This is a genomic window from Microbacterium sp. AG238 (assembly GCF_003610405.1).
Lineage (GTDB): Bacteria > Actinomycetota > Actinomycetes > Actinomycetales > Microbacteriaceae > Microbacterium.
The window spans coordinates 1-115,343 of record NZ_RAQC01000003.1 but is presented as its reverse complement, the minus strand read 5'-3'; the positions used below and the strand labels follow the sequence as shown (position 1 = coordinate 115,343).

The 115,343-nt window shown below is 69.9% G+C and carries 89 protein-coding genes and 2 pseudogenes (1 of these 91 running past the window's edge); 41 read left to right on the top strand and 50 right to left on the bottom strand.

Annotated elements, in window-relative coordinates:
* Nucleotides 1-157 carry the 5' portion of a 30S ribosomal protein S9 gene (gene rpsI / locus DEU36_RS15670; RefSeq protein WP_120265271.1) on the bottom strand. Its footprint begins 335 nt before the window's first position, so only the first 157 of its 492 coding nucleotides appear in the window; it begins with the start codon at nucleotides 155-157; its stop codon lies beyond the left edge, outside the window.
* 29 nt (nucleotides 158-186) lie between these two features.
* On the bottom strand, nucleotides 187-633 hold the full coding sequence (gene rplM / locus DEU36_RS15665) for a 50S ribosomal protein L13 (protein WP_120265270.1): 447 nt from the start codon (nucleotides 631-633) through the stop codon (nucleotides 187-189).
* Between the two features lie 227 nt (nucleotides 634-860).
* Here rplM and DEU36_RS15660 point away from each other — a divergent pair, with 227 nt between their 5' ends.
* Complete coding sequence (locus tag DEU36_RS15660) at nucleotides 861-2,558, top strand: PAS domain-containing sensor histidine kinase (protein ID WP_183045441.1); 1,698 nt, start codon at nucleotides 861-863, stop codon at nucleotides 2,556-2,558.
* Nucleotides 2,559-2,606: 48 nt separating this feature from the next.
* Nucleotides 2,607-3,671, top strand: a complete 1,065-nt coding sequence (locus DEU36_RS15655; RefSeq protein ID WP_120265268.1) for a PAS domain-containing sensor histidine kinase — start codon at nucleotides 2,607-2,609, stop codon at nucleotides 3,669-3,671.
* On the opposite strand, the gene DEU36_RS15650 is transcribed toward DEU36_RS15655, so the two are convergent.
* Nucleotides 3,663-5,309, bottom strand: coding sequence for a hypothetical protein (locus DEU36_RS15650; RefSeq protein WP_183045440.1), 1,647 nt, complete (start codon nucleotides 5,307-5,309; stop codon nucleotides 3,663-3,665). The two genes, DEU36_RS15655 and DEU36_RS15650, sit on opposite strands and share 9 nt — an antisense overlap.
* A 25-nt stretch (nucleotides 5,310-5,334) precedes the next feature.
* Nucleotides 5,335-6,147, bottom strand: coding sequence for a CPBP family intramembrane glutamic endopeptidase (locus DEU36_RS15640; protein ID WP_259455414.1), 813 nt, complete (start codon nucleotides 6,145-6,147; stop codon nucleotides 5,335-5,337).
* Nucleotides 6,148-6,201: 54 nt separating this feature from the next.
* Here DEU36_RS15640 and DEU36_RS15635 point away from each other — a divergent pair, with 54 nt between their 5' ends.
* From DEU36_RS15635 to DEU36_RS15625, 3 genes are all read left to right on the top strand, one after another.
* Nucleotides 6,202-6,807, top strand: a complete 606-nt coding sequence (locus DEU36_RS15635; RefSeq protein ID WP_120265265.1) for a low molecular weight phosphatase family protein — start codon at nucleotides 6,202-6,204, stop codon at nucleotides 6,805-6,807.
* A 96-nt stretch (nucleotides 6,808-6,903) separates the two neighbouring features.
* A complete protein-coding gene (locus tag DEU36_RS15630; RefSeq protein WP_120265264.1) occupies nucleotides 6,904-8,442 on the top strand; it encodes a polysaccharide biosynthesis tyrosine autokinase in 1,539 nt (512 codons plus the stop codon).
* Nucleotides 8,443-8,448: 6 nt separating this feature from the next.
* On the top strand, nucleotides 8,449-9,372 hold the full coding sequence (locus DEU36_RS15625; protein WP_120265263.1) for a hypothetical protein: 924 nt from the start codon (nucleotides 8,449-8,451) through the stop codon (nucleotides 9,370-9,372).
* Between the two features lie 142 nt (nucleotides 9,373-9,514).
* Here the strand turns inward: DEU36_RS15625 and DEU36_RS15620 are convergent, their stop codons facing one another.
* The 5 genes from DEU36_RS15620 to bsh form a co-directional block, all read right to left on the bottom strand.
* Complete coding sequence (locus DEU36_RS15620) at nucleotides 9,515-11,167, bottom strand: alpha-amylase family protein (RefSeq protein ID WP_120265262.1); 1,653 nt, start codon at nucleotides 11,165-11,167, stop codon at nucleotides 9,515-9,517.
* Nucleotides 11,164-12,174, bottom strand: coding sequence for an LLM class flavin-dependent oxidoreductase (locus DEU36_RS15615; protein WP_120265261.1), 1,011 nt, complete (start codon nucleotides 12,172-12,174; stop codon nucleotides 11,164-11,166). Before DEU36_RS15615 ends, DEU36_RS15620 begins: the two co-directional genes overlap by 4 nt.
* Nucleotides 12,175-12,249: 75 nt before the next feature.
* Complete coding sequence (locus tag DEU36_RS15610) at nucleotides 12,250-12,621, bottom strand: sigma factor (protein ID WP_120265260.1); 372 nt, start codon at nucleotides 12,619-12,621, stop codon at nucleotides 12,250-12,252.
* 168 nt (nucleotides 12,622-12,789) lie between these two features.
* Nucleotides 12,790-12,960, bottom strand: a complete 171-nt coding sequence (locus DEU36_RS15605) for a CsbD family protein (RefSeq protein WP_120265259.1) — start codon at nucleotides 12,958-12,960, stop codon at nucleotides 12,790-12,792.
* A gap of 158 nt (nucleotides 12,961-13,118) precedes the next feature.
* On the bottom strand, nucleotides 13,119-14,096 hold the full coding sequence (gene bsh / locus DEU36_RS15600; RefSeq protein WP_120265258.1) for a choloylglycine hydrolase: 978 nt from the start codon (nucleotides 14,094-14,096) through the stop codon (nucleotides 13,119-13,121).
* A gap of 325 nt (nucleotides 14,097-14,421) precedes the next feature.
* Between bsh and DEU36_RS15595 the strand changes: the two genes are divergently transcribed.
* The 8 genes from DEU36_RS15595 to DEU36_RS15560 all read left to right on the top strand — a co-directional run bounded on the left by DEU36_RS15595 (nucleotide 14,422) and on the right by DEU36_RS15560 (nucleotide 25,227).
* Nucleotides 14,422-15,402, top strand: coding sequence for an ABC transporter substrate-binding protein (locus DEU36_RS15595; RefSeq protein ID WP_120265257.1), 981 nt, complete (start codon nucleotides 14,422-14,424; stop codon nucleotides 15,400-15,402).
* Between the two features lie 64 nt (nucleotides 15,403-15,466).
* Nucleotides 15,467-17,014, top strand: a complete 1,548-nt coding sequence (locus DEU36_RS15590; RefSeq protein ID WP_259455413.1) for a sugar ABC transporter ATP-binding protein — start codon at nucleotides 15,467-15,469, stop codon at nucleotides 17,012-17,014.
* Complete coding sequence (locus tag DEU36_RS15585) at nucleotides 17,011-18,054, top strand: ABC transporter permease (RefSeq protein ID WP_120265255.1); 1,044 nt, start codon at nucleotides 17,011-17,013, stop codon at nucleotides 18,052-18,054. The genes DEU36_RS15590 and DEU36_RS15585 overlap by 4 nt, the downstream gene beginning before the upstream one ends.
* On the top strand, nucleotides 18,051-19,070 hold the full coding sequence (locus DEU36_RS15580; RefSeq protein ID WP_120265254.1) for an ABC transporter permease subunit: 1,020 nt from the start codon (nucleotides 18,051-18,053) through the stop codon (nucleotides 19,068-19,070). Before DEU36_RS15585 ends, DEU36_RS15580 begins: the two co-directional genes overlap by 4 nt.
* 55 nt (nucleotides 19,071-19,125) lie before the next feature.
* On the top strand, nucleotides 19,126-20,661 hold the full coding sequence (locus DEU36_RS15575; protein ID WP_120265253.1) for a sugar ABC transporter ATP-binding protein: 1,536 nt from the start codon (nucleotides 19,126-19,128) through the stop codon (nucleotides 20,659-20,661).
* Nucleotides 20,654-21,667, top strand: coding sequence for a LacI family DNA-binding transcriptional regulator (locus DEU36_RS15570; protein WP_120265252.1), 1,014 nt, complete (start codon nucleotides 20,654-20,656; stop codon nucleotides 21,665-21,667). The genes DEU36_RS15575 and DEU36_RS15570 overlap by 8 nt, the downstream gene beginning before the upstream one ends.
* Nucleotides 21,668-21,714: 47 nt before the next feature.
* Nucleotides 21,715-22,605 carry a hemagglutinin gene (locus DEU36_RS15565; protein ID WP_147374453.1) on the top strand — a complete coding sequence of 297 codons (891 nt, stop codon included), beginning with the start codon at nucleotides 21,715-21,717 and terminating at the stop codon, nucleotides 22,603-22,605.
* Nucleotides 22,606-22,677: 72 nt separating this feature from the next.
* A complete protein-coding gene (locus tag DEU36_RS15560) occupies nucleotides 22,678-25,227 on the top strand; it encodes a bifunctional lysylphosphatidylglycerol flippase/synthetase MprF (RefSeq protein WP_147374452.1) in 2,550 nt (849 codons plus the stop codon).
* On the opposite strand, the gene DEU36_RS15555 is transcribed toward DEU36_RS15560, so the two are convergent.
* The 7 genes from DEU36_RS15555 to DEU36_RS15525 all read right to left on the bottom strand — a co-directional run bounded on the left by DEU36_RS15555 (nucleotide 25,196) and on the right by DEU36_RS15525 (nucleotide 34,712).
* Nucleotides 25,196-26,500, bottom strand: coding sequence for an esterase family protein (locus tag DEU36_RS15555; RefSeq protein ID WP_120265249.1), 1,305 nt, complete (start codon nucleotides 26,498-26,500; stop codon nucleotides 25,196-25,198). The genes DEU36_RS15560 and DEU36_RS15555 overlap by 32 nt on opposite strands.
* A 120-nt stretch (nucleotides 26,501-26,620) precedes the next feature.
* On the bottom strand, nucleotides 26,621-27,136 hold the full coding sequence (locus tag DEU36_RS15550) for an ASCH domain-containing protein (RefSeq protein WP_120265248.1): 516 nt from the start codon (nucleotides 27,134-27,136) through the stop codon (nucleotides 26,621-26,623).
* Nucleotides 27,133-30,156, bottom strand: coding sequence for a glycoside hydrolase family 38 C-terminal domain-containing protein (locus DEU36_RS15545; protein ID WP_120265323.1), 3,024 nt, complete (start codon nucleotides 30,154-30,156; stop codon nucleotides 27,133-27,135). The genes DEU36_RS15550 and DEU36_RS15545 overlap by 4 nt, the downstream gene beginning before the upstream one ends.
* 49 nt (nucleotides 30,157-30,205) lie before the next feature.
* Complete coding sequence (locus tag DEU36_RS15540; protein WP_220700953.1) at nucleotides 30,206-31,504, bottom strand: glycosyl hydrolase; 1,299 nt, start codon at nucleotides 31,502-31,504, stop codon at nucleotides 30,206-30,208.
* A 66-nt stretch (nucleotides 31,505-31,570) separates the two neighbouring features.
* On the bottom strand, nucleotides 31,571-32,458 hold the full coding sequence (locus DEU36_RS15535; RefSeq protein ID WP_120265247.1) for a carbohydrate ABC transporter permease: 888 nt from the start codon (nucleotides 32,456-32,458) through the stop codon (nucleotides 31,571-31,573).
* Complete coding sequence (locus DEU36_RS15530; RefSeq protein ID WP_120265246.1) at nucleotides 32,455-33,432, bottom strand: carbohydrate ABC transporter permease; 978 nt, start codon at nucleotides 33,430-33,432, stop codon at nucleotides 32,455-32,457. The genes DEU36_RS15535 and DEU36_RS15530 overlap by 4 nt, the downstream gene beginning before the upstream one ends.
* A gap of 8 nt (nucleotides 33,433-33,440) precedes the next feature.
* Entirely contained in the window at nucleotides 33,441-34,712 is a 1,272-nt protein-coding gene (locus DEU36_RS15525; protein ID WP_120265245.1) for an ABC transporter substrate-binding protein, read from the bottom strand.
* Nucleotides 34,713-34,819: 107 nt separating this feature from the next.
* On the opposite strand from DEU36_RS15525, the gene DEU36_RS16380 reads away from it, so the two are divergent.
* Nucleotides 34,820-35,860: a LacI family DNA-binding transcriptional regulator gene (locus DEU36_RS16380; RefSeq protein WP_120265244.1), complete on the top strand. Its 1,041-nt coding sequence runs from the start codon at nucleotides 34,820-34,822 to the stop codon at nucleotides 35,858-35,860.
* 467 nt (nucleotides 35,861-36,327) lie between these two features.
* On the opposite strand, the pseudogene DEU36_RS15515 reads toward DEU36_RS16380, so the two are convergent.
* The 8 genes and pseudogenes from DEU36_RS15515 to DEU36_RS15480 form a co-directional block, all read right to left on the bottom strand.
* Nucleotides 36,328-39,000 (bottom strand): annotated as a pseudogene (locus DEU36_RS15515) (glycoside hydrolase domain-containing protein); the annotation flags it as partial.
* Nucleotides 39,000-39,914 (bottom strand): endo-beta-N-acetylglucosaminidase H, encoded by a 915-nt coding sequence (locus tag DEU36_RS15510; RefSeq protein ID WP_120265242.1) that lies wholly within the window; start codon nucleotides 39,912-39,914, stop codon nucleotides 39,000-39,002. The gene DEU36_RS15510 and the pseudogene DEU36_RS15515, both read right to left, overlap by 1 nt.
* A gap of 105 nt (nucleotides 39,915-40,019) precedes the next feature.
* Nucleotides 40,020-41,042: an SDR family oxidoreductase gene (locus tag DEU36_RS15505; RefSeq protein ID WP_120265241.1), complete on the bottom strand. Its 1,023-nt coding sequence runs from the start codon at nucleotides 41,040-41,042 to the stop codon at nucleotides 40,020-40,022.
* A gap of 142 nt (nucleotides 41,043-41,184) precedes the next feature.
* Complete coding sequence (locus DEU36_RS15500) at nucleotides 41,185-41,553, bottom strand: hypothetical protein (protein ID WP_147374451.1); 369 nt, start codon at nucleotides 41,551-41,553, stop codon at nucleotides 41,185-41,187.
* Nucleotides 41,554-41,623: 70 nt separating this feature from the next.
* Nucleotides 41,624-43,111, bottom strand: a complete 1,488-nt coding sequence (locus DEU36_RS15495) for a UDP-N-acetylmuramoyl-L-alanyl-D-glutamate--2,6-diaminopimelate ligase (RefSeq protein ID WP_120265239.1) — start codon at nucleotides 43,109-43,111, stop codon at nucleotides 41,624-41,626.
* A 118-nt stretch (nucleotides 43,112-43,229) separates the two neighbouring features.
* Nucleotides 43,230-43,526, bottom strand: a complete 297-nt coding sequence (locus DEU36_RS15490; protein WP_120265238.1) for an ATP-dependent DNA ligase — start codon at nucleotides 43,524-43,526, stop codon at nucleotides 43,230-43,232.
* A 64-nt stretch (nucleotides 43,527-43,590) separates the two neighbouring features.
* Nucleotides 43,591-45,051 (bottom strand): LuxR C-terminal-related transcriptional regulator, encoded by a 1,461-nt coding sequence (locus DEU36_RS15485; RefSeq protein WP_147374450.1) that lies wholly within the window; start codon nucleotides 45,049-45,051, stop codon nucleotides 43,591-43,593.
* Between the two features lie 179 nt (nucleotides 45,052-45,230).
* A complete protein-coding gene (locus tag DEU36_RS15480) occupies nucleotides 45,231-46,634 on the bottom strand; it encodes an HNH endonuclease signature motif containing protein (RefSeq protein WP_259455412.1) in 1,404 nt (467 codons plus the stop codon).
* Nucleotides 46,635-47,265: 631 nt separating this feature from the next.
* Here DEU36_RS15480 and DEU36_RS16180 point away from each other — a divergent pair.
* Together DEU36_RS16180 and DEU36_RS15475 are read left to right on the top strand one after the other, a co-directional pair.
* Complete coding sequence (locus tag DEU36_RS16180; RefSeq protein ID WP_183045439.1) at nucleotides 47,266-47,505, top strand: hypothetical protein; 240 nt, start codon at nucleotides 47,266-47,268, stop codon at nucleotides 47,503-47,505.
* 23 nt (nucleotides 47,506-47,528) lie between these two features.
* A complete protein-coding gene (locus tag DEU36_RS15475) occupies nucleotides 47,529-49,454 on the top strand; it encodes a sigma-70 family RNA polymerase sigma factor (protein ID WP_183045438.1) in 1,926 nt (641 codons plus the stop codon).
* Between the two features lie 40 nt (nucleotides 49,455-49,494).
* Here the strand turns inward: DEU36_RS15475 and DEU36_RS15470 are convergent, their stop codons facing one another.
* The gene (locus DEU36_RS15470) at nucleotides 49,495-51,021 is read right to left on the bottom strand and encodes a SulP family inorganic anion transporter (RefSeq protein WP_259455411.1); all 1,527 of its coding nucleotides are present in this window, start codon (nucleotides 51,019-51,021) and stop codon (nucleotides 49,495-49,497) included.
* A 136-nt stretch (nucleotides 51,022-51,157) separates the two neighbouring features.
* On the opposite strand from DEU36_RS15470, the gene DEU36_RS15465 reads away from it, so the two are divergent.
* Nucleotides 51,158-51,535, top strand: coding sequence for a MerR family transcriptional regulator (locus DEU36_RS15465; RefSeq protein WP_120265234.1), 378 nt, complete (start codon nucleotides 51,158-51,160; stop codon nucleotides 51,533-51,535).
* A gap of 39 nt (nucleotides 51,536-51,574) precedes the next feature.
* Here DEU36_RS15465 and DEU36_RS15460 read toward each other — a convergent pair whose 3' ends face one another.
* Nucleotides 51,575-51,841 carry a hypothetical protein gene (locus DEU36_RS15460; RefSeq protein WP_120265233.1) on the bottom strand — a complete coding sequence of 89 codons (267 nt, stop codon included), beginning with the start codon at nucleotides 51,839-51,841 and terminating at the stop codon, nucleotides 51,575-51,577.
* 79 nt (nucleotides 51,842-51,920) lie between these two features.
* On the opposite strand from DEU36_RS15460, the gene DEU36_RS15455 reads away from it, so the two are divergent.
* Nucleotides 51,921-52,676: an SDR family NAD(P)-dependent oxidoreductase gene (locus tag DEU36_RS15455; protein WP_120265232.1), complete on the top strand. Its 756-nt coding sequence runs from the start codon at nucleotides 51,921-51,923 to the stop codon at nucleotides 52,674-52,676.
* A gap of 110 nt (nucleotides 52,677-52,786) precedes the next feature.
* Nucleotides 52,787-53,242 (top strand): MarR family winged helix-turn-helix transcriptional regulator, encoded by a 456-nt coding sequence (locus DEU36_RS15450; RefSeq protein WP_120265231.1) that lies wholly within the window; start codon nucleotides 52,787-52,789, stop codon nucleotides 53,240-53,242.
* 496 nt (nucleotides 53,243-53,738) lie between these two features.
* Here DEU36_RS15450 and DEU36_RS15440 read toward each other — a convergent pair whose 3' ends face one another.
* The 4 genes from DEU36_RS15440 to DEU36_RS15425 form a co-directional block, all read right to left on the bottom strand.
* A complete protein-coding gene (locus DEU36_RS15440; RefSeq protein WP_120265229.1) occupies nucleotides 53,739-55,445 on the bottom strand; it encodes a LuxR family transcriptional regulator in 1,707 nt (568 codons plus the stop codon).
* Between the two features lie 50 nt (nucleotides 55,446-55,495).
* Nucleotides 55,496-56,503 (bottom strand): hypothetical protein, encoded by a 1,008-nt coding sequence (locus DEU36_RS15435; RefSeq protein WP_120265228.1) that lies wholly within the window; start codon nucleotides 56,501-56,503, stop codon nucleotides 55,496-55,498.
* A gap of 125 nt (nucleotides 56,504-56,628) precedes the next feature.
* Complete coding sequence (locus tag DEU36_RS15430) at nucleotides 56,629-62,838, bottom strand: OmpL47-type beta-barrel domain-containing protein (protein WP_120265227.1); 6,210 nt, start codon at nucleotides 62,836-62,838, stop codon at nucleotides 56,629-56,631.
* Nucleotides 62,839-62,970: 132 nt separating this feature from the next.
* The gene (locus tag DEU36_RS15425; protein ID WP_120265226.1) at nucleotides 62,971-63,993 is read right to left on the bottom strand and encodes a LacI family DNA-binding transcriptional regulator; all 1,023 of its coding nucleotides are present in this window, start codon (nucleotides 63,991-63,993) and stop codon (nucleotides 62,971-62,973) included.
* A gap of 157 nt (nucleotides 63,994-64,150) precedes the next feature.
* On the opposite strand from DEU36_RS15425, the gene DEU36_RS15420 reads away from it, so the two are divergent.
* From DEU36_RS15420 to DEU36_RS15380, 9 genes are all read left to right on the top strand, one after another.
* Complete coding sequence (locus tag DEU36_RS15420; protein WP_120265225.1) at nucleotides 64,151-65,452, top strand: sugar ABC transporter substrate-binding protein; 1,302 nt, start codon at nucleotides 64,151-64,153, stop codon at nucleotides 65,450-65,452.
* A 55-nt stretch (nucleotides 65,453-65,507) separates the two neighbouring features.
* Complete coding sequence (locus DEU36_RS15415; protein ID WP_259455410.1) at nucleotides 65,508-66,416, top strand: carbohydrate ABC transporter permease; 909 nt, start codon at nucleotides 65,508-65,510, stop codon at nucleotides 66,414-66,416.
* Between the two features lies 1 nt (nucleotide 66,417).
* Entirely contained in the window at nucleotides 66,418-67,341 is a 924-nt protein-coding gene (locus tag DEU36_RS15410) for a carbohydrate ABC transporter permease (protein ID WP_220700952.1), read from the top strand.
* Between the two features lie 2 nt (nucleotides 67,342-67,343).
* Entirely contained in the window at nucleotides 67,344-69,308 is a 1,965-nt protein-coding gene (locus DEU36_RS15405; protein WP_120265224.1) for a glycoside hydrolase family 127 protein, read from the top strand.
* Between the two features lie 95 nt (nucleotides 69,309-69,403).
* Nucleotides 69,404-70,861, top strand: coding sequence for a PQQ-binding-like beta-propeller repeat protein (locus DEU36_RS15400; RefSeq protein WP_120265223.1), 1,458 nt, complete (start codon nucleotides 69,404-69,406; stop codon nucleotides 70,859-70,861).
* Between the two features lie 264 nt (nucleotides 70,862-71,125).
* Nucleotides 71,126-72,706: a sugar transferase gene (locus DEU36_RS15395; protein WP_120265222.1), complete on the top strand. Its 1,581-nt coding sequence runs from the start codon at nucleotides 71,126-71,128 to the stop codon at nucleotides 72,704-72,706.
* 22 nt (nucleotides 72,707-72,728) lie between these two features.
* Nucleotides 72,729-73,742, top strand: a complete 1,014-nt coding sequence (locus tag DEU36_RS15390; RefSeq protein WP_120265221.1) for an NAD-dependent epimerase/dehydratase family protein — start codon at nucleotides 72,729-72,731, stop codon at nucleotides 73,740-73,742.
* Between the two features lie 107 nt (nucleotides 73,743-73,849).
* On the top strand, nucleotides 73,850-74,962 hold the full coding sequence (locus DEU36_RS15385; RefSeq protein ID WP_183045437.1) for a glycosyltransferase family 4 protein: 1,113 nt from the start codon (nucleotides 73,850-73,852) through the stop codon (nucleotides 74,960-74,962).
* Nucleotides 74,959-76,044: a glycosyltransferase gene (locus DEU36_RS15380; RefSeq protein WP_120265219.1), complete on the top strand. Its 1,086-nt coding sequence runs from the start codon at nucleotides 74,959-74,961 to the stop codon at nucleotides 76,042-76,044. Before DEU36_RS15385 ends, DEU36_RS15380 begins: the two co-directional genes overlap by 4 nt.
* A gap of 9 nt (nucleotides 76,045-76,053) precedes the next feature.
* On the opposite strand, the gene DEU36_RS15375 is transcribed toward DEU36_RS15380, so the two are convergent.
* Entirely contained in the window at nucleotides 76,054-77,430 is a 1,377-nt protein-coding gene (locus DEU36_RS15375) for an O-antigen ligase (protein ID WP_120265218.1), read from the bottom strand.
* A 138-nt stretch (nucleotides 77,431-77,568) separates the two neighbouring features.
* Between DEU36_RS15375 and murJ the strand changes: the two genes are divergently transcribed.
* Entirely contained in the window at nucleotides 77,569-79,179 is a 1,611-nt protein-coding gene (murJ, locus tag DEU36_RS15370) for a murein biosynthesis integral membrane protein MurJ (protein WP_120265217.1), read from the top strand.
* Nucleotides 79,180-79,241: 62 nt separating this feature from the next.
* Nucleotides 79,242-79,787 (top strand): acyltransferase, encoded by a 546-nt coding sequence (locus DEU36_RS15365; protein ID WP_147374449.1) that lies wholly within the window; start codon nucleotides 79,242-79,244, stop codon nucleotides 79,785-79,787.
* 31 nt (nucleotides 79,788-79,818) lie between these two features.
* On the opposite strand, the gene DEU36_RS15360 is transcribed toward DEU36_RS15365, so the two are convergent.
* From DEU36_RS15360 to DEU36_RS15335, 6 genes are all read right to left on the bottom strand, one after another.
* Complete coding sequence (locus DEU36_RS15360) at nucleotides 79,819-81,855, bottom strand: acyltransferase family protein (protein ID WP_120265215.1); 2,037 nt, start codon at nucleotides 81,853-81,855, stop codon at nucleotides 79,819-79,821.
* An 8-nt stretch (nucleotides 81,856-81,863) separates the two neighbouring features.
* Nucleotides 81,864-83,120, bottom strand: coding sequence for a nucleotide sugar dehydrogenase (locus DEU36_RS15355; protein WP_120265214.1), 1,257 nt, complete (start codon nucleotides 83,118-83,120; stop codon nucleotides 81,864-81,866).
* Nucleotides 83,121-83,210: 90 nt separating this feature from the next.
* On the bottom strand, nucleotides 83,211-84,449 hold the full coding sequence (locus DEU36_RS15350) for a glycosyltransferase family 4 protein (RefSeq protein ID WP_220700951.1): 1,239 nt from the start codon (nucleotides 84,447-84,449) through the stop codon (nucleotides 83,211-83,213).
* Between the two features lie 188 nt (nucleotides 84,450-84,637).
* Nucleotides 84,638-87,154 carry a DUF5979 domain-containing protein gene (locus DEU36_RS15345; RefSeq protein ID WP_147374448.1) on the bottom strand — a complete coding sequence of 839 codons (2,517 nt, stop codon included), beginning with the start codon at nucleotides 87,152-87,154 and terminating at the stop codon, nucleotides 84,638-84,640.
* 246 nt (nucleotides 87,155-87,400) lie between these two features.
* Nucleotides 87,401-89,977: a LuxR C-terminal-related transcriptional regulator gene (locus DEU36_RS15340; RefSeq protein ID WP_147374447.1), complete on the bottom strand. Its 2,577-nt coding sequence runs from the start codon at nucleotides 89,975-89,977 to the stop codon at nucleotides 87,401-87,403.
* A 93-nt stretch (nucleotides 89,978-90,070) separates the two neighbouring features.
* Complete coding sequence (locus tag DEU36_RS15335) at nucleotides 90,071-91,168, bottom strand: ECF transporter S component (protein WP_120265211.1); 1,098 nt, start codon at nucleotides 91,166-91,168, stop codon at nucleotides 90,071-90,073.
* Nucleotides 91,169-91,394: 226 nt separating this feature from the next.
* Here DEU36_RS15335 and DEU36_RS15330 point away from each other — a divergent pair, with 226 nt between their 5' ends.
* From DEU36_RS15330 to DEU36_RS15320, 3 genes are all read left to right on the top strand, one after another.
* Nucleotides 91,395-93,053 (top strand): fibronectin type III domain-containing protein, encoded by a 1,659-nt coding sequence (locus DEU36_RS15330; RefSeq protein ID WP_120265210.1) that lies wholly within the window; start codon nucleotides 91,395-91,397, stop codon nucleotides 93,051-93,053.
* Between the two features lie 165 nt (nucleotides 93,054-93,218).
* Nucleotides 93,219-93,491: a DUF1905 domain-containing protein gene (locus DEU36_RS15325; protein WP_120265209.1), complete on the top strand. Its 273-nt coding sequence runs from the start codon at nucleotides 93,219-93,221 to the stop codon at nucleotides 93,489-93,491.
* Nucleotides 93,492-93,606: 115 nt separating this feature from the next.
* Complete coding sequence (locus DEU36_RS15320) at nucleotides 93,607-95,049, top strand: HNH endonuclease signature motif containing protein (protein ID WP_120265208.1); 1,443 nt, start codon at nucleotides 93,607-93,609, stop codon at nucleotides 95,047-95,049.
* Between the two features lie 79 nt (nucleotides 95,050-95,128).
* Here DEU36_RS15320 and DEU36_RS15315 read toward each other — a convergent pair.
* Nucleotides 95,129-95,572, bottom strand: a pseudogene (locus DEU36_RS15315) (SRPBCC family protein).
* Nucleotides 95,573-95,605: 33 nt separating this feature from the next.
* Between DEU36_RS15315 and DEU36_RS15310 the strand changes: the two are divergent.
* Nucleotides 95,606-96,529, top strand: a complete 924-nt coding sequence (locus DEU36_RS15310) for an aldo/keto reductase family oxidoreductase (protein ID WP_120265207.1) — start codon at nucleotides 95,606-95,608, stop codon at nucleotides 96,527-96,529.
* Nucleotides 96,530-96,551: 22 nt separating this feature from the next.
* Here the strand turns inward: DEU36_RS15310 and DEU36_RS16375 are convergent, their stop codons facing one another.
* Both DEU36_RS16375 and DEU36_RS15300 read right to left on the bottom strand, forming a co-directional pair.
* Nucleotides 96,552-96,947 (bottom strand): excalibur calcium-binding domain-containing protein, encoded by a 396-nt coding sequence (locus DEU36_RS16375; protein ID WP_259455409.1) that lies wholly within the window; start codon nucleotides 96,945-96,947, stop codon nucleotides 96,552-96,554.
* A 158-nt stretch (nucleotides 96,948-97,105) separates the two neighbouring features.
* Nucleotides 97,106-98,569 carry a YdiU family protein gene (locus tag DEU36_RS15300; RefSeq protein ID WP_120265206.1) on the bottom strand — a complete coding sequence of 488 codons (1,464 nt, stop codon included), beginning with the start codon at nucleotides 98,567-98,569 and terminating at the stop codon, nucleotides 97,106-97,108.
* Between the two features lie 227 nt (nucleotides 98,570-98,796).
* Between DEU36_RS15300 and DEU36_RS15295 the strand changes: the two genes are divergently transcribed.
* The 6 genes from DEU36_RS15295 (at nucleotide 98,797) to DEU36_RS15270 (ending at nucleotide 106,052) form a co-directional block, all read left to right on the top strand.
* Nucleotides 98,797-99,552 (top strand): cohesin domain-containing protein, encoded by a 756-nt coding sequence (locus DEU36_RS15295; RefSeq protein ID WP_120265205.1) that lies wholly within the window; start codon nucleotides 98,797-98,799, stop codon nucleotides 99,550-99,552.
* The gene (locus tag DEU36_RS15290; RefSeq protein WP_120265204.1) at nucleotides 99,549-101,402 is read left to right on the top strand and encodes an amidase family protein; all 1,854 of its coding nucleotides are present in this window, start codon (nucleotides 99,549-99,551) and stop codon (nucleotides 101,400-101,402) included. The genes DEU36_RS15295 and DEU36_RS15290 overlap by 4 nt, the downstream gene beginning before the upstream one ends.
* A 96-nt stretch (nucleotides 101,403-101,498) precedes the next feature.
* A complete protein-coding gene (locus DEU36_RS15285; RefSeq protein WP_120265318.1) occupies nucleotides 101,499-102,809 on the top strand; it encodes a UDP-glucose/GDP-mannose dehydrogenase family protein in 1,311 nt (436 codons plus the stop codon).
* 68 nt (nucleotides 102,810-102,877) lie between these two features.
* Nucleotides 102,878-103,942 carry an acyl-CoA dehydrogenase gene (locus tag DEU36_RS15280; RefSeq protein WP_259455408.1) on the top strand — a complete coding sequence of 355 codons (1,065 nt, stop codon included), beginning with the start codon at nucleotides 102,878-102,880 and terminating at the stop codon, nucleotides 103,940-103,942.
* Entirely contained in the window at nucleotides 103,936-105,303 is a 1,368-nt protein-coding gene (locus tag DEU36_RS15275) for a bifunctional PIG-L family deacetylase/class I SAM-dependent methyltransferase (protein WP_120265203.1), read from the top strand. The genes DEU36_RS15280 and DEU36_RS15275 overlap by 7 nt, the downstream gene beginning before the upstream one ends.
* Entirely contained in the window at nucleotides 105,300-106,052 is a 753-nt protein-coding gene (locus tag DEU36_RS15270) for a glycosyltransferase family 2 protein (protein ID WP_259455407.1), read from the top strand. The genes DEU36_RS15275 and DEU36_RS15270 overlap by 4 nt, the downstream gene beginning before the upstream one ends.
* On the opposite strand, the gene DEU36_RS16175 is transcribed toward DEU36_RS15270, so the two are convergent.
* Nucleotides 105,996-107,063, bottom strand: a complete 1,068-nt coding sequence (locus DEU36_RS16175; protein WP_220700950.1) for a helix-turn-helix domain-containing protein — start codon at nucleotides 107,061-107,063, stop codon at nucleotides 105,996-105,998. The genes DEU36_RS15270 and DEU36_RS16175 overlap by 57 nt on opposite strands.
* A 90-nt stretch (nucleotides 107,064-107,153) precedes the next feature.
* Entirely contained in the window at nucleotides 107,154-107,621 is a 468-nt protein-coding gene (locus tag DEU36_RS15260) for an acyl-CoA thioesterase (protein WP_259455406.1), read from the bottom strand.
* A 92-nt stretch (nucleotides 107,622-107,713) separates the two neighbouring features.
* Here DEU36_RS15260 and DEU36_RS15255 point away from each other — a divergent pair, with 92 nt between their 5' ends.
* Nucleotides 107,714-107,971, top strand: coding sequence for a three-helix bundle dimerization domain-containing protein (locus tag DEU36_RS15255; protein WP_120265202.1), 258 nt, complete (start codon nucleotides 107,714-107,716; stop codon nucleotides 107,969-107,971).
* Here DEU36_RS15255 and DEU36_RS15250 read toward each other — a convergent pair.
* The 8 genes from DEU36_RS15250 to DEU36_RS15215 are packed head-to-tail and all read right to left on the bottom strand — an operon-like array spanning nucleotide 107,939 to nucleotide 115,155.
* Nucleotides 107,939-108,460: a Na+/H+ antiporter subunit E gene (locus DEU36_RS15250; protein ID WP_183045436.1), complete on the bottom strand. Its 522-nt coding sequence runs from the start codon at nucleotides 108,458-108,460 to the stop codon at nucleotides 107,939-107,941. The genes DEU36_RS15255 and DEU36_RS15250 overlap by 33 nt on opposite strands.
* Nucleotides 108,461-108,480: 20 nt before the next feature.
* Complete coding sequence (locus DEU36_RS15245; protein ID WP_147374445.1) at nucleotides 108,481-110,244, bottom strand: complex I subunit 5 family protein; 1,764 nt, start codon at nucleotides 110,242-110,244, stop codon at nucleotides 108,481-108,483.
* A complete protein-coding gene (locus DEU36_RS15240; RefSeq protein ID WP_259455405.1) occupies nucleotides 110,235-111,776 on the bottom strand; it encodes a complex I subunit 5 family protein in 1,542 nt (513 codons plus the stop codon). The genes DEU36_RS15245 and DEU36_RS15240 overlap by 10 nt, the downstream gene beginning before the upstream one ends.
* Nucleotides 111,773-113,215 (bottom strand): complex I subunit 5 family protein, encoded by a 1,443-nt coding sequence (locus DEU36_RS15235; protein ID WP_120265199.1) that lies wholly within the window; start codon nucleotides 113,213-113,215, stop codon nucleotides 111,773-111,775. The genes DEU36_RS15240 and DEU36_RS15235 overlap by 4 nt, the downstream gene beginning before the upstream one ends.
* The gene (locus tag DEU36_RS15230) at nucleotides 113,212-113,502 is read right to left on the bottom strand and encodes an NADH-quinone oxidoreductase subunit K (RefSeq protein WP_120265198.1); all 291 of its coding nucleotides are present in this window, start codon (nucleotides 113,500-113,502) and stop codon (nucleotides 113,212-113,214) included. The genes DEU36_RS15235 and DEU36_RS15230 overlap by 4 nt, the downstream gene beginning before the upstream one ends.
* Nucleotides 113,499-114,554 (bottom strand): hydrogenase subunit MbhD domain-containing protein, encoded by a 1,056-nt coding sequence (locus DEU36_RS15225; RefSeq protein ID WP_120265197.1) that lies wholly within the window; start codon nucleotides 114,552-114,554, stop codon nucleotides 113,499-113,501. Before DEU36_RS15225 ends, DEU36_RS15230 begins: the two co-directional genes overlap by 4 nt.
* Complete coding sequence (locus tag DEU36_RS15220) at nucleotides 114,551-114,898, bottom strand: monovalent cation/H(+) antiporter subunit G (protein ID WP_220700949.1); 348 nt, start codon at nucleotides 114,896-114,898, stop codon at nucleotides 114,551-114,553. Before DEU36_RS15220 ends, DEU36_RS15225 begins: the two co-directional genes overlap by 4 nt.
* Nucleotides 114,895-115,155 carry a hypothetical protein gene (locus DEU36_RS15215; RefSeq protein ID WP_220700948.1) on the bottom strand — a complete coding sequence of 87 codons (261 nt, stop codon included), beginning with the start codon at nucleotides 115,153-115,155 and terminating at the stop codon, nucleotides 114,895-114,897. Before DEU36_RS15215 ends, DEU36_RS15220 begins: the two co-directional genes overlap by 4 nt.
* Between the last annotated feature and the right edge of the window lie 188 nt (nucleotides 115,156-115,343).

Below are 115,343 nucleotides of genomic sequence, written 5' to 3'. Positions count from 1 at the left end.
GGCGCACGCGGGCGATGGCCTGCTTGCGGCGACCCACGGCGGCACCGGGGACCGAGAGGACCGGACGCGGAGCGGAAGCGGCAGCGGCCTCCGCGGCGGGCGTCTCGGTCGAGTAGTTCTGGGGGGTCTCCTCGAGGGAGTCAGCGATCTTCGCCATCAGTGGTTCCTTGAGTGTTTTCGCGGCGCTTACTGGGCGACCTGGTCGAAGGTGTAGGTGGTGGGCTGCTGCGCAGCGTGCGGGTGCTCGGCACCGGCGTAGACCTTGAGCTTCGAGAGCTGCTGGCGGCCCAGGCTGTTCTTCGGGAGCATGCCGCGAATGGCCTTCTCGACCGCGCGGACGGGGTTCTTCTCGAGCAGCTCCTCGTAGGAGACCGACTTGAGACCGCCCGGGTAGCCCGAGTGGCGGTAGGCCATCTTCTTCTGGAGCTTCTGACCGGTCAGGGCCACCTTCTCGGCGTTGACGACGATGACGAAGTCACCGGTGTCGACGTGAGGAGCGAACGAAGCCTTGTGCTTGCCGCGGAGGAGGACGGCGGCGTGCGAGGCGAGGCGGCCGAGAACGACGTCGGTTGCGTCGATGACCAGCCACTCGCGCTGGATCTCGCCAGCCTTGGGGGTGAAAGTGCGCGTCACAGTAGTGCTGCTTTCTTGAATCGAACGGAGGAGTTCGTGAATCCCGCTCCGGGGTGGTTCGTCCGACGGGGACGAACACGCCAGTGGAGGGCTCACGTTCGTGGCGACACGCCTGCATGGCATGCGCACCAAAGAGACAGCGTACGCTATCGGTCGACGTTATCAAAGCCGCGCCTGTCCCCCCGGGCCGTCCTCGATCTCTCATGCACCCCGATCGGAGACCCCGGATGCCCCTGTTCGAATTGCAGCGTGCGCGCGTCGGGCGCATCCGGGTGTTCACGCGCGCGCAGCTGCCGTTCGTCGTCGGCACGCTCGTCGTGATCTGCGCCCTCGCCGTCGGGGCGCCGTCCTCGCTGTCGTCGCCGTTCGTCGGTGCAGCCGTGATCCTCGTCATCGTCACCACGATGGCCGGCGCGCTCGTCCCGTGGGAACGGTTCTCGCCGTCATGGCTGATCGTGCTGGCGTTCTCTGACATCCTCGCCGTCGCGCTGCTGCGGACCGAGGTCGTCTGGCTGCTGCCCGGCGTGAGCATGCTCGCGATCTTCCCGATCCTGTGGATCGCGTACGGGTTCCCGCCGGTCGCCTTCGTCGCGGCGGTGGGCGGCGCGGCGTTCATGACCTCCCTGCCCTTCGTCGTGCGCGGCACCTTGCCGGTCACGGCGCTCGAGTGGGTCAACGTCTTCACTCTCCCGGTACTCATCCTCGCCGTCGCCGTCGTCGTCAACATCGCGGCGCAGCATCTGCGCCGGAGCAGCCGTCGTCTCCGCTCATCGCACGAGGAGCGGGCGCGCGCGCTCACGCAAGCCCACGACAACGAGCTGGTGCTGCGCACCGTGCTCGACACGGTGCGCAGCGGCGTGGCGCTGTACGACGACGCGGGTCGCCTGGTCCTGGCCAACCGGACCGCCGAGGACCTCTCGGTCGCGTCGGGCTTCTCCTTGGACGAACCCCCCTACGCGGGCGACGCGGTGCTGGCCGCCGACCGCGCCACGCCCGTCCCCCGTCACGAGCAGCTGATCCCCCGGGCCCTGCGGGGCGAGAGGGTGAGCGAGGCCATCGAGTGGGTCGGGCCGCCGATGGCGCAGCGCGCGATCCTCGCCGACTCCGACCGCGTGCGCCGCGCCGACGGCACCCTGCTGGGCACGCTCGTCGTCGCCCACGACGTCACGGAGATGGCCGACGCCGCGCAGATCCGGCACGACTTCCTGCGGACCGTGTCGCACGAGCTGCGCACGCCGCTGACGAGCGTCACCGGATACCTCGATCTGCTGACGGAGCGAGTGGGGTCGGACGATCCGGCCGCGATGCGCTACCTCTCGCTCGTCGAGCGCAACGTCCTCGTGCTGACGGACCGCATCAACGAGCTGCTCGCCGCCGCCTCGACCGACACCGAGGTGTCACCGCGGCCCGTGACCCTCAGCGATCTGATCGCCTCGGCGGTGCGCGCCGTCACGCCGCAGGCCGAGCGCCGCGGCAGCTCGATCCAGCAGATCGGCGCGACGGACGAACGCGTCGTCCTCGACCCCGTGCGCATCCGCCAGTCGCTCGAGGAGCTGCTGGTCAACGCCCTGAAGTTCAGCCCACCCGCGTCGGCCGTCGTGATCGGTCAGCGCGTGGACGACTCGGGCATCCACATCGTCGTCAGCGACAGCGGCCCGGGCCTGACTTCTCTCGAGCGGACCCGCGTCTTCGACCCGTTCTACCGCACGACGTACGCTCGCGAGCACGCGATCCAGGGCTTCGGCATCGGGCTCTCGGTGGTCCGCAACGCGGTCGTGGCTCACGGCGGGCGTGTCCGGGTGGGAGCGTCCGCGTCCGGCGGCACCGCGATGGCCATCGTGCTGCCCACCACGTCACCACGCGAGCGGCCCCTCAGCGCGCCCGTGTCAAGTGCAGGCGCGACATTCACCGCGACAGGAGAATGATCCCGACGCTGAGACTCCCGACAACTCGGCCCGTTCGAGGTGACGACGATGATGAGCGCTCCCCCCTACGACCACGCCCCCGCGGCGAGGGCGCCCCTCGCGGGCGCCTCGACCGACTGGGCAGCGCAAGTGACCTCGGTCGCGATCGTCGAGCTCGACGACGCCGGCGTGGTGCGGTCGTGGAACCCCGGGGCCGAGCGGCTCAAGCGGTGCGCCGCGCCTGACGTCATCGGCACGCCGTTCTCGCGGTTCTACCGGCCCGAGGACCGGGAGCGCGGCCGGCCGGAGCGACTGCTCGCCGCCGCTCGCGCCGAGGGGTCGGTCGAGGACACCGGCTGGCGCGTGCGCGGGGACGGCTCGCTCTTCTGGGCGCACGTGCTCATCACGGCCGTCCGCGACGACGACAACGCGTCCGCGGGCTTCGTGAAGATCGTGCGCGACCTCAGCGAGGCCAAGCGCATCGACGACGAGAAGGACGGCTTCCTCCGCGCCTTCGCCCACGACCTCCTCTCTCCGATCACGGCGTTGCGGGGATACGTCGATCTGCTCGAGGACGAGATCCCCGCGGCTCAGGCCGGACTGCTGCAGCACGTGTCGCGCGTGACCGACCACATCATCGCGATGGCGGGAGAGCTGTCGGCGCACGTGCGGGGCGGCCACGGCGACGAGAGCGAGGAGACCGATCTGCTCACCCTCGCCCGCGAGGCGGCCGAGCTCGTCCTGCCGGGCGACGTCAACGAGCGGGTGGCGGTGCGGGGCGCGGGCCGCGCGCACGTGTCGACCGATCGCGCGCTGCTGCGCCGGGCTCTGGCGAACATCATCGACAACGCCGCGAAGTACAGCGAGGACGCGATCGTCGTCTCGGTGTCGGAGGAACCGGATGCCGCTGTCGTCTCCGTCGCCGACAGCGGACGCGGCATCGATCCGGCCGACCTCGCGTCGATCTTCGAGCCGTACCACCGCGGACGACTCTCCGACCCCGGTGACGGCGGCACGGGCGTGGGTCTCGCGAGCGTCCGCGACATCGCGCGGCGGCTGGGCGGCGAGGCGTTCATCGAGAGCACTCGCGGGGTCGGCACGACGGTCACCCTGCGCCTGCCGCCCTCACACTGACGGCAGCGGAAAGACCGATTCCAGGACGACGTCGTCGCCGTCCTGGAACACTCGACGTCCGCGGGTCCCGAGGCCGCGGCCGGGATGCGGCACGAGTCGTCCGGGCGACGAGACTCGCAGGAGAAGCGCCCCCGAGCCCGTGACGCGCGCGACCACGTGCGCCCGGCGCGCCCCGGAGTGTTTGACGGCGTTGACGAGCGCGTCGGTGACGAGGGAGACGACACGGTCGGCGGTCTCCGGGTCGGCCAGCCGGTGCCGGACGGCGTCGTCGATGTGCTGCGTGACCGCGACGGCGGGCGCCCACGCCTCGATCAGACGATCGAGCGACTCGCTCGCAGGCATCCGCTCGGAGACCCCCTTGTCGAGGATGTCGTCGAACGCCGCCTCGGTTCGGCCCCGGAAGTCCGCCACCTCATCCGGTGTGGGGGCCCGCTCGTCGACGCGGGCCCCGAAGACCACGCATGCACCCTGCGCGCGCCCATGGAGCACGTCGATCGCCCGGCGGGCGGAGGCCCCCTCGTCGACCTCGGCCGCCTCGCGGGCGACCTCCGCGAGGCCCGCGGCCGCGCGGCGCTCGTCGGCACCGGCCCGGGAAAGGGCGTCGCGACAGAGAGCGACCAGGACCGCGACGACGGGGACGGCGAGCACGGGAACCAGCCCGAGCACACCGATGTGCGGCAGGAAGAGATAGGTGACCATGCTCATCGCGACGCCGGCGGCGGTCCAGCTCGCCAGGAAGGCGACGGGTCTCGGCGGGCGCGCCCACCGGCGCACAACGGCACCGGCGACGAGATCGACGAGGATGCCGCCGCCCAGACCGGCGAGGCCGACCCCCGCTCCACCCGCCGCGATGGCGTACGGCATGCAGGCCACGGCATACAGCGGCGCGACGCTGAGCCAGGGCGGGGCGATCAGACGGAGCGACAGGCGCGGGCTCGGCTCGTGAGGCAGCGGCTCGCGCGGCAGCGGAGCGTCGGAGGCTCCGGCGTCGGGACGTCGCCGCATCCGATCCACACGGTGACTGAGTGCGCGAACCTCCTCGGAGAACGCGCGGACGGCCTCGAAGTCGACCGGGCCGCCGAGCATGTGTTCGCGAGCGCGACGCAGTTCCGCGATACCGGTGACCAGGGCCGCCCGCGACTCCGATGCGATTCGCTGTCGCTGCGCCTCGGCGCTCGCGACCCGCGCGAGCGCCGCGCGCAGCCGTTCGGCGGCGGCACGCGACGCGGCGTGACGTGACGTGATGACGGCCACGATCGACAGCAGCGCGACGGCGGTCACGAGGTTGGTCGCGATGCGCGAGGGCATCGGTCCGCTGGGAACGATGCCGAACAGTGCCGAGCTGATCGCGTCGTTGACGAAGGAGCGCATCGTCGCCACCGCGACGAGGCCGACGAGCACCAGCGCGCCGCGGGCGGTCCGTGACGGCAGTCGTCGTTCCGCGACGGCCACGGGCACGAGCAGCGCCGCGAGGACCGCCCACCCGAGGACGGCGACCGTCGCGCCGCGCAGGTAGGCCTCGATGCCCACCCCGCCGATCGAGGGCACCGAGAAGATCCCGGCGACCACCAGCGACACAGCGGCGCTCCAGCGGGTGTAGAAGCCGCCGCCGGAGACCGCGTTCCACCAGGTCGTCATGCGGACTCCGTGCCGAGGCGAGGACTCAGGCCGCGAAGGTTCCGACGAGGGCGAGGCCGACCCCCGAGAGGTTGTAGACGACGTGCGTGACGACGCCGGTCCAGATGCGCCCGGTCAGGAGCATGAGCCCGGCGCACACCGCCCCCACGAGCGCGATCGAGAGCACGCCGTCGACGCCCAGGTCGCCGCCGATGAGGTGACTCACCAGGAAGACCGCCGTCGAGACGAGCAGGGCGGCGACACCCGCGGTCGCCGGCCCCGCGGAGCGGCGCAGGAGCGTGTAGACGGCGACGAGCACGACCCCGCGGAAGAAGAACTCCTCCAGGACGGGCGCGACGACACCGGCAGCGGCGGCATCCGTCAGCCACCAGCTCGCCGGAAGCCCGCCGTCGACGAGCAGGAGGCCGGGGAACCGGGCCTGCCCGTCGACCCCCTGCTGGATGAGCCCCTGGGCGAGCCGGAGAACGACGCCGAATCCGAGACCGATGAGGAGGTCGGAGGCACGGAACCGGAGGAGCCCCGCCGGCCGCGAGACGCGAAGCGCCAGGACGACGGGAATCAGCATCCCGAGCCAGAGCGCCGCCGTCGCGGCGATGCCGGACCAGGCAGCGGCGGGCTGGAGCCACAGCACGAGATACCCCAGCAGGATGCCGCCGCCGAGGCTCACGAGCGACCAGGCGAGCATCATCTCGCGCCAGCGGCGCACGCTGGATCCGCCCTGGCGCCAGTCGACGCGACGGCGACGTGGGCGCCGCGACCGCGACGAGGCGTACTCCGCCGACGGGTCGACGGCGGGATCGGCGACGGACGCGACCGGCTCGCTAGGGTGGGTGTGCACGCGCCCACGTTACCGGCGGCCCGCCGACCGCCGCTGCCCCGATGCGGAGGTCACATGATCGAGATCGCGACGATCTGCACGGGCAACATCTGCCGCTCCCCTCTCGCCGCACTGCTGCTGCAGACGCGGCTCGCCGGGAGGGATGTCCGGGTCGCCAGCGCGGGGACGCGCGGCCTGGCCGATCACGCGATGACTCCCGAGGCGCAGCAGCTGGCGCTGGACCGCGGCGTGGCCGCGTCGGATGCCGCCGCCCACCGGGCGCGCTTCCTCACCGAACAGCACCTGAGCTCGGCGGACCTCGTCCTGGCCATGGCACGCGAGCACCGGCGCGCGGTGGCCGAGCTGGTCCCCTCGCGCACCCGCGTCGCCTTCACGGTGCGCGAGTTCGGACGCCTGGCGTCGTCGCTTCCGGATCGTGCGCTGCGCGACGCCGTCGATGCGGCCGCCGACCAGGACGCGGCCGGCCGGCTGCGCGCGGCGGTCGCGGCGGTCGCGGGGCAGCGGGGGCTCGTGCTCCCGCCGGCCGACCCCGCCGACGACGACGTCGTCGACCCGTACCGGCGCTCGTGGTCCACGTACGAGTTGTCGGCGGCGCAGCTCGATCCCGCCATCGACCAGGTCGTGCGCGTCGTCGGGCTCGCGACGGCGACGGCGGCCTGATCCCGCACGCGCGATCCGACCCCGGCCCGAAACATGGCTGTGGCAGACTGATCCGAGTTTCCGCCGATGCCCTCGTGGCGCGCACCGAAGGGCAGCATGGAGCTCTCCGACTACATCCGCATCCTCCGCAAGAACTGGATCGTGATCCTCGTGGTCACCCTCGTGGGTGTGGGTGCGGCCGCCGCCTACTCGCTGACGCGCACGCCCACCTACGAGTCGTCCAGCACGGTCTTCGTGTCGACGCAGACCTCCGGCAGCGTCGCCGAGCTCCAGCAGGGCTCGACGTTCGCGCAGGCGCGGATCAACACCTACGTCGGGCTCGTCTCGACGCCCATCGTGATGAATCCCGTGATCGCCGAGCTCGGCCTCGAGACCACGGCGGGCCAGCTCGCCGAGAAGGTCAACGCGAGCGCGGCGCTGAACACGACGCTCATCACGATCACCGTGGTCGACACCGACCCGGTTGCGGCGGCGGACATCGCCAACGCCCTCGCGGCGAGCCTGTCGGCGGCGGTCCCGGCGATCGAGCCCGCGAGCGATTCGGGCGCGAGCCCGATCCAGCTCTCACGCGTCCGCGACGCCCAGCCGGCGCTGAGCCCGTCGAGCCCGAACGTCCCGCTCAACCTCGCGCTCGGACTTCTCGTCGGCCTCGCGCTCGGGATCGGCATCGCGGTGCTGCGCACCGTCCTCGACACCCGCATCCGCAGCTCGCGCGATGTCGAGCAGGTCACCGACTCTCCCCTGATCGGGGCGATCGCTTTCGACCCGAAGGCGAAGGACCGGCCCCTCATCGTGCACGCCGACCCGTTGAGCCCGCGTGCGGAGTCGTTCCGAGCGCTGCGGACGAACCTCCAGTTCCTCGACATGGGTGGTCGCTCGAGCTTCGTGGTGACGAGCTCGGTGCCCAGCGAGGGCAAGTCGACCACGACGATCAACCTCGCCATCGCCCTCGCCGACGCCGGCAAGAAGGTCGCCCTGCTCGACACCGATCTGCGAAAGCCCAAGGTCGACGAGTACCTCGGTCTCGAAGGCGGGGCGGGGCTCACCGACGTCCTCATCGGACGCGCGCGTCTGGGAGATGTCATGCTGCCGTGGGGAGGCCGAAGCCTCTACGTGCTGCCGTCGGGCAAGATCCCGCCGAACCCGAGCGAGCTGCTCGCCTCACCGCAGATGCGCCAGCTGCTCGAGGTGCTGGAACGCGACTTCGACGTCGTGCTCTGCGACGCCCCGCCGCTTCTGCCGGTGACCGACGCCGCGATCCTCGCCCGCGCCACCAGCGGCGCGATCGTCGGTGTGGCCGCGGGCCGGACGACCCGCCACCAGCTCACCGGCGCGATCGACGCCCTGCAGACCGTCGATGCCAAGGTCGCGGGTGTGGTCCTCACGATGGTGCCCACGCGCGGACCCGACGCGTACTACGGCGGGTATGGCTACGGCTACGGCTACACCCAGCAGGAGACCGCAGCGCGCGAGGCGCGACGCGCACAGCCCGCCGCGCGCGCCAAGCAGCCGCGCGGCCGCCGTGGCCGCAGCACCGGTACGAGCGAGACGGCCGCCCCGCCGACCCTCGACGAGCTGGGGTTCCGCACGCGCTCCTCCGACGACTCGCGGCGCTCCGATCCGTCTGAGAGCTGACGGCGCATGGCGCGACGTGACCTGACCGGATCGCCCATCGCTCGTGCGTTGTCGGTGGCGGGTGTCGGCGCGCTCGCCCTGGTCGTCGTCGCTCTGACGGCCCTCGCGCTCCAGCACGACCGCAGCTCGCAGACGGCCGTCGCCCCCACCGCGGGGCCGGTGCCGAGCTTCTCGTTCCGCGGCGAGGCGCGACCGGACGCGACCGACTCGCCGGCTCCGACCGCATCGCCGACGGCGATCGGGGCCGCGGAGCGCTTCCTCGCCCGTTCGTCCGAGGGAACGCTATGGCGGGCGACGGCCGGTGCCTGCAACGGCGAGGAACCGGTCGTGGAGCGCTCCGACGACGACGGGGCGACGTGGGTCGATGTGACGCCGCGCTCCCGCGGGATCGCCCAGGTTCGCGCCCTGTCGGGTCTCTCCGGCGCCGACGCCGAGCTCGTCGTCGATCTGGCGGATTGCACGCCGCAGCTGTTGCGCACGTTCACTCAGGGGAGGTTCTGGGACCCCTACCCCGATCTGCTGGCGCGTGCGACGTACCCGGCGGGTTCGGCTCCGACCGTGCTCGATTCGCCCTCCGGTGAGATTCCGCTGCCGTGTGCCGCACCCGCGAGCGTGCGGGTGGGCGCGCAGCAGACCGCGGTCATCTGCGAGGGCGTCCCGTATACGCGTGTCGGTACGGGAGCGTTCGCTCCCCTACCGCTCGCGAACGCCGTCGCACTCGACGTGTTGGGCCGCGAGACCGCGGTCGCGCGTGTCGATGCCGGTGCGTGCGATGGTGCCCTGTCGCTGTCATGGGTAGATGCGGCTGGCGTCGTGTCTGCGACGGAATGCGTTGCCGGAACCGATCCGGCGGCGCCCGCGGCGGTTGCCGCCTTCGACGATGAGACCGTCGTGTGGTCGGGCGAGACGGTCGTGTCGATCACGCCCTGACGACGAGTCGCGGAGATGGGGGCGAGGTGCGGACGATCCCCCCGGCCGTCCGTACCTCGCCCTCGTTGCCCCTCCCCCATCCTCGACACGGACCCCGCCCTCGATCCGCTGAGGCCGCGGAAATCACCCGCTGTTTCACCCGTCAGCGCAAGCGTCCATCGCCGGGACGCGTGACGCGGAGACGCCGCGCGCCATAGCCGTCGAGGCCCATCGAGACGGTGCCGCCGTCCAGCGCCCAGCTCTCGCCCGAGGCGAGGCAGACGAGCTCGGTGCCTGCGGGCTCGTCGCCGAGATCGACGTCGAACGCCACCGGCTCGCCGGCGAAGTTGTGCACCGCCACGAATCGGCTCTCGCTCGTGCGAGCGCCGTGGGCCAGGACGGATGCCGCGGTGACGGGCAGCAGTTCGAGCTCGCCCCACCCGATCTCGGGAGACTGCCGGTAGCTGCGCGCGAGCCCGCGGATGAATGCGAACAACGAGTCCGGGACCAGAAGCTGGTTCTCGACGTTCACGTGCTGAGGGGCGTACGGGCCCTCCGGTGCCGGCAGAGGGTGCGCGCTCGCGGGCGCGGTCGAGAACCCGCCGTCGGGGCGCCACTGCATCGGCACGCGGACCGCGTCGCGCTCCTCGATGTCGAGGTTCTCGCCCATTCCGATCTCCTCGCCGTACAACAGCACCGGCGTTCCGGGCAGCGAGAAGAGCAGGCTGTACACGAGGCGGATTCGGCGCGGGTCGCCGCCCAGCATCGGAGGCAGCCGGCGCCGGATGCCGCGACCGAACACCTGCATCGACTCCTCGGGCGCGAAGGCGGCGAACACCTCCTCCCGCTCGGCGTCGGAGAGCTGGTCGAGGGTGAGCTCGTCGTGGTTTCGGACGAAATTCGCCCACTGCGAGATCGTCGCGATCTCGGGACGGCTCTCGAGCGAGGCGCGCAGCGGCTGCGGGTCTTCCCGCGCGAGCGCGAGATAGAGCGCCTGGTTGCTCGCGAAATCGAACTGCATGTGCAGCTCGCCGTCGCCGTCCGCGCCGAAGTAGGCGGCCTGCTCGTCGTGCGGCACGTTGACCTCGCCGACGAGCATCGCCTCGCTCGAGCGCCGTTGCGCGAAGCGGCGCAGCGCGCGCAGGACGTCGTGGTCGCGCTGCGGCTCGCGACGTTCGGGCGAAGAGACGAACGACGGCACCGCGTCGACCCGGAAGCCCGACACGCCCAGCTGCAGCCAGAAGCCCATGACTTTCGCCAGCTCGCGCTGCACGGCCGGGTTCTCGGCGTTCAGGTCGGGCTGGTGGGCGTAGAAGCTGTGCAGGTAGTACTGCCCGGTTCTCTCGTCCCACTCCCAGACGCCGTCTTCCTCACCGGGGAACTGCGTCTCGCGGGGGTCGTCGGGGATCTCGTCGCGCCACACGTAGAAGTCGCGATAGGGCGACTCCCGGCTCTCTCGTGCCGAGAGGAACCAGGGATGCTGGTCGGAGGTGTGGTTCATGACGAGGTCGACGATGACCCGGATGCCGCGGTCCTCGGCGGTGCGGATGAGCTCGACGAAGTCGCCGTGTGTCCCCACGCGCGGATCGACCCCGTAGTAGTCCGACACGTCGTACCCGTTGTCACGCCCGGGCGTGGGATAGAAGGGCATGAGCCAGAGGCAGGTCACGCCGAGGTCTGCGAGGTAGGGCAGCCGCCGGGCGAGGCCCTGCAGGTCGCCGTCGCCGTCGCCGTCGTCGTCGAGGTACTTCTCGACGTCGACGCAGTAGAGCACGGCGTTCTTCCACCACAGGTCGCTCGTGTCGGAGATCTTCATCGTGCGCTCCCGGAGTCATTCGGCTCGGCGCCCAGCCGCTCACGCAGTGCCGTGAGGAGGGCCGCGGCCCGTTCACCGAGGAACGCGCGCTGGTCCTGTGAGATCTCGTGGATGTAGAGGCGGTCGAAGCCGGTGTCGACGAGCCCCGCGAGGCGGTCGGCGAGATCGGCGATGCCGCCGGGGGAATCGTCCGCGGCGATCACGTGCTCGGCCAGCTCGGCATCGGTGGGGTCGCCGGCTCGGGCGGCGAAGTCTTCCGGCTGGGCGATGTCCCACGCCTCCGGCGGGGTGACCACGCCGTGCAGCCACTGGTCGCGCACGAGCGTGGTGGCCTCTTCGCTCGATCCCGCGAGCGCGATGTGCACCTGCAGACAGGTGGGGCCGAGGCCGCCGGCATCCAGGTACGCGTCGACGATCTCGGCGACCTGGTCACGGCGCGTGCCGACCGTGACGAGTCCGTCGGCCCACCCGGCTGCCCACCGTGCGGTCTCGGGCGAGGCGGCGGTCGCCATGAGCGTCGCCGGCCCCGCGGGCAGGCTCCACAGACGGGCCTCGTGCACGCGGATGCGGCCGTCGTGATCGATGCGCTCGCCGGCGAGCAGTCCCCGCATCACTTCGACGCACTCTCCCAGGCGCGCGGTGCGTTCGTCTTTCGGGGGCCAGGGCGCGCCGGTGACGTGCTCGTTCAGCAGCTCGCCGCTGCCGAGGGCGGCGAAGTAGCGCCCCGGGAACATCTCGGCGAGAGTCGCGATCGCCTGTGCACTCACGACGGGGTGGTACAGCTGACCGGGTGTGGAGACCGATCCGATGGGAAACCGGGTCGAGGCGAGCGCGGCGCCGAGCCACGCGATCGTGTTGCCCGAGTGCCCCTGGCGGGGAGTCCACGGCGCGAGGTGGTCAGCGCTGAATGCACCGTCGAAGCCGACGCGTTCGGCTGCGATGACGGCTTCCAGGAGCGCGCTGGGCGCGAGCTGTTCGTGCGAAGCGTGATATCCGATGAAGGCCATGCTCCAGTCTTTCGGCCGGGCCGGGCCGAGCACCTCCTGTTGCCCGATCGAGCCTGTTGCGGTACGGGGCCGGTGTCAGGCTCGGCCGCTGGCGTCGTGAAGGCGCGTCAGCGCTTCGCGCATCTCGGCCAGCCGGCCGCGCCCGACAGCGCGACGCCGGAGGCGGGCGAGGATCCACGCCCGCACGGTGCCTGCGCCCGCGTCGAACCAGCGCGCCTCGCGCCAGACGTCGAGGAACGCCTGGCGCACGGCTTCCTCGGCGGCCTCCCGGCTCGCCGTCAGCCGCAGCGCGAGCCCGAAGGCGGCGCCGGCGGTGGCGTCGTACAGCTCGGCGAACGCACCCTGGTCGCCGGCGGCGACAGCGGTGAGGAGGGCGTGGAGCTCGGCCTCGGAGCCGGGACGTGAGGGCTCGTCCGCGGCCGTGTCCGGCGCGAGCAGATCGGTCATGAGGGAATCGTGCTGCGCGACCGCGCCGGCGGGAAGCGCTTGAGTCTCGACACCGCCCGTGGTAGGCCGATGCAGTCAGGTGAATACATCCGTCGTCGGTGCGCCCCGCAGGCGGACAGCGAAGCGCCCCAGGTCCGCAGACCCGGGGCGCTCGCGTGAGGGAGCGTCTTACTTGAAGGCGTCCTTGACGTTCTCGCCGGCCTTCTTGACGTTGGCGGCGGTCTGGTCCTTGTGGCCTTCGGCTTCGAGACGCTCGTTGTCGGTCGCCTTGCCGGCGGCTTCCTTCGCCTTGCCGGCGACGTCCTGAGCTGCGTTCTTGATCTTGTCGTCGAGTCCCATATTCGGCCCCTTCCGTCGATCTGCGTCCGGGTCTGATCCCCGGATGCCGGGACGGTTCATCCCGGTCCGGATACGGTAGGTCGATCGATTCCCACCGCGCGACCACTCGCGTTCCGGACGGCAATGCGGTATAGCCACCGATCCGGTATGGCGGGTCGTCAGTTCTGCATGTTGATCTGCTGCCCCGTCACCAGCGGGTAGTGCACGAGCGTGTCGGCGTCGAGGTTCTCGCGATGCATGTCGACTCCCGAGATCTGGCTGTTCTCGTATGTCGTGTAGTAGTACACACCGGTGTCGGTGTTGCAGCACGACGAGTAGATGGTGATCTCGAATTTGCCCTCCTCCCCGACGTGCACGCACCCGCGTTGCTGCGCCACCGACCCGAGGATCTGGAAGAACTGGCTGATCGATTCCGACTCGGATTCGCCGGCGACGGAGTTCATCCGGGTGAACGCCGCCTTGGCGAAACGGGAGGACGACGAGAGGTCACCGGGGAGCCCGATCGCTCCCATACCGCGGCTGTACCGGTCCAACGCGAGCTCGGGGGCGAAGGTGTTCTCTGGCGGGTAGGTCGACAGGTGCATGAGGTTGTTGAGGCCGAACAGCTGGATGTCGAAGGTCGGATTGTTCGTGAGCACGCCGACGGGGTTGTCGTACACGCGAAGCCCCTCCCGCACGCTCTCGACGGTGATCGACCGTTCGCGGTCGGCGATGATCCAGTGCAGCGGTGAGGCCGGGAAGGCGTCGCTGAACGAGGCGTCGGTGATCGTGACGTCGGTGAGCGCCGCCGCGACCTCGTCGACGGTCGCGAAGCGGCCGAGGACCCACGGGATGAACTCGAACGACGCGATGTTCGTCGTGCCGGCCTTCTCGGGCTTGTAGTCCGCGTTGCCGGGGAAGTTCAGCCCGGCCATGCCCAGCCCCCGCTCGTTGACGGCGTCGTAGTACAGCGGGTAGCCGTCGGCGATCGTCGCGATGCCGATGATCGCATGGTGGGTCTCGAGCGGATCGGTCGCCCGGAAACGGAAGGGGAAGTTGCGCGGAGTCACCACGACGGTCTCGTGATACGAGAACTCGAGGTCGAGGTTCCGGCCGAAGTAGTGGTTCCGCGTGGTGTAGCTGACACCTGTGCACATGGTGCGCCTCCTGTGACGTCGGGCCGCCCGTCGACCCTCGTCCCACCCCTACCCGAGCGTCGACGCCGCACGGCAGGGCCCTTGACACGCCGTCGCGCACGTGCGGCCCGGTGGAACGCGCACACCGCCGACAGGTGTGAGCGCTCACCTCGGGGCGATCCGCGCCGATGGCGACCGTGACTGCCCGGCCCCCGCGGTTGCTGATTCGTTACGGAGACCACTCTTGACACGACCCGTATTGTGAGCGCTAACATTCGAGCGTCCCCCTGTGGTGACATGCATCAGAGATCCGGCGACGTCGCCGGACGAAACGAGGAGGTTTCCGATGTCCCAGGTGAAGTCCGTCGTCACCGCGATCGCCATGCTCGGCGTCGTCGCACTCAGCGCCACCGCATGCGCGAGCTCCGGCTCGCCGGGCGGCTCCGGCGGCGACGACGTCATCACGGTCGGGTTCGCCCAGACCGGTTCCGAGAGCGGATGGCGAAGCGCCAACACCGAGTCGATCAAGGAGGCGTTCTCGGCTGAGAACGGCTTCGACCTGATCTTCAACGCCGCCGACAACAAGCCCGAGGCCCAGATCGCCGCGGTGCGCAGCTTCATCAACCAGGGCGTCGACGCGATCGTGCTCGCGCCCATCGTCAGCGACGGGTGGGACGACGTCCTCAAAGAGGCGAAGGATGCCGGCATCCCCGTCATCCTCGAAGACCGCACGGTCTCGGCACCCGACGATCTCTACGCCAGCTGGATCGGGCTCGACTTCGAGCAGGAGGGCAAGACGGCGGGCGAATGGGTCGCCGAGAACTTCGGCTCGAAGCCCACGAACCTCGTGATCCTCGAGGGGACCACCGGCTCGTCGGCGGCCACCGACCGGCAGACCGGTTTCGACGCCGCGGTCGCGGGTACCGACATCACCGTGCTCGACTCCCAGACGGGCAACTTCACCCGGGCCGAGGGCAAGACGGTCATGGAGGGCTTCCTCCAGAAGTTCGGCTCCGAGATCAACGTGCTCTTCGCCCACAACGACGACATGGGCCTCGGCGCCCTCGACGCGATCAAGGCGGCCGGTATGACGCCGGGCACCGACATCCAGATCGTCACGATCGACGCGGTGAAGGACGGCATGACGGCGCTCGCGAACGGCGAGTTCAACTTCATCGTCGAGTGCAACCCGCTCCTCGGTGAGAAGACGGCCGAGGTCGTGAAGTCCGTCGTCGCGGGCGAGTCGGTCGACAAGACCTACATCGTCGAGGACCAGAGCTTCACGCAGGAGCAGGCGAAGGAAGTCCTGGACAGCCGCCCCTACTGATCCGACACCCTGGTGGCGGCCGGCACCACCGGCCGCCACTCCCCCTTCAGAAAGCGGGTCGATGATGACCACGGAACGCCCGGTCGCAGTCGCGATGCGCGGGATCACCATCCAGTTCCCCGGCGTGAAGGCGCTCGACGCCGTGGATCTCACGCTCTACGGCGGCGAGATCCATTCGCTCATGGGAGAGAACGGCGCCGGCAAGTCGACGCTCATCAAGGCGCTCACCGGCGTCTACGCGATCGACAGCGGCAGCATCGTCGTGGGCGGCCGCGAGCGCTCGTTCCGCAGCACGGCCGACGCGCAGGCCGCGGGCATCTCGACGGTCTACCAAGAGGTCAACCTGTGCGCGAACCTCTCGGTCGCCGAGAACGTGATGCTGGGCAACGAGGTGCGCCGCGCGGGACGCATCGACTGGCGTGCGACGCACGAGGCGGCCGCGGGCCATCTCGCCGAGCTCGGACTCGACATCGACACCCATTCCGTGCTCGCCAGCCACTCGATCGCGGTGCAGCAGCTCGTCGCCATCAGCCGGTCGATGGTCATCGACACCCGGGTCCTGATCCTGGACGAGCCGACGTCGAGCCTCGACCGCGGCGAGGTCGAGCAGCTGTTCGCGGTGATGCGACGGCTCCGTGACCGCGGGGTCGCGATCCTGTTCGTCTCGCACTTCCTCGACCAGATCTACGAGATCTCCGACCGCCTGACGGTGCTGCGCAACGGCGGCCTCGTCGGCGAGTACCCCGTCGCCGAGCTCGGGCGCGAGGCGCTCGTGGCGCGCATGATCGGGCGCGAGCTGAGCGCTCTCGACGCTCTGTCGTCGACGGCGGAGCGCGAGATCGACCGCGACGCCGTCCCCGTTCTCCGCGCTCGCGGGGTCGGACGGCGCGGCGTCATCGAAGCGGCCGATCTCGACGTCCACCGCGGCGAGGTCGTCGGGCTCGCCGGGCTGCTCGGCTCGGGCCGCACCGAGCTCGCGCGGCTGCTCGCCGGTGCCGACCGCTCGGACGGCGGCACCGTCGAGATCGATGGTGCACCCACCCGTCTGAGCACCCCGCGGAACGCGCTCGATCGCGGCATCGCGTTCTCGTCCGAGGACCGCCGGTCCGAAGGCATCGTCGCCGACCTCACCGTCGCCGAGAACATCGTGCTCGGCGTGCAGGCACGGCGCGGCGCGCTGCGGCGGGTGCCGCAGAGCGAGCGCGACGCGCTCGTCGCCGAATACCTCGACGCGCTCGGCGTCCGCCCCGCCGACCCCAACGCCCTCGTGCGCAACCTCTCGGGGGGAAACCAGCAGAAGGTGCTGCTGGCACGATGGCTCGCCACCGCCCCCGAACTGCTCATCCTCGACGAGCCCACCCGCGGCATCGACGTCGGCGCCAAGGCCGACATCCAGCGCAAGGTCGCCGAGCTCGCGGCCCAGGGACTGGCCGTCGTCTTCATCTCATCGGAGCTCGAGGAGGTGCTGCGCATCGCGCAACGCGTCGCCGTCCTGCGCGATCGTCGCAAGATCGGCGAGCTCATGACGCAGGATGTGGACGTCGACACACTGGTCGCCTTCATCGCCGAGGGCGACTCCGAGGACCCCTCGGGTAAGGAGAAGATCGCGTGAAGAAGCTGTTCACGCACCGGCTCGTCTGGCCGGTGCTCGCCCTTGTGGCCCTGATCGCGGTCAACACCGTGTCGCGGCCGTCGTTCCTCAGCGTGACGGTGCAGAACGGGCAGCTGTACGGCTCGCTCATCGACATCCTCCGCAACAGCGCCCCGCTCATGCTCGTCGCCCTCGGCATGACGCTCGTGATCGCCACACGCGGCATCGACCTCTCGGTGGGCGCGATCATGGCGGTGTCGGGCGCGGTCGCCCTGACGATCATCGAGGCCTCGCCCGAGCCGGGCAACCTCGGGGTCGTCGCGATCGCCATCGCGGCGGGCGTGGGCACCTCGCTCGTCCTGGGGGCCTGGAACGGCTTCCTCGTCGCGGTGCTCGGGATCCAGCCGATCATCGCCACCCTCGTGCTCATGCTTGCCGGGCGCGGCGTCGCCCTGCTCATCACGCGCGGGTTCATCACCACGATCAACAGCGAGCCCTACCAGTTCATGGCGCAGGGCTACGTTTTCGGGCTGCCCTTCGCGCTGTGCGTCTCGGTCGCGGCGATCGTCGTCGTCGCCGTCGTCCAGCGGCGCACCGCGTTGGGGATGCTGACCGAGGCGGTCGGCATCAACCCCGAGGCCAGCCGGCTGGCGGGCGTGCGCTCGCGCGGGATCATCTGGGGCACGTACATCGCCAGCGGGACCCTCGCCGGGATCGCCGGCATCCTGTACAGCTCGAACATCATGGCCGCCGACGCCAATGCGGCGGGCATGTACATCGAGCTCGACGCCATCCTCGCCGTCGTGCTGGGCGGCACATCGCTCGCGGGCGGCAAGTTCAGCATCGCCGGCACCGTGGTCGGCGTCTTCACGATCCAGACCCTCAAGACCACGATCACCTTCCTCGGCGTCCCGCCCGCGGTGAGCCCGGTGTTCATGGCCGGCGCGGTGCTCGTGGTCGTGCTGCTGCAGTCGCGCCGGGTGCGCGGCTGGTTTACCTCCGGCCGCCGCCCCGCGGCTCGCCCGGTCTCCACCCGCTCCGACGCGAAGGTGCTGTCATGACATCGCTCACCGCTGCCCCCCGCGCGCACGAGCGCGCCCTGAGCCCCTGGCGCCGCTTCCTGAGCCGCCACATCGCCCTCGTCCCGGTGTTCGCGGCCGCCGCGATCCTCCTCGTGATGATCGCGGGCGCGATGATCAACTTCCCGAACTTCCAGCTGCCGCGGATCCTGTCGTCGATCCTCCTCGACAACGCCTACCTCCTGGTGCTCGCGGTCGGGATGACCTTCGTGATCCTCACCGGGGGCATCGACCTCTCGGTGGGCGCGGTCATGGCTTTCACCGGCATCCTGTGCGCGCGACTGCTGTCGGAGGGCGTGCCCGTCGCGGTCGCGATTCCGGCGATGATCGCGATCGGCGGTGCGATCGGCCTGCTGATCGGCGTGCTGGTGCAGTTCTTCGACGTCCAGCCCTTCATCGCCTCGCTCATCGGGATGTTCCTCGCGCGCGGCCTCGCTTTCGTGGTGAGCCTCGAGTCGATCAAGGTCGCTGACGAGGGTCTGCTGTGGCTGCAGTCGACCCGGCTGTCGTTCGGCGGCTGGTACATCACGCCCACCGGCATCCTGGCGCTGCTCACCGTCGTGCTGGCCGCCCTGGTCCTGCGCTACACGCGCTTCGGCCGCACCGTCTACGCGATCGGCGGCAGCGAGCAGTCGGCACGCCTCATGGGCTTGCCGGTCGTGCGCACCCGACTGCTGGTCTACGTCATCAGCGGCATCTGCGCGGGGATCGCGGGCATCGTGCTGACCGCGTACTCCGGCGCGGGCTACCCCCTGAACGGCGTCGGCACCGAGCTCGACACGATCGCCGCGGTGGTGATCGGCGGCACTCTCCTCACAGGAGGCAGCGGCTTCGTCGTCGGATCGCTCATCGGGGTGTTCGTCTACGGCCTCATCCGGACGATCATCTCGTTCCTGGGCGCCGAGCAGTCATGGACCCGCATCACGGTGGGCGCACTGCTGCTGGTGTTCGTCGTGGTGCAGCGGGTGATCGTCAGCCGATCCGCCACGCGGCGGTGACGGCCCGCCGCGCCGCGGCAGCGCGGCGGCGCTTCGGGGCGGCATGATGGTGCGCATGGATCCCGAGGCGCCGCCGACGCTCGAGGTGCGCGGAGCCGACGTGCGCTTCGGCCCCGAGCAGGCGCTCGCGAACGTCGATCTGCGCCTGTTCGCGGGCGAAGTGCATTCGCTCATGGGAGAGAACGGCGCGGGGAAGTCGACGCTCATCAAGGCCATCACCGGCGCGCTCCGCCTGGATGCCGGTGAGATCCTCCTCGACGGCGCCCCGGTGCACCTCGCCCGCCCCGCGGACGCGATCGCGGCGGGCATCTCCACGGTGTACCAGGAGATCGACCTGCTGCCGAACCTCACCGTCGCCGAGAACGTCTCGCTCGGACGCGAACCGCGCCGCTTCGGCATCATCGATCACGCCGAGATGCGCAGGCGGGCCGCGGCTGCGCTCGAATCCCTCGGCGTCTCGATCGACCCGGGCTCGCTCCTGTCATCGCACTCCCTCGCGATCCAGCAGCTCGTGGCCATCGCCCGGGCCGTGTCGGGCGACGGCCTCCGCGTGCTCGTGCTCGACGAGCCGACGTCGAGCCTCGACGCCGACGAGGTCGCCGAGCTGTTCCGCGTCGTCCGCGAGCTGACGGCCCGCGGCATCGCGGTGCTGTTCGTGTCGCACTTCCTCGACCAGGTCTACGAGCTGTGCGACCGCGTCACGGTGCTCCGCGGGGGCCGGTTCGTCGGGGAGTACTCGACCACCGAGCTGCTGCGTGTCGAGCTCGTCGAGAAGATGCTCGGCGACTCGGCGGCGCGGCTCGCCGCGATCGACGACGAGCCGGCGCCGCCGAGCGAGGGGCCCCTGGTGCTGTCGGCCCGCGGCGCACGCACGGGCCGGACCCGGCACCCGTTCGACCTCGAGCTCGTCGAGGGCGAAGTGATCGGCTTCGCCGGTCTGCTCGGTTCGGGTCGCACCGAGTTCGCGCGTGCGCTCACGGGGGTCGACCGGCTCGACGAGGGCGCGGTGCTGCTCGACGAGACCCCGCTCGGGGGTCACGGTCCGCGGTCGGCGATCGGGCGCGGGGTCGTGTACTCGTCGGAGAACCGTCGCACCGAGGGCGTGCTGGGAGACCTCAGCGTGCTCGAGAACATCACGCTCGCGCTGCAGGCGCAACGCGGCATCCTGCGTCCCGTGGGCGCCACTCGGGCGCGCGAGCTCGCCCGGAGCTGGATCGAGGCCCTCAACATCCGTCCCGCCGACATCGACCGGCCGGTGCGGGAGCTCTCGGGCGGCAACCAGCAGAAGGTGCTGCTGGCCCGACTGCTCGCGCTGTCTCCGCGGGTGGTCGTGCTCGATGAGCCCACCCGCGGCATCGACGTCGGCGCGAAGGCCGAGGTGCAACGGCTCGTCGGAGAGCTCGCCGACAACGGCGTGTCGGTCGTCTACATCTCGGCGGAGCTCGACGAGGTGCTGCGCGTCTCGCACACCGTCGCCGTCGTCCGCGATGGGCGCATCGCCCACGTCGTGCCGGCCGCGGATCTGACCTCGGACCTGCTCATCGCCCTCGTCGCCCGCGCCGATGACCCCGCCGGCAAGGCCGATGACTGACGCGCGCACGCCCCGGGCGGCGAACATCTTCGACGTCGCGAGACTGGCCGGCGTCTCGCACCAGACGGTGTCGCGCGTGCTCAACGACATGCCGAACGTGCGTCCGGCCACCCGCGAGCGGGTGGAGAAGGCGATCGCGCAGCTGCGTTACAGCCCCTCTCCCGCGGCGCGCGCGCTGGTGACCCGGCGCACCCGGACGATCGGCCTCATCACCCCCGGCACGGTGCAGTTCGGGCCGACCTCGGTCGCGACCCACTTCAACTTCGCCGCGCGGTCGGAGCGCTACAACGTCGACGCGATCAGCTCGCCCGAGAGCGATGTCACCGCCGTGCGGTCGGCGATCGACGGGCTGCTCCGGCAGCGCGTGGACGCCATCGTCCTCATCGTCGTCGATCTCGACGTGCTCGCCGCCGTCCAGGGTCTCGAGCTCGACATCCCCCTCGTCGCCGTCGCCGCCACGAGCCGGCCGCACCCGCAGCTCGTGGCGATCGACCAGTACCGGGGTGCACGCAGTGCCGTGCGCCACCTCGCCGAGAGCGGGCATCGGCGTATCCACCACATCGCGGGGCCCGCACGCAATCCCGACGCCGCCGAGCGCGTGCGCGGCTGGCGCGACGAGCTCGTCGCGAGGCGGCTCGATATCCCGCCGCTCGCCTACGGCGACTGGTCGGCCGCGAGCGGATTCGGCATCGCGATCGAGAGCGACATCGCGCCGGGCGACGGCATCTTCGTCGGGAACGACCACATGGCCATCGGCGTGCTCTCGGCGCTCCGCGAGCGCGGACTGCGCGTGCCCGAAGACGTCGGGATCGTCGGGTTCGACAATGTGCCCGAGGCCGCCTTCCTGCACCCCGCGCTCACCACCGTCGAACAGGACTTCCCGGCGCTCGGCGCCCTCATCATGCAGAAGGTGCTGCTCGTGGTGGAGCAGCCCGATGTGGTGACCGAAGCGACGCCGCTGCCGACCCGGCTCATCGTGCGGCAGTCGTCGGTCACGGACGGCTGAGCGCCGCTCCCAGCGTTCTCGTGACCGGGTGCGGCACGATCGTTCCCATGGCCTCTCGATCCCGGATGCGGCGGCGCCGTCGCCGGATCGGGATCGTCGCCGTCCTCGTGACGGTGCCCGTGCTGCTGGTGACCTTGATCGTCGCGATCGGGGTGACCGCGACGAACCTCGCGGCGATCCCGGGCGGCGCCGCGCCTCCGGGCGATCAGCCGCGCGCACTCCCGCCGAACGCCGGTGACATCGACCCCGGCAACCTCATCGACGACGACCTCTTCTTCGATCGCGACGCGCTCTCGACCGCGGAGATCCAGGACTTCCTCGACGACCGGATCGGCGAATGCGTCAATGGAGCGTGTCTGAACGTCGCGACAGCCGGCATCTCATCGCGCGAGGCGCGGGTGTCGGAACGCACCGGTGACGTGATCTGCCGCGCGATCGAGGGCGGCGAGCTGCCCGTCGCGGAGATCATCCATCGCGTGCAGGAGGCCTGCGGGATCTCGGCGCGCGTCATCCTCGTGACCCTCCAGAAAGAGCAGTCGCTGATCGAGGGCCGCGCGGCCCGCGCGCCGTCGGAAGGCCGGCTGCGCGCGGCGATGGGCGCCAGCTGCCCCGACACCGCCCCGTGCGACCCGGAGTACGAGGGCGTCGGCGCACAGATCGTGGCCGGAGCGACCGACCTGGCCTCGTACCGCGCGTCGAACTTCATGCGACAGCCCGGAACCCACTTCATCGCCTTCCACCCCGACCCCGCGTGCGGCGGGACGGAAGTCGCGATCGAGAACGACGCGACGGCGGCGCTGTACAACTACACGCCCTACCAGCCCGACACCGCGGCCATGTCGGCGGGATGGGGCTCGGGCGGCCCGTGCTCGTCGTACGGCAACCGCAACTTCAGTTACTACTTCGCGCTGTGGTTCGGTTCGGTGCGAGCCGGATGAGGCTTCCCGCCGGATAAGTGCCCGCTGTGCGCCTGCTCTGCGCCCACAGGCGGAGCCACTATCGTGCGTCAGGTGACGACATCCCTCAGCGACCTGCGTTCGTTCGCCGCGGGCGCCGGCTCCTGGCTGCGCCACCGTCCGGTGACGCTCCTGATCGCGATCCTCACGATCGGGCTGAGTGTCGCGGGGCTGATCTTCGAGCCGATCGACTGGGGTTTCATCCCCGCCCAGGACGCCGGTGGCGCTGGCGCCGCGACTCGTCACTGGTGGAGCTCCGTGACCTCGCTGTTCGTCGTCGAGACGGTGCCGGCCCTCATCGTGTTCGTCGTCCTCGTGCTCGTGGTGGTGGGCGCCGCCGAACGGGCGATGGGGAGCATGCGCACCGTGATCGCGTACCTCGTGGGCGGCGTCGCGGCATCCTTCCTGGGTTTCGCGATCGACCTGTTCGAGCAGACCTACCTCGCCGGCATCCCGTTGAACGCGCCCGCCGTCGACGTGTTCTCGCCCACCGCCCCGCTGCTCGCCACGGCCATGGCTGCCAGCTCGTTCTTCGGCACGATCTGGCGGCGTCGCACTCGACTGCTGGGGGTGCTCTCCGCCGTCACGCTCTATCTCTACTCGGGCGGCGCGAACGACCTGTTCTCGCTCCTCGCCGTGCCGGTAGGCTTCGCGCTCGGCTTCGCACTCGGTGGGCGCAGCAGCGGTTTCCGCCTCGTGCGCAGCTCGTACTACGAGAAACGGGTGCTGCTCGCAGCGATCGTCGCGATCACGGCGATCGGCCCGGTCGTCGCGACCGCCTCGGGGTCGGGCGCGGGCCTGCTCTCGATCTACGGCTATCTCTCGATCGACCCGCTGAGCATCGTCGACGGCCAGGTGTGCGCGTTCGGCTCGGCGGGCGCCCCGTGCCCCGATGACTTCTCCTCCATCTCCGATCTGCAGGGGTGGTCGAGCGTCGTGGCACTGCTCCCGCTGGTCGTCCTCCTGCTCGCGGCGCGGGGCATCCGCAACGGCCGGCGCATCGCGCTCGAGGTCGCCGTCGCGATCAACCTCGCGATATTCGCCGGCATGCTCTACACGTTCTTCGTGATCGAGCCCGACACCGTCGCCGCCATCGGCGAGGCCGTCAACGCCGAGACCGCGGATTTCGTGTGGCAGACCCTCACCGGGGTGATCGTCGGCGCCATCGTGCCCCTGGCCGTCGCGATCGTGCTGATCGTGTTCCGGGGAGCCGCCCGGGTGACGACCACCGCGGCTGCCAAGCGCACGTTCATCCTGACGATCGTGATCGGGACGGCGGCGACGCTCGTCGTCTCGTTCGTCGGGACGCTCGTGATCGCCGACGGCTTCCAGCCCGGCGTGGATGCGCTCATGGTGTTGCGCGCGTTGCCCCTGCGCCTCGTGCCGCCGACCCTCATCCCCTCGGACATCATCGAGTTCGTGCCCGAGTCCGGTGCCGCCCAGGCGATGTGGTACCTCCCGTCGCTGGTGTTCTGGCTGATCCTGGTCGTCGCCGTCGCCCGCGTGCTCGTCGACTCGCGCACCGTGCTCGATGCACCCGACCGGCTGCGCGCCCGGGGCGTGCTCGAACGCGGTGGCGGCGACACGCTGTCGTTCATGTCGACGTGGCGCGGCAACTCCTACTGGTTCGCGCCCGATGCCGACGCGGCGATCGCCTACCGCGTGCGCGGCACGATCGCGGTGACCCTCGGCGGTCCGTTCGGCCCCGACCACGACCGGCCCGACGTGGTGTCGGGCTTCGTGGAGTTCTGCGGTGCGCACGGCTGGACCGCGACCTTCTACAGCGTCGACGCGCGTGAGGGCAGTGTCTTCGACCACCTCGGCTGGCAGCGGATGCCGGTGGCCGAGGAGGCCGTCCTGCGCCTGCCCGAGTGGAACACGGCGGGAAAGAAGCGGCAGGACATCCGCACCGCGACCAACCGGGCGTCGCGCGAGGGGATCACGGCCGTCTGGACCTCGTGGCGGGAGCTCACCTCGAGCCAGCACGCTCAGATCCGCGAGATCTCCGAGGGCTGGGTCGCCGATCGCACGCTGCCCGAGATGGAGTTCACCCTCGGCGGCGTCGACGAGCTCGACGACCCGGCGGTGCGGCTGATGATGGCGGTGCACGAGAGCGGCCGGATCGAGGCGGTCACGAGCTGGCTGCCGATGTTCGAGCACGGAGCCGTGACGGGTTACACCCTCGATTTCATGCGGCGACGTGGCGACGCGATGAACGGGATCATGGAGTTCGTCATCGGCGCCGCCGCCGACCGGATGAAAAGCGACGGGCTCGGCCTGCTGAGCCTGTCGGGTTCGCCGCTGGCCTCGACGCAGCTCGGCGATGACGCCGAGCGCACCAATGTCGCGCGACTGCTCGACCTGCTGGGCGGGCTGCTCGAGCCGGCGTACGGGTTCCGGTCGCTGCTGAACTTCAAGCGCAAGTTCCAGCCCGAGTTCGTGCCGCTGTGGGCCGTGTATCCCGACCCGGCGATGCTGCCCGCGCTGGGCGTCGCTCTGACGCGGTGCTACCTGCCCACCCTCACCCTCGGGCAGGCGGTACGGATGGCGGGGTCGCTGCGCGAGCCCGCCGTCAGCGGCCGAGCCCCCAGTGATCGGCGATGATCTCGAGACCCTGCTGGAAGATGTAGGTCCACGAGGTCGCATCGTGGGCGCTCCCCTGCGCCTCGACGTAGGTGGCATCCATCCCCGCGGCCTGCGCGGCCTGATAGATCCGCTGCACGCCCGGGAGGAACCCGGCGTCGTTGCTCCCGACGCCGAAGACGGCGGTCATGTCGCGGTACGGCGCGTGGGCCGCCATGATCGCGGCGGGCTTAGCCGCCTCGTAGGCTGCCCGGTCGCCGCCGAAGCCCTGCGCGATCGTCGTCGCCTCGTCACCCAGCGAAGGGAACTCCTCGCCCGAGGCGTCGAGGATCGCGCTGAAGAGCTCGGGGTGGGCTGAACCGAGCTGGATCGAGCAGGTGCCGCCCTGCGACAGGCCGCCGATGCCCCAGAAGTCGGGGGCGTCCAGAACCGGCAGGTTGGCTTTGATCCAGGTCGGCACGTCGACCGTCAGGTAGGTCGCCGAGTTTCCCAGCGGCGAATCGATGCACATCGGGTTGGCGTCGGGCGAGCCGAGCTGATCGGGCGAGACGACGATCGGGGCGAGGCCGTCGTGAGCCGACGCGTAGGCGTCGAGCGACTGCTGCAGGTGGGCGGCGATCAGCGGATCCTGGGGCTGGCCGGGCTGTCCGGACAGCACGATCAGCACGGGCAGCAGCGGCGGGTTGTCGGTGAGGGCTGCGGGCGGGCGGTAGATGACGGCCGGACGGGCGGTGAAGCCCGACGCCGTCGCGGGGATCGTGACCGTGCCGACCTCGCCGGTCGAGGGCATCCCGTCGGGGGCAGTCCAGTCGGCGATCGTCGGACGGTCGGCGTTGCCGTCGAGGGACGGCAGGTCAGCGGAACCGAACGCGGGCATCCCGAGGGCGAGGCGCACGGTCGGATACTGTCCGAACGCGATGTTCACGCCCATCGCTGCGGTGAGCGCGAAGAGCACGATCGCCAGCGGCGCGGCGACGGCCCGGCGCCAGGTGGGACGCCAGAGCGACACCAGGGCGACCCCGATGGCGGCGAACCCGAGCGCGATCCACATCCGCGAGTCGGCCGTGAGGACCACGCCGAACAGGTTGTAGTGATCCGCCAGCAGCCAGGTCAGGCCGATGCCCAGGAGCCCCGCGACGACCGCCGCCGTCGCTGCCGTCATCGTCCAGCGCCGGCGGAGCCAGCGGTTGCTCGGCCGCAGCACGACGAGCAGCACGAACGCGAGGGCAGCCGCGATGCACGTCCCGACGACGGCTGGGCCGGAGAGGATGTTCGTGTTGAGCAGCCAGTTCACATCGACCTCCCGAGGACGGCGCCGCGCCGCAGTGGCGCGACGGGCTCACCGCCCCGCCCACAGCGTAAACCGGGCCGCGTGCTCGCCTGCGCACGCGGCCCGGTTTTCGCGGCGGTTTCATCAGTCGGCGTGCTCGGGCGGCCACACGACCGAGAAGCGCTCGAAGACGATGTCCTCGTCTTCCGACCACTCGGCTCCGCGGGCCGCCGCGACGCGGGTCCAGTAGCGCCGGTGCTCGCGCTGCCAGCTCTCGAGCGAGAGGTCGTCCTCGCCCTCGTCGGCGGCGAAGGCGGCATCCGCGCTCGCGAAAGGCCCCAGGCGCAACTCCGTGGTGCGGATGACGATGCGCGGAGTTCCCGTGCTGTCGCACGCGATCCAGTGCGAGCCGAGGCGAGGGATGAGATCTCCCCGCGCGACGAAGTCGGCGACGAGCTCGGCGGTGGCACGCTTGCCGCCCGCGAGCACGATCCCGAGCAGCTCGTCGGCCAGGCGTGCGTTGTCGCCGAAGTGCTCGACGGTGTACTCGGGCGCCGCGCGCACCGCCTCCGGGTGCGCGGCCCGATACTGCTCCCACATCGCGGCCGCCGCGGCCTCGTCGAGGGGCAGGGCGGGCGAGGATCCGCTGTGTTCGCTCATCCCTCGATCCTCGCACCGGCGGACGCGGTCACCCGATAGGTGCGCACCTCGAAGGGCCGCAGCTCGACCGTCACACGGCCGGCGTCATGCTCGACCTCGCCGAGGTCGTCCTCGATGAGCGAGGCCTCGCGGACGATCACCGCCCCGTCGATGCGCACGTCGCCGGCCACGCGCCGCCCGGCCGGCTCGTACACGCGCACGACGAGGTCGCCCGAGCGATCGGCGGCGAGCTTGACGCCCGAGACCAGGATGCCGGGTGTCGCCGTGACCAGCGGCGCCACGGGCGCTCCGGCGCGCTCGCGCATCGCGGTGTTCAGTGCGATGCCCGCGGCCGTCGCGGTCTCGATGTCGGCGCCGATCACCAAACCGTAGCGGTGGTTCTGCTCACCCTGATCGGTCTCGGGATCGGGGAATCGCGGCGCGCGCAGCAGCGAGAGCCGGACCGTCGTGGTGACGCCGCGGTCGGGTTCGGCGTCGCGCGTGACGTCGTACCCGTAGGTCGAGTCGGTCACGAGGGCCGCCCCGAAACCCTCTTCGGCGACGTGGACGAAGCGGTGCATCGAGGTCTCGAACTTCGCGGCTTCCCAGCTGGTGTTGGTGTGGGTCACGCGCCGGGCGTAGCCGAACTGCGTCTCAGCGGCGGTGTGCTCTGCCTGGATCGCGAGCGGGAATGCGACCTTGAGGAACTTCTCGACCTCGTGCCAGTCGGTTCGCTGCGAGATCTCGATGGTGCGCGAGCCGGGCCGCAGGACGAGCTCCTGCGTGAGCGTCGACGCCGAGAACGACCGGGTGATCGTGACGTGGGCCGCCCCGTCACGCGTGTCGGCGGCGAGCGCGTCGAGGTCCGTGAGGTCGGTGACGCGGTTCCGGTAGAAGCGATCGACGTCCCAGGCGTCCCACATGTTGGGGAAGTCCTGGTGCAACTGGAGGAGGTTCGCCGGTTCGCCCGCCGGTATGGTCTCGCGCCCGGTGGCGAGATCGATCGCCGAGGTGATGAGGCCGTCGGCCGAGATCGTCACCCGGACGAGGTCGTTGCCCAGCACGAATCCGCCGTCGCGCTCGAGCACGTCGACCGCTCCCGCCGGGGGTGCGGCGGGGGCGGCGCCGAGCCCGGGGACGCCGTCGCGGGCCAGCGGCGACGCGTTGAAGACGACGCGCTCGTCGCCGGGGCCGGCCAGCAGCTCCTGGGCACGATCGATGAGCGCCTCGGCGGCCGCCGCGACGCGCTCGTACTGCTCGACGGCCTCGCGGTGCACCCACGCGATCGAGGTGCCGGGCAGGATGTCGTGGAACTGCTGCAGCAGGACCTGCTGCCACAGCGCGTCGAGCTCGTCGTAGGGGTAGTCGGCACCGGTGCGCACGGCGGCGGTGGCCCACCAGGCCTCGGCCTCGATCAGCAGGTGCTCGGTGCGCCGGTTGCCCTGTTTCGTCTTGTGCTGGCTCGTGAGGGTCGCGCGGTGCAGTTCGAGGTACAGCTCCCCCACCCATACCGGCGGCTTCGGCAGCTCGGCCATCGCGCGTTCGAAGAACGCGTCGGGGTGCTCCCACTGCACGCGTGCGCTGCCTTCGAGGTCGGCGAGGCGCTCGGCCTTGCCGGTCATCTCGCGGGTCGTGCCGCCGCCGCCGTCGCCCCACCCGACGGGCGCGATGGATCCGGATGCCACACGCGATTCGCGGAACTGCCGCGACGCCTTCGCCACCTCCATGCCCGACAGCTGCGAGTTGTAGGTGTCCATCGGCGGGAAGTGGGTGAACATCCGCGACCCGTCGATCCCCTCCCAGGCGAAGGTGTGGTGCGGGAACTTGTTCACCTGGTTCCACGAGATCTTCTGCGTGAAGAACCACTCGAAGCCGGCGCGGCGCATGAGCTGGGGCAGCGCGGGCGAGTATCCGAACGAGTCGGGCAGCCATACGCCGCGCGAGCGGATGCCGAACTCCTCCTCGAAGAAGCGCTGACCGTAGAGGAACTGGCGGGCGATCGCCTCGCCGGTGGGCATGACGGTGTCGGACTCGACCCACATGCCGCCCAGGGGCAGGAAGCGCCCCGCGGCGACGGCATCCTTGACCTTCGCCCACACCTCGGGACGATGCTCCTTGAGCCAGGCGTACTGCTGCGCACTCGACATGCCGTACCGGAAGTCGGCGCTCTCCCCCAGCAGCTCGGTCATCGTGGTGCTCGTGCGCGCGACCTTGCGGATGGTCTCGCGCACCGGCCACAGCCACGCCGAGTCGATGTGGGCGTGGCCGATGGCCGAGATGCGGTGCGCGCTGGCCTCGGCGGGCGACGCCAGCACCTCGGCGAGCGCGGCCCGCGCGTCCGCGGCGGTCTCGGCGATGTGCTGCAGGTCGAGACGGTCCAGCGCGTCGTCGAGTGCCTGCAGGATGCGCATGCGCCGGGGCGCGGTCTCGGGCAGCTCCGCCTGCAGTTCGACGAGCACCTCGAGGTCGAGCGCGAGCTCGTGCACCTCGGGCTCGAACACGGCGAGGTCCATGTGCCGGACCGTGTAGAGGGGCCGGGGCGAGGAGGTCTGGATGTCGCCCTCCTGCGTCGGGAGGAAGGGGTGGTAGTCCAGCAGCACGGGGTTGGCGGCGGCCTCGATGTAGAACTCGACCTCTTCATCGCCGGCGGCTTCCTCGGCGATGCGCACCCACTGGTTGCGGGGGTTGAGCGACTTCACCGGCTCGCCGCTGGGGAGGTAGACGAGCCCTTCGCACTGGAAGCCGGGCATGTTCGGGTCGAAGCCGAGGTCGACGACGGCCTCGACCCGGCGACCCGCCCACGCCGCCGGCACCCGCCCGCGCACGCGGAACCAGGTCGTCGACCATGCCGGTCCCCACGGAGATCCCGCCTCGAACGGCTCGAACTCCAGCGCCAGACCGGCGGCAGGCGCGATGGGCTCGCCCGGCAACCGGTTCGCCGAGATCTCGAGCGGGATGCGCGCGGAATGGATGGCGGGGCGGATGCGCTCGGTGAGCACGCGTGCGGCGCGGCCGGTGGTGAGAGGGATGTCGTCGTGCATGGGTGGGTGGATCCGTTCGGTCGTCGTCAGGGCGGTCGGGCGGGGCGGGTCAGGGCAGGGTGGCGGCGGCGCCACCGCCGAGGACGGGGGCGGGTGCGCCGAGGTCGGCGGCATCCACTCGCTCCATCCTCTCGATCCCTCGTGCGGCGAGCAGCGCAGTATCTGCCTGCCGCGATGCGAGGACGACCTGCGGGCCGCGGCCATCGCGTTCGGCGGCGCGTACCCAGGCTTCGAAGAATGCGCCGCCCGGTGCACAGTCGGCGCGGTAGGGGCGGGAGTCGTCGAGTACCAGGCCGACGGGGGATGCCGCGGGGCGGGGTGCGCCGCGCAGTTCGCGCGCCAGCTCGGCGAACCGGCGACCGGTCGGTTTGACGACGCCGTCCTCGTCGATCAGTCCGAGGTCGTACTCGACCGGCGGGAAGTCGAGCAGGGAGCGGGCGACGTCGTGGGAGCACCACCACGTGACGGCGGAGAGCACGGGGACGTCGGCGGCGCGACGCACCGTCTGTTCGAGGAAGTCGGCCGCGTCGCCGCGATCGACGACGGTGACGGGGACGCCGACCTCCTGGAGCCAGACCGGGCGATCGGCGAGAGCGTGCCAGGCGGCCGCGAGCTGCACGAGGTACTCGGCGTGCCGCACCGATCCGGCGCCGAGGCCGCCGTGTCGCTGGGCCGCGCCGTTGAAGACCCAGGAGTGCACGACGGTCTGGTCGCCGTGCTCGGCGGCGTGAGACGGCAGGAAGGGTTGACGCTCGTCGTACCAGGTCGCGTCGTAGGCGGCGTGCGTGATGAGGCCGGGTGCGCTCTCGCGTGCGACGCCGAGGAGACGCACGAGCCACTCCTCGGCCTGCGCTTCGTCGATCGGATGCGGGTGCGGGTGCGGCCTCGCGGCGAACTGGTTGACCTCGTTGCCGAGGGTCAGCCCCAAGACGTTGGGGCGCGGCCGCAGCACCTCTCCGAGGGCGCGCAGGTACGCCTCCTCGCCCGCGAGGGCCACGGGGTCGGTGAAGATGTTGCGCTCGTGCCACGTCGTGACCCACGCGGGCAGGAAGTCGAAGCTCGACAGGTGCCCCTGCAGCGCGTCGACGTTGACATCGAGGTCGAACTCGGCCGCAGCATCCACCACCGCGCCGATGTCGGCGAGGGCCGCGGGCCGGAGCAGTCCGCGGTTCGGCTGCACGAGGTGCCACAGCGGGAAGAGGCGCACATGGTCGGCCTCGAGCCCGGCGATCGCCTCGAAGTCGCGGCGCACCTCGTCGAGGTCGAGGTCGAGCCACGCATGGAACCAGCCGGCGCGGGGCGTGTAGTTCACGCCGAATCTCATCACGGGGTCGATCGGGGAGGTCATGGGGCCTTCCGGGGTCGGGGACGACGGGGCGGAGAAGGGGGCGACGCGAGGAAGCCGGGGTGGGGCTCAGCCCTTGACCCCGCCCTCCTCGACACCCTTGAAGAAGTGACGCTGCAGCACCGCGAAGACGATCGCGATCGGGATGAAGGCGATCATCGAGCCCGCGGCGATCATGCGCTGATCGTTGGAGAACGTGCCCGACAGGTATTGCAGGCCGATCGTGAGGGTGAACTGGTCGGGGCTCGTCAGCACGATGAGCGGCCACAGGAAGTCGTCCCAGGCGCCGATGAAGCTGAAGATCGCGATGACGGCGACCGTTCCCTTCACCGACGGGAGCGACACGCTCCAGAACCGCTGCAGGGCGTTGGCGCCGTCGATGATCGCCGCCTGGTCGATCTCTTCGGGCAGCACCCGGAACGCGTTGTACATCAGCAGCACGTTGAGGGTGGCGACCATGCCGGGCAGCGCGACACCGAGCAGGGTGTCGGCGAGGCCGAGGTTGCGGATCGTGACGAAGTTGGCGATGATCGTCGCCTCGCCCGGCAGGATCAGCGTCGCGAGGAACAGGCCGATGACGATCTTGCGTCCCCGGAACCGCAGGCGCGACAGAGCGAAGCCGGCGAGGGTCGAGAACACGACGTTGCCGCCCACGGCGAAGACCGCGACGAACAACGAGTTCCCGATGAACTGCCACACCGGGATCGCATCCATGACGCGGGTGTAGTTGTCGAGCGTGGGCTGGCTCGGCCATAGCTGCGGGATGCGGGTGTAGATGTCTTCGCTCGTGCTCTTCAGCGATGTCGAGAGCTGCCACAAGAACGGGCCGATGCTGATGAAGAGCACGAGGACGAGCAGCCCGTACCGGGCGACGATCTCGCCCGGCCGCATCGAGCCGAACCCGCCGCGGCGACGTCGGCGGGGTTCGACCCGCTCGCGGGTGGCGGCGGCGCTCATTCGCTGCTCCGGCTGTTGATCCTGGCGAGGACGAGCATCGGTACGAGCGTGACGAAGAACATGAGGATGCTCAGCGCGCTGGCGTAGCCGAGGTCGCCCGAGAACCCGCGGGAGTACTGCTGGATGAGCATGACCATCGTCATCGCCTCACCGCCGGCGCCGCCCGTGCCCCCGGTCATGATGAACACCTCGCTGAAGACGCGGAGAGCGGCGATGCACACCAGCACGGCGATGAGGAACATCGCTCCGCGGACGGCGGGCAGGGTGACGGAGAAGAAGCGTCGCACCGCGCCGGCGCCGTCCATCGCGGCGGCCTCGTGCAGGTCGCGGCTGACGTTTCCGAGGGCGGCGAGGTAGATGATCATGTAGAAGCCGAGACCCTTCCACACCGTCAGGCTCACGGCGCTGAGGATGATGAGCCAGCGGTCGGTGAGGAAGGGCAGCGGCTGCTGGATGATCGACATCGCCTGCGCGAGGCCGTTCACCAGCCCCCGGTCGTCGAGCATGAAGGTCCAGATGAGGGCCACGACGACGGCGGAGGCGATGACGGGCGTGTAGAACGCCGTGCGGAAGAAGGCGATGCCGGGGAGCTTCTTCTCGACCAGGAGTGCGATGAGCAGCGGGAGGATCGTCAGCAGCGGCAGGCACACGAGCATGAACACGACGCTGTTCAGCAGCGCGCCCATGACCTGGTCGTCGCGGAGGATCAGCTCGAAGTTCCGGAAGCCGACGTATTGCTCGTTGCCCCCGAGCGGCTTGGCGTTCGTGAACGCCATACGGATGGTGTTGAGCGAAGGCCAGATCGAGAACACCGCCAGCCACAGCAGGGCCGGGGCGAGGAAGAGCCACGGCGTCCACGAACGGGTCGCGTTCGCGGGGCCGTGCCCGACGGGACGGCGCCGTCGTGCCGCGGTGGCGGCGGGCGCCCCCGCGACCGGGGCGAGCCCGGCCGCGGGGAGGTTGGTGAGGGTCATGGCCGGCCTTACTGCCGTGCCAGCAGGTCGTTGAGCTTCTCGACCGACTTGTCGAGCGCTTCCTGGCCCGAGATGTCACCGCGGATGGCCAGGGCGATCTGCTGGTTCAGGTAGTCGTTCATCGCCCCGTTGACCGAGTAGGGGGTGAGCACCTCGGCGGTCTTCAGCGACTCGAAGCCGGTGATGCGCGCCTTCGCCGACGGCGTTCCGTCGTCCTCGGTGAAGTACGGGTCGGAGTCGGATCCCTGGGTCGAGGGGAAGACGTTCGCGATGTGGGCGAAGGCGTTCTGGTTCTCGGCGTTGGTGACGAATTCGGCGAAGGCGAGCGCTGTGGCCAGGTTCTCGCTGCTCGCAGCCACGCTCACGCCCTGCACGTACAGCGGCGAGATGTTCAGGGCGGGGGTGATGGCGACGTTGCCCTTCAGACTCGGGTTGTTCTCCTCGAACGAATCGATGGCGGTCGCGCCGCCGGTCGTCCACGCGACCTTGCCCTGCGTGAACAGCTGCGCGTTCCCGAGGTAGTCGGCGTTCAGCACGGTCGGCGGCATCTCGCCGTTCGCGTAGGCCTCCGCGTAGCGATCGACGAGCGCGGCCGCCTCGGGGGTGTTGAACACGAACTCGGTGCCGTCGTCGTTGAGGATGTCGATGCCCTCGAGCGTGAAGTCGCCGATGCCGGGCACCCGGCTGATCAGGAAATTGTCGGGGCAGGCATCCGCCATCGTCGCCGCCTGCGCGAAGAGCTCGTCGGTCGTCTTCGGCGGGTTCGCCGAGTCGAGGCCGCACGCGTCGAGCTGGGTGGAGTTCCAGTAGTTGACGTCGGTGCCGAGGTACCAGGGATAGCCGTACACGCCTTCGACGCCGTCGAAGCGGTAGGCGTCGACCGAGCCCGCGAAGTAGGTCGACTCGAGGTCGGTGGCCTTGCTGACGTCGTAGAGCAGGTTCTGCCGGGCGAGAGGAAGGGCGAAGTCAGGCGGGAGGTTCACGACGTCGGGAAGCGTGTTCGTCGACGCCTGCGACAGCACCTTCTCGGAGTACCCGTCGCCGGGCTGGTCGAGAAGTTCGACGGTGACATCGGGGTACTTCTCCTCGAAGGCGTCGATGACGCCGTCGAGGTACTCGGCATAGGTGGGCGTGAGCGACCAGGTCTGGAACCGGATCGATCCCGCGACCTCGCCGTCGGGGTCGGAGCCGGCTCCGGGCCCGCTCGAGCACCCGGCCAGAAGCGCGGTGGCGGCGAGCAGTCCGAGCCCAGCCAAAGCGGGGGTTCGCGAGTTCCTCATGGTGTGCAACTCCTTCGTATGCAAACGGTGCGACGGGGTATAGCCTGAGCAACTAAACCGAGTAAGTCAAGGATCACTTATCCGGTTCAGCTCGCGAGGAGGAACCGATGAACACACCGCGCAAACGGGCGACCATCGCCGACATCGCCCGGCGGCTCGGTGTCTCGAAAGCGGCCGTGTCGTTCGCGCTCAACGACCGTCCCGGGGTGAGCGTCGAGCTGCGCGAACGCGTGCTCGCCGTCGCCGCCGAGCTTCGGTACCGACCCAACTCCGCGGCGCTCGCGCTCGGGCGCTCGCGCGTCGACGTCATCGGGCTCGTCATCAACCGCCCCGCGCGGACCCTCGGCACCGAAGCGTTCTTCCCCGAACTCATGGCCGGCATCCAGGCGGGACTGTCGGAGACCCACACCGGCCTGCAGACCCTCGTCGTCTCGTCACTCGAGGAGGAGCTCGCCGCCTACAGCACGTGGCAGGCGACGCAGCGCGTCGACGGGGTGATCGTCGTCGACCCGCGCCGCGACGACGCGCGCATCGCGCTCCTGGCCGAACTCGACCTGCCGGCGGTGCAGATCGGCAGCCACCCGAGCATCGATGCGGCGATCCCGAGCGTCTGGATCGACGACCACGCCGTGGCCACGGCGCTCTTCGAGACGCTCTTCGACCTCGGGCACCGTCGCGTCGCGCACGTGACGGGGCCGCTCGACTTCGAGCACACCGAGCTGCGCCGTTCCGCCCTGAGCGAGTGCGCTCGGCGCTACGGCGCCCCGGCGCCGCTCTCCGTGGCGACGGACTACTCCGCCGAGCAGTCGGCTGAGGCCACCCACTCGCTGCTCGCCGGCGGTGACCGACCGACCGCGATCGTCTACGACAACGACGTCTTGGCGCTCGCGGGTCTGCGGGTCGCCCAGGAGCTCGGCGTCTCGATCCCCGGCGACGTCTCGGTCGCGAGCTTCGACGACTCGATCGCGATGAGACTCGTGCGCCCCTCGATCACGGCGCTCACGCGCGACACCTATGCGCTCGGGGAGCTCGCCGCGCGGACCTTGATGGATGTCATCGGGTCGGACGGCCCGGTGGCATCCGTCGCCGCGGCCCCGCCCGCGCTGTCCGCGCGCGAGAGCACCGGCCCGGCGAAGACCTCCAGCTGAGCGAGATCGATCCGGGTCACCGCTTCGAAACGCACCCATGCGATGTCAGGGACCCCACCCCGCGTAGCGAACGGCCGGGTCTGCGACGCGATGTGGAGTTCTTCACCAGAAGGTTCGTCGACGCGTTCGTCGAGGTCGAACCACTCCCCCGACGGGGTGCGCCCGCGCAGCCGCCAGGACACCGTCGTGACCGCTGCGGGCGAGCCCGGGTCGGGACACCTCACCGGCAGCGGCGCGGGCCGCCCCGCGAGCGTGACCGTGTAGAGCCCGATGCTCGACGAAGCGCGCAGCGGGAGGTCGACGGCGTCGCCGGGTTCGAGGCACAGGACGCTCTCGCCGATGTCGTCGGTGACCGATCGCGGCACGACCTCGAGCAGATCGACGAGCGGCGGTGCGTCGAACTCGACGCTGAAGGATGTGGGCCGTGTCGTCTTCGCCCACCCCGCTGGTTCGTCCGAGAGCTCCACCTCGATGAGTTCGGCTCGACGGACGACATCCGGGGGCACCGCGATGCGCTCCCACACCCGCCCGTCGATGCGCACCTCTCGGATGTACGGCCGCCCGGCGCCGGTCGTGATGATCTCGAGGGGGCGCTCACGCCCCTCCGGATGCAGCACGACGCGGGGCAGCAGCGGCGGCGTCAGCACGAACTCGCCCGCGCCGGGAACCAGCGGGTAGAGGCCGAGCACCGCGAAGAGGTACCACGCCGACATCTCGCCGTTGTCCTCGTCTCCGGGATAGCCCTGCCCGATGTCCGAGCCGGCGAAGAGCCGGTCACGGGCCTCGACGACGATCCGGTGGGCGTCATCGTGTCGCCCCGCGAAGCAGTACATGAACGGAATGTGGTGAGCGGGCTGATTGGACAGGCCCAGCATGCCCATACGGACATCGCGCGCCTCGCTCATCTCGTGGATGACGAACCCGTACGAGCCGACGAGGTCGGGGGCGGCGGTCTCGGGCGTGGCGAAGAAGACGTCGAGCGCGGCGCCGAGCGCCTGCTCGCCCCCGTGCAGCGCGGCGAGCCCCGCCCCGTCGTGCGGCGCAGTGAACATCGTGCCCCACGCGTTGGTCTCGGTGTAGTCGTACCCCCACTCGGCGGGGTCGAACTCGTCCGCGCCCACGCGCCACTCGCCGTCCGGGCGTCGCCCCAGGAAGAAGCCGAGGTCGTGGTCGCCGTACCGGCGGAGGCCGGGACGGAACACCGAACGGTAGGCGAGCGCGCGGCGCGCGAGGTAGTCGGCCTCGGCGGCGAGACGGTCGCGCTCGGCGGCATCCGTCTCGTCCCGGATCAGCGCACGGGCGAGCCGGGCGGCGGCGGCGTCGTTGATCGCGTTGTCGAGCGTCCACGACATGCCCTCGTGCGTGTCGGTGTCGGTGAAGCCGCGGAAGATCGCGGGACGGAGCCCCTTGCGACCGACCCGCGGATCCGCGGCGGGCACCGTCGCGTGCCGCAGGGCCGACCGGTAGGCCTCCCGTGTGTCGATCGCGACGCCCAGCGCTTCGAGCCCGGCGAAGACCGTGTCGCTCGTCGTGCCGGTCATCGAATCGACCGGTCCGGGTGCGCTCCACCGGGCGACCCACCCGGCGTCGCGGAAGTGCTGCACGAAGCCGTCGGCGAGGGCCGCGGCGGTGCGCGGGGCGAGGAGCCCGAGGAGCGGCCAGGCGGTGCGGTAGGTGTCCCAGAATCCGTTGTTCGAGGAGTAGGTGCCGGACCGCACGACCCCGTCGACCGGGCTGCGGTAGCGGGGGCCGCCGGGCGACGGCTCGTCGTGGGCGTTGGGGTAGCTGAAGACGCGGGCGAGAGATCCGGCTATCGAGCGGAGGGTGTCGTCCGAGACGGCGCCCTGCGCTGAGATCTCGAACCGTTCGAACACCCCGCGCCACGCCGCCTCCGCCGCGGCGCGCATGCTGTCGATGCCGCCGCCGGCACGGGCGTTCTCGGCCGCCTGCGCGGCGTCGATCGTCGACATCCCCACGACGATGTCGACGGCGGGTCGCTCGAAGACGATCGCGCCGCGCAGCGAGCCGCGTGAGAGCGCGAGGTCGTGGCGGCGAACCCCCGGCAGCACGGCGTGCACATGGTGGTCGGGGCGACCGCCGCCGTCGCGGAGGTGGACGTCGAGGTGCAGTGCCCCGTCGTGTTCCGCCCACGCGGCCGAGACCGCTTCGCCCAGGTGATCGACGACGACCGACAGCTTGTCCGAGTGCGAGCGGAACCGCATGCCCACGGCATGGCGGGCCGCGGTCAGCAGCACCGAGACTCCGTCGAGCTCGACCCGGTACTCGTGCGGGGATGCGTGTTCGCCGGCCCTGGCGAATCGGCGCGCCCGCTTGCGACGGTCGCGCTGCGGCTTCTCGCTCGGGCTCGGCATGAGCTCGAACACACCACGGTCGCCGATCCACGGGCTCGGGATATGACTCGTCGCGAACGCCTGGATCGCCGGGCGGTCGACCTGGTAGCGATAGGGCCAGTTGCCCGCCGAGGCATCGGTCATCGGCAGCGCGAAGACGCCGCCGTGGGGCAGGGTCACGATGGGCGCGGTGTTCCCACGCGAGAAGCGATCCGAGCCCCGGGTGCCGCGACGGGTGTCGGCCCATCCCAGCAGATGCTCCGGGCGATGCGGCACAGGCTCGATGACGGGCGGCGCGACGAACACGGTGCGCTCGCCCGAACCCGGGCCGATGACCACGCGCACGCCCGTGATCCGGCGCCCGACGACGGCCGCGAGGTCGACGGTGCGGCGGTTCCACTGATCGACCCAGAGGCGCTTCGAGCGCGCCTGCGCGAGGGGGTCGACGGCGTCGCCGTACTGGTCTCGCGCGCCGGCCTCCGAGAGGGTGGTGCCGTCGTCGAACACGAGATCGACGGCCACGGCGGTCGCCGCGTAGCGATCGTCGGCGGCCCCCTCACCCGACTCCACCGCGACGGGGAACACGTCGACGGTGAGCTGTTCCCCCGCCGCGACACGGCGCCCGCGCAGGTCGGGCTGCTCGTTCGCAGCGGGCAGGTCGGTCACGGACGGGCCGGCACCGACGTCGATCCGGAAGCAGCGACGCCGGTCGGATTCGGCGGTGTCGGCGGGTGCGAAGGCGGGGACGGCGCGGCGGACGCGGGGACCCCGCGTAGGAATGTCGACCATCAGCCGACGTAGACCGCTTCCTGACCCGAGAGCTGGCGCGTGAACGACGACACGTACGAGCTGCGGTCGCCCGCGGTCAGGTTGTAGGTGACGTAGACGCCGTACCCCTCGTCCACGGTACGGCGGGCGAGGTTCGCCGCCGTCGTCGCCGACGTCTGCGTCAGGTCGATCGCGGCGGGACCGAGGCGGTCCTTGCCGACCCCCGGGTAGGCGGGGATGTTGTACTGCCCGTAATAGGGGTTCCAGATGTAGTCGAGCTTGTCGAGCACCGATGCCGGAGCGGACTTCAGGCTCGCGGCCGCGGCGCCGATGTCGTAGAGCGAGATGATGCTGCCGGCCGGCAGCTTCGCATCGAGCGCGTCGACGAGCCACCGAGCGGAGTCGGCGTTCGCCGCCGGCACGCCGTTCGAGCCGTACGTGACCCACTCGTCGTCGATGTCGACGCCGTCGAGACCGTACTGCTCGACCACGGCGGCGACCTGGTCGGCGAAGGCCGCGGCGGCGGCCTGCGACGGGAAGTTGGCGAAGCCGGCAGTCTGGTGGTTGCCGAGCAGCGACAGGGTGACCTTGATGCCCTTGTCCTGCAGGGGCCGGATCTGCGTGTCGGCATCCTCGAGGGTGGCTGTCACCTGATCGTTCAGGTGCAGCACGGCCCCGGTGCCGTCGTGATTGATGTTCGCGGCGAAGATGATGGCGACGTCGAACGCGTTCGAGCCGTCGGCCAGCTCGTAGTCGCCGACGGTCCGGAGCTCGTTGCTGTTGACCTCGACGTACGCAACGGTCAGCGGGTCGGTCGACGCGGCCGACGCGGCCGACGCGGCGGTACCGGGCGCGAATGCGGCTGTGGCCAGCGCGGCCGCCGCGAGCGCGGCGAGCGCGGCGGAACGGCGGGCGGGGCGGGGGGTCCTCGACATGATGCTCCTCGTTGAGTTCGCTGTCGTCGGCACGGTGCCGACGCGTGCCAGCGAACCCGACTTAACCGAATTAGTCAACGGGCGCGGCCCCGGTTCGGCGGAGCGTCAACGACGCTGCAGCAGCGCCCTCGCTCCGGCGATGACCCCCACGACCGCCGCGGACGCTGCCGCCGATGCCGCGGCGTACAGCGGCGCGCGATGACGGATGGCCCAGGTCTGCAGGCTCTCGCCCCGTGCGCGGTCGTCGAATGCGCCGTGCGCACCGTGGTCGCCCGGCACCGGCTCATACAGGTTCGGCGGTGTCGCGGGTGCGTCCGACCCGGGGGCGAACTGCCCTTCCCACGCGTTCTTGGCGAGGTACCAGTCGAGGAAGCGGCCCGCGACGCGCGTGCCGAGGATGAGACCGACGGTCGACTCGCCCACCCATGTCCGCCGGCGCGGCCGGTCGGCGACGTCGGCGACGGCCCGCGCTCCGACCTCGGGCTGGAAGATGGGCGGCACCGGCTGCGGATGCTGCGCGAAGTTCGACTTCACCCAGCCGAACTGGGTCGTGTTGAGGGCGGGCATGTCGACGATCGAGACGGCGACGCGGCTCTTCTCGTGGGTGAGCTCGGACACGACGGCATCCGTGAATCCGTGGATCGCGTGCTTCGCACCGCAGTAGGCGGCTTGCAGGGGGATGCCGCGGTGGGCGAGCGCCGACCCGATCTGGATGATGTGACCGTGGTCGCGGTCGCGCATCCGCCGGAGCGCCGACCGCGTGCCGTTGACGGCGCCGAGGTAGGTCACCGCCGTGGCGCGGTCGAAGTCACCCGGCGTCGTGTCGAGGAAGGTGGCGATCGCCCCCGACATGACGTTGTTGACCCACAGGTCGATCGGTCCGAGGCTCTCCTCGACATCGGCTGCCGCGCGGTCGACGGCATCCGCGTCGGCGACGTCGACCGACACCGCGAACGCGCGCCGTCCGGCGGCCTCGATGTCGGCGACGGCGCCGTCGAGGCCGTCACGGCCGCGCGCCAGGACCGCGACATCCCAGCCGCGACGCGCGAGCTCTCGGACGATCGCCCGCCCCAGGCCCGCGCTTCCTCCGGTGACGACGGCGACTCCGCGCCCGCTCGATGCGACCATGACGATCTCCTTCCACCGAGGCATCCACGGTGGAAGCTCGCGATCGCGACCATTGTCGGCACGTGCGCGAGCGAGAGCGCAGCCGTTGCCAGGCCGCGAGGAATGGTCTAGGGGACGGTGCAGGGGAACGGTCCGGGCGCGCTCAGCGCATGCCCGACATGCGGTCCCATTCGATCGACTTGAACTGCAGGAAGGTGCAGAGGTTTCCCGCGAAGGCGACCTCTGCGGCGAGACCAGCCATCTGGTACGGCGTGAGGGTGAGGTCGTCGGAGCGGGCGGTGAGCGTCGCTTCCCATTCGGGGTCGTCGATGGCCCGCGGCTGCATGTAGACGTCGGCAGGCGCATTCTCGAGGTGCACGATGACGAGCCCGGTGTCGAGCCCGTCCGACCCGTCTTGAATGGCGACCTTGACCGAGACGCCGGGCGCCTTCCCCTGCTCGAGGAACTCGGCGACCCACTCCTCGAGGAGAGTCTTCGTCCGCACGGGGACGCGGTGGATATCGTCGCTCATCACGTCGAATCTTGCCATAACCCGAATGAAAACGCCCGCCGTTTCCGGCTGGACGCGGTGCTGGATCGAACTACCGCGCGTCGGGCAGCAGCGCGTGCCGCTCACGCCAGGACCGCAGCGCGCCGGCGGCGATCGAGACGTCGTCGGACGCGACGGCGTCGTCGCCGACGATCTGCACCGATTCGTGCCCCTTGCCGGCGATGAGGATCGTGTCGTCGGGTGCTGCTGCGGCCACCGCTTCCGCGATCGCCGAGGCGCGGTCACGGATGACGCGGACCCTCTCGAGCGAGCGGAACCCGGCGAGGATATCGGCGACGATCGCGTCGCCGTCCTCGTGATGGATGTCGTCGTCGGTGACGATGATCGTCTGGGCGATCTCTTCGGCGATGACCGCCATCTCGGGTCGTTTGCCGCGATCGCGGTCGCCCGTGCAGCCGAACACCACGCTCAGTCGTCCGGGACCGCTCGAGAGGGCGATGAGCGCCTGGCGCAGCGCGTCGGGCGTGTGGGCATAGTCGACCACGACTTGCGGACCGACCCCGGGCGAGACGACCTGCATGCGGCCGGGAACCCGGCGGATGGCGCGCACCGCTGCCGCGATCGCGTCGGGCGCGGTGCCTTGCGCGTGGAGGACGCCTGCCGTCATCGCGAGGTTGTCGACGTTGAACCGGCCGATGAGCGGTGAGGCGACGTCGTAGCTCTCACCGTCGATCGTCAGGATGAAGTCGGCGCCGTCGGGGCGTACCCGGATGTTGTCGGCGCGAATGGTCGCCGTCGGCGCCCCGACGGTCGACACGCCGACATCCGTCAGCCCGGTCGGCAGTGCGATGCCCGCGACGTAGGGATCGTCGAGGTTGCGGACCGCGGCCCGGACGCCGGGCAGGTGGAAGATCCGCTGCTTGGCCTGCCCGTAAGCCTCCATCGACTCGTGGTAGTCGAGGTGGTCGCGGGTGAGGTTGGTGAACGCGGCGATGTCGAAATGGCATCCGTCGACCCTCCCCTGCGTGAGCGCGTGCGAGCTCAGCTCGATCGCGACCGCGTCGGCGCCCGCGTGACGGATGTCGGCGAGGAGTTCGTGCATGTCGACCACCGACGGAGTGGTGAGCGAGGTCTTGGCGAGGGCGCCGAACAGGCCGGCGCCGAGCGTGCCGATCGTGGCCGCGCGATGACCGAGGATCTGCCAGCTCTGCGCGAGCAGCTGCACCGTCGACGTCTTGCCGTTCGTGCCGGTGACCCCCACGAGGGTCATGTTCGCGGACGGGTGTCCGGTGTACTGGTCGGCCAGGCGCCCGATGACAGTCGTCAGGTGCGGGATGCCGCGCACGCGGTCGTCGACGTGGGTGACGCTCGCGTCGGTCAGGACGAGGGCCGCGCCGCGTTCGAGAGCCTGCGTGATGTGCTCGCGCACCCGCTCGTCGCGGCCGAGCGCGACGAAGACGTCGCCGGCTTGCACCGTGCGACTGTCGCCGCGCAGGCGTCCGCCGGGTACGTTCCCCCCGGCGACCCCCGTCGCCCACCATTCGGGGTCGAGGTTCCGACCCTGCCCAGCGTCCTGCATCTCCCGCCCCACTGCTCTCTGACCCGATGGTCCCCGGAACGGGCGGCAACCCGGAGCAAGGACTCGATGGAGTCTGAGATTGGCACTGTAACGTAAGCGCCGCTTAAGCCAGCGGACATCAGCCCTGGGGTTCGGGCACCATCCGCAGGCCGTCGGCACTGTTGGCCGATTCCATGAGGGCGTCGATCCACTTCGGGTTGATCTGCGGCTGCCGGCTGCCGGCGAACTGGAACTGGACCGAGATCGTGGGGTGCAGCCAGAAGTCGCGGCGGCTCGTGCCGTGGGGCGAGGTCGTCTCGAACATCAGCGGTTCGCCGCGCCGCAGCTTGGTCATCAGGACCAGCCGGAGGTGCGCGAGCGCACGATCGTCGATCTCGACGAAGTTCGCCGCGTTGTCGTAGAAGAATCTGCCCACGGGCAAAGCTTAGGTGGCTGTGGTGCGCGTAGGGCCGACTGCTATCGTCCGCCGCGGGCCGCGCTCAGAAGTAGAACCCGTGGCGTTCGAGCATGCTGACCGCCTGGCTGCGGCTCGAGACGCCCAACTTGGCGTAGAGCGAACGCAGCTGCGACTTGATGGTGTTGATCGAGACGGTGAACTGGTGCGCGAGTTCGGCGTACGTCTTGTCGTCGCGCAGCGCCATGGCCACGGATCGTTCGCGGGGGGTGAGCGCGGGAAGAGCCTGCCTCGGCGGGCGGGGGTCGCGAAGCCGCAGGGGCTCGATGGCCGCGCTGATGCGTGCGGCGAGATCGGGGCGCCGGTCGCGGAGTCGGTGCTCCAACGGGGCGAGCTGCGCGTGCGGGATCGTGACGAACGGCGCGATGAGGTCGCCGGTGTGCAGGGCGAGGCCGCAGGCCTCGTCGAACAGGGCGTCGGCGGCGTCGGGCTGCTCGAGGCGGTCTCGCGCCACGGCGCGGCGCACCAGGACGATGGCGAGGGTGCGCGGGCAGTGCTCCGCGCCGAGCGCGAGGCAAACGTCGGTGGCATCGAGTGCGGCGCGTTCGTCGCCGAGCGCGAGGTGGGCGGCCGCGCGCTGCGCCTCGAAGCACACGGTGTGGCTCGGTGTTGACGTGGGGCCGTCGAGCAGGGACAGTGCACGGCGGGCGGCGCCTTGGGCCAGGGTCGCGTCCGCGAGGGCGGCGAGCGCCAGCTCGCGGATGAGCCGGTGGCTGAGGTGCGCCCAGGCACCGCCGAGCGCCGTTCGCAGGCCGGCGGCGCCTGCGGTGAGGTCACCGAGGATGACGAGGGCGAGGGCGTCCGCCGTCGCGGCCGCGTGCTGCGCGTAAGGGTCACGGGGAGCGCGCGATCGTAGCGCTGCGGCGGCGCGCGAGACGCGTGCCGCGTCGAATGCGCCGGCTGCCAGCAGGATGTCGGCGAGGGCGAGGGCGTAGTCGGTGTCGGCGACGTTCCAGCGGTTCGCGCGCCCCAGCTCGGCGCACATATTGCGGGATCTCGCCGCGGCGTCGAACTCGCCGTTCACCGCGAAGACCAGGGTCTGCACGGCCGCGGCGCGGTAACGCACGGCGTGGCTGTCGGCGAAGGTGAGCGCTCGCGATGCGTAGAGGCCGGCATCGCGCGGGCGTCCTGCCGCCGCGTACACCTCGGCCACCGCCGCGAACAGCGATCCCAGCGCATCGAGCCCCAGCACGGCGCGGGCCCGCAGACGCCCCTCGGTGAAGTGGCCGTCGACGAGGGCGAGCGCGCCGTCGAGGTCGTCGAGTCGCACGCGGGCGATGAGCATCCCTTCGAGCAGGTGCACGTTCGACTCGGTCCACAGTTGCGGCGTCGCGCCGACGTCGAGCGTGCGCAGCCGCGCCAGGTCGACCTGGGTGGGTCGCCCGGGCCGGGCGCCGGGCAGACTGCCCGCGACGACGCGATGCGCGGTGGCCCGCAGCTCGTGGGTGCGGCTGGGATGCGGGATGGCGCGGCGCTCGATCGTCACGATGGGTCTCCGGAGTGTCTGGATCACGCGATGCGGTCGTCGCATCGTCATATGAGGGACGCCGCGAGGCCCGCATCGTGACGCGACTTCTCGAGATCGTCGCGTCGCGCGCGGATGCCAGGAGTAAGAGGAGGGAGCATCGCGCGGCAACATCGAACCCCGGACGCCGGCCCGTCGGGTCAGAAGGGTGGTGGTGATCCGGCTGGCGGTGTATCACCGGGTCGGCCGTCCGGTGTTGGGTCGGCGGCGTTGGCGGTGAAGCACACGGCCGGCGTCGGTACGTCTTCGCGGTAGACCCACCCCAGGGGCGAGGTCCATTCGAGGACCCCGCCGCCGATCTGCCGCACGTCCCATCTCGTGAATTGCTTCATCGAATGGTGCCGCTGGCACAGGTGGGCGAGGTTGTAGATGTGGGTGTGCCCGCCGAGGGCGTAGTCGATGGTGTGGTCGAGTTCGCACCGGATCGCGGCTCTGCGGCATCCGGGGAACCTGCAGTGCTGGTCTCGGGCGGTGAGGAGTTTCTTCATCGCGACGGTGGGCCGGTACGTGTCGATCTCAACCGGGGTGCGGGTGACGGGGTCGATGAACAATCGATCCCATTCGGAGACCTGCGCGGCGAGCTGGCGGGCGGTGTCGGCATCGATCAACCCGGCGCCCACGGCCTCGGCCGGGTGCTCGTCGTCGCCGGTCAGGGTCTGCGCGGTGACGGCGACCTGGACGCGTGCGCGGATCGCCCCGAGCCCACCGGCCCGGTCTGTCCCGTAGGTCGGATCGACCACGGGTGCTCCGCTGAGGACGAGGTCGCCGAGGATGTCAGCCCGCAGCTGATCCATCGTCCTCGCATCCGGCACAACCTCCGAACCCGCACCGCCCGCGGCATCCGCGCCCGAACCGCCAGCCCCCGCAGCATCCGCACCCTCCGCCCGGGCGTCCTTGACGGACTGCCCCATCTGCGTCAGCCGGTCAAGCATCCCCGCAGCGATGACGGTGGGAAGGTTGGCGACGAGGTTCGACATCCCGTCGGTCCCGTGGAACACCCGCACGCACCGCTCCGCCGCCGCCGCCGTATGCCGCTCCGTGAACGATCGCGGGTGCACCCGCGCCGCCAACACCTCAAGCGCACCACGCACTCGTGAGGGCACGTCCCGCTCGCACACGCCGATCGCAGCCTCCGCGAACTCACCGCGCACCTCGTCCGGCAGCCCCGCCCCGGCCTTCACGACCACATCGACGTGTCCGCGTTCGATCCGCCGCTCCACCCACGCCGCGAACACAGCCGGGTAGTCATCGATGACGGTCATCGCATGGTCGATCTCGCCCTGCAACCGGCGGTCGGTCAACCGCGCCATCCCGGCAGCTTCAGCCGCGACCGACCGCAGTTCCATGTCGGACGCCAAGCCCCGCACCCCGTCTCGCCGGGCCTCACGCAACGCCGACCGTCCCAGGTCAGCCAACGCACGCATCCGCGCAACATCCGCGGCATGCGAGAGATCGAGCGCTTCCGCGTACCTCGCGAACGCGAGCACCTGTGGGGGCGCGGAGTCACCGCATCGCACCTCACCGCTCCTGTAGTTCGCTGCCATGTTCCCATTGTGGCAGCGAGGTACGACATCGCTATCGAATCTCTGTTCGATCACAAAAGTCAGCGAACGGCGCCACGTGGGGAGGAACCAATGGTCCCACCAGGGCGCCATCCCACCCTCACCATCCCGCGACCCCCACCCCGCGACCCCCACCCCGCGACCCCCACCCCGCGACCCCCACCCCGCACCCGATCTCGCCCGGCAAGGAATTCCGCCTTTTCGCGTCACGATTCGCCATCGCCGGTGTCTCATCAGCATGCACGCTGCGACGAACACGCTCCCGGCGCCTCCGGCGACGAGAAGCCGGACCCGGACCCGGCCCTCCTTCCGACGCGCCGGCGACCGCGCCCACACCGGCGCCCGCAACCGCCGGCACCAGCTGAACCACTCCCCCGACCAGCCCCACACCCCTACGCACCACTATCCCCGGACCCCGTCCGCGGCATGCCTGAGCACGATCACCTTCCGGTCAGCCGCGTGTCCGATCGGTCGCATACGAACCCGCCGAAGCAGCACTCCTGCCGGAGCGATCCGCCCGGCCACGGTCGAGATCAGCGGCGCGACCGTCCGGGTCACTTGGGGTTGGTCGAGCACCCGCGAACACTCGTGGCATCGCCGCGATGTCGGGTTCGTGTGCTCGTCGCGCGCTGCGGACGGCGACAGCGCCACGGCCCGCCTCATTCTCATCACCGACAAGTCGCGCGGCGATGCGGTGATCGCCACTCTCGCCTGCGACGGCTTCTCACCCGAGGTCTACGCGGCTCTCACCCGTCATCTGCGCAACGTCGAGGCGATCGGCGATGCCGAACGATCCGACCCGCTCGCCCGGCTGGGTGCCGGACCGTCCGCCTACCCCCACATGTCGCGATGACGACGGCGCCGCACCGCTTGAGGTTGGCGTCTTCCGACGACAACGAGCCGCGCACACAGACCGCCGCAGCGTCCGATGACGAGCTCGTCGAGCGCGCCCGGAATCATGATGAACGCGCCTACGGCGAGCTCTGGCTGCGCCACTCGGCCGCCGCTCACGCCGTCGCTCGCGCATACTCGTCGCTCGATCCCGATGATGTCGTCGCTGAGGCGTTCGCCCGCATCCTGTCCGCCATCCGGCGCGGTGGCGGGCCTTCGATGGGGTTCCGACCGTACCTGTTGACGTCGGTCCGCAACGTCGCCCACAAGTGGGGCGCGCAGCAGCAGCAGGTGTACGCCACCGACCTGGAGGATGCCGCCGACGAGACGGCTCCCGACGCCGAATGGTCGACGATCGCGGGCTTCGACTCGAGCGCTGTCGCGTCGGCGTTCGCGACCCTCCCCACCCGCTGGCAGGAAGCCCTCTGGTACAGCGAGGTCGACGGTCTGAAGCCGCGCCAGTTCGCACCGCTGCTCGGTCTCGCCCCGAACGCAGCATCCGCTCTTGTCGTGCGCGCACGGCGCGGTTTCCGCGATGCGTGGGTGTCGGCGCAGCTCCGCCGCGCCGACAACGAGGAGTGCCGCGAGACCCTCGAACTGCTCGGGGCGCATTCGCGATCGGGCCTGTCGCGGCGCGACACGCGGCGCGTCGAGCAGCACCTCTCGACGTGCGAGGGATGCGCGCTCGCCTGGGTCGAGGCACGCGACGTCTCATCGCGGCTGGCGCTCGTGCTCGTTCCCCTCGTGGTCGGCATCCCGGCTGCCGCGTCGTACACGGCGTGGACGCAGTCGGGTGCTGCACAGGTCGCGACCTTCGCCCTCGGCCCCGCAGGCGCGACGGGCGCGACCGGCGGCACCGGCGCCGGCATCACCACCGGCACCCCGCGCGGCACCACCACGGGCGCACCGACCTCACGACGAGCCGCACGATCCGCCACGCGGTCGGGATGGCGTCGTCCCCTGTTCGTCGTCGTCGCTGCCGTCGCCGCGGCGGGAACGGCGATCGCCGTCACCCTGCCGCTCACCGAACCGACGACTGCTCCCCCGCGGGCGACCGAGTCAGAGCCGCACCTGCACCGCACATCGTCCGACGCGCGCGCGGCCGGCGCTGTGTCTGAGAGCCCGACCTCCGAGGCGCCCCCGGTCGCCGAACCGCCTGCGCAGCCGCCGCACGACGCGACCCCCGACGCGCACGAGCGCTCTGCGCCCAGCCCTCGCCCCATCCCCGCGCCGAACTCTCCCGTCGATACCGGCGCCTCGGAGCACACCCCGACCCCGACCCCGACGCCGAACCCCACCCCGACTCCTGACACCTCGCAGCCGCCCGTCGTCACCGCGCCCGCCGCGCCGACGATGACGGTCGACAGCAGCGCCGGGCCGAGCGTCTACCCGCTGATCTCGGGCACGGCGACCCCCGGCGCCGTCGTCGAGGTCGTCGACGAGAACGGCACGGTCTGGGCCCGCATCGAGGCAGACGCCGACGGCGCGTGGACGGCATCCGACCTCTCGGGCGGACGCGACCAGACGGATGCCGCGGCCTACCTGCCCCCGGGCCGGCATGCGCTGTCGGCACGGCAGCGCGTCGACGGGCAGCTCTCGTCGCTCTGCCCGCCCGCCGCTGTGACGGTGTCGCCGCCACCGACGTTCACCGCTCCCCTCGCGAGCTCGTCGGTGCCGGCATCCGGGTTCGACATCGGCGTGACGGGTCAGCCGAACCTGGTCGTCCAGCGCGCCCGTGTCGGCGACGCCGCGCCCTGGCGCGGCGAGCAGATGCGCCTCGACGCCGACGGGATCTTCGTGGGGCGATACATGGTGCCATCGCCCGGCCCGGTGACGCTCGCGGTGCGATACATCGATCCCGCCACGGGCCGCTTCGGTCCGCCGTCGTTCGTGTCGTTCACCACGTTCTGATCGGCGGCCGCGACCGGATTCCGCACCCCGGCCCGCTCGATCAGGACGCGCCGACGTTGCCGGTGAGGCGTCCGTGCAGAGCGGATGCCGTGGCGTTGAGACCCTCGATCGTCACGGTCTTGCCGTGCCGCTCGTACTTGTTCACGACAGCGTCGAGCGCGGCCACCGTCGAGGCGTCCCAGACGTGCGACCGGCTCATGTCGATGATGATGCGCGCGGGGTCGTCGGCGTAGGCGAACTGCGTGGTCAGGTCGTTGCTCGACGCGAAGAAGAGTTCACCGTCGACCTCGTAACGCGCCGCCGGCTCGTCACCGGCCGAGGCGAGAGTTCGGGTGACCGTGACGAAGTGCGCGACGCGACGGGCGAACATCACCATGGCGGCGATGACACCGAGGATCACGCCGACGGCGAGGTTGTGCGTCCACACCGTGGCGACGACCGTGATGACCATGACGGCGGTTTCGCTCTTCGGCATCCGCCGGAGAGTCGCGGGCCTGATGCTGTGCCAGTCGAAAGTCGCCACCGTGACCATGATCATGACCGCCACGAGCGCGGCCATGGGCATGATCGCGACGATGTCGCCGAGCGCGAGCACGAGGATCAGCAGGAACACGCCGGCGAGGAAGGTCGAGATGCGCGTGCGCGCGCCCGATGCCTTCACGTTGATCATCGTCTGGCCGATCATGGCGCACCCGCCCATGCCGCCGAACGCGCCGGAGAGGATGTTCGCGGCCCCCTGTCCGAGCGCCTCGCGGGTCTTGCGCGAGCGAGTGTCGGTGATGTCGTCGACGAGCTTGGCCGTCATGAGCGATTCGAGCAGCCCCACGACCGCCATCGCGAGCGCATAAGGAGCGATGATGCGCAGCGTGTCGAGCGTCAGCGGAACGTCGGGCACGAAGAGCGCGGGCAGGCTCGACGGCAGCTCCCCCTGGTCGCCGACCGTCGGCACCTGCCAGCCGAACGCCACGACCGCCGCGGTGAGCAGCACGATCGTGACGAGCGGCGCCGGGATCACCTTCGTCAGCCGCGGCAACACGACGAGGATGACGAGCCCCGCGGCGACGAGCGGCCAGACGAGCCACGGGATGCCGTCGCCGAAGAGCTGAGGAAGCTGCGCGAGGAAGATGAGGATCGCGAGCGCGTTGACGAAGCCCACCATCACCGACCGCGGGATGAATCGCATGAGCTTCGCCACTCCGAGCACCGCCAGGACGATCTGGATCGCGCCGCCGAGCAGGACGGTGGCGACGAGGTAGTCGACGCCGTGGTCACGCACCACCGGTGCGATGACGAGGGCGATCGCACCGGTCGCGGCCGTGATCATCGCCGGACGGCCGCCGAGGAACGCGATCGCGACCGCCATGATGAACGACGAGAAGAGCCCGACCCGGGGGTCCACTCCGGCGATGATCGAGAACGCGATCGCCTCGGGAATGAGCGCGAGGGCGACGACGAGTCCCGCCAACACCTCGCGGGTCAGGAGCCGGGGGCTGCGCAGAGCCTGCAGGACGGTGGGTTCGATGCGGTAGCGCGCGGCGCTGTCGCGGGCGGGGGTGACGGCGGTCACTCGGTGCCTTTCGGTCGGTGCCTCACCCGAGGTGGCAGGCGATCGCATGGGCGCGCGCAGCGGCGACTGCCGGGCGCGGGAAGAATGGGGGCGGCGCACGACGCGCCGACGAGAATCTAACGTAACGTGAGGTTTGATGGCGAATCGCGATGAGGTCACCATGCGCATCGGAGAGGTGACCGAGCGGACCGAACTGTCGTTCCGCACGCTCCGGCACTACGACGAGATCGGCCTCGTCACCCCGTCGGCACGCACCGAGGGTGGCTTCCGCCTCTACACCGAGGACGACATCGCCCGAATCCTGTTGATCCGGCGCATGAAGCCCCTCGGCTACAGCCTCGACGAGATGCGCGAACTCCTCGATGTCGTCGAAGCCCTCGCGGCCGCACCCGACGACGTCGAGCTGCGCGACCGCCTGGATTCGATCCGCGCGGGCGCCGCCGAGCGTCGCGAGAAACTGACCCGCCAGGTCGCGATGGCCGACGAGTTCCTCGAGCAGCTCAGCGACATCTGACCCGAGGATGGCGAGGATGGCGCCACCCGCCCCTGCGGCTCAGGCGTAAGCGCGATGCACGTGCCACCCGCCCTCACCGCAGTACACATCGAAGACGAACGCCTCACCGTCCGAGTCGGTGGCCTGGAAGCGCCACCCGTAGAGTCCGCGCCGCCGGTCGTCGTCCGCGGCGAGCGACCACACCGAGTCGCGCAAGCGGGTCGGGATGTCACTCACGGTCCAGCGCCGGCCCGCGTAGAACATCCGCGCGGGGATGTCGTCGACGAGCCAGAGGGTCACGTCGTGTGCGCTCGTCGTATCGGTCATGACACACGAGGATAGAACACCTCTTCGATCGTTGCTAGACGCTTCATCCGAACGGACTTTCGGTCAATACGCTGGCGGGATGGATCTGCACAGTCTCTTCGGGCTCTCCGGCCGACGCGCCCTCGTGACGGGCGGGAGCTCGGGCATCGGCCGCGGGATCGCCCGGGCGTTGGCCGCGGCCGGCGCCGAGGTCATCGTCGCGGCACGCGGATCGGACCGCGTCGACGAGACCGTCGAAGAGATCCGCATGGAGGGCGGACTCGCGGCGGGGATCGTCGCCGACCTCTCGTCCCGCGCCGGCTGCCACGAGCTCGCCGATCGGGCCGGCGACCTCGACATCCTCGTCAACTCGGCGGGCATCAACATCCGCCCTCCCCTGGCAGAACTCGACGAGCAGTCCTGGGATGCCACGATGGCGGTCAACCTCGACGCCCCCTTCATCCTCGGCCAGCGGCTCGCGCCCGGGATGATCGAGCGCGGTTACGGCCGGATCATCTCGATCAGCTCGCAGCAGGCGAGCCGCGCGTTCGCGTCGAGCGGTGCCTACGGCGCGTCGAAGGCCGCCCTCGAAGGCCTCGCCCGGTCGCAGGCGGAGGCGTGGTCGGCATCCGGGGTGACGTCGAACGTGCTGGTCCCGGGCTTCGTCCTCACCCGGCTCAACGAACGGCTCGCGAGCGATCCCGACGTGGTCACCGCTCTCGCGGCCCGCACCTTCGTCGGACGCAACGGGCGGGCCGACGATTTCGCTGCCGCAGCGATCTTCCTCGCCGGACCGGGCTCGGCGTACGTCACCGGTCAGGCGATCGCCGTCGACGGCGGGTTCTCGGTCCACTGAGGCATACCTTCCTCTGCCCATACCAGGTGAGCGCTCCCACGGGAAGGGCTCCCCTTCGCCGGATCGCTCGGACAGACTGAGCCGCTAGGCCGATCAGTACGGGAGTCGTCATGACACTGCAGGGTGAGACATCGTCGGCGTCGGCAGTCCTCGATGCGCTGTGGGCCTACGAGGCCGCGGAGGGAGCCATCCGGCTGCGGCTGCGCGACTCGATGCTGGTCTGCGAGAACGACCTCATCGCACTCGAGAAGCTGATCGAGGCGCAGAACTGCGACATCACCCTCACCCCCTCGAACATCACGCAGGAGCTCGGCATCTCGTCCGCGAGCACGACCGCCATGCTCGATCGCCTCGAGCGTTCCGGGTATCTGCGTCGGCAGCCGCATCCGTCCGACCGCCGCAAGGTGTTCGTGACGCTCGGCGACCGCCCCGTCGAGAGCCTCCGCCGATCCGGATCCGACGTGCAGCACCGCGTCGAGGACGTCATCGCCGACATGCCAGCCGGGTCCGCCGCCGTGCTCGTCGACTTCCTCTCACGCATGCGCGTAGCCGCCGAAGCCGCCTGACGCCCCTCGGCCGCGGGCAGCGTGCCGCGTGCCGCGTGCCGCGTGCCGCGTGCCGCGATGCAAGGCATCCGATCCGACACCCCGGTCCGGATGCCGCGGCCGCGGCGTGTCGCCCACGATTCCTAGCATCCGCGCACGCGGGCAGCACGACAGATCTGCCCGGCGGGCACCTCAGACGGCGGCGGTGGATGCCCGCACGACCCGCTGCGGCTCAACGATTAGATGATTCGGTCGCTGTCCGTCGACACATCGAGCACGTCGGGTTCGAGTCCCGCTTCGCCCATCGCGTCGCGATAACCGCGCTCGCGATCCACCGCCTCGTTGCGCGTACCCGGCCCCGCGATGTGGAGGATGGCCGCCGCGGCCCGCGATGCACGGCATCCGATCCGACACCCCGGCCCGGATGCCGTTCCCCCGGCGCGTCGCCCACGATCCCTTGCACCCGGGCACCCGGCAACCCGGGCACCCGGCAACCCGGGCACCCGACCGTCCCGGCTCAGCGCCTGCCGCCGAGAACCCGTGCGATCTCGCGGCGGCTCGACACCCCCAGGCGGCGCATGATGTTGGCCACGTGGTAGTCGACCGTCCGTTTCGACAGGTGCAGCAGCCCGGCGATCTCACCGCTCGTGTAGCCCTGTCCCACCGCGTCGGCCACCTTTCGCTGCTGTTCGGTCAGTCGCGCGGTCGGGTCGGCGCCCCGTGACCCGCGCTGCATCTCGGTCGTCGTCGCGGCGACGGCCTCGTCGTAGCGACGCGCGAGACCGACCGCGCCGAGCTCCAGCAGTTCGGCGCTGGCGTCTTCGTAGACGGCGAGCGCGCGCCGCGGGTCGGGCCGACCGCGCGCGCCGAAGAGGCTGTAGTGGATGCCGGCGACGACGCGCACCCACGCGCGTCCCAGCGGGTCGTGGTCGAGCGTCAGCAACGCGAGGGCGCGGTCGACCGCGGTCGTCGCCTCGGCGTAGCGCTCGTCGTGCTCGGCGAGGATCGAGATGAAGGCCCACGCGTACGGGCTCGCATCCGACCCCGGTTGCGCCATCCATGCGGTGACGCCGCGCCTGACCTCGTCGACACGGCCGAGATGCCACGAGGCGAGCGAGTTCAGCATCCGCCATTCATCGTCGCGGTACGGATGCCGGTACCCGGGCTCCGCGGCATCCTCGAGGGCGCGACGCAGTCCGGCCCAGTCGCTCAGCGAGATCGCCATCATGATCCGGGCGTGCGTGATGACCATCTGCGCGAGGAACGACGGGGTGTCGCGGCACAGCAGCGCGGCCCGGTCGAGGACGGGCCGGCTCGCCGCCATGTCGCCTCGGAGCGCGAGCAGCAGCCCGTGCACGGCGAGCGCCTGGGGTTCGAGCCAGTCGTGCTCGATCAACCCCGACGGGGGCGCCGTCGCGCGCACGACCTCGGCGGCATCGCGCCACCATCCCTGGCGCACACGCACGAACGCGAGCTCGACCTCGGCATGAAGACGCACCCCGTGCCGCCAGGCGGGCGCGAGCCGGGCTCCGCGGGCGAGGTTGAGCGCGGCTTCGCCGAGACGCCCCGACAGGTGCTCGACGCTGCCGAGGCTCACGAGGGCGAGCGCGTGGATGTCCGACAGGCTGTTGCGCATCCGCAGCGGGGCGAGGGTCTCGGTGAGTGCGCGGCGGGCGGCATCCCCCGCTCCCATGTGCTGCTCGACCATCGCGTCGAGTCCGAGCAGGTCGAACGGCACATGGGCGGGAGCCGGCACCCGGCCCTCGACAGCGGATGCCGCGGCCATGGCCGCGCGGGCCGCGTCGATGCACCGCCGCGCGTTCACCCACGACGCCGACGCGACGCTGCCGGTCGCGAGGTACGACAGCAGCATCGGCAGCAGCATCCCCTCGCTCTCCAGCGGGTCGATCGTGCCGCTCTCGGCAGCCTCATCGCTCTCGGCCAGGGCGAGGATGCGGAGCGCGGCGCCGTCGAGGTCGCCGGTGCCGATCTGCAGCATGGCCAGCACGCCCTCGCGCAGCACCCCGTCGGGCAGCGCGGTCACATCGTCCCGGTGGGCGGCGAGCATGTCGGCGCGGTAGCCCCGCATCCCGATCGAGCAGGCCAGCGCGAGGCCGTCGGGATCGCCGGCGTCGTGCGCGGCGAGCGCGGCGCGGACGGCGGTCTCGGTCTCCCGACGTCGCCACGCGGTGCGGGCCTCGTCGAGAAGAGGGGGTCGTGGCATCCGCCGCCCTTCTGTCGGCGTTCATTCTGCCAGGTGCGGGACGCTCTTCTTCACCCGGATGACGCAGCGCGATCGAGCTCGGCGAGGGTCGCTTCGTGCTGCGCGATCTCGGCAGCCATGCGCCCGTGTTCGTTGGGCCCGAGGTGGCTGAGGGGCGAGTGGTAGATGCGCGACGCGTCGTCGTCGGAACACCCGAGCAGAGCGGCCACCCGTTCGACGATCTCGGCGTCCGATTCCGCGTCGGCGACGACCTCGGCGATCGCCACGAGCGAGGGTCGCGCGGCCCGCGCGGTCCGGGCTGCGGCGATCCGCTCGGTCAGCATGCGGCGCGTCGCCGATCGCCCTCCGCGGGAATCTCGCCGCGGCGTGCGGGCCCGCCCGAGCTCGATCCGTCCGCGAGTGAGCTCGACCTGGAGCGGCTCGGGATGCGACCCGAGCTCCGGGAAGTGCACGTGCAGCCAGACCGTGCCCGGCTCGAGCTGGTGCCACACCTCGCGCGCCAGCGTCACCGCGACCCGCGCGTAGTCGCCAGGATCGAGCGGCTCCGCGGCCGGCACGCCCGAGAGCATGTAACCGACGCTGTAGCTCGCGTCGCGTGTGCGCGTGAAGGTGCCCATCGCCTGGAAGCCGTCACCGTTCGGCATCCACCGCTCCGTGCCGGTGTTGACGATGTCGACGGCGAAGTCGGTCGCCATATCGTCGTCCGCGACGATGCTCGGCCAGCGCATGACGAGACCCGCGCGCCGTTCGGCAGGGCTCGGCCGCAGGGGTAGCGCTTCGTCGTGCAGATGCAGACCTCGCTCGGGCGTCTCGGAGTACCCCTGCCCGGCGAACCACATCCCGGGGTGCGCGGGGTCGGGCGCGCCCACGAGAGACGTGCCGTCCCACTGACGCAGCACGCGCCAGCCCTCTGCGGGCAGGTCGTCCGCGTCGGTGAACGGGTCGAGCTGCAGGCCGAGCGAGGCCAGCAGCTCGTCGAGCGTGACTCCCCTCTCGGCGAGCGCCGCGGGTTCGACGGGTGTGGAACCGAGCTGGGGCAGGTCGTCCGTGGGGTTCATCCCGCCATGCTGGCAGGCGGGATGCCGCCAGGCCCAGCCCGGCGGGCGAACGCGCGAACGGGCGAAGGGCCGGGGATGCCCGCCCCGACCCTCCGCTCGTGTCGCGCGGCGCGCTGCTCAGGCCGTCAGACGAGCCCGCGACGGTGGCGACGGATGCCGACGACCGCGAGCACCAGTCCGAGCAGCAGCACCAGCGCGCCCGCTCCGGCGACGCTCGCGAGTCCGCCGGCGTCCTGTCCCGTCGACGCGAGCGGCGGGGTCACCGCCGAGGTCGCACCGGCAGTGACGACCGTCACCTGCGCCGTCAGTTCGCCATCGGGCACGACGAGCGCCACGGTGTGCGTTCCGGCCTCGGCGTAAGCGGGCACCGTGAACACTCCGGATGCGGTTCCGTCGGCGCCCACCATCAGGGTGCCCAGTCGTACCGGGGTCGACCGGAACTCGACCGCGAACACGGTCCCCGGCGCCGCGCCCGAGACGCTCACGGGCAGCTGACCGCCCGGCGCGACCTGGCTCACCCCGACGCGCAGCATCTCGGTGCCGGTCAGCGACCCGCTCGGCTCCGAACCCGGTCCGCCAGCACCGGGGCCGGCCGTGCCCGGCCCACCGGTACCCGGATCGACGGCCTTCGCCGGGATCTCGGCGGTGACGACGTCTGACACGTTGCCGGCGATGTCGATCGCCCGCACCCGCACCGTCGTGGCGGAGTCGCCGACGGCCACGGCACCGCTCACCGCTGTCCAGGCCCCGTCGCCGAGGCGGTACTCGACGAGCGCGATGCCGGAATGAGCGTCGGTCCCGCTCGGGGCGATGGTGCGGGCACGATCGTCCCACCCGGTGCTCACCTCCGGCACGACGGCGTCGCGCCGCACCTCGACGGCGAGCTCGTCCGACGCATTGCCGGCCGCATCCGTCGCGCGGAACCGCACCGTCGTCGCACCGTTCGCGTCCACGCTGACGGGAGCCGTGTACGCACCCCAGTCGCCGTCACCGACGCGCACCTCGACGGCCGGGGCCGCATCGCGGTCGTCGATGGCGGTCGCCGACACGCTCGGTGACTCGACGTACCAGCCGCTGGCCGGCGCGGCCGGAGTGACGGCGGCGGTCACGACCGGAGCCTGCGTGTCGGGGGCCACCGTGTCGGGCTGCTCCCACACCTGCCACTCCTTGATGCCGACGCTGCCCTTGCCCTGTTCGGTACCGACCGGGGTGAGGTTCAGCCGCAGGCGCGTCGTGGTGACGGGGTCGAACTCGACGGTGTTGAAGGCGTCGGTGGCCGTGCCGTACGCGCCGGTGGCCCTCACGGCGACCCAGGCCTCGGTCTCGGCATCCCAGTACTCCGTTTGCCAGTCCTTCGGCACATCGATGCCGAGTCCCTGCGCGTCGAGGTTCGAGACGAAGTAGACCCCGACCGAACCGATCCGAACGTCTTCGGGCCAGTCGTACTGCACCCACTGCGGGCTCACCTGCGGCCACACTCCCCAGACATGGGCGTTGTCGCTCGGGGTGACATCTCCCGACGACGTCGGCTGCACGTCGTCGTTCAGCCCGGCGACGGTGTTCCACGCCGCCGTTCCGGATGCCGTGGGCGCGGCCAGCAGGGCCAGGTTGCGCCGCTGGGTGCCGTCAGCCTCGGGCACGACCCGCTCGATCACCGCCGAGACGTTGCCCGCGGCATCCGTCGCCCGCAGTTCCACTCGCGTCTCGTCGAGGCCGACGAGCAGGCTGCGGGTGAGCGGCGCCCAGTCCTCGCCCTCGTCGAGCCGGTACTCGATCGAGGCGACGCCCGAACCGGCATCGGTCGCGCTCGCCTTCACGGTGCGCGACACGGCGTCGACGACCGCCTCGAGCGCGGGAGCCGTCGTATCGATGCGCACGGGCTGCGATGCGGGGTCGGAGATGTTGCCCGCGGCATCCGTCGCCCGAGCCTGCACCGTGTGGACGCCTTCGCCCGTGACCGTCACGGGCCCGATGTACGGCGCCCACGCGCCCTCGTCGACCCGCACCTCGATACGCGGCGCCGAGTCGCGGTCGTCGGTCGCTTCGACGGTGACGGCGACATCCTCCCGGTGCCACCCTGATGCGGGCGCGGCGGGTGCGACCTCGAAGGCGACGCTCGGTGCCGAGGTGTCGGCGGAGCCCTCGCCCACGGTCACCGTGGCCGAAGCGGCGGTGGTGCCGGGCAGGTCGGTCTGCACGGTGCCGCCGACGGTGAACTGACCAGGCTGAGCGTACGATGCCGCATCCACGTCGTTCCAGGTCACCGGCAGGTCTTCGCGCGATCCGTCGTTGTAGAGCACGCCGACCGTCGCCGGAAGGGCGGGTGCCATCTCCGGCAGCGTCCGGACGGCCACCGGGTCGACCAGGTTGATCTGTCCGGGCGGAGTGGCCCGCACCCACACCGTGGCCTTCGCCGGCACCGGCGAGCCCGGGACGATGCCCGACAGCGTGAAGCTGCCCTCGCCCGCGACCTGGGCGTCGGTGACGGCGGGCCAGGCGACGGTGAGGTCTGCCGCGCTGCCGTCGCCGAAGGTCGCGCTGACGGTCGCAGGAAGCTGCGGCAGCGTGCCCACCGTCGTGCGGATGTCGATCGGCTCGATGGCGACGGGCGCGTCGGCGAACACGGCCAGCTCGCTGACGGCGACCGCCGCCCGTGTCGAGCCCGTGCCCGCGGCCTCGAGCACGACCCGCAGACGCGTCGTGGTCACGGCGTCGAAGGTGACGGCGTTCGAGGCGTCTCGGGCGATGCCGTAATCCGAGGCTCCGGAGACGTCGGCCCACGCCGATCCGGTCCAGTACTGCGCCTTCCAGGCCCGAGGCACATTGACCCCGCTCGTCGAGCCGGCATCCGCCTGATCGCGCCAGAAGCTGATCTCCGCTCCCGCGATGCGCTGCGGAGTCTGCCATTCGTATTGCAGCCAGCGAGTGGCCGGGTGGTTGCCCGACCACGTACCCCAGATGTCGCTCTGGGCCCCGCCGGTGAACAGCACCTTGCCGTCGTTGACGGCGCGCACGTTGTTCCACGACGCGGTGTACTCGGCGGTGGGGAGCGCGGCGGGTGCGATGTTCTCGCCCGCGCCGGCAGGAGCCCCCTGCACCGTGACGTCGGCGAACGAGGTCTTCTCTCCGTCGGACGCGGTCAGGCGCAGCACGTACGCGCCCTCGGACGAGAACCGGGCCGTCGTGGTGGCGGCGGTCGCGTCGTCGAAGAGCACGGTGGCTCCCTCCGGCGCACTCTCGACGCTCCACTGCGCGGTGAGGTCACCGCCGGGCAGGCCGTCGTCTTTCACGGTTCCGATCAGGGCAGCCGCCCCGCCCGCTGACGCCTGGCGATTCTCCCAGGCGGTGACGAGCGGCGCCTGGTTCGTCGACTCGGGCGCCGGAAGCCCGGTGCGGAAGACCTGCAGCTCCTTCACGCCGGTCTTCGCGCCTGCGGCGTGCGCGACGGTCAATCGCACCGCGTCACCGGTGACCTCGGGGAACTGGATGCGGTTGTAGTTCGCTCGCGGGTAGGCGGGCGTCCGCGCCTGCGCCGGGATCATCGCCCATTCGCCGTTGCGCCGCACCTCGAGGGTGTAGACCGAGGGCTCGGCATATCCGGGCACGGTCGCCGACGACGAGCTGTCGTAGAAGTACACGCGGACGTCGTCGAACGCCTGCTCACCGCCGAGTTCGACCGTCAGGGCGTCGATCGGGTCGGGTGACCCGGCCGTGCCCCAGAAGGGCTCGTTGATCGTGGTGCCGTCGACCGCTCCGGCGGGCTCGCGGCTCGGCGCCGAGAAGGTCGCGGTCGCCGATGCCGCCAGGTTCGGGGTGCCCGTGCTCGCGGTCTGGATGTCGGCACCGGCCTTGGCGAAGAGGTCGACCACGCGCGCGTCGTCGGCGAACCGCACCTCTTGCGGGGACTGCACGGCGGATGTCGTCGCGGTCATCACCGACGCGTCGCCGTCGACGATCTCGACCGAGCCCGTCGCGGGATCGTAGACGACGTGGGCGAGGTCGTCTACGGTGAACGCCAGCTCGCCGTCGAGGAACACCGAGTACCCCTCGGGCACGCTGTCGCCGTAGTGCCGCTCGCCGCCCGGCTGATCCCAGGTGACCGTGAGATCGCGGTCGCGATAGCGGATGTTGTTCGCCGTGAAATGGTCCCAGCCGATCGCGATCGGGTCGAGCTCGATCTTGGCGTCGCCGCGCGTGCGCACGCCCATCGCATCCTCGATCATCGTGAAGTTCGTCGCGCCGAGGATCGTGTGGTGGATCCACGAACGGTAGTCGATCGTCTGCGGGTCGGCTGAGCCGTTCGCCCAGAACTCGTTCTGGTCGGGCAGGCGGTTGTCGCCGCCGTTCTGGTAGTGCGCCCACGCGTTCCAGTAGAGGAGCTTCTTGTACCACTCGGCGTCGATCGCGTCGGTGGGATACTCGCGCAGCACGGTGCTGAGCATCCGGAACATCACGGTCGAGTTGATGACGGAGAAGTTGTTGCTGCCCTGACCGCCGGTCGCGGCGTACGCGGCCTGGTCGGCCTGGTTCGCGGTGTAGAAGGGGAAGATCGGGTACTGCTCGTCGTCGGCGAAGAGCCGCAGGGCCTCGACGTAGTCGTCGTCGTAGTCGCTGTCACCGGGCTTCGGGACGAGGCCGACGGTGAACGGGTAGTAGTTGTTGATCTCCTTCCACGGCACGTGCTCGCCGTCGCTGGCCATCGCGTGCTCGAGGAGCTTGCGTTCGGGGTTCCAGAGCACGTCCATGACCTGGGTCTTGATGTTCTGCGCGAAGGCATCCATCTCGTCGGCTTTGGCGGTGTCGCCGGCGACCCGGTAGGCCTCGGCCGCGGCGAGCGCGTTGGAGTAGAGGTAGGCGTTCTCGGCGCGGTCCTGGTAGCCGCCCTTCCAGTGGAACGACACGGCGTCGGCGTCGTTCCCGGTCATCGCGCCCCAGTTGTACTCGATGAGCCCGTTGCCGTTGTTGTCGTAGGCGTCGACGAGGCCCTTCACGTCGTATTCGGCGTACTCTGCGAGATTCTGCGCGATGGCGGTCGGGCCGCCGTGCAGCTCGTAGGCACGCCAGGCGGCTTCGGAGATGTACTGCGTGTAGCTGTTCGACCAGTTGGCGGGGTCGCCGGGGTTATCGACGAACTTGTAGCTCTTGCTCGTCTCGCCCGCCGACACCCACGGCCCGTACGAGTAGATCGGGTCGCGGAAGTACTTGAGGTCGTCGATGAACATGCCCGTGGTGAGCACGATCGAGTTGTTGTACCCGAGCACGCCCTCCATCGCCGTCGGGAACTGGTAGGTGTTGCCGGGCATGTCGGCGTCGAGGAAGTTGTAGCGCATCAGCCACCAGCGGTAGTAGAGCGTCTTGTCGATGTTGTCTTCGGGGGTGTCGAGGTACGGCACGTTCTCGGCCCACCACCGGTTGTACGCGGTGACGTGTGCCGTGTACGCCTCAGCGGGCGTCTGTGCGCGCAGCACGTCGTAGTCGGCGCGCGAGGCGGCGATCTCGTCGGTGACGAGCGCGAGCTGCACTTTCGTCGAGACCGATCCCCCGGCTGGCACGCCGACGGTCTGACGCAGCGTCTCGCCCGCGGGGGCGAAGCCGTCGCCCGACAGGCGCGGCGTGAGCTTGGTCAGGTCGTTGAGCGCGGCGACGTGGCCGGTCAGCTCCTCGCCTTCGGCCGTCGTGGCGTACGGCGATGAGACGACCAGCTCGACGTCGACGGCGCCCGCCGTGGCGCGGACGTCGAGGTTCGTCACGAGGACGTTCGCGTCGGTGATGAACTTCGTCTGCACGACCTCGATGCCGGCGGCGGCGTTGCGGTGCACGCTGCGCCAGTAGCTCGGGGTCTGCTTGCGCTGGGCGCTGTCTTCGGTGAGGGGGATGTCGGTGCCGCCTACCCGCGCGGTGATCGTGTAGCCGGCCCGGCCGTCGATCGACTCCCAGTAGGCCAGCTGCCCGCCGAAGCCGAGCACGGACGGGTCGTGCTCCTTCATGAATGCGGCGCGACCACGGGTGAAGAGCCACTGGTTGTTGTCGCCGAAGCTGCCCGCGGTTCCGGTGCGGGCGAGCATCTCGTCCATCCAGAAGTCGTCATCGGTACTGCTGCCGGCACCGGCGGCGACGTCGCCTTCGAAGATGCGCAGCAGCTGGTTTCCCGGCGTGTAGGTCACGCCGGTGTCGGGTATGGGGTCGGGGCTACCGGTGAAGGTCGGGTAGCCGATGTCGGTGTTGGCGGCGTGCGCCGGGGCGACAGCGAAGGTCGCCGCGAGCACGGCCGAGACCGCCGCTGTGGCGATCGCGGTTCGCCCGATGCGACGCGAGGTCGTCGGAGTGCAGTCCACGGTGTCTGTTCCTCTCGGCGCCGCTCACCGATGAGCGACGCGTGCGTGGCTGGCACGCTACCGAGGGGGCGATATTCTCCGCAATCCTTTTCGGACTTTTCGCTCTAGACCGAAAAAGTCACGTCGAGAGCGTCAGCGGTGCGCGATCGTCGATCCGCGAATGACGAGGCGCACGGGCAGCTGGCGCGTTCCCGGTTCCGCCGCCACGCCGTCGATGGCCTCGAACAGGCGCTGGGCCGCCTGACGACCGAGCTGCTGCAGGTTGGCGTCGACGCTGGTGAGCGGCGGCCGCGCATTGGCGGCGACGATCTCCCAGTTGTCGTAGCCGATGACGGCGAGATCGCCGGGAACGTCGCGACCGAAGTCGCGCGCGGTGTCGAGCACGCCGCGGGCGATCTGGTCGGAGCCGCAGAAGATGGCGTCGATGTCGGGATGCCGCTCCAGCAGCATCGCCGCGGCATCCCGGCCCCAGTGCTCGGTCCACGCGGCGAAGAGGGGCTCGCCGACGAACTGCAGCCCGGCATCGGCGAGCGCGGCGCGCGCGCCCGCGAGGCGATCTTGGGCGGCGGCATACGTGGGGTCGCCCGAGATGTGGGCGATGCGGGTACGCCCGCACGAGAGCAGATGCTCGATCGCGAGCCGCCCGCCCGCGTGATTGTCGGGCGTGAGCGACATGTCGCGCGGGTCGTCGGAGGGCGAATAGGCGTACACCACCGGCACCGGAAGCTCCTGACCGAGCGAGGGCCGGGGATCGGTCTGGCGCCCCACGACGATGATGCCGTCGACGCGCCGGCTGAGGAGGGCGCGCAGGTGGTGCTGCTCGCGGATGGCGTCGCCGCGGGCGTCGCAGAGGAAGACGTTCACCTGCCCCGCGCCGAAGGCGTCTTCGGCGCCCATGAGGATCGGCAGCACGAAGCGGCCCTCGAGGTCGCTCGTGAGCAGTCCGACGGTGCCGGTCCGTCCCGCCAGGAGGCCGCGCGCCATCGCGTTGGGCGTGAAGGTCAGCTCCTCGGCCGCGGCCATCACACGCCGGCGAGTGCCGGCCGCGACATCGCCGCGCCCGTTCAGGGCTTTGGATGCCGTCGCGATCGACACCCCCGCACGCTGGGCGACGTCGCTGAGGGTGGCGGCGCGGGCCGGGTCGGTCGAAGGCATCCTGATCCGTTTCTCCATCGTTATCCATGGGCGTCTTGACGACGACCAAGTCTCACGTTACCTTCCCGAAAGGGATTTCGGTTTTTTCGATCCCGTCCCACCGGCGGTGCCCGCCCGAACGGCGCAGCCGCTCAATGAAGAGCAAGAGGAGACTGCAATGACCCCATTCCGGCGCCGCCCGGCGTTCCGGGCCGCGACCGCCGCGCTCGTCGCCGGCGTCCTCGTCGGCGGACTCGCCGCATGTTCGACCAGCGGGGGCGGCACCAGTGCCGCGCCGGCCGACATCCCGGCCGCGGGCACCGACGACGGCACGACACTGACGCTGTGGACGCGAGCGCCGCTCGAGCGGCAGGCCAAGCTGCTCGTCGAGGCGTACAACGCCAGCCACGAGAATCAGGTCGAGCTCACCGTCGTGCCCAACGACGACTACGTCGCCAAGGTCGGTGCCGCCGCCGGCTCGGGAGGACTCCCCGACCTGTTCGCCGCCGACATCGTCTACGTGCCGAACTGGGTCGAGCAGGGCCTGTTCCAAGACATCTCGGCGCAGATCGACGGCCTCGACTACAAGGACGACATCAACCAGGGCCATCTGTCGGCCGGCACGGTCGACGGCAAGGAGCACGTGCTGCCGTTCGTGCTCGACCTGTCGATGCTGATGTGGAACAAAGAGCTGTTCGCCGAGGCCGGACTCGACCCCGACAAGGCCCCCGCCACGCTGTCGGAGTTCGCCGAGGCGGCCGAGGCCGTGCAGGGGCTGAACAAGCCCGGCGTCTCGGGAACCTCCACGGGCCTGAACTGCGGCGGATGCCTCGTCTTCACGTGGTTCCCCTCGGTGTGGGCATCGGGCGAGCAGGTGCTGAGCGACGACGGCACCGAGTCGCTGCTGGCCGGTGACGCCGCGCAGGAGGTCTACAAGACCTGGAAGGACCTCGAAGACGCGGGCGCTGTCGCTCCCGGTTCGGCCGACGAGACCGGCGCCACGTGGGTCGCGGGCTTCCAGGAAGGCAAGGTCGGCGTCATGCCGTTCCCGGCCACCCTGCTCTCCGGCCTCGACTTCGAGGCCGGAGTCGCCGGCATCCCCGGTGTCGACGGCGGCGCATCGACGTTCGTCGGCGGCGACGGCATCGGCATCTCGAAGGACTCGAAGCAGTCGGCGCAGGCATGGAACTTCCTGTCGTGGCTGATGTCGGAGGACGCTCAGGTCGAGGTGCTCGCGAAGGACGGCAGCGCCGTATCGCGCGGTGATCTCGCTGAGAACAGCTACGCCGCGGCCGACCCGCGCCAGGTGACGATCAACCAGGTCGCCGCCGAGGGCCAGACGCCCGTCGCCCTCAACTTCCAGCAGGCGTTCAACGCTCCGGGCAGCCCCTGGCTCACGCTCGTGCGCAACGCCGTGCTCGAAGGCACCTCGACGGTCGACGCCGACAACGACGAGATCACGGCGATCCTCGGTCAGTGATACCCCCGGGGGCGCCGCCGCGCAGGTGGCGCCCCCATCCTCCGAAAGGAATGTCGTGGCACTCTCCGTCACTTCCACGCGGCGCCCGCGCTACCGGCGCACGGCGCTGAGCGGGCCGCTGCAGGGCTGGCTGTACGCCGCCCCGACGGCGCTGTTCGTCATCGCGCTCTTCCTCATCCCCCTCGTACTGGTGCTGCAGATGTCCGCGTCGGACTGGCCGCTCCTGCGCGGCAACATGGGGCCGAACTTCCCGACCAACTTCGCCGAGGCGCTCGATCACCGGCTGTTCTGGGACTCGGTGCGGTTCACCCTGATCTACACCGCGATCACGACCGTGCTGCTCATCGGCCTGGGGCTCGGACTCGCCCTGCTCGTGCAGGAGTCGACCGCGTGGAAGGGCTTCCTCCGCACCGCGTTCCTGCTGCCGAGCGCACTGGGGCTCGCCTCGGCATCCCTGCTCTTCTACGTGCTCTACTCGCCCATCGCGGGCCCGTTCGCGGGGCTGATGGAGTCGTGGGGCATCACGTTCCTGGGTACGCCCGACGGCGCCCTGTGGTCGACAGTCTTCCTCATCGTCTGGCGGTACGCCGGCTTCTACATGCTGCTGCTGCTCGTGGGCCTGCAGGGCATCCCGGAAGACGTCTACGAGGCCGCCCGCATCGACGGCGCGTCGCGCTGGCAGATCTTCCGCGACATCACGGTGCCGCTGCTGCGCCCGACGTTCGCGCTGACGACCGTCATGTGCGTCACCGGCTCGCTGCTGGCGTTCGACCAGTTCTACATCCTGACCAAGGGCGGCCCCGACAACAGCACGATGACCGTCGTGCAGCTCATCTACAACATCGCGTTCCAGGGGCAGAACAACCTCGGCGTCGCCGCGGCGCTGTCGGTGATCATCCTGCTCGCCCTGGTCGTCATCAACGTCGTGCAGCTGCGCGCGTTCCGTCGCCCCGAGGAGGCCTGACATGGCTTTGACCGACGCCCCGGCGGGCTCCGTCCCGCCCGCCGCTCCCGACACCACTCGGACGATCGTCGCTCCCCAGCGCCGGACGCGCGCGCACCGCCGCCCCACGGGACGCCTGCTGTGGGGCATCCCCTCGACCGTGTTCACGGGTGCGCTGGCGATCATCTTCCTGTACCCGCTCGTGTGGACCGGAGTCGCCTCGGTGAGCCCGCAGGCCGGCACGAGCCAGTCCGACGGCTGGGGGTTCGGCAACTACGTCACGCTCGCCAACTTCCAGTCGGGCATCTGGGTCTACCTCGGCAACTCGCTCTTCGTCTCGCTGCTGACCGTCGCGCTGACGCTGCTGGTGTCGTTCTTCGGCGGGTACGCCTTCGCGCGATTCCACTTCCCCGGCAAGAACATGCTGTTCCTGCTGGTGCTGGCGATCCTCATGGTGCCGTACGCGACGCTGCTGATCCCGCTGTACGTCATCCTCAACGCCGTCGGCCTGCAGAACTCGCTCGTCGGGGTGGCGCTGGTGCTGACGATGTTCCAGCTGCCGTTCTCGATGTTCATGATGCGGATCTCGTTCGAGTCGGTGCCGCGCGAGCTCGATGAGGCGGCGCTGGTCGACGGATGCACGAGCCTCACCGCGCTGTGGCGCGTGATGCTCCCCGCGGTCAAGCCCGGCCTCATCACGGTGGGCCTGTTCGCGTTCCTCACCGCGTGGAACGACTTCATCGCACCGCTCATCCTCATCAACGACACCTCGCGCATCACGTTGCCCCTGGCGGTGGCGAACCTGCGCGGCCAGACGATGGGCGTCATCGACTACGGGGTCACCGAGGCCGGTGTCGTCGTGCTCGCGCTGCCCTGCATCGTGCTGTTCCTGATCCTTCAACGTCACTACGTGCGCGGCTTCATGTCGGGCGCTTTCAAGGGATGACCATGTCGACTACCTTTCCCGCACATTCCATCGGCTCGGCGGCCTCCGCGGTCGCTGCCGCCCCCGTCGTGCCCGCTCGTTCCCGGCTGCGGCCCCTCGGCCTGCACGAGGTGCGGATCACCGGAGGCTTCTGGGGCGAGCGGCAGCGCATCAATGCCGCGCACACCCTCGGCCATGTGCTCGGGCGCCTCGAATCGGAGGGCTGGCTGCCCAACTTCGATCTCGCCGCTGCCGGCACCCTGCCCGCCGGACGCCGCGGGCGCGAGTTCTCCGACTCGGAGGTCTACAAGTACCTCGAGGCCGCGGCCTGGGAGATCGGCCGCAGCGACGATTCCGACCTCGACGCCACGCTGCGCTCCGTCGTCGCCCGCGTCGCAGCCGCCCAAGAACCCGACGGCTACCTGAACACCCGGTTCGGCCGCCCCGGCCAGCAGCCGCGCTGGTCAGACCTCGAGTGGGGGCACGAGCTGTACTGCCTCGGCCATCTGTTCCAGGCGGCCGTGGCTCGCGAGCGCACGCGGCCCGGGGCGGACGACGGCTTGCTCGGCATCGCCCGGCGCGCCGCCGACCTCGTGTGCGAGGTCTTCGGGCCGAGCGGCATCCCGGCATTCTGCGGGCATCCTGAAGTCGAGACGGCACTGGCCGAACTCGCCCGCGTGACCGGAGAAGAGCGGTACCGCGAACAGGCGGAACTGTTCATCGAGCGGCGCGGACACGAGACGCTGCGCGACATCGAGTTCGGGCGCACGTACTTTCAGGACGACGTGCCCGTGCGCGACGCCGACGCCCTCGCGGGCCACGCCGTGCGCGCCAACTACCTCGCCGCCGGAGCGGTCGACGTGGCCGTCGACGCGGACGACGACGAGCTGCTCGGCGCCCTGCGAAACCAGTGGGCCCGCACCCGGGGCCGTCGCACCTACATCACGGGCGGTCAGGGGTCGCACCACCAGGACGAGGCGTTCGGCGACGACTGGGAGTTGCCGCCCGACCGCGCCTACTCCGAGACGTGCGCCGGCATCGCGTCGATCATGTTCTCATGGCGACTGCTGCTCGCCGAGGGGGATGCCGCGTACGCCGACCTCATCGAACGCACGCTCTACAACGTTGTAGCGACGTCACCGGCGGCCGACGGTCGCAGCTTCTTCTACGCCAATACGCTGCATCAGCGCGTGCCCGGCGTCGAGGCGGATCCCGAGGGCACGTCGCCGCGTGCGTCATCGTCGCTGCGCGCGCCGTGGTTCGAGGTGTCGTGCTGCCCGCCGAACGTGGCGCGAACGCTCGCGAGCCTCGACGCCTACGTGGCGACCGCCGACGACGAGGGCGTGCAGCTGCACCAGTACGCACCGTCCGAGATCCGCACGACCCTCCCCGACGGCCGCATCGTGTCGCTCGACGTGCAGACGGCGTACCCCGCCGACGGCGTCGTGCGGGTGACCGTCGGCGAGGATGCCGGTGGCGCGTGGACCCTGTCGCTGCGCGTGCCCGAATGGGCCGAGGGGGCACGCCTGCGCGTTCGGGATGCCGCGGGCGCGGTGACCGACGATGACGCCGTCTCGCCCGGCCGCGTCGAGGTGCGCCGCGACTTCCGCGCCGGCGAGGTCGTCGCGCTCGAGCTGCCGATGACGCCGCGCCTCGTGGTTCCCGACGCTCGCATCGACGCGGTCCGCGGTTGCGTCGCGGTCGAGCGCGGCCCCGAGGTGCTGGCGCTCGAGTCGACCGACCTGCCCGGTGGCGCCGACGTCGGCCGAGCCACCATCGCTCGCGATGCCAGCCCGGTCGAGCGCGATGGCCGGGTGTGGCTCCGGGTGGGCCTGCGGCCCGACGAATCGGACGGATGGCCATATGGCAACCTCGCAGCGAGCGCATCGCCCGGTGACGTTCCGGGCGATCTCGTGCCCCTCGTCGCGTACCACGATTGGGCGAACCGCGGCCCGTCGACGATGCGGGTCTGGCTGCCCGTGGAGTGAGTTCCGCCCGGCTCGTGCGTCTCGCTGACCCCTCACGAGCCGGGCGTTCCCTCGGTAGGGTGCGGGCAGGTCGCACCGACGGAGGAAGAGTCAGCATGGGCGGAGCCTCGGAGCGCACGGGCCGCACCCCTCGGATGGCCGTCGGGGCCGCTCTCGTCGCGGTCACGGCGCTACTCGTCTCGGGCTGCGCCGGCGCACAGCCCGAAGAGGCGTTCTCACCGCGCTGGGAGACGACGTTCGATGTGACGACGCAGGTCGTGGCATCCGGCGACGGAGTCGTCATCGTCGCCTCCGAACCGGGGCAGACGCTCGCGGCGCTGAACACGCGCAACGGCGGCACGAGATGGAGCCTGCCCTTCAGCCCGATGCCTTCTGCCGTCACGGTGCGCGGCGACGTCGTGACGGTGCAGCAGCGGCTCGAATCGGGCGTGCACGTCTCGGCGGTGAGCGCATCGACCGGCAACACGATGTGGAATCGCACCGCGAACGGCGGCTCTGTGATCGGCGCGTTCTCTGATGGCCGGGTCGCCACGATGCGTGACGACGCCGTGTCGATCACCGATGTGGCGAACGTCCGCACCGACGAGCCGTGGATGCCGCAGAAGTCGTGCTCCGTGGGAGACGCCAGGCTCTCACCGGGCAAAGAGCCATGGTTGGCAGTTCTCGAGGTGTGCGACGAAGAGCCGTCTCACCTCGTCCGTTTGGATGATTCCCTACGAGAGGTTTGGCGTTCACCGACGGCGACCGCGACCCGGTTCGACTTCATCGACGGCCTCGTCGCGGCGAGCGATGACGAGGCGAACCTGTGGATCGTCGGCGACGACGGCACGATCGTCCAGACGCTCTCCGGCTCGATCCCGCCCGGCACTGCCGTGGTGCACCGCGCCATCGAAGACGACGTCGTCGCGGTGTCTGGCTCGGGTGAACTGCATCCGGCTGCGGGCTACCTGCGTGTGAAGAACGCATCAAATCTCGCCGTACTGAGTGTGGTCCGCGTCGGCGACGGACCCGACACGACGTTCGCGACGGTCGTCGGCCGCGCCGGTGAGCTCACCCCGCTGGCGGGTGACAACTACCTGCTCTCGCGCCAGGTCGGCGGCGCGACGGTACTGACGCTGTGGCGCTGGCAGACCGGTGGCCCACTGCCCGACGACATCCGCTCGTGGCCCGACAGCTTCGCGGTCGACGCCGGTTCCACCGGACGCCTGACGGCGACAGCGGTCGGCGACCCGGGCGATCTCGAGTTCGCCCTCGTCGACGGTGCCGTCGGCGCACGCTTCGCCACCGTTCACGCCACCGCCCTCGCGACCGCCGCATCCGCGCGTGCCGCGTTCGAGCTGACGAGATCGCCCGACGACACGATCGACGACACGGCTGTCTCCGCGACGGATGCCGCGGAGACCGTTCGTCGCGCAGACGGCACGGTCACCGCGGTCCGCGGCGCGTGCCTGGTGTCCGTGCGTCTGGACGCAGCACCCCTCACCGCCGACGATGAGGCGAGCCTCCTCGACGCGATCTTCGAGGCCGAGTCATCGGAGGCCTGCGACGAGTGATGCGAGGCTGAGGCCGCTACGCGCAGACCCCTGGTACGAAATACGAGTCGCCCGCTTAGGTTCGAACAAATTATTCCTCCGCTGACCAGCCTGTTTCAGCGCATGTCCACCGCATGGGGGACTTAAGCTACGCCTATGAAACCGATACCATCGGCACGGGAGGGGCGCCCGTTAGCTCGGTGATCCTGATTTCATATGCACGACACAAGCGCGGCGTACGATCCCTCTCTCAGCAACTCATCGCGAACCGCCCGGGAGGATGTCATGCCGTACGACTCCCCCACCGCGCATGCACCGGCTGCCTCGTCCGCTTCCGACACGTTCGGCGAGCCGTCCACATCCGGCGCGTCGGCGGATCGCGATGAGCACCCCGCCGCGGCTCCGGCTGCGGCCGCGTACCGCGGTCCTCGTGATTGGCGACGCCGGTACGCATCGCTGCTGCGGCTGACCGATCTGCTCGTGCTGGTCTGGGTCGTCTACGGAACGCAGATCGCCTGGTTCGGCTTCGGCAACGCACAGGTGTCGATTCGCGAAGACTCGCGCATCACCGACATCTCTTATTGGCTCTTCTCCGGGGGCCTGGTCGCCGCGTGGATGTGGACGCTCAGCCTCGCCGACACCCGCGACCACCGCATCATCGGCGCCGGGGCGGAGGAGTACGCGCGCATTGCGCGTTCGAGCCTGTCGCTGTTCGGCGTCATTGCGATCCTCGCCTTCCTCGCGCGAGTCGACGTCGCCCGCGGATTCCTGCTCATCAGCCTGCCCGTCGGCATCGGGATGCTGCTGTTCTCGCGGTGGCTCTGGCGGCAATGGCTCGTCGCGAAACGTTCGGTGGGCGAGTACTCCGCGCGCGTGCTGCTCGTGGGTTCTGAGGCATCCGTCACCTACCTCGCACGCGAACTTCAGCGCACCCCCGGATCGGGATACCGGGTCGTCGGGGCGTGCGTTCCCTCGGGTCGTGTCGCCGGCACCGTGGAGGGCACCGGCATCCCCATCATGGGAAGCGTGGATGCCGTCGCTCAGGCCATGGCGGCCACCGGAGCCGACACCGTCGCGGTCACCAGCACCGACGAGCTGCCGCCCGATAAGGTGAAGCAGATCTCGTGGGGCCTCGAAGCCGGTCGTCAGCATCTCGTGCTCGCGCCCAGCATCATCGACGTCGCCGGACCCCGCGTTCAGACGCGGCCTGTCGCGGGCGTGCCGCTCATGCACGTCGAGACACCGAAGTTCAGCCGAGGACAGCTCTTCTTGAAGCGCACCGTCGACATCGTGGCCAGCGTCATCGGCGTGGTTCTACTCAGCCCGGTGCTGCTGTTCCTGGCACTCAGCGTTCGGCTGTCGAGCCAGGGGCCGGTGTTCTTCAGGCAGACGCGAGTGGGCCTGCGTGGGCGGGAGTTCACGATGCTGAAGTTCCGCACGATGGTCGTGAACGCAGAAGACATGCTCGAGGCTCTTGCCAAACAGCAACGGGATGCCGGCAACGAGGTGCTCTTCAAGATGAAGAACGACCCCCGCGTCATCCCCGTCGGCCGCGTCATGCGCAGGTTCAGCCTCGACGAGCTGCCCCAGCTCTTCAACGTCATGGGCGGGTCGATGTCGCTCGTCGGCCCGCGCCCGCCGCTGCCGTCGGAGGTGGCGAAGTACGCAGACCATGTGCACCGCCGCTTCCTCGTGAAGCCCGGCATCACCGGTCTCTGGCAGGTCAGCGGGCGGTCCACCCTCTCGTGGGAGGACTCGGTTCGCCTCGACCTGTCGTACGTTGAGAACTGGTCGCTCGTGAGCGACCTCGTCATCATCGCGAGGACCGCCCGCGCCGCGCTATCGCCCGGGGAGACCGCCCATTGATAAAGGATGAGACCGGGAGAGCATGAAGTACTTCGTCACGGGCGCGGCCGGATTTGTCGGGTTCCACCTCTGCCGGTCGCTGCTCGCCGACGGCCACGAGGTATATGGGTTCGACGGCATGACGCAGTACTACGATCCCGCACTGAAACGGGCGCGACTGGATCAGCTCCTCGACTATTCGCGATTCGTCTGGACGCGCGGAATGTTGGAGGATCGCGAGCGCCTGCTCGCTGAGGTCGAAGGCGCGCAGCCTGACGTCGTCGTCCATCTGGCGGCCCAGGCGGGAGTGCGATACAGCATTGATCATCCCGAGAGCTACATCCAATCGAACCTCGTCGGAACCGCCAACGTCCTAGAGGCGGTACGACGCACGAACCCGAGCCACTTCCTCTTCGCGTCGACATCGTCCGTCTACGGCGGCAACACGAAGATACCGTTTTCGGAGACAGACCCGACCCGTCAGCCCCTGTCTCTGTACGCGGCCACCAAGCAGTCTGGCGAAGCGATGAGTCACTCGTACTCACACCTCTTCAACATTCCCACGACATGCTTCAGATTCTTCACGGTTTACGGCCCGTGGGGTCGTCCCGACATGGCGCTCTTCAAGTTCGTCGAAAAAATCGAGAACGGCGAGCCCATTCAGATCTACGGGGATGGGCGAATGAGTCGAGACTTCACCTACATCGACGATCTGGTTAAAGGCATCCGACTTCTAGCGGAGAGGCCGCCCGCGACCGATGAGCCCTGTGTCCGCGGCGATACGCGCGACTCGGTGTCAGCGAACGCGCCATGGCGCATTGTGAACATAGCGGGTGGTCGACCGGTCGGACTACTCGAATTCGTAGACGCGATCGAACGCTCCCTAGGGATCGAAGCCGTGCGCGAGTTTCATCCGATGCAGCCCGGTGACGTACGCGATACGCGCGCGGATGCCGGCCTGCTGAGCGCTCTCACCGGTTTTGTTCCCACAACCACCATCGATGAGGGCGTCGATGCTTTCGTGCAATGGTTCCGGTCCTATAGAGGGCGACCGTGAGAGGCGTACCCAGCAGAGGGAAACGGCACGCACAACGACGAGACCGAGTCACCGTAGGACGACGAGAAAACAGAATGACAAACCGCTCCCCTGAAGTACGGGTTCTCGTGGAACCGATCGACCCGCGGAAGCCGAAGCCTGGCGGCATCGACACATGCATCCGGGGACTACTCAAGTACCACCCAGAAAACATGGAGCTGCGGCTCGTCGGGATCGACTCGACCGGCGACACTACTCTCGGCGAATGGCGTGAGGAAACGATCGACGGCCGACGATTCTGGTACCTGCCGGTCTACCGAGGTGACAACACCGTCATCCGCCCGCGAGTGCCCCACGTCGTGAGTCTGGTGCTTGGCACGATCAGGCACCGACGCAAGCTAGCCGAGCTCGGCAGTTACACGCTCCAGACACACAGAGTCACGACCGGGTTGGGGCTGCGGAAAGCCCTTCGCCCGGCATCGAGCATTCAGTTCGTTCATAACGACGGCGACGACAGCATCACTCTCGGCGATGAGTCCTACTTCAAGCGCGCTAGGCGGCTCTTTGCGTTCATGGAACGCGCCGCCGTGCGGGCATCCCAAGATGTGGTCGTCTTCAATCGGGCTGCCGCCAGCCGCCTGAGCGCTTGGGGCGGGCACGTGCGATTCTCGCCGACGTGGTACGACGATGAGTACTTCTACCCCGCCGATCCGCCCCCGGCTGAACGGACCTCAATGGTATGGGTCGGCCGTTTTGAAGCGACGAAGGATCCGCTACTCGCCATCCACGCCATGTCCAGCCTGCCCCCTGACTACCAGCTCACGATGATCGGCGGGGGCTCGTTGTTGGAACACGCCCGAACCACCGTTGACGACCTCGGTCTAGCTGAGCGAGTCCGAATCATCGGCCCCGTGTCGAAACAGGAGGTAGCCGAGAGATTGCGCTCTTCCGAGCTACTGCTCATGACATCGCAGCACGAGGGATTCCCCCGAGCAGTGGTCGAAGCGCTTGCGAGCGGGTTGCCCGTCGTTACGACTGCCGGGGGTGAGCCCAACGGACTCGTGAGAGAGGCGTACAACGGGACCCGGATCAGCAAACGCTCGGCCGCGGCGGTCGCGGACGCCGTGCTGCGTGCAGCGTGGTTGACGCAGAACGACGCGAGAGAGTCTGTTGCTCAGCTCAGCGCCTCTTCCCTCGTGCCGTACGTTCTGACTCCCTCGAGAACACAGGAGACCTGGTGACCACTCGCGTAGCGTTCGTCATACCGTCGATGTTGGGCGGGGGCGCGGAGTTCGTGACGACGACATGGGCCCAGGAGCTCGTCGACCGGTCCTACCAGGTCGAGATAATCCTGCTGCGCGCGCGCCCCGACGAACCGGAACCGCCTCGTGGAGTGGACGTGATCGTGGGGGCGCATCTCGGAGACGGACGGCGGGCTGAGGCACGAGCCATAGAACGCTATCTCGCGAGCGATCCGGCAGACATCGTCATCTCCATGATGACCCGCGCGAACATTCAGTTGCTCCGCGCCGCGCGAAGGCGAGGTGGGGGGCGTCCCATCATCGGCATCAGCGAGCGGAACATGCCCTTCGCCGAGAAGAACCACTCCGCACTCCACCTCGCCGCTCGCAATCTCGCGTACCGCTACTACTATCCCCGCGCCGATTTGTTCATCGCGATCTCACATTCGGTCGGGGCCGCGTTCTCCGTTCTGAGCGGTCTCGATTCCGAGAAAGTGTGGGTGGTGCCGAACCCCGCGCTCGGCAAGGTGCACGACAGACCGAGCCCCTCCGCCGCCTCCGACGCGGCGGGGCTCACCCTTGTCGTCCCCGGCAGACTCGTCGACAAGAAGCGACCCATGCTCGCTGTGGAGATCGCAGATCGTGTCTGCGAGGACGTCCGCTTGGAGCGCGTGATCTTCTTCGGCGACGGACCGCTCCGGAGTGACATCGGGCGCCTCGAACGGAGCTACGTTATCGAGACGCCCGGACGCGTCGAACGGTGGTTCGAGGGCTTGCCCCCCGGGTCGGTCTGCCTTCTGCCTTCAGAGGTCGAGGGTTTCGCGAATGTCCTTCTCGAGGCGAGCAGCCAGGGAATCGCTTGCGTGGTCGGTTCCACTGCGTACGGGAGTTCGGACGCCATAATCCCGGGTGTCACCGGCGAGTTCGCTCGTACTGACGGGGTAGACGAGTACGTCAGGGCGGTACGGGCCGCCATGACCCTCACCGTGGCGCCTCCAGCGGCATGGCTCGACGTGTTCGGCACCTCAGCGAGCGTGGACGTCCTCGAGCGCGCTATTCACGGCACGATGCAGCGATCCTGACCTGCGTTACTACCTCCGGGCGCCCAGCCGGCTCGAACGTCGAGTCTCCGGCACGCCGTGCGGGGTGCTCGACCAGGCATGACCGGAGTGGCGCAGTGCCTCGCGCGTTCGTCGCAGGCCCGCGTGATTCACGTCCGGATCACCCTCGGATAGTTCCAAGCCCGACCCGTTGGGCGACCAACAGCCGATGACAAATGGGAAAGCGAACGCCAGGATGGCCGGGTTGGAGTCCAACGCGTTGAACCCCGAGAGGGAGACGACGAAGCTGGCCAACCCGCCGACTGCCCACGCTCGGGAGTGCTTCACTCCCCGAACCGCGGTGAATGCGACGGCACCCAGCACCACCGCGCTCAGAGCACCCAGCGAGATCATCAGTTGCAACACCGAGTTCTCGAGGACCAGACCCGGGAAGTTCGTGGAGTACACGTCGACCGATCGGCCGGGGCCGTACCCGGTCACCCCCGCCGTGCCGAAAAGTCGCAGAGCCCGATCGAACATCGCATCCCGATAACTGATCGAACCGGTTCCGTCTGCGCTCGCTTGGCGTCCTTGCAGGAGGTCGGAGTTCCACGCCAGGACGATCACTGCCCCTCCCACGAGTAGGGCAGCAACGGCGCGCCACCTCGCTCTGGCGTCTTTCGATAGCGATTGGACGAGCACGGCGACGACCACCCCGGCGGCAGTGGCGACCAGCCCGGTACGCGATACCGAGAAGATGAGTCCCACAGCGGCCCCGCTCATGCCGGCGAGCGCCAACAGCCGCCCCCCTCGCCTGTTCATCGCCACAGACGCGGAGAGTATGGACGCTGAGGCCAGCGACAGCACCAGCGGGTGGCCGAAAGACAGATTCGCGCGATCTACCGACCACGTGCGGTCGCGGTAAACCTCCGTATAAATGAGATCCCAGGGGTTGAGCCCCAGCACGAGCTCTCCTATCGATCCGAGGCCGATGAACACGCCGACGAGCAAGAGGTGCTTCTGAAGGAGCGCGAGATCGAGGTCTGACTCATCCGACACGACCGCGGCTCTGACGGCGAAGGTGCCCGCAACCGCGAAGACTGCGATCCACAAGAGTGAGGACTGCAGCGATTGCCCCATCAGCGCGGAGATGAACAGAGCAGCGAGCAGGACCAGCCCACCCGCCTCCACAAGCGCCGGAACCCGACGAGTACGCTCCGCCTTCGTCAGAACGCGCAGCTCCCATATGAGGATGAGGATCAGTGCCGGGGTGAAGTAGCGCCCCACCAAGCTCGGCAGGGTCGTATACCCGAGGGGGAGGAGCACCAAGGACCAGAGCGCGAGCACAGGCAACGCACGCCGCGGAAGGGTGAATGCGACGACGGCCAGCAGGAGAGCCGCGGCGAGCCCGGCTGCGACTTCAATCATGACCGTCCATCGAGTCGCGCTGCCCTCTCCACGAACGCGAAGCCCGCGCTAGCTGTGACCCCCTGCACCCGCCCCACGACGGCAGTAGAGTGCAGACAACACTACAGATCGTAGCGGGCACACCACAGAGACGAGCCGATGCCACGTTCAGATGGAAGGGCCGCGCTTTGGTCAGGCCTTGGGAATCTGTCCTCCAAGGGGCTCGCGTTCATCCGGAATCTCGTCCTCGCCGCGACGATCGGTACCGCACTCGTGGCCGATGCGTACAACGTGGCGAACAACGTACCGAACATGTTGTATCTCCTCCTCGGCGGTGGCGCGATCGCAACGGTCTTCGTACCCCAGATCACCCGGCTCGCGAGAGAATCTCAGCGACGAGCTGATGAATTCAGCACCCTCCTTCTCGTCGTCGTCACGGCGGCGGGGCTTGTTCTCGTCGTATCGCTGATCGCTGCGACCCCGCTGCTTGTCTCACTCTTCGGCGGTAGCGCCTGGAGCTCGGCGCAACGAGAGCTTGCGACCTCGCTGTCGTACTGGTGCCTTCCCCAGATCGTCTTCTACGCGATATACGCCATCCAGACACAGATTCTGAACTCGCGAGGGAAGTTCGTTGCTGCGGCATGGGTCAGCTCGGCGAACAGCGTTGTGGTCCTGGCGACATGCATTCCGATCCTCCTCCTCGGCAGTGTGAAGGCGTACGACCCGCTGAGTCTCACCACCGCAGACGTCACCCTGCTGGGTGCAGGCGCCTTGGCCGGCACAGTGGTGCAGAGCTTGCTCCTCGCCTGGGTTGCCGTCCGTTCCGGCTTCGCATGGAAGCTGCCGTCCTCGTTGCGCAGCCTGGGACTGCGGAGCACAGCCTCTATCGCCACTTGGACGCTGGTCGCCTCGCTCTGCTACCAGGTTTCGAGTCTGGTCGTCGTCGCCGTGACGGCAAGGGCTGGCTCGGAAGCGTCACTCCTGGGGGATAGTTCACGCGGCTACTCGGTGTACTACAACGCCTTCACGTTGGTGACCCTCGTGCAATCGATACTCATCGCGACATTCGGGAACATCCTCCTCGCCCGAATGGCCCACCATCGCGAGCACGATTCGCCGAATTTCGCGCTGAAGGAGTTCGAGGACACGCTCATCCGGGCAGCCGCACTCGTGGCACCCGTCAGCGGAGTCCTGGTTAGTCTCGGAGTACCGCTTACTTCTGTGCTTTTCACTCGGGGGAACACGACACTGGAAGCAGCGGCGTCCATCGGGGTCAGCGTTATGATCCTGGGGTTAGGTGTCATCCCTTACAGCCTGCACATGCTCATGATTCGGGGGTTCTACGCCTTCATGCTGCCGCGACCCCCGCTTGTGAGCGCGCTGGTCGTCAACGGGACGTGGATCACGGGCGCACTTGCCGCGCAGATATTCGCTCCCCCGATGCTGCGCGGTTGGTTCGTGGCGGCGGCCTTTGTCGCCGCCTACTGGCTCGACTTTCCCCTCAAGTTTGGACGCCTCCGCCGGCACCTCGGCTACCAGATGAGCGCAACGGCTCGACGCGGACTGATCCGACTCGGCGTCTCGACCGGGCTCAGTACTGCCATCGTCGCGGGTGGTGTGCTCATCTCCGCCGGGCAAGGTCCGCTGACGTATGGGCTTGCGGCGTCCCAACTCGCAGTGGGGGGCGCCGCGTTCGTCCTGATACATCTCGCCGCCACCTTCAAGTCGGGCGTCTCCGTCATCGACGTGGCACGTTGGCTCCGAGGCTGAAATCAGCGTTCAGTGACCCTTACCGCGTGACCTCGCCTCGCACTGCGCGTACCATCGGCGACGTGAAGACACGTGGACGCCTGGCACGACTGCGCTATCGCATGATCAGTACGACTCGAGGTCACGTCGCCGCAGCTCGCGCATTCGGTGTCAGCGTCGGCCGCGATTGTCGGATCTTGTCGAATATCGTCACTACGGAGCCATGGCTCATAGCTATCGGGGATCGCGTGACCGTGAGCAGCGGCGTTCAGTTCGTCACCCATGATGGAGCCGGATGGCTAGCGAGGGACCACAAGGGTCGTCGCTATCGCTATGCGCCCATACGTGTGGGCTCTGATGTCTTCATCGGCACCCGATCTACTCTGATGCCCGGCGTCGAGATCGGCGACCGGTGCGTAATCGGAGCAGGCTCAATCGTGACGGGATCGGTACCAGCGGGCAGCGTCGTCGCCGGCGTGCCGGCGAGGATCATCGGATCCTACGATGCATTGGAAGCTCGTATGCTCCGATGGCCGGCGCAGAGCGACCTCGGCTCGGGCTCCTACGAAGAGCAGGTGAACTCCGTTGTCGACCAGCAGATGCGGCCAATAGTCGGCCGCGCTTCCTGACCGACGCTCGAGTTCGCTTCCGATGGCGCGGCTAGCCCGTCGCCTCCGATATAGCCGACTCGAGAACCGGGGACAGCGTTCTCGAGAACGACGCAGTGAAGTGGTGAGCGTCGCGCCACACGACGAGGCCACCGGCCACCGTTCGCGCGTCGCCGTCATCCAGGAAAGCGGAACTGAGGTCGACCACTGTCGATGACGGAGTGCTCGCTACAGCGCGCCGCAGCACATCAGTCGAGGTGTTCAGACCGACGGGTTCGGATTCGCAACTCGCAGGGTCAGCCAGGGAGCCAAAAAGGCACAAGACGCTTTCATCAGAGATCTGCGGCGTGTCGACCATAGCGATGATATGCGTATCGTCCGGCACCGGTGCCCATGCCTCCGCGAAGCCCGTGGCGACCGCCTCCAAGTCCTGCACCGCAAGCGGACGGCTGTAGTAACCCGTCACAATCGCATCAAAATCGCCCGTCACCAGTTCGCGACTCAGCTGATCGTTCCAGCTGACGCAACTCGCATGCTCGATCGGGCCGCCCGAGTCCTGGTACGTGGACCAGCGGCAGCTCGACTTCAAGAACGTGACCAACTGCCAGCCCTGCTCGGCGGCCGCCCGCTCGAGCGCGGGGAACCACGAGGCCGCGTGCGAGTCGCCGACGAGAGCCACCCTGACCGGTGAGGGCCGACCCCAGCTGCAACTGATGAGACGCTCCTCACGTGGGCCCGCCTGGCACCCCTCCGAGTACACGGGCGGCAGATCATCCTCGGCGAGCACTGCGGGTGCGACCAACGGCTGCGGTCCACAATCGTCGCGCAATTCTACGCCCGCTCCGAGACAGCCGTCATCTGCGGCTAGCGCCGCGGCCCGTTCCGCGGACAGCTCGGCACGCAGACCGTGGTCGGCGTAGAGCAGACTCGAAGCCGCCAGAACGACCACGACCGTCGCGCCTGGCAGCACAACCAAGGCCTTCGGCGCCACTCTCAGCCGCGACGGGCTTCCCCCCGGCATCGCGGCGTCCTCAACGTACTTCTTACTCAGGATCGAGACTGGTATCGCTATCCCGAACAAGATAGCCGCGACGAGCGGTTGTGGCAGCGCGGCGTCAGCGCTGCGGATAGCGATGAAGGCGAACACGGCGATCGGCCAGTGCCAGAGATAGAGAGAGTAGGACGCGTCTCCGATGGCACGAAGCGGCCGCGCGTTGAGGATCGCCCCCACAGCTCCCTGATTGTAGGCCGCCGCGATCATCGCGCCCGCGCCCAGAACAGGAACGAGCGCAGCAGCGCCAGGAAACGATGTTTGCGCGTCGTAGACGAAAGCCGGAACTATCACCAGGACAGTTCCAGAAGCGAGAAGAACGAGCCTCAAGCGACGGTGGAGACCGTATCGAGACGTGAGCAGAAAAACTGCCGCCCCGACGGCGAACTCCCAGGCCCGTGTGACCGGGACGAAGTAGGCGGCCCCCGGGAATACGCCAGTCAACCCGATACTCGCGACGAACGAAATGGCAGCGACGACAACGATTGCGACGACGACAGCTTTACGCGGACGGCCCGCTCTCCGACCGAGGACGACCGCGCCCACCAGAAGAATCGGCCACAGAATGTAGAACTGTTCCTCCAGCGACAGAGACCAGTAGTGCTGAAGCGGCGTCGCCACACCGTCTTCGGCGAGGTAATCGACGCTACTGAGCGTCAGCGCAATATTCTGCACGTAGAGACTGGAGGCGACCGCCTGCAAAGCAGTCTCGCGCCACATGGTCTGTGGTGCGAGGACGGGGGTCGCGACAACTACCACCCCGATGACAACTATGGCCACAGGCAGGAGCCGCCGCGCGCGGCGAGACCAGAAGGCCCGAAACGAGAAGGTACCCGCCTCCATTGACCGCACGAGATGGCTGGTGATCAAGAAGCCGCTGATTACAAAGAACACATCAACGCCGACATAGCCGCCCCGGACCGGACCTTCGGGCCAAAAGTGGTATGCCACAACCAGGAGGACGGCCAGCGCCCGCAAGGCCTGAATATCGCCCCTGATCCTGGGCGCCTCCGGGGCAGGCACTGTCGTAGTCGCCACGTGTGCTTCTAGCTCAGCCGGTTGATGTCCACGACGCTCGACGCAGTCAGCCGCAGTTCACTCGCGATGGAACGAGTGTCGATGACGAGATCCCACTCAGTGGTGGATAGCTCATCCTGATCGATGAGCAAGTCCCGAACGAACGGAGAATTCGAGAGGACGCCGAGATTCTGCCCGACAAGCGCCTCGGGGTGGACATAGGGATCGAAAATCGAGAGGTGGTACCCGGCAGTGATCAGCATGCGCGCGAGATCTATATTGGGACTCTCGCGCAGATCGTCGGTTGCGTTCTTGAACGCCAGGCCGAGGAGTACAACCCTCGCACCGTGACGCAGATCACGGGTCGCGAGCTCGAAGAGAAACGCTTTATGCGACTCGTTCGACGGCAGTAGGGAGTCGAGCAGGTGCGTATGCCCCCCGACCTCGCGAGAGATGTACTGGAGAGCACGGACATCCTTCGGCAGGCAAGATCCGCCGAAAGCGCCGCCTGGCCGCAGGTAGTAGGGCGAAATATTGAGTTTGGTGTCTGCAATGAAGATCTCGTGCACTTTCGCTGCGCTCACGCCGAGCTTCTCGCATACCCGTCCGATCTCGTTCGCAAAAGCAGTCTTCACAGCGTGGAAAGAGTTATCGACGAGCTTTGTGACTTCACTCTCTCCGAACCTGGTGTAGAAGGTCGGCGCGTCGATTCCCTCATTCATGCGATCCATGACGGCGGACCGCAAGCCATCGCTCGTCCCCACGACGATCTTCGGCGGCGAGAAGAAGTCCTTGATAGCGCTCGACTCACGCAAGAACTCGGGATTGTAGACCAGCTCGACCAGGTCCGAACGATCGCGCAAGATCTCCTCGAAGATCGGAAGAATGAAGCCCTCGACCGTCCCGGGCTTGACGGTACTGCGAAACGCGACGGTGACCGGTCGGTCATTCGAAGAGATGAAGTGGGCGAGCTGACGCGAGACATCAGCGATGAAACTCATGTTGTGCGAGCCGTCAGCGGCGCTGGGTGTGCCAACGCACACGATCGCCAGTTCGGTATCGTCGGCGAGGGACGCAATCGTCGTGGATGCTCGCAGGAGACCCTGCCGGGTCGCCTCTTCAACGAGGTCCGCGAGGCCCGGTTCCGAGATCGGCGAGATACCTCGGTTGACGTCGTTCACCTTGGACTCGTTGGGATCGATCCCCGTGATGTCGTGGCCGCGACTCGCGAGACACGCAGCGGCCGTCATTCCGACGTAACCCAGGCCCAGCACAGCAATCTTCATGTCGGTTCCGATCAGTTCAGTGTTGCACGGCACCCACCGTCGGTTGACGCGAGGCGTATGGCGATCAGGTAAAGCTTGTCAAGTGGCCGCTTACTTGGACGGCCGCGGCGCGGCCGACAGCGCGGGGCTACGAGACTCTGCGAGACGCGCATATAGAGCGACGAGCTTGGGCGCCTGCGACTCCCAGCTGAGACTCTCCTCGAAGCGTGCACGGCCAGCCCGCCCCATCCGGTCTGAGAGCGCTCGATCACCGAGGACCCGCGCGATGGCCCTACTGAACGCGTCAGCGTCATTTGCTGGCGATGCGTACAGAGACGCCTCCCCAGCTGAGAACCGTCCTTCGCGCAGATCGAACTGCACGATGGGCTTCCCCAGGGCCATGTACTCGATGATCTTGTTCATCGTAGACAGATCGTTCATCGGATTGACTTCGTCCGGGTTAACGCAGACGTCCGCATCCGACAACACGCTCTGCATGTCTTCATCACTGAGGCGGCCGTGAAACTCAACCCGATCAGCGAGGCCACGTTCTCGGACCATCTCCTCGAGGCGAGGTCGATCAGGTCCCGATCCGACTAGCGCAAGGTGGACGTCGAGCCCCCGCCGCACAAGACTCTCGACTGCTTCGATGAGGTACTCGATTCCCTCCTGGCGCCCCATCACACCGAGATAGCCGATCAGATGGTTGCGACCCCGATGCCAATCTCGCTGGTCTCGCTTTGAATCGGCCCACGCGAGCGGTGGCCCGGATCGGATCACGGTGGTCTCGTCCTCGTTGAAACCGCCGCGCTTCATAGCGATCTCGCGATAACTCTCGTTCGTGGCGATCACATGACTCGCGTGCTTGTAAGTCCTGGCCTCAAAATACTTCGCCACCGCAACGAAGAACCTACTGAGCGGCATTTTCTTGGCACGCACGAGTTCGGGTCCGAGGTCGTGCTGATCAAAGACGAGCACGCTCCGGTCGCGCCTCGCGGCTGTGGCAGCAACCAGATACAGCAGGTCCGGCGGGTTGCAAAAGTGGACGATATCGAATGCGCTACGACGCCGGTGCCGCTCGAAGGCAGCCCTCATCCTCCTCAGCGAGGTCGTGTACTCATTGAGGTAGCCGAGGGCGCCGCTAGCCTCGCGCGGCATCTGATACCTGGTGACTGTGATGCCATCGATCTGGAAGTCTCCGACAGGGTGGCGGTCGTCACTCGGACAGATGACGGTGACATCTGCACCGGCTGCGCGGGCCGTCGTTGCCTCCATCCACACTCGCCGATCAAACGGCACGGGGAGGTTCTGCACGAGGAATGCGATCCTGGTACCGCTCAACGTAGTCACGGGACGATCCTAGGGAGTTCGCGGTGGTCGTCAGAACCCGCACACCGCAGAACGACACGGTCGACTGGTCGACTGCAGCCCGCCTGAGGCCGCCGACGCAAGCGCTGACCGAAAAGTCGAGTGGCCGAAGCGATCGACTCGCTCCGGCCACTCCCCCCCCCCCCCCCCCCATCTGAGTCGCTTATCCCCTACTCACCCTGCCCCGCAGAGCGGGCCCGCCGCGAGCGAGACACCATCAGCACCGCCGCTCCGATCGCGAGCATGAGAAGCGCAGACCCGGTCGCCCACCACACGATCACGTCGCCGCCCGGCACACCGGTGGCCGCGAGATCTCCGGGGTCACCCACGTCACCCACCGTGACCTCCCGCGCGGTGAGCGTGTTCGTCAGCGTCACCCCGACGACCGTGCCGTCACCGATCGGCACGGTCGCGGGGCTGAACGCCGGGGCCTCCCACGTCGCACCTTCGATGTCGGCGGGCGCGAGCTCGGTGAGCGTGACCTGCGCCCCGTAGGGCAGCTGCGGGCTCGTGACGGTCTCACCGGCTCCGACCGTCAGCTCGCCTTCCGCGGCACCGAAACCGACGCCGGCGGCGTAGGCGTAGTGCACGGTGAACTCGGCATCCGCGGGAACCCGACCGGCGGCGCTGCCCTCGACCACCTTGTGAAGCGAGAACGCACCCGTATTCAGCTCGATGAGGTTGGTCAGGGTGATTCGCGCGGTCTCGTCCTGCACGACCGTGAACGTGTTGCCCGGCTCGAACGCCGGCGCCGCCCACGTTCCTCCGGCGATCGCGACCGGTTTCTCGCTGAGCGTGACCTCGGCACCGGCGGGCGCGGTGACGGTCACGGCATCCTCGTCCGCGGCGACCGCGACCGTTCCCGACCCTGCCTCGATGCCGAGCTCGCTGTTCGCGGGCCAGGCGTAGTCGACCTCGAACGTGCGGTCGACGACCAGGTCGGCGGCGTCACCGGTGAGCTTCTTCTCGATGGCGAAGTATCCGACGTCGCGGGCGATCACGTTCGTCGCGGTCACGGTCGTTCCCACCGAGTCGGCGCCGATGGTCATCGTCTGCGGCGAGACCGTCGACCCGGTCCACGTGCCACCGGGCACATCGGCCGGTGCGGTCTCGGCGAAGCTCACCTCCGCCCCCACGGGCAACGCGGGAAACTCCACGACCGACCCGTCGGCGGGCAGCGCGACCGACGCCGAGCCGGCCTCGATCGCGAGGTCGGGGTTCGCGGGCCACGACGCGGTCAGCTCGAACGCGGTGCCCTCCGGCATCCGCATCCCGTCGGGGTTGTCGAGGTTCTTCCGCGCCTGCACGGTCTGCGTCTGCAGCGTCGCGGCGTTCGTGAGGGTCACCTCGACCGGGGTCGTCGAGTGGGTCGCGGTGAAGGTGAACGAGCCGTCTCTCAACGCCGCGACGGGAGCGCCGGCGACCGTCAGCGCCGCGGAGCCGTCGACGTTGCTCGGCCACGGGTCGACCTCGGTCAGCGTCACGGTCGAACCGGCGTAGATGTCGGGACTCGTGTACGACCAGTCGTTACCTGCATCGAGCGTGATGGTGCCCGATGTGGGGGCGGGGATGCCACCGGGGTACGCGATCGTGTAATCGACCCGGATGCCGGCGGGCGGCATGACACCGGCGTCGAGGTCGAAGGTCTTCTGCAGCTGGAAGCGGGCGTAGTTCTGCCCGATCGCCGAACCGCTGCTAGTGATGCGGGTCGCGGTCGCGTCCACCACGTTCACCGCGCCACCGATCGCGACGGTCGCCTCGTTTGCATACTCTCCCGGCCCCGACACGCCCTTGCCGCCGTCTTCCGCGATGACGTCCCAGTTCACCTGGTACACCGATCCGGTGAGCGCCACCGCGTTCTCGGCGGCATCCTGGCCCGCGCAGCCCGTGCCGGCGGCCGTGACGAAGCGCACCTCGTGGCCGCCGTCGGTCACGGTGTACTGCGAGCGGTCGAGATCGGCCCACACCAGCGACGGCTTGTTCCAACGGTCGGTCACCACGCAGCTCGCGCGCTGCACCTTGGGTGAGCCCTCGACGAGGGTGAACGGGTTGTCGGCGTCGAACTGGTCGGTGACGGTCACCGTCTGTCCCGCGGCGAGCGAGAGACCCCCGTCTTCCGACCGGATGCCGTCACCCCGGGTCGGCACACCGACCCACCAGTGCACGGTGTCGTTGGCGTTGTCGTACCAGCCGCTCTTCCACGGAGCCCACACTCCCGCGTAGTCGCAGTTGCCGGCGCAGAAGCGCGAGGCGATGTTCACGGGAGGGGTCGTCACGCCACCCACCGTGAACGTGACGCTCGGAAGGGTCTCGGTGTTCTGGAGATCGACCTGCGCGCGGATCTGGAACTCACCCCGGATGTCGATCGGGTGCGACCGCACGTAGTCATCGTCGACATCGCATTCGACGCGGCTCGCCTGCACGGTGCACGTGCCGTTTCCGATGCTGAAACGGGTGGCCTGCCCGATGAGCTCTGACGGCAGGTCGAACCCGACACGCAGGGGCGGTGTCGCCGGCGACTCGCTGGCGTGCCAGGTCGCCCTGAGCGTCTGGACGGACTGGTCGTGGAACGTGTCGTTCGCGAACTCGACAGTGTCGAGCACTGCCGACGAGCCCGCCGCCACTGCCGGCGCCGCACCTCCCCACATCCCGACGGCGAGCACGACGACGGCGAGCGCTGCGCTCACCACGCCCCTTCGACGCAGGCACACGCCTGCCGCAGCATGTTCCATGGTTCCTCCCGTGGCGCGCGGGGATGTCGCCCCGAGCGCATCGTCCGTCTCGTCGCCTTCCGTCGGCGCCGACGATTTCGCCACGCTCGTAGCGAGGCACGTACCACCGTCGCAGTCGGCGAACGCGCGAGAATCACCCGAGCCCGCGACGTACTCCCGCTGCGTCGGATTTCACCCGGGGACTAGTACCTCTCGCGCCACTTACGGCGCGTGCGTGGGTGCCTTCGGACCGAGGATGCCGAGCTCGCGTGCCACCTCGCAGGCGGCACGGCGTGACGTCACACCGAGCTTGCGGTGGATCGACTGCAGTTGAGCCTTCACCGTGGAGGGTGAGACGAACAGTGCCGCTGCGACGTCGCGGGTGCTGCCGTGCCGGTCGACCGCGGCGAGCACGACCTTCTCGCGTTCCGTGAGCTCGACCGCCGCCGGCCGGGCGGCAGCGCGGGCACGCCCCGGCGTCTTGAGGTAGCGCTGCAGCACCGACGCGTTCCTCCGCGCGGCGAACTCCCCCAGCGCGAGCCGATCGCGTGGGGGCAGCAATGCGACGTGCATCCGCGCCCCGTAGTGGTCGGATGCCAGGGCGGCTGCTCCGAGCCAGACCCAGGCCCGGTCTTCGTCGCCGACGCGAAGGGCGGCGATCGCCCCCGCCGTCTGAAGCTCGGCGCGCGACCGGATCGTATGACCGGACCGTGCGAGCTCGACCTCGACCCACTCGCGGGCGGCGGCATCACGGCGCTCGGCGAGCAGCCACATGGCGCGCGCGTATGACAGATACAGGCTGTCGCTCGGCTGCGACTCGAGCGCCTCGGCGGCGCTGCGGTGGTCGCCGGCGGCGAGCCAGGCCAGCCCGAGTGCTGCGTGCAGCTGCTGGGTGGCAACGTTCTCACCCACCCCGGGCTGGTCGCCTCTCGCGAGTTCGGCGCGCACGCGTTCGGCCTCCGCCGCAGCGAACCCCTTGCCGTGCCAGACGGCGAGGCCCGTCGCGGTGACGAGCGGCCAGCCCTCCGACTGGGGCACGATCGGGGTGAGCTTCAGCTGCCGCGCCGCACCGCGGAAGTCGAGCGCATCCAAGCTGATCCAGGTCTCGGTCAGACTGGTCATTCCCTGCGAGGCGACGCGTCGGGTGTCGAAGGGCCAAGCGGTGCGGTCGAGGGTCGCGAGCAGCGTACGGGCCCGCACGGTGTCGCCGCCCGATGCGGTCATCGCGGCGGCGATCACGGTCGACGAGTTCCGCGACGCCGGATTCGAGCACGCCGCCGCCGCTCGGGCCACCACCGACAGGGCCTCGGACGACCGTCCGCCCTGCCAGAGCGACAGGCTCAGCTGCCGCAGCATCCCGGCGAGGTGCTCTCCGAACCTCGAAGCGACGGCGGGATCGATCCGATCGACCGCCTCGACGGCACGCGCGCTCAGCTCTGCCGAGGCGCTGCCGTCACCGCGCAGGCGGAGAATCATCGCACGCACGCTCATCCGAGTCGGGTCATCGAGCTCGGGGGCGAAGTACGTGGGGTACGACGGCGCGTCGAGCACCGCCTCGAAGACACCGGCCGCCTCGCGCCACCGCAGCGGGTTCGCCGAGAGCGCGAGCGCGAGCCCGAAGGCCAACATCGGATGCCGGGGCAGAACCTCTGCCGGCACGCGCTGCAAGACCGGCAGCAACGTGTCGTTCGGATGGTTCTCGGTGCTCGCCGCCGCGAGGTGCGCGACCACCCGGTCAGCGAGCGTCCAATCTCCGCCCTCGATGGCCATCTCGAGAGCGGTTTCGAGAGCCGTCTCGAGAGCCGTGCCGCCGGCGAGCATCGCATGCGCCGCCTCGACGCATGTCCGGCGATACCGGTCGGCGTTGCGACGGGCACGAGCGCGGAACGCATCCCTCACGGTCTCGACGTACTGGAAGACCCGTCCACCAGACGCATAGGGCGTCCACCGGCCGAGGCCTTCGCGTTCGAGCGTGGCGAGCAGCGACTCCGCATCCGGGTTCCCGCTCAGCCTGCCGGCGAGCGCGACATCGAGGAACGGGACGACGGCGGTGTCGGTCATGAACGCGACCAACTCAGGATCACCCAGCGATGAGTCGATGCGCTCGGCCACGACGTCGTTCCACTCACTCGAGTCCAGATGAGGGATGTGGCCGACCTCCGAGACCGCGTGGACGGCGGCATGAACCGCGAGCGCGAACCCGCCCGTCGCGGCGACGATCTGACGGGCGACCCGCTCGTCGGCGATCCCCGTCTGCTCGCGCAGGAGCGTGGCCGCCTCGCCGACGGTGAGCGCCAGCTCGCTTCGGGAGATGACCCGTGTGATCCCGTCGTCGAACGCAGCGGCCGACAGTGCCGTCTCGCCTCGCGTCGCGACGATGACGCGCAGCATCGGATGCATCGTGAGCAGACGGATGAGATCACGATCGATCTGCCCCGACATCTCGCCGAGCCGCTCGTATGCGTCGAGCACCAGCACGGCCGGCCGATCGAGCATGACCAGACGCCGGGATGCCTCGATCGGATCGGTACCCGATCGCACGAACGACCTCGCGCGCGCGACGGCGTCATCGGTGAGAAGCCCGACCCGCGCCGCAGCGGCGATCACCCGGCGCCACAGCATCCGTCCGTCGGTGACACCCGCCGGAACCGTGACCCAGACGACCCGTGCGGAATGCTCCGAGCGCAGCGCCCACGTGCGCGCGAGCGTCGTCTTGCCCGCCCCGGTCGGTCCCTGCACGATGCACAACCGCACCAGCGGCGACTCGAGCACGCGCGTCAGCCGCGGCCGATCGGGCACACCGGTGTGCGGATCGTTCTCCGCCGACCCCGTCGAGCTCCGAAACACCCCGCCACCCCGTTTCGTCCTATCGAAACGACCAGCCTAGGAACCTCACCTTGGTGAAACGGGGCGCGGGATGTAGCCGCCCGTCCAGCCGAGCCCCGCGCCCGCGGCGGGGCCCCTCGGCGTGATGAGCCGCTCGACCAGCGGAATCTGCGAGGTCGGCACGCTCACGCGACTGCGGAGAATCGCGATAGCGACGAGCGCGATGAAGCCCGACAGCATCTTGTCGATGATCGAGGTGAGGATGTTGGCCGAGAACGCCGCCGCCACGACCGGCAGCCCGAGACCGGCGATCGACGAGGTGACGTTGTCGGAGCCGTGACCGGAATACCCGCCGAACATGAGCACGCCCAGCGGAGCGCCCACCAGCGAGCACGCCACCGCGACAAGCAGCGTGAGATTGACGTAGCGGAACAGGTCGGTTCCCATTCCGAACCGGCGGATGCCGTACCCCCAGACGAGCGCCCCCGCGACATTGACGATCGCGAAGGGCGCGGCTCCGGGGGCTCCGACGACGAAACCGAACACGTTCGTGCTCAACCCGACGATGACCCCGGCCCACGGCCCGAAGATCATCGCCGCCACGCCGGTTCCGGCCATGTCGAGGTAGATCGGCAGGTGCAGCAGCTGCACCGTCGACATCCCGATGAAGTTGACGATGAGGCATCCGAGCATGATCAGCGCCTGCACGCGGCGCGACACGAGCGGATGCAGCGCCGCCAGCGGGGTCGCCGACAGCTGCGGCGTCGGACGCGGCGACGGCGGGAGGGCAGAGCCAGGCGCCGGGCGCGGGCGGGGCGGGGCGGCGACCCGCGGAGCGACGTCGTCGGGCCGGCGGGTGGCCTGATACCGACGGATCCAGCGATCGGCCTCATCGGTGTCGGCGCCCAGCGCGAGCACGATGTCGCGCAGCAGGCCGACATCGATCCGGGCCCGGCCCGGTCGAAAGGCGTCGTACACGGTGGTGCGCGGCGGCTGCGCGGCCGCGGGGTTCACGCCACGCTCCACCCGCAGCTGCGCGATGCGACGCACGAGTTCGGCGTACGACACGGGGCCTGCGGCATCCTTCAACGCGAGCAGATCTCGCGCGATCGCGTCGAGCGAGTCGGGCTCGCCGAATCGCGTCTCGTCCTCCTGCACAGACACTCCCCCAGCCTTGGTGCGATCGCATGTCGCAAACCGCATACGGGCGGTGACACCCCTCGCCTCGCGGCGCTCACTCTATCGATACCGGTCGCGATCGTGTTCGGGGTTGTTCGCACACGGCCGTCGCGGGCCTGAACGGCCGTTGTGATCGGGCGACCGATGCCAGCGTGAGATCGACGGCTCGCCGACTGGGGTGCGGGTCGCGATTCGCTCCCGATGAGGATCCATGAAGAAGAAACATCCCTCCCTCGCCGCGGCCTCCGCCGCGCTGATCGCGGCGACGCTGGTCGTCGCCGGCATGGCGCTCCCGGCGCATGCCGACGAGTCGGCCGGGGGCGCCGGTCCGGCGGGATCGGCCACCGCAACCGAGGCTGTCGAGGCGGCCGCGCCGACTGAGGCGGCGCCGGCGGCGGTCGAGCCGGTCGTCGCGATGCCGGTCGTCGCGATGCCGGTCGGAGAGCCGGACGTCGCCGAGCCGGACGTCGCCGACGCGGACGTTGCCGACGCGGCGCGTGTGGCGAGCCCGGCCGAGACTGACATGGCCGAGACTGACCTGGCCGAGGTCGTTGAGAACGAGCAAGCGTCGGGTGAGCTCGCGGCATCCGCATCCGCAGCCGCACCCGCAGCCGCAGCCGTATCCGCTCTCGTGAACGACGACGGGTCCGGCGCCGGTGACGATGACACCCCGGCGTCCCTGCCGCCGCACACGGGCGTCACGCTCGACATCCGCGTTGACGGCGCAGAGATCGGTGTCCACCCGCTCGACGAGCGTGGGCCCATCGAGCGCTACGAGCTGATCGTCCGCCCCGCCGACGGGAGCGAGCCGATCACGCGGACCGCGACGACGCGCACCGTCTTCGTCCTGACCGGGCTGAAGCCGGGCGCCTATGAGATCGAGGCGAGTCTGCACAACAGCTTCGGCTCGACCGGCGTCCGCGACGTCTGGTTCGCGGTTCCGGAGGTGCCCGGCGAGCCCACGATCACGATGCGCGACGGCGGCTCAACCGCCCTGATCGGCGAGATCTGGGCAGCGCCGCTGCAGAACCCCTATCCCGCGTCGGTGCACCCGTTCCGACTGCTGACCGCCTACACGGTCACTCTCACGGGCGGCGGCCGCACCGAGTCGCGCGAGGTCGACGACGTGCAGGGGCTGGGCCGCTTCGGCTTCACCGACCTCGAGCCGTCGACCACGTACACGGTGACGGTGACCGCCCACAACGCGGCGGGCCAGAGCGCTCCCGTCTCGGTGCAGGCCAGGACGGGTGCAGCTTCGGGCCCGGCAGCGCCCGACCCCGACGGTCTGAACGCAGACAACCGCGGCGGCGTCGTGGTGGACGGAACACCGGCGCCCGGCTCAACGGTGACGGCGAACGTCGGCCGCAACCTCGCGGGCGCGACGATCCACGGGTGGCTGTTCTCCGAGCCCCGCTACCTCGGCGTCGCCACCGTGACGGCTGAGGGCGCGGCGACGTTCGCGCTCCCCGCCGACATCCCGGCCGGTTCCCACCGCCTCGCCCTCGCCGCGGACGACGGCACCACGCTCGGATGGAGCCCCGTCGAGGTGCGCCCCGCCGATGTGACGACGCCGCCGGGGCCGGGCGGATCGCAGCCGGGGTCGGGTTCTGGGTCGGGGTCGGGGTCTGGGTCGGGGTCGGCGCCTGGGGCTGGCTCCGGGGCCGAGGCCGGCACGGGGGGCGCGGTCTCGGGCAACGGCGCTGCAGCCGCGGCGAACCCGGCGGCGGGTTCTGGGGCGGGTTCTGCTGCGGCCGAGCGGCGCATGCTGGCGGCCACCGGCGGAGAGGCGCCGTGGCAGCTGGCGATCTGGGGCATCGCATTCCTCGCGGCGGGGGCCGTGGCGATCGCACGACGACGGGTCGCCGACTGACGTCGTCGTCGTGACAAGACGTGCGGGGCACCGGCCATGGGGGGCGGTGCCCCGCACGTCGTCCATCCGGGTGCGGCTCCCCGGGGGTGCATCGGTGCGCGGTCACCGGGGCGCGCTGCCATCGGTGGTCTCTCCACCGCGTTGGCGTTCATCTACCCTGGCTGCATGAGCGAGCGCGAGCTGCGGTTTCCGGCCACCATCGGCGTCGAGGTGAAGGGCGAGACGTGGAGCTGCGTCGACATCCCGGGGTCTGCGGAGTTCTTCGGCACGAAGAAGACGGTGCGCGTCGACGCCACGATCGACGATGTGAGGCTGGAGAACGTCGGGGCGATGGTCACCGGCTCGGGCGGACACATGGTGTCGCTCAGCGCGAAGGTGCGGAAGCAGCTCGGCAAAGACATCGGTGACGCCGTCGACGTCGTGATCACGCCTCGGTAGAGCCTCCGCCTCCGCGCCCGCCGCCCATTCCTCCCCAATGCCGCGGCGCAGCGACCTTTCCTCAATAGAACGTATCTTCGATATGAATGTCGTACCCCACTGCCAAGATGGGTACATGCAAGCGAACGAGTCATCGAACGACGAACCGGATGCCGGCTCGTCCTGCTCGTCCGGCTCGTCGCTCGCGAGCCTCATCGATCGGGTGTCTGAGGCCGACGATCTGCTCCAGGATGCGCACATCGCGATGACGCGCGCTCTCGCCGAGGCGGGACGCAGCGCTCTGCGCCAGGCGGCGCGCTCGGCCGCGCGTCCCCGAGGCATGGGATCCGACATGGAGATGCGCTCGATCGCAGCAGAAGTCGCCGGAGTGCGACGGACGCACGATCGCCGCGCCCAGGGCGAGATCGACCACGCGCTGACCATCGTCGACGACTACCCCGCTGCCTTCGAGGCATGGCAGCATCGGCGCATCACCCGCGACCACGTCGACATGGTCGTCCGGATGGGCTGCGGTCTCGACGACGACATCAGACCCGAGTACGAGCGCCAGGCCATCTCGATCTGCGAGCGCGACATCGCATCACGGGTGCGCGAATCGCTCCGCAATCTCGCCGCGCGGCTGGGGTCCGAATCGTTCACCGAGCGGCACCGCACTGCGGCGGCGAAGCGAAGCGTCTGGGTGACGCACGGCGCCGACGGCATGTCCGAACTCGGCGCGAACCTGCCCACGGTCATCGCCACCGGCATCCACGATCGCCTCACCGCCATGGCGCATTCCGTCAAAGATGCCCGGTCAGCCGCAGGTGCCCCCTCGACCGACGATGCCGCGGCGAGTTCGACAGGTGTCCAAGAGGCGGATGTCACGGCCGGGGACGTCGCACAGCCCGATGTCCGCACGATGGATCAGCTGCGCGCCGATATCCTCGCCGACCTGTTGCTCGGCGGCGCTCCGATCGTCGACCCGACCTACGGCAGCGACGCCACGGGTCCGCTCGGCGCGATCCGAGCACAGGTGCAGGTGACGCTGACGTCCGAGACGATGAGTGGTGCCGATGACGCTCCGGCCGAGCTGCTCGGCGCTGCACTGATCGACGCCGACACGGCACGCGAGCTTGCCGGTCGCGCGAAGATCTGGAACCGCCTCTTCGTCGATCCGATCACGCGAACGCCGGTCGAAGTCGACACCTATCGGCCGCCCGCCGCGATGAGCCGACTGCTCAAAGCGCGAGATCAGCACTGCCGGTTCCCCGGATGCCGACGGGCTGCGATCCGCTGCGAGCTCGACCACACGATCGACTACGCCCGGGGCGGCCACACCCACATCTTCAATCTGGCCCACCTCTGCCAGCGCCACCATTCGATGAAGCAGTTCACGAGATGGGAGGTTCGGCAGGTCGGAGGCGGCGTCCTGGAGTGGGCCTCACCCCTCGGTCGGGTCTACCGCGAAGACGTTCCCGTTCCATCGGTGTGCTTTGTTCCCGATATCGGCAGCCCGCCGCCACCACCGGCGCTCGCGGCAAGGACCGGTGCACCGCCCGATGGGGCGCCACCCTTCTGACCCGACGCGCAGTTCCCGCGAGACCGACGGGATGCGCAGGGCGGAGGGCGGAGGGCGCCGGGCGCCGGGCGCCGGGAGATCACGCGCTGCGAATACGCTCCGCCTCAGCGAGCACGATGGGATCCTCGCATCCGCGGGCGAACCCGGCGATCCGCCGATCGATGTCCCGCTGCAGAATAGCCGCGCCGATGCGCTCCGCGAGCGGCGCGAGCCATGCCGGGCGGCAGGTGAAGTTGTAGCGCCACACCGCCAGCGTGCGCGATGGGTCACCGTTGACCGGACGGAACCGCCACCCGCCGCCCATCCTCGCGAAGAACCACGAGCCCTTCGTCATCCGCATCCCGACGTTCGACGGCGGGTTGCACGAGACGTACTCGCTCTCCATCGCGAGCCCGAACCGCTGGACCGTGTAGGTACGAACTCACGGATCCCATCGCTTGCGCACCTCGCCCTGCGTCTGCGACACCGCGAATGCAACGTCGACGGACACGGGAACGACGCAACGCGACTCGACGACCGGCATCCGCCCATCCAGCCCTTGAATCAACGGAGAATCATGCGCAGCGTCCCCCTAGGTCGGAGCAACATTCAGGTCCCCAACGTCGTCGCCGGCATGATGCGGATCGAGGACCTTTCCGGCGCCGACATCCGCGCCCTCTACGACCGCTGCCGCGAGGTCGGTGCCGACTTCTTCGACCACGCCGACCTGTACGGCTCGTCGCGCCACGCGTGCGAGCGGCGCTTCGCCGAGGCGCTCAACCTGACGACATCCGAACGCGACGAGATCACACTGCAGACCAAGACCGGCATCGTCGCCGATGACTGGCACTTCGACCACTCGTACGAGCACATCGTCACCTCGGCCGAGGAGTCGCTCGAAGCTCTCGGCACCGACCGCATCGACGTGCTGCTGCTGCACCGTCCCGACGCTCTCGTCGAGCCCGACGAGGTCGCCCGCGCCTTCGACCACCTCGAGTCATCGGGCAAGGTCCGCGCCTTCGGCGTCTCGAACCACACACCCCGGCAGATCGACCTGCTGAAGACGGCCGTGACCCAGCCGCTCGTGGCCAACCAGGTGCAGCTGTCGATCACGCACTCGACGATCATCGCCCAGGGACTCGCGTCGAACATGGCCGGCGAAGACGACTCGATCACGCGAGACGGCGGCGGGCTCGTCGACTACGCGCGCATCAACGGCATCACCCTGCAGGCGTGGTCACCGTTCCAGAAGGGCTTCTTCGACGGGGTCATCTTCGGTGCCGAGGAGTACCCGGAGCTCAACGCGAAGCTCGACGAGCTCGCCGCGAAGTACGGCGTCACCCCGACCGCGTGGATCACCCGCCACCCCGCCGGCATGCAGGTCGTGCTCGGCACCACGAACCCCCAGCGTGTGGCGGATGCCGCCGCCGGCAGCGACATCCCGCTCACACGCGGCGAGTGGTACGCGCTCATCCAGGCCGCCGGCCACAAGGTCCCCTGAGTCCGGAGCCCCGAGCCCGGAGCTACTCGCAGCCGATGCCGTCGCCGTCGCGGTCGAGGTGGCGCCCATAACCGGGGTCGCCCGCCCGCACGGGGGCGGCACCGGCGTTCCGAGCTGCCGTGCAGTTGTCGTAATACGTGGATGCCGCAGGCGCCTGCGCGGCGGGTGCCTGCGCGGCCGGCACCTGAGCCACCGGCGCTTGCGCAGACCGAGATGACAGCTGCCCCTCGAGGTCCGTGATCCGCGCGGCCCGGGCGTCGAGTTCGGTCTGCGACGCGGTCGCCGTGGCGAGGTCCTCGAGCGCTTCATCGAGATCGGCGCGGGCGTCGGTGAGCGCGGTGTCGTTCTCGACAGCAACCGTCTCCGCGTCGGCGACATCCGTCTCGAGCGAGGTCACCTGATCCTTCAGCGACGTCACCTCGGATTGAGCGCCCGCTCCGCCGGCCCCGCCACCGAGCAGCAGCCCCGCGACGAGCGCCGACGCCGACGTGATCAGCGCGGGAGAGCCGTCACCGCACCACGGATGCCCGGCCGGTGCGTCGCAATGCGGACCGGCGGCGTCGCGTTCCGCTCCGGTCAGGTGCCGCAGAACGTCTGGTAGCCCGCGGCGAAGTCCGCACCCGCCGGCTCGGCGTACCGCTCGGCGCCCGCGCGCGCCGTGAACGGCGTCGACAGCACGGTCGTCAGCCAGCCGAGAGGCTCGAGGTTCCCGTCCGTCGCCGCGGCGAGCGCCTCCTCCACGAGGTGGTTCCGCGGCACGTAGATCGGGTTCGCCGCATCCATCGCACCGACGTCCGGATCCAGCGCACGCCACCGGCCCAGCCAGCCGGCCAGCGCCGCGTCGCCGCCGAGAGCCGCCTCAAGACCGGCGGCATCGCCGCGCGCGGCATCCGACAGCGACCGGAACGTCGAGGTGTAGTCGGCGCGCACCCGCTCGAGCATCTCGTGGAAGTCGCCCGCCAGAGCCTCGACCTGCTCATCGGAGACCACTCGCGCACCGACGAGCCCCAGCTTGCGTCGCATGCCCGCCGTCCGCGCCTCGGCGAACCGAGGCCGGAACTCGGCCAGCACGCCCTGCGCCCGCTCGACGGCACGGTCGAGCTGGTCGTCGAACAACGGCAGCATCGCCTCGGCGAGGCGGGCGAGGTTCCACTCTGCGATGTACGCCTGGGCGCCATACGCGTAACGCCCGCCGGTGTCGATCGAGCTGTACACCGTCGCCGGGTCGTACGCGTCGAGGAAAGCGCATGGGCCGTAGTCGATCGTCTCGCCCGAGAGCGTCATGTTGTCGGTGTTCATGACCCCGTGGATGAAGCCGACCAGCATCCACCGGGCTATGAGATCGGCCTGCGCCGCCACAACGGCGCGGAACAGGCCCAGCGCGGGAATCTCGTCGTCCGCAGCCTCGGGGTGGTGCCGCCTGATCGCATAGTCGACCACCGCCCGCAGCACCGCGATGTCGCCCGTACCCCGCGCGAACTCGACACTGCCCACACGCAGGTGGCTCGAGGCGGTCCGCACCAGCACGGCACCGGGCAGCGCCGTCTCGCGCAGCACCTCACGCCCGGTCGCGACGACGGCGAGCGAACGGGTCGTCGGGATGCCGAGAGCGTGCATCGCCTCGCTCATGACGTACTCCCGCAGCATCGGGCCGACCGCCGCGAGCCCGTCGCCCGCACGCGCGAACGGCGTCGGCCCGGATCCCTTCAGGTGCAGGTCACGGAGCGAGCCGTCGGGTGCGATGATCTCGCCGAGCAGCAGCGCCCGCCCATCGCCGAGCCGCGGCGAGAAGCCGCCGAACTGGTGACCGGCGTACGCCTGCGCGACCGGCTGCGCGCCATCGGGCAGCGCAGCACCCACGAGAAAGTCGACCCCTGCGGGGCTGTGCAGGAACGCGGCATCCAGCCCCAGCTCGTCGGCGAGCGCCTCGTTGAGCACGAGCAGCCGCGGCTCGGGCGCCGGATCTGCCGACCACGGCCGCGCGAGCGCGGGCAACGCGTCGGCGAAGTCGTGCGACAGCGAGAGCGTGACGGGAGGCATGAACCGAGGCTACGCGGGCTGCGCCGCACCGGGGCCGGCGTGGCGGTCCTCCGGATGATCCGGGCAGGCCCGGGACAGCGGCAGTGAAACCGGCGCGTAACGCGCCGACACCGACAGGAAACGCTGTCCTGCCAAGCTCGGCGCATCCCCCGAGGACCGTGGGCTCGGAGCCCCACGAGAGCCTGCCGTCCTGAGTGCACCCGACCCAGGAAAGGGGCTGCTTCCGCATGCCTGCTCGACCATCGATCACCCTCGCGCCCGCCGTCGCCGGCGTCGTCGCACTGGCCGCGGCCCTCGCCGCGGCGCCGGCCGCGGTGGCCGCACCACCCAGCGCGACCTTCGCGATCGGCATCGCCGCCACCGCCACGGAAGGCGACCGGATCGACGTCGTCCTCACGGCGACCGACGTCGTCGACCTCTACGCCTACGATCTCGAAGTCTCCGTGCCCGACGCTCTGCTCGACTACGTCGACGGCACGGCCACAGGTCCCGACGGCGGCTTCACCGCCGCACGCGAGACCGCGAGCGGCACGATCACCGTCACCCACTCCCGCCTCGGCACCTCGCCCGGCCTCGCCTCCGACCCTGCCGCTCCCTTCACGCTCGCGACGCTCTCGTTCACCGCCGAGGGCGCCGGGACGGCCGAGGTCTCACTCCCGAGCGTCCGTCTCGTCGGCGGCACCGGCGAGACGGCGACGGCAACGGATGCCGCGACCGCCGACATCACGATCGCCGCTCTCCCCGTCGCTGAGCCCGAACCCGAGCCCGAGCCCGAACCCGAACCCGAACCGTCGGCGACCGCGCCCGTCGCGGGCTCCCCGGCTGCCGGATCCGGAGGTTCCGCCCCCGGCGGCGCCACCAGCGGATCGCTCTCGGCCACCGGCGGCGACGCGACGCCGATCGTGCTGGGCGCGGCGCTCGGCGCCGTTCTTCTCGCCGCGGGCACCGCTATCGTCCTGCGCCGCCGGGCGGTGACCGCATGAACCGCCGGCTGATCGTCCCCGCCGCCGCCATCGGCGCGCTGCTGACCTGCGGTTTCGCCGCACCCGCAGCTGCGGCGCCCGCCGTGGCCGCAGCGGCCGCACCTACCGCCGGGGCTCCGTTCCTCGCGCCCTACTACACCGAGCTCGACCTCACGGGCGACGACAGGATCACGACGGACGACCTCGCCGTTGTCGCGGCGTTCATCGGAAGCACCAACACCGACGCCGACTGGGCGGAGGCGGGAGCGTACGACCTCGACGGGGACGGTGCGATCACGGCATCCGACATCGCCCTCGTCTCCGAGCGAGCCATCTACGACGACGGTCCCTTCGAGATCGTCGAGGCCGACGTCGTGTCGATGCAGGCGGCGATGAACGCCGGGGTCGTCACGTCGGTCGAGCTCACCCAGCAGTATCTCGACCGCATCGCCGCCTACGACCGCGCGGTGATCGAGCCCGGTGGACGGCCGCTGAATTCGATCATCACGACCGGCGATGCCGCCGCCCTCGCTGCGGCAGCAGCAGCCGACACCGTTCGCGCCGAGAAGGGCATGACGAGCATGCTGCTCGGTGTGCCGATCGCGGTGAAGGACAACTACAACACCGTCGACATGCCCACCACGGCCGGCTGCGGCTGCTGGAACGACAACCGCACCGCCTCGGACGCGCACATGGTCGAAGGGCTTCGCGCCGACGGCGCGGTCATCCTCGCCAAGGCGAGCATGGACGAGTTCGCTATCAACCTGTCGTCGCAGTGGTCGGCCTACCAGCCGGCCGGCACCGCCCTCACCGTCTCGAGCCCCTACGCGACGAACCGCAGCTCCGGCGGATCGTCGGGAGGGACGGGCGCCGCCATCGCGAGCAACCTCGCTGCGATCGGGTTCGGCACCGACACGGGCGGCTCGATCCGCATCCCGTCGACCTACAACCAGCTCGTCGGCGTGCGTCCGACGGTGGGGCTCGCGAGCCGCGACGGCATCGTGCCGCTCGCGCTCTCGCAGGACACCGGCGGTCCGATGGCGCGCTCGGTCACCGACGCGGCGGTCGCTCTCGACGCCGTCGTGGGCGCCGATTCGGCGGATCCGGTGACAGCCCGCCAGGAGGGGCTCGTGCCCGCCAGCTACACCGCTTCGCTCGACGCCGACGCCCTCCGCGGCGCCCGCATCGCCGTGATCACGGGTCTGCCGACCGCGCAGAACATGGTCGGCACCAACGCCACGACGCAGCGCCTGTTCACCGCTGCGCGTGAGACGCTCGAGGCGCAGGGCGCCGAGGTCGTCGAGCTCGCGGCGCCCGACGGATTCAGCGGCATCCTGAGCGAGGGAAGCGGCAGCGCCGTCGAGTTCGGGTACGACCTGCAGGCCTACATCGACGACTACCTGAACCCGGCGGTCAGCGCTCGGAGCCTCGCAGCCATCGCGCAGTCGCCGAACGTCGCACCGAACCGCGGCTCATCGACGTACGGGCCGCGCTCGACCGTCACCCCGCAGCAGTACGAGGACTGGGCGGGACCGGCGGGATCGCACACGCTGCAGCTCGCCCGCGGAAAGCAGATCGTCACGGAGTTCCTCGACGCGAACGACATCGACGCGATCATCTATCCCAGCGGCACGCCCTACGGCACGGTCGGCAGCAACATGCGGCTGAGCCCGAACACGGGCCTTCCGGCCGTGACGGTGCCGATGGGCCAGGCGAGCGCGACCGAGCAGATCCCCGGTGCTGGCGTGAACCTCGAGTTCCTGGGACGCGATTTCGCCGAGGGAACCCTGCTGGGTCTGGCGTTCTCGTTCGAGCAGGCGACCGGCGCGCGGACGACGCCTGCGCTGTACGGACCGCTTCCGGCGGGCTGATCATTCCCGTGACGCGGGTGGCTCGTTTACACCCGCGTCACGGGAAGTTGATATGAAAGAGTGTCGGTCCCGTCGGGGCCGCGGAGAGAGAGCATGATGCGTCTGTCGGTCATCGGTTGCGGTTACCTCGGTGCGGTCCACGCCGCCGCGATGGCATCCATCGGGCACGAGGTCGTCGGAATCGACGTCGACGCGCGCAAGATCGCCTCGCTCTCGAACGGCGAGGCGCCGTTCTTCGAACCCGGGCTGCAGGAGATCCTGAGCGACGGCCTCGCCTCGGGCCGACTCCGCTTCTCGACCGACATGGCGGATGCCGCCGGCGCCGCCGTCCACTTCATCGGCGTGGGCACCCCGCAGCAGAAGGACGGCTACGCCGCCGACCTCACCTACGTCAACGCCGCTGTCGATGCGCTCATCCCGCACCTCGCCGAGGGCGACATCGTCGCGGGCAAGTCGACGGTCCCCGTCGGCACCGCCGCGACGCTCGCCGAACGCGTGACCCCCACCGGCGCCACCCTCGTCTGGAACCCGGAGTTCCTGCGCGAGGGGTGGGCCGTGCAGGACACCGTCGACCCCGACCGCCTCGTCGCGGGTGTTCCCGCCGGCGCCGAGGGCGAGCGAGCCGCCGACATCCTGCGCGAGGTGTACCACCCCTCGATCGCCAAGAGCACCCCGTTCATCGTTACCAACCTCGCCACCGCCGAACTCGTGAAGGTCGCCGCGAACGCCTTCCTCGCGACGAAGATCAGCTTCATCAACGCCATGGCCGAGATCGCCGAGGTCACCGGAGCAGACGTCACGACCCTCGCCGACGCGATCGGTCACGACGCACGCATCGGCCGCCGCTTCCTCGGGGCCGGCATCGGCTTCGGCGGCGGTTGCCTGCCCAAGGACATCCGCGCCTTCTCCGCCCGTGCCGAAGAGCTCGGCCGCGGCGAGTCGGTCGCCTTCCTCCGCGAGGTCGACGCGATCAACATGCGGCGCCGCGACCGCGCCGTCGACCTCGTCGTCAGCGCCTTCGGCGGATCGGTGTTCAAGAAGAACATCACGGTGCTCGGGGCCGCCTTCAAGCCGCACAGCGACGACACCCGAGACTCCCCCGCGCTCGACGTCGCCGTTCGCCTGCACGGCCTCGGCGCGTGGGTCACCGTGACCGATCCCGAGGCGATCGAGAACGCCCGTCGCATCCACCCGCAGCTGAACTATGTCGACGACCGCGACGAGGCCCTTCGCGCCGCCGACGCCGTCATCGTCGTCACCGAGTGGGACGAGTACCGTCGCGAGCTCGACCCGGCTCATGCGGCCTCCCTCACCGCCGGGCGGATCATCATCGACGGACGCAACTGCCTCGACGCCGACGCATGGCGCGCCGCCGGTTGGGACTACCGCGGCATGGGGCGCCCCTGACATACACCACACCGGCGAATCGGGTACGGGTCCCCCTGCGCACCGGTCGTCCGCGCGATGATGAACGGGTGAGCGACCCCCGCGACTCGATGACCCTGCCCCGCTTGACCGAGGAGGGACAAGCTGACAGCGCCGTCGCCCGCGCACTCGACGCCGCGGCCGACATGGACGGATTCGGCACGGATGTGGCCGCCACCCTCGACTGGGCGGTCATGGTCGGCGCGACCCGGCCGCTCGATCACTCGGCGATCGACGACTGGTCGCTGCTCGCCTCGGTGGCGGGTCGCGATGTCGCGGCCGCCCGCATCCTCGAACCCCACCTCGACGCGCTCGACATCCTCGGCCAAGCCCGGCGCGAGGGGTGCGAGGCCGCGCTCGAGTCCATCGGCGCGGGCACCGGCTCGTCGTGGGGCGTGTTCGCCGCGGAGGGGCCCGGCCTGCGTCTCGAGGCCCACCGCGATCGCGACGGATGGCGACTCTCCGGCACGAAGCCCTGGTGCTCCCTCGCGCAGCAGCTCACCCACGCTCTCGTCACCGCGTGGGACGGCGACGAACGCCGGCTGTTCGCGGTCGCACTGCGCACTCCCGAGGTCGACGCTCATGCGGGTCCTTGGCACGCCCGTGGACTCGTTCCGGTGGTGAGTGCTCCGGTCGACTTCACCTCCGCGGCCGCGGTGCCCGTCGGCGAGGCCGGCTGGTATCTGCGCCGCCCCGGCTTCGCACGCGGCGGGATCGGCGTGGCGGCGTGCTGGTGGGGAGGGGCGGTCGCCCTTCGTGGTGCATTGCTCGACGCGGCTCGACGCCCCGGCGCCGATCAGCTGTCGCGGGTCCACCTCGCCCGCGTCGACACGGCCCTGTGGAACGCACGGCTCGCTCTCCGCTCGGCGGCCGAGGCGATCGACGCCGACCCTGATCCGGCGCTGCTCGCCGGGCGCGTGCGCGCTGTCGTGGCGGCTGCCGTCGAGACGACACTCGCCGAATCGGCCCGCGCACTCGGGCCACTCCCGCTCGTCGCAGACGAGCCGCATGCGCGCCGCGTCGCCGACCTGCAGATCTATCTCCGCCAGCACCACGGGGAGCGTGACCTCGCGCGGATCGGGACCAGCCTGAGCGAGGGGCGCGGAGCATGGTGAGTTTCAGCCACCGAGACGCCGGCACACCCGAGGCGACCTGGACGGAGGCCTTCGCCGGGCGTGCGCTCCCGACGATGCCCGACGACGTCGACCACCTCATCGTCGTCGCCGCCCACCCCGACGACGAGACCCTGGGAGCGGCCGGCCTGATGACGCGCGTAGCGGCGCGCGGCGGCGCCGTGACCGTGCTCGTCGTGACCGACGGCGAGGGGTCGCACCCGGACTCGCCGACCCACCGGCCGGATGAGCTCGCCCACCTGCGCCGAGAAGAGGCGACCCGGGCGCTCGCGGAGCTCTCGCCGACCATCCGCCCGCGGTTCCTCGGCATTCCCGACGGTGAGACGGATGCCGCGCGCGACGAGATCGCGCGCGGCATCCGTGACGCACTGCAGGCTGACCCCGGCAGCACCCGCCGGCTCGTCGTGTCACCCTGGCAGGGCGACGGGCACCGCGATCATCGGGTCGTCGGCGAGGTGGTCGACGAGGTGTGTTCACACGTCGGCATCCCCTGCCGGGCCTACCCCATCTGGCTGTGGCACTGGGGCTCGCCCGCCGACGTCCCCTGGGACGAGATAGAGATCGTCGACCTCAGCGGCACCGAGATCGACAGCAAACGTGCCGCCACTCGCATGCACCGCAGCCAGGTAGAGCCCCTGTCGGCGGCCCCCGGCGACGAGGTGATGCTCCATGAGGGGATGCAGCAACACTTCGACCGCTCGTTCGAGGTGTTCATCCGCGCCCCGCGCGAGGCGCGAAGCCTGACCCGCGGCTTCTTCGACGCGTTCTACCGGCGCAACGGCGACGACCCCTGGGGCTTCGACTCGCGGTGGTACGAACAACGCAAACGAGAGATCACGATGGCGACCCTCCCACGCGCCCGATACCGGTCAGCGCTCGAGCTCGGGTGCTCGACGGGTGCGCTCACGGCGTTGCTCGCGGAACGGTGCGATGCCCTGCTCGCGGTCGACATCGCCGACGCGCCGCTCGCCGTCGCGGCACGACGCCTCGGCGAGCGCAGCGACGTGCGTCTCGCACGAGCAGCACTTCCGGGCGAGTGGCCGGGCGGCGAGTTCGACCTCGTCGTGCTCTCCGAGGTCGGCTACTACTGGGACACGACCGATCTGACCGCCGCCGTCGGACGCATCGTCTCGTCGCTGACACCGGACGGGCACCTGATCGCGTGCCATTGGCGCCACCCGGTGGCGGAGTACCCCCTCTCGGGCGACGACGTCCACGCGGCTCTGCACGCCGAGGGGTCGCTGACGCGCCTCGTCCGCCACGACGAGGAGGACTTCATCCTCGAGGTGTTCGCGGGAGCAGCCGCCCGCTCGGTCGCGAACGAGACCGGTCTCGTCGCGTGACCCCGGATGCGGTGGCGGTCGTCGTGCCGGTGCATGACGAAGCCGACCTCCTCGATCGCTGCCTCGCGGCGCTGACCACGGCGCTCGAACACACCGGGCAGACGCATCCGGGCGTCCGGATCGCGCCCATCGTCGTTCTCGACGCCTGCACGGACGCCTCCGAGGTCATCGCGCGTTCCTGGCCCGTGCGCACCCTGCGCATCGACGCGCGCTGCGTCGGCGCAGCTCGGCGTGCGGGAGTCGCCGAGGCGCTCGACGAGCTCGGCGACGTCCCGCCGGCGCGCACCTGGATCGCCACGACCGACGGCGACTCCGTCGTCCCGCCCAACTGGCTCAGCCACCAGCTCGACCTCCACGCGGCAGGCGCCGAGGTGGTCCTGGGCACGGTGCGCCCGGATTTCGCCGACCTCACGGCGCGGCACGCCGCCCACTGGATCGCGACGCACCACCCCGGCAACCCGGCCGGCAACGTGCACGGCGCGAACCTGGGCCTGAGTGGCGAGGTGTACCTCGCGGCGGGCGGGTTCGCCGACCTCGACGAGCACGAGGATGTCGAGCTCGTGCGCGGGGCACGTGCGGTCGGCGCCCGCGTGGTGGCAACGGATCACAACGAAGTCGTCACCTCCGGCAGGTTCGACGGCCGCACACCCGGCGGGTACGCCGCCTTCGTCCGGGCCACCCACGCGCGGCTCTCAGATCGCCACGACGTCAGCGGCGTCCGGACGATCGCCGCGCCGCAGCACGAATGACAACACCCCCAGAACCATGGCCGTGAGCACGCACGCCCCCGCGATCAGCGCCGTCACGTTGCCGTTGATCGTCGCGTCCGACCACGTCGTCAGATCGACGGGACCCAGCACGACCGGGGCGTGCTCCAGAAGCCCGTCGACGAGCGGCCCGGCGACGACCGCGACGGCACCCGCGACCAGGCACACGATGGCGGCCCGCTGCAGCCCGCGCAGCGGAAGGTAGCGGATCACCAGAACGATCAGCAGGGCCAGACCGAAGCCTCCGGCGACGAGGGGCAGTGCGATCTCGACGAACGCGCGGTCCTGGCCCACCGCCCCGAGGATCACGGCGAGCATCAGCGTCAGCCCCACCGCATCGATCACGACAGCGACCGCGGCGCTGTGTGCGCGCAGCCATCCCGAACCGAACGATCGCAACGCGAGCGGCCCCCAGACCACGACCGCCGCGAACAGGATCGCGGCACCGGTGACGCCGAGGAACCCTGCCGAGGTCAGCGCCTCGACGGACGCGAGCAGCAGGCCGAGCGACACCAGCGCCGCGGCGAAGGTCGTCCAGCCGCGCCGCCCCGTCACCAGCAGCGGCAGCGTGGTCAGCGAGAACGCCAGAGCGACCGCCGAGGCGACGATCCAGAACCACGACAGCGTGTGCTCGACGGCGAGGTTGGTCACGAAGGTCGCGACCAGCGCGACGGCGTACGCGCCAATCGTGGTCCACAGCAGGGCGGCCCGCCACCGGCGGTGCACGCGAGCCTGGTGCGCGTCGAGCCGGCCACGGTCGTCCGCACTGGCGCTGACGAGCTCACCCTCGGTCACCCCCAGCGCTTGCGCGAGCGGACCGAGAGTCGCGAGGTCGGGGTACGACAGCCCGCGCTCCCACTTCGACACCGCCGACTCGGTCACGAAGACGCTCGCGGCGAGCTCCTTCTGCGTGAGCCCGGCGGCGCGCCGAGCGGTGGCGAGGAAGCGACCGACGTCGCCCTTGTGGGATCCGGTCCCGTACGTTTCATTCACGTCGCTCAGTGCACCACCCGCGGGGCCGGCACACCAAGCCGACACGGCTCGACCATCTGGCCAGCCCGGAATCACGCGGATGCGCGCGGGTCAGGGCAGGCGCACCGAGTCCGTCTTGGGGTGCTCGTGCGGCATCCGGTCGCGGTCGTACGTGATGGCGGAGTAGCCGTGCGGGATCGGCTGGCCGTTCTCGTCGACGCTCACGAAGACGAGACGCTCGATCGAGAGGATGCGCTTGCGCGTGATCATGTTGCGCACCACCGCGCGCATCGTCAGCGAGGTGCGACCGAAGTGGGTCGCGGTCAGCCCCATCTCGATGAGGTCGCCCTGCAGCGCCGACGACTCGAAGTTGATCTCGGAGATCAGCTTCGTCACGACGCGGTAGTTGCCGAGTTGGATGATCGCGTAGATGGCGGCCTCTTCGTCGATCCAGCGCAGCAGACTGCCGCCGAAGAGCGTGCCGTTGGCGTTCAGGTCTTCCGGCCGCACCCACTTGCGCGTGTGGAAGTTGATGCCGCCCTCCGACCAGGGCCATTCGGAACTCGTCTGATCGCTCACGTTGATCCAGCCTAATCCCGCGCATCATCGCACGCGCGGGGGCGTCGCATCGACGGGTTCCCCGCGCAACGGCGACGTCGGATGATATGACCATGGACAAGCCTGCGAAAGACTTCGACGCTCACGAGGTGACGGAGGAGGTCGCCGAACGAGTCAAGAAGCGGATGCCGGATGTCGACGACGATCTCATCCGCCGCGAAGCCGCAGCATCGGTCGAGAGCCATGCCGACGCCCGCGTCACCGACTTCATCGGCATCATCGCCGAACGCGAGACCCGCGAACGCCTCGCCGGCATCGCCGAGGAGTCGGACGCGGGCTCAGACGCGGGTTCCGCCGACACCGCGGGCTGACCAGGCCCGCTCGATCCGGGCGATCCGCCGTTCGAGGGACGTGAGCGCCGCCGCGACATCCACCGCCGGGCTGATGGCATGCACCGCGACGTGCCTGCCGTCGATGCTGGCGGTGAGGCTGCCCGGCATGAGGTTCGCGACGAGCGCCAGCGCGGCACGGGCCGTCGGCGTCTCGAGCGTCGTCGTGTGCGTCATCCACTCCGGCGCGACGTCGACATGAGGCAGCCAGATCGCCCGGCGTGCGACATCGAGCCCGCCGACGATCGAGCGGCCGACGACCCACGCGGCGAGCTCGAGCGACCAGGCAGCCCCGCGCACGGTGTCGATCATCCCCACCCGACGACGAGGCATTCCGGTCAGCGCATATGTCGCCGCGACGACGATCGGCACCGCCACGGCGCCGTAGCCGAGTGCCGCCATCGACGCCTCGGTCGCGGCCAGCCAGACGACCCCGATCGCGACGAGGCGGCACAGCACCGACGCGAGCATCCCTCTCATCCTCCTGACCATCACGACGCCACCAGCCCGATCAGCACCGCGACGAGCACCGCGCACCCGAGCGCGAGGGCGAGCAGGGCGCCCGCACCCGGCCAGGTGCCGATCGCATGCTGCGCACGGTCGAGAACCGGTCCCGCGCTCGGGCCTGCGGCGACCCGGGCGACGACTGCGCCCCGCACGCGTCCGAGGCCGGTCGACGCGACCGTCAGAGCGCGCAGCACGCCGCGTGCCGCCCGCTCCTCGATCACGACGATGTCACCGGGAGGCATGGTGGGCGAACGCTCCGGCGTGCGTCGTGTCACCGCCCAGGCGATCGCCGCCGCAACGAGCCCGAGCAGCAGCGGCCAGGTCTGCGCCCACACCGCCGACGGATCGAGCCACCCGGGCACGCTGAGCGGCGGAGCCCACGATGCGGCCAGCGCCGCCACCGGCACGACCGCCAGGACCGACAGCGCGAGCCACGCGAGACCGCGCATGCGGGCGGTCCGCTTCGGCGAGCGCTCGCGCCGTGACAGTGCGACGGCGAAGCGCGCCAGCAGCAGAGTCGATCCCACGCCGAACCACGGCAGCACGTCGGCGACGCCGAGGGCGGGAAGCAGCGGGACCGACACCTCGCCGACCGCTTCCTTGGCGACGTACTTGGCGACGAACCCGCTCGTGAACGGCGCGCCCACGAGAGCGAGCGATGCGGCGGTGAGCCCCGCCGTCACGCTCCAGCGCGGCAGCCGCTCACTGTCCCACGCCTGCACCCCGAGGAACAACGCCCCCTTCACGAGCCCGTGCGAGACGCTGTAGACGACCACGGCCGCAACGCACGCAGGCGCGAACTCGGGTGCGACGAGAGCAGCACCGACGACCGCCGTGAGGAACCCCATCTGGCTGATGCTGCTGTAGGCGAGGATCACCTTGGGATTGCGCTGGAGCACGCCCGCGGGCACCGCCAGCAGCCCGCCCACGAGGCCGAGCATGAGGAACACTCCGCCCCAGACCGGCTCGCCGCCGCCCTCGCCCAGAGGGAGGAAGCGCAGCCACCCGACGATGCCGGCCTTGAGCATCGCCCCCGACAGCACCGCGCTCGCAGGACTCGGCGCCGCCGGATGCGCGAGCGGCAGCCACACGTGCAGCGGCACCGTGCCCGCCTTCACGCCGAAGCCGATCAGGAGCAGCAGGATGATCGTCCCCGATGCCGGCGAGGCGGCGACGGCCGCGGGAGCCTCCCCGACCGTCGTGACGCCGTCGGCAGCCAGCATCAGCAGCGCCGCGAGCACGGCGCACTCGCCGAACACCGTCAGCACCAGGTAGATGACACCCGCGCGCCGCGCGCCGCGCGTCCGGTCGTGCACGACGATCGCGTACCCGAGGAAGCTCATCGCGGCGAACGCGAGGTAGAACGTCACGAGGTCATCGGCGAGGAACACGGCGATGTTGCCGGTGAAGCACAGCAGCAGGAAGGCGGTCAGCACGTGCGGACGCTCGGCCTTCGACCGCACGACGAACGACAGCGCCACCCCGTAGAGCACGACCGCCATGAGCACGAGCGGCCGGGCGATGGCGTCGAGCCGGATCGAGGTGCCCAGCAGCATCCACGCGACCTCATGGCGCGCACCAGCATCCACGACCGCGGCCGCACCGGCGGGGACGACGGCGAGCCAGGAGAACCGGGCGAGCTGCTCGCGCGCCCGGCGCGCGCCTGAGCCCCCGACACCGCTCAGCACGGCGATGAGCGCCGCGACCAGCAGCGGCAGCGACAGTGCGGGAACGAAGATCACAGCCATGCTCCGTCCGCGATGAACTGCGCGAGCGACCACGGCGAGAACTCCCAGCCCGCGGCGACCCCGAGCCCCACGACGAAGGCCGCCGTCACGAGGGTCGGAATCAGCAGCGCGGCCGGCGCCTCGAGGCGTCGTGCCCGGTCGCCGGGCTCGATCAGCCGGGGCGCTCGCTCGCCCGACTCGGCGATGGCCGCGGGCTCGGTCCACATCGCGATGATGACCGGCAGGAAGTACCCGGCATTGAGGATGGTGCTCGTCAGCAGCACCGCGATGACCCAGGGTTGTCCGGCATCCAGAGAACCGACGCCCAGCGCCCACTTGGAGATGAATCCCGCGAAGGGCGGCAGGCCGATCATCCCGAGCGCCGCAACGGTGAAGGCCGTCGCCGTCAACGGCATCCGCCGGCCGACCCCGGCGAGCTCACTGATCTTGTGGATTCTCAGCTCCTCGGCGAACAGCCCGGCGCAGAAGAAGAGGGTGATCTTCATGAAGCCCTGGTTGACCATGTGCACGATCGCGCCGGCCGTCGCCATCGGAGCCAGCAGCGCCGCCCCCAGCGCGATGTACGCCACCTGCGACACGGTCGAGTAGGCGAGGCGCTTCTTCAGATCGTCCTGGGTGAGGGCGCGGAGCGACCCGTAGACGATCGTGACCGACGCGACGACGGCGAGCACGCCGAGCAGGCCGAGATCGGCGAAGAGCTCGAAGCCGAAGGTGTCTTCGACGACGCGGATGATGCCGAACGCCCCGGCCTTGACCACGGCGACGGCGTGCAGCAGGGCGCTGACCGGTGCCGGGGCGACCATCGCGATCGGCAGCCACCCGTGCAGCGGGAAGAGGGCCGCCTTCACCCCGACGCCCGTCAGCAGCAGCGCGCCGATGGCCGTCGCCGTCGCGGGATCCCGCGCGGCGAGCGCGGCGACCTCGGGGATGCCGCCCGAGACGAACTCGACCGGCCCGACCTCGAGGGTCAGCCACGCGACACCCAGCAGCAGCACGACCCCGCCCACGAGGGTGTAGCCGAGGTAGGTGCGCGCACCCCGCATCGCCTCGGGGGTGCCGCGATGGGCGACGAGCGGATAGGTCACGAGCGTCAGCAGCTCGAAGAAGATCAGGAAGGTGAAGAGGTTCTGCGCGAGCGCGATACCCGTCGTCGCCGTCACGCACAGGCTGAAGAAGCCGAAGAACCGGCTGCGGTTCGGAGCGCCTTCGAGGTAGCCGATCGCGTAGACGGTCGTGACCAGCCAGAGGCCCGACGACAGCGCGACGAAGAACAGCGAGAACGTATCGGTGACGAAGACGATCTCGAGCCCGGGGATCCACTCGAACGACGACCGGAGCTTCTCGCCCGACACGACCACGGGGATGAGCACGACCACGATCGCCACCTTCGCGATCGCGCCGGCGAGGTTCAGCGCGGTGCGCAGCTGCCGCTGCTCCTCCCGCAGACCGAAGATGACCAGTGCCGGCACGAGCGAGGTCAGCAGCAGCACGACGGGGATGAGGCTGGGCGAGACGACAGAACCCGGGATCACGGTGCCACCCCCTCGATGATCGCCACGAGCGGCGCCGGGAAGACCCCGATGACGACGGATGCCGCAGCCAGCGCGAACGGCACGATCGACAGCGTCCGCGGCGGCAGGCCGTGGGGCGGCGGCGGATCGTCCCCCGGGGGCGAGAACATCGCCCGCAGCATCTTCGCGATGTACGCGAACGTCAGCAGCCCGCCGACCAGCAGCACCGACACCCACCACCACGCGCCCGCGGCGAGCGAGGACTCGAGGAGCTGCCACTTGCCGACGAACCCCAGCGTGGGCGGCAGGCCGGCGAGTCCCACGCCCGCGATGCCGATCGTGGCCGTGATGAGCGGCATCCGCGCCAGGGCGCCGCGGAGCCCGGACAGGCGGTCGCTGCCGTAGGCGACCATGAGCGTGCCGGCGGCGAGGAACATCGCGGCCTTCGCGAGTCCGTGCGCGACGGCGAGCACGACTCCGCCGCTCCACCCGGCCGCACCTGCCCCACCATCCTGCGGGTCGCCGTGAAGCATGAGCGGCAGGATGAGCACGAGATACCCGACTTGAGCCACCGTCGAATAGGCGATGACGGTCTTGAGCCGGTCGCGGCGGAGCGCCATGAAGCCGCCCCACAGCACGCCGGCGGCGCCGGCCGCGGCCGCGGTGTTCGCCAGCGCAGGACCGAGGTCGGTGATCGGGCCGACCGCGGCGAAGACCCGCCACAGCACGAACAGCGACGCCTTGATGACGAGCGCCGAGAGCAGCGCGCTCACGGCGGCGGGGGCAGCCGGGTGTGCCACCGGGAGCCAGGAGTGGAGCGGGAACAGCGCCATCTTCGCCGCCATCCCGATGAGGACCAGGGCGAGCGCAACGGCCGTGACCGGCCCGTCGTCGAGGCGATCCGCCGCCAGCGCGAGGTCGAGCGTCCCGGCCTCGCCGTACACGAGTGCTACCGCGAGCAGGTAGAACAGCGAACCGGTCACCGCGACGAACAGGTACCGCAGGGCCGCAGCACGCGCCCGCGCGCCCCCCAGCGCGACGAGCGCCACCGCAGCGAGGGTCAACAGCTCGAGCAGCACGTAGATCGTGAACAGATCGGCGGCGACGAAGACACCCGAGATCGCTGCCATGGCGAACAGCGCGAGCGGCCAGAAGCCGTCCGCCCCCACCAGCCGGGGCTCGGCGGCGCCCACGATGAACACGGCGAGCATCACGACATGCCCGAGGGCGAGCATCGCGACAGACGCGCCGTCCGCCTGCAGCGCGACGCCGAGCGGCGGGGCCCACCCCGCGAGCTCGATTCTCACGGTGCCCGTGTGAGCGACAGCGAACCACAAGGCGACCACGACGGCGCCGCTCGCGGCGACGGCGGCGATGCCCACCGCGGCGCGCAGGCGCGCGGAGACGAGCGCGGCGATGACGGCGGCGACGACGGGCACGAACAGCAGGAGCGCGATCATCCGTCCCCCTGCTCGTTCTCGTCGGCCGTGTCCTCGACGCGACGCGCGAGCGCGAGGGCGAGTCCGGTGATCGCGGCCATGACGACGATCCCGGTGAGCACGAGTGCCTGCGGCACCGGATCCGGGGCGCCGCGGTCAGCGAGGGCCAGCAGCACGAGCATCACGCCACCAGAGGCGACGTTCAGCGCGACGATGCGTCGGATGAGGTCGCGCACCACGAGGTGCGCCACGGTCCCGATGACGAACACCAGGGCTCCTGCACCGAGGAACAGCAACGTGGCGTTCATGCGCGTCCCCCCTCGACTGGCCCACCAGGACTCGAGCCGGCAAGCCCCGCGCCGTCATCGACCGCGCCAGCAAGCCCCGCGCCGTCATCGACCCCGCCAGCAAGCCCCGCGTCGTCATCGACCGCGCCAGCAAGCCCCGCGCCGTCATCGACGGCGCCAGCAATGAAGAATATTCCGCTGAGTGCGACGCCGATTCCGATCGCGAGCACGGCTTCGATCGCGAGGATCGCCGCTCCCGCCCAGGCGGTCTCGAGCCCGAGCCACGACCCCGTCACGCCGAGGCCGATGACGGCGAGGGCGACGAACGCCAGCAGACTCCCGCCGGCGACGGCTGTCGTCGCAGACCGCGAGATAACCGCCGAGCGGATGCCGCACAGCCGAGCGATCACGAGCGCTGCGGCGAAGAGCGCACCCGACTGGAACGCCCCGCCGGGCTGCACGCTCCCGGCCACCAGCACCCAGATCGCGAGCACGAGAACGACCGGCACCAGCACGACGGCGAGGGCCCGCCGCACCGGATCGGCACCCGTCACGGACGGCAGCCGCTCGCGCCCGATCGCCCCCGCGGCCACCACGACGACCACCAGCACGGCGATCTCGAGCAGCGTGTCGAGGCTGCGGTAGTTCAGAAGCACCGCCGTGACCGGGTGCGAGACGCCCGCCGCATCCGTCGAGGCGATCGCCTCCCGGCCGAGCTCGGCCGGTTCGACGTTCACGCTGCGTACGGCGAGCAGGAGTCCGACGAGTGCGGCCGCACCGCCGACGACGGCTGCGCCCACCGTCACGACCCGGCCCCGCGGATCGGCATCCGGTCGGGGCGGCGTCCGGCGCCCGAGCGCGTCGACCAGCAGCGCCCCCGCGATCCCCCCGCCCAACGCCGCCTCCGCGAGTGCGACATCGGGCGCGTCGATGCGACCCCACAGCACCGCCAGCAGGATGCCGAACACGAGGAACGCCGTCGTCGCGGCGGCTCGGCCGCGCACGAGCACCGCCACCGATGCGGCCACGACGACCGCCCCGACGGCGAGTACGTCCAGCATCGCGAGCGTCACGAGCCCCCTCCCGCCTCGGGGGGCCCGTTCCGACGCCGTTGACTGCCGGCGAGCAGGTGCGAGTTGCCCGCAGTGCCGAGCAGCGCCAGCACCCAGATCAGCAGGAGCTTGGCTGCGATCCCGACGATGCCGAGCCCGTCGCCGCAGCGAGCGATCGTGTCGACGATGAGGGCGACGACGATGAACCCGAGTCCGAGATTGTCGGCCTTGGCGACGGCGTGGAGGCGGGTCGGAAGATCCGGAAAGCGAAGCAGCCCCAGCGTTCCGACCACGACGAACAGACAGCCGATCACCAACAGCCCGATCACGACGGCATCCAGCACGACGACGACGGCGCCGGTCACCGCTCGGCCCTCCGGGTGTAGACGACCACGACGACCGTCGCGAGCGCGACCACCGTGACCGCGACATCACGCAGAGCCGCGACGTGGAGCGCTGAGGCGAGCACGACGAAGAGCGCCGCCCCGCTCGTCCCGAGCAGCACGAAGGCGGTCAGCCGGTCTTCCGGGCTCGGCCCACGCACGGCCCGCCAGAGCCCGACACCGATGCAGACGAGGAGGACGGCAGCAACCGCGTACAGCGCGATGTCCACTGCGGTCATGGCGTCTCCCATCCGACGTCGTCAGAGACGATATCCGGAATGCGAAACTGCCCGCCTCCGCTGGCGTGCGGCGGTGCCCGTTTGGTATGCGCCGCTACCGGCGGTCGTCGGTGGTCTGTCCGTAAACGTTCTGATACCGGTCGTACAACGCATCGATCGCGTCCTGCGGGATCGGGATCACCTCACCC

What these genes read in the sequence shown, in the direction of transcription:
- DEU36_RS15660 (WP_183045441.1), top strand. Translation starts at nt 861, where the DNA reads ATGCCCCTGTTCGAATTGCAGCGTGCGCGCGTCGGGCGCATCCGGGTG.
- DEU36_RS15230 (WP_120265198.1), bottom strand. Translation starts at nt 113,502, where the DNA reads ATGAACGCCACGTTGCTGTTCCTCGGTGCAGGAGCCCTGGTGTTCGTC.
- DEU36_RS15565 (WP_147374453.1), top strand. Translation starts at nt 21,715, where the DNA reads ATGGCCTCTCGATCCCGGATGCGGCGGCGCCGTCGCCGGATCGGGATC.
- DEU36_RS16380 (WP_120265244.1), top strand. Translation starts at nt 34,820, where the DNA reads ATGAACACACCGCGCAAACGGGCGACCATCGCCGACATCGCCCGGCGG.
- DEU36_RS15570 (WP_120265252.1), top strand. Translation starts at nt 20,654, where the DNA reads ATGACTGACGCGCGCACGCCCCGGGCGGCGAACATCTTCGACGTCGCG.
- DEU36_RS15590 (WP_259455413.1), top strand. Translation starts at nt 15,467, where the DNA reads ATGACCACGGAACGCCCGGTCGCAGTCGCGATGCGCGGGATCACCATC.
- DEU36_RS15435 (WP_120265228.1), bottom strand. Translation starts at nt 56,503, where the DNA reads ATGAACCCCACGGACGACCTGCCCCAGCTCGGTTCCACACCCGTCGAA.
- DEU36_RS15500 (WP_147374451.1), bottom strand. Translation starts at nt 41,553, where the DNA reads ATGAGCGACGATATCCACCGCGTCCCCGTGCGGACGAAGACTCTCCTC.
- DEU36_RS15545 (WP_120265323.1), bottom strand. Translation starts at nt 30,156, where the DNA reads ATGCACGACGACATCCCTCTCACCACCGGCCGCGCCGCACGCGTGCTC.
- DEU36_RS15505 (WP_120265241.1), bottom strand. Translation starts at nt 41,042, where the DNA reads ATGGTCGCATCGAGCGGGCGCGGAGTCGCCGTCGTCACCGGAGGAAGC.
- DEU36_RS15310 (WP_120265207.1), top strand. Translation starts at nt 95,606, where the DNA reads ATGCGCAGCGTCCCCCTAGGTCGGAGCAACATTCAGGTCCCCAACGTC.
- DEU36_RS15615 (WP_120265261.1), bottom strand. Translation starts at nt 12,174, where the DNA reads ATGGCCTTCATCGGATATCACGCTTCGCACGAACAGCTCGCGCCCAGC.
- DEU36_RS15575 (WP_120265253.1), top strand. Translation starts at nt 19,126, where the DNA reads ATGGATCCCGAGGCGCCGCCGACGCTCGAGGTGCGCGGAGCCGACGTG.
- DEU36_RS15300 (WP_120265206.1), bottom strand. Translation starts at nt 98,569, where the DNA reads ATGCCTCCCGTCACGCTCTCGCTGTCGCACGACTTCGCCGACGCGTTG.
- DEU36_RS15460 (WP_120265233.1), bottom strand. Translation starts at nt 51,841, where the DNA reads ATGACCGATACGACGAGCGCACACGACGTGACCCTCTGGCTCGTCGAC.
- DEU36_RS15320 (WP_120265208.1), top strand. Translation starts at nt 93,607, where the DNA reads ATGCAAGCGAACGAGTCATCGAACGACGAACCGGATGCCGGCTCGTCC.
- DEU36_RS15215 (WP_220700948.1), bottom strand. Translation starts at nt 115,155, where the DNA reads ATGACCGCAGTGGACATCGCGCTGTACGCGGTTGCTGCCGTCCTCCTC.
- bsh (WP_120265258.1), bottom strand. Translation starts at nt 14,096, where the DNA reads ATGTGCACAGGTGTCAGCTACACCACGCGGAACCACTACTTCGGCCGG.
- DEU36_RS15625 (WP_120265263.1), top strand. Translation starts at nt 8,449, where the DNA reads ATGGCGCGACGTGACCTGACCGGATCGCCCATCGCTCGTGCGTTGTCG.
- DEU36_RS15395 (WP_120265222.1), top strand. Translation starts at nt 71,126, where the DNA reads ATGCCGTACGACTCCCCCACCGCGCATGCACCGGCTGCCTCGTCCGCT.
- DEU36_RS15620 (WP_120265262.1), bottom strand. Translation starts at nt 11,167, where the DNA reads ATGAAGATCTCCGACACGAGCGACCTGTGGTGGAAGAACGCCGTGCTC.
- murJ (WP_120265217.1), top strand. Translation starts at nt 77,569, where the DNA reads ATGCCACGTTCAGATGGAAGGGCCGCGCTTTGGTCAGGCCTTGGGAAT.
- DEU36_RS15495 (WP_120265239.1), bottom strand. Translation starts at nt 43,111, where the DNA reads ATGCAGGACGCTGGGCAGGGTCGGAACCTCGACCCCGAATGGTGGGCG.
- DEU36_RS15285 (WP_120265318.1), top strand. Translation starts at nt 101,499, where the DNA reads ATGCGTCTGTCGGTCATCGGTTGCGGTTACCTCGGTGCGGTCCACGCC.
- DEU36_RS15245 (WP_147374445.1), bottom strand. Translation starts at nt 110,244, where the DNA reads ATGGCTGTGATCTTCGTTCCCGCACTGTCGCTGCCGCTGCTGGTCGCG.
- DEU36_RS15450 (WP_120265231.1), top strand. Translation starts at nt 52,787, where the DNA reads ATGACACTGCAGGGTGAGACATCGTCGGCGTCGGCAGTCCTCGATGCG.
- DEU36_RS15530 (WP_120265246.1), bottom strand. Translation starts at nt 33,432, where the DNA reads ATGACCCTCACCAACCTCCCCGCGGCCGGGCTCGCCCCGGTCGCGGGG.
- DEU36_RS15400 (WP_120265223.1), top strand. Translation starts at nt 69,404, where the DNA reads ATGGGCGGAGCCTCGGAGCGCACGGGCCGCACCCCTCGGATGGCCGTC.
- DEU36_RS15455 (WP_120265232.1), top strand. Translation starts at nt 51,921, where the DNA reads ATGGATCTGCACAGTCTCTTCGGGCTCTCCGGCCGACGCGCCCTCGTG.
- DEU36_RS15390 (WP_120265221.1), top strand. Translation starts at nt 72,729, where the DNA reads ATGAAGTACTTCGTCACGGGCGCGGCCGGATTTGTCGGGTTCCACCTC.
- DEU36_RS15655 (WP_120265268.1), top strand. Translation starts at nt 2,607, where the DNA reads ATGATGAGCGCTCCCCCCTACGACCACGCCCCCGCGGCGAGGGCGCCC.
- DEU36_RS15295 (WP_120265205.1), top strand. Translation starts at nt 98,797, where the DNA reads ATGCCTGCTCGACCATCGATCACCCTCGCGCCCGCCGTCGCCGGCGTC.
- DEU36_RS15580 (WP_120265254.1), top strand. Translation starts at nt 18,051, where the DNA reads ATGACATCGCTCACCGCTGCCCCCCGCGCGCACGAGCGCGCCCTGAGC.
- DEU36_RS15540 (WP_220700953.1), bottom strand. Translation starts at nt 31,504, where the DNA reads ATGACCTCCCCGATCGACCCCGTGATGAGATTCGGCGTGAACTACACG.
- DEU36_RS15275 (WP_120265203.1), top strand. Translation starts at nt 103,936, where the DNA reads ATGGTGAGTTTCAGCCACCGAGACGCCGGCACACCCGAGGCGACCTGG.
- DEU36_RS15630 (WP_120265264.1), top strand. Translation starts at nt 6,904, where the DNA reads ATGGAGCTCTCCGACTACATCCGCATCCTCCGCAAGAACTGGATCGTG.
- DEU36_RS15255 (WP_120265202.1), top strand. Translation starts at nt 107,714, where the DNA reads ATGGACAAGCCTGCGAAAGACTTCGACGCTCACGAGGTGACGGAGGAG.
- DEU36_RS15355 (WP_120265214.1), bottom strand. Translation starts at nt 83,120, where the DNA reads ATGAAGATTGCTGTGCTGGGCCTGGGTTACGTCGGAATGACGGCCGCT.
- DEU36_RS15605 (WP_120265259.1), bottom strand. Translation starts at nt 12,960, where the DNA reads ATGGGACTCGACGACAAGATCAAGAACGCAGCTCAGGACGTCGCCGGC.
- DEU36_RS15595 (WP_120265257.1), top strand. Translation starts at nt 14,422, where the DNA reads ATGTCCCAGGTGAAGTCCGTCGTCACCGCGATCGCCATGCTCGGCGTC.
- DEU36_RS15410 (WP_220700952.1), top strand. Translation starts at nt 66,418, where the DNA reads ATGGCTTTGACCGACGCCCCGGCGGGCTCCGTCCCGCCCGCCGCTCCC.
- DEU36_RS15425 (WP_120265226.1), bottom strand. Translation starts at nt 63,993, where the DNA reads ATGCCTTCGACCGACCCGGCCCGCGCCGCCACCCTCAGCGACGTCGCC.
- DEU36_RS15235 (WP_120265199.1), bottom strand. Translation starts at nt 113,215, where the DNA reads ATGATCGCGCTCCTGCTGTTCGTGCCCGTCGTCGCCGCCGTCATCGCC.
- DEU36_RS15550 (WP_120265248.1), bottom strand. Translation starts at nt 27,136, where the DNA reads ATGAGCGAACACAGCGGATCCTCGCCCGCCCTGCCCCTCGACGAGGCC.
- DEU36_RS15480 (WP_259455412.1), bottom strand. Translation starts at nt 46,634, where the DNA reads ATGGCAGCGAACTACAGGAGCGGTGAGGTGCGATGCGGTGACTCCGCG.
- DEU36_RS15375 (WP_120265218.1), bottom strand. Translation starts at nt 77,430, where the DNA reads ATGATTGAAGTCGCAGCCGGGCTCGCCGCGGCTCTCCTGCTGGCCGTC.
- DEU36_RS15250 (WP_183045436.1), bottom strand. Translation starts at nt 108,460, where the DNA reads ATGCTCGCGTCGGTGCTGTGCCGCCTCGTCGCGATCGGGGTCGTCTGG.
- DEU36_RS15465 (WP_120265234.1), top strand. Translation starts at nt 51,158, where the DNA reads ATGGCGAATCGCGATGAGGTCACCATGCGCATCGGAGAGGTGACCGAG.
- DEU36_RS15535 (WP_120265247.1), bottom strand. Translation starts at nt 32,458, where the DNA reads ATGAGCGCCGCCGCCACCCGCGAGCGGGTCGAACCCCGCCGACGTCGC.
- DEU36_RS15405 (WP_120265224.1), top strand. Translation starts at nt 67,344, where the DNA reads ATGTCGACTACCTTTCCCGCACATTCCATCGGCTCGGCGGCCTCCGCG.
- DEU36_RS15440 (WP_120265229.1), bottom strand. Translation starts at nt 55,445, where the DNA reads ATGCCACGACCCCCTCTTCTCGACGAGGCCCGCACCGCGTGGCGACGT.
- DEU36_RS15525 (WP_120265245.1), bottom strand. Translation starts at nt 34,712, where the DNA reads ATGAGGAACTCGCGAACCCCCGCTTTGGCTGGGCTCGGACTGCTCGCC.
- DEU36_RS15510 (WP_120265242.1), bottom strand. Translation starts at nt 39,914, where the DNA reads ATGTCGAGGACCCCCCGCCCCGCCCGCCGTTCCGCCGCGCTCGCCGCG.
- DEU36_RS15650 (WP_183045440.1), bottom strand. Translation starts at nt 5,309, where the DNA reads ATGACGACCTGGTGGAACGCGGTCTCCGGCGGCGGCTTCTACACCCGC.
- DEU36_RS15635 (WP_120265265.1), top strand. Translation starts at nt 6,202, where the DNA reads ATGATCGAGATCGCGACGATCTGCACGGGCAACATCTGCCGCTCCCCT.
- DEU36_RS15325 (WP_120265209.1), top strand. Translation starts at nt 93,219, where the DNA reads ATGAGCGAGCGCGAGCTGCGGTTTCCGGCCACCATCGGCGTCGAGGTG.
- DEU36_RS15420 (WP_120265225.1), top strand. Translation starts at nt 64,151, where the DNA reads ATGACCCCATTCCGGCGCCGCCCGGCGTTCCGGGCCGCGACCGCCGCG.
- DEU36_RS15610 (WP_120265260.1), bottom strand. Translation starts at nt 12,621, where the DNA reads ATGACCGATCTGCTCGCGCCGGACACGGCCGCGGACGAGCCCTCACGT.
- DEU36_RS15330 (WP_120265210.1), top strand. Translation starts at nt 91,395, where the DNA reads ATGAAGAAGAAACATCCCTCCCTCGCCGCGGCCTCCGCCGCGCTGATC.
- DEU36_RS15290 (WP_120265204.1), top strand. Translation starts at nt 99,549, where the DNA reads ATGAACCGCCGGCTGATCGTCCCCGCCGCCGCCATCGGCGCGCTGCTG.